Source organism: Bradyrhizobium forestalis, assembly GCF_002795245.1.
Classification (GTDB): domain Bacteria; phylum Pseudomonadota; class Alphaproteobacteria; order Rhizobiales; family Xanthobacteraceae; genus Bradyrhizobium; species Bradyrhizobium forestalis.
In genome coordinates this window covers 112,933-224,151 of record NZ_PGVG01000010.1, presented here as the reverse complement: position 1 = coordinate 224,151, position 111,219 = coordinate 112,933, and the positions used below count along the sequence as shown (strand labels likewise).

General features: G+C 64.6%; 97 protein-coding genes, 3 tRNA genes and 3 pseudogenes (1 of these 103 only partly in view). 34 read left to right on the top strand and 69 right to left on the bottom strand.

What is annotated here, in order from left to right:
- The 4 genes from CVM73_RS15150 to CVM73_RS15135 form a co-directional block, all read right to left on the bottom strand.
- Nucleotides 1–2,415, bottom strand: a 2,415-nt coding sequence (locus CVM73_RS15150; RefSeq protein WP_100232752.1) for a caspase family protein, incomplete at its 3' end; no start/stop codon positions are given.
- Nucleotides 2,416–2,711: 296 nt separating this feature from the next.
- Complete coding sequence (locus CVM73_RS15145; protein ID WP_100232751.1) at nt 2,712–3,455, bottom strand: carbonic anhydrase; 744 nt, start codon at nt 3,453–3,455, stop codon at nt 2,712–2,714.
- A gap of 114 nt (nt 3,456–3,569) precedes the next feature.
- On the bottom strand, nt 3,570–7,073 hold the full coding sequence (gene dnaE, locus CVM73_RS15140; RefSeq protein WP_100232750.1) for a DNA polymerase III subunit alpha: 3,504 nt from the start codon (nt 7,071–7,073) through the stop codon (nt 3,570–3,572).
- Between the two features lie 449 nt (nt 7,074–7,522).
- Entirely contained in the window at nt 7,523–8,245 is a 723-nt protein-coding gene (locus CVM73_RS15135; RefSeq protein WP_100232749.1) for an outer membrane protein, read from the bottom strand.
- Between the two features lie 254 nt (nt 8,246–8,499).
- Between CVM73_RS15135 and CVM73_RS15130 the strand changes: the two genes are divergently transcribed.
- Entirely contained in the window at nt 8,500–8,808 is a 309-nt protein-coding gene (locus CVM73_RS15130; RefSeq protein WP_100232748.1) for a DUF3551 domain-containing protein, read from the top strand.
- Nucleotide 8,809: 1 nt separating this feature from the next.
- Nucleotides 8,810–9,073 (top strand): DUF3551 domain-containing protein, encoded by a 264-nt coding sequence (locus CVM73_RS15125; RefSeq protein ID WP_100232747.1) that lies wholly within the window; start codon nt 8,810–8,812, stop codon nt 9,071–9,073.
- Between the two features lie 224 nt (nt 9,074–9,297).
- Here the strand turns inward: CVM73_RS15125 and map are convergent, their stop codons facing one another.
- Nucleotides 9,298–10,047, bottom strand: a complete 750-nt coding sequence (gene map / locus CVM73_RS15120; RefSeq protein ID WP_100232746.1) for a type I methionyl aminopeptidase — start codon at nt 10,045–10,047, stop codon at nt 9,298–9,300.
- Nucleotides 10,048–10,269: 222 nt separating this feature from the next.
- A pseudogene (locus CVM73_RS15115) lies at nt 10,270–11,054 on the bottom strand (helix-turn-helix transcriptional regulator).
- A 109-nt stretch (nt 11,055–11,163) separates the two neighbouring features.
- On the opposite strand from CVM73_RS15115, the gene CVM73_RS15110 reads away from it, so the two are divergent.
- The gene (locus CVM73_RS15110) at nt 11,164–12,243 is read left to right on the top strand and encodes a quinone oxidoreductase family protein (protein WP_167406840.1); all 1,080 of its coding nucleotides are present in this window, start codon (nt 11,164–11,166) and stop codon (nt 12,241–12,243) included.
- A gap of 317 nt (nt 12,244–12,560) precedes the next feature.
- On the opposite strand, the gene CVM73_RS15105 is transcribed toward CVM73_RS15110, so the two are convergent.
- The 8 genes from CVM73_RS15105 to CVM73_RS15070 all read right to left on the bottom strand — a co-directional run bounded on the left by CVM73_RS15105 (nt 12,561) and on the right by CVM73_RS15070 (nt 21,484).
- Nucleotides 12,561–13,265 carry an ABC transporter ATP-binding protein gene (locus tag CVM73_RS15105; RefSeq protein WP_100232744.1) on the bottom strand — a complete coding sequence of 235 codons (705 nt, stop codon included), beginning with the start codon at nt 13,263–13,265 and terminating at the stop codon, nt 12,561–12,563.
- Nucleotides 13,266–13,272: 7 nt separating this feature from the next.
- Nucleotides 13,273–14,553, bottom strand: coding sequence for a lipoprotein-releasing ABC transporter permease subunit (locus CVM73_RS15100; protein ID WP_100232743.1), 1,281 nt, complete (start codon nt 14,551–14,553; stop codon nt 13,273–13,275).
- 90 nt (nt 14,554–14,643) lie between these two features.
- The gene (proS, locus tag CVM73_RS15095) at nt 14,644–15,963 is read right to left on the bottom strand and encodes a proline--tRNA ligase (RefSeq protein WP_100232742.1); all 1,320 of its coding nucleotides are present in this window, start codon (nt 15,961–15,963) and stop codon (nt 14,644–14,646) included.
- Nucleotides 15,964–16,320: 357 nt separating this feature from the next.
- Nucleotides 16,321–16,857, bottom strand: a complete 537-nt coding sequence (locus CVM73_RS15090; RefSeq protein WP_100232741.1) for a copper chaperone PCu(A)C — start codon at nt 16,855–16,857, stop codon at nt 16,321–16,323.
- 27 nt (nt 16,858–16,884) lie between these two features.
- Entirely contained in the window at nt 16,885–17,382 is a 498-nt protein-coding gene (locus CVM73_RS15085; protein WP_100232740.1) for a TlpA family protein disulfide reductase, read from the bottom strand.
- Complete coding sequence (locus tag CVM73_RS15080) at nt 17,379–18,590, bottom strand: sialidase family protein (protein ID WP_100232739.1); 1,212 nt, start codon at nt 18,588–18,590, stop codon at nt 17,379–17,381. Before CVM73_RS15080 ends, CVM73_RS15085 begins: the two co-directional genes overlap by 4 nt.
- Nucleotides 18,591–18,616: 26 nt before the next feature.
- Nucleotides 18,617–21,052: a TonB-dependent receptor family protein gene (locus CVM73_RS15075; protein ID WP_430641299.1), complete on the bottom strand. Its 2,436-nt coding sequence runs from the start codon at nt 21,050–21,052 to the stop codon at nt 18,617–18,619.
- 57 nt (nt 21,053–21,109) lie between these two features.
- A complete protein-coding gene (locus CVM73_RS15070; RefSeq protein ID WP_208639205.1) occupies nt 21,110–21,484 on the bottom strand; it encodes a DUF2946 domain-containing protein in 375 nt (124 codons plus the stop codon).
- Nucleotides 21,485–22,228: 744 nt separating this feature from the next.
- Between CVM73_RS15070 and CVM73_RS15060 the strand changes: the two genes are divergently transcribed.
- The 5 genes from CVM73_RS15060 to CVM73_RS15040 all read left to right on the top strand — a co-directional run bounded on the left by CVM73_RS15060 (nt 22,229) and on the right by CVM73_RS15040 (nt 29,219).
- On the top strand, nt 22,229–23,251 hold the full coding sequence (locus CVM73_RS15060) for a sugar ABC transporter substrate-binding protein (protein WP_167406839.1): 1,023 nt from the start codon (nt 22,229–22,231) through the stop codon (nt 23,249–23,251).
- 20 nt (nt 23,252–23,271) lie between these two features.
- On the top strand, nt 23,272–24,774 hold the full coding sequence (locus CVM73_RS15055; RefSeq protein WP_100232734.1) for a sugar ABC transporter ATP-binding protein: 1,503 nt from the start codon (nt 23,272–23,274) through the stop codon (nt 24,772–24,774).
- An 11-nt stretch (nt 24,775–24,785) separates the two neighbouring features.
- Nucleotides 24,786–25,811: an ABC transporter permease gene (locus tag CVM73_RS15050; RefSeq protein WP_100232767.1), complete on the top strand. Its 1,026-nt coding sequence runs from the start codon at nt 24,786–24,788 to the stop codon at nt 25,809–25,811.
- A 139-nt stretch (nt 25,812–25,950) separates the two neighbouring features.
- Nucleotides 25,951–26,163 (top strand): hypothetical protein, encoded by a 213-nt coding sequence (locus CVM73_RS15045; RefSeq protein ID WP_100232733.1) that lies wholly within the window; start codon nt 25,951–25,953, stop codon nt 26,161–26,163.
- 266 nt (nt 26,164–26,429) lie between these two features.
- The gene (locus tag CVM73_RS15040) at nt 26,430–29,219 is read left to right on the top strand and encodes a UPF0182 family membrane protein (RefSeq protein WP_100232732.1); all 2,790 of its coding nucleotides are present in this window, start codon (nt 26,430–26,432) and stop codon (nt 29,217–29,219) included.
- 229 nt (nt 29,220–29,448) lie between these two features.
- On the opposite strand, the gene CVM73_RS15035 is transcribed toward CVM73_RS15040, so the two are convergent.
- The 29 genes from CVM73_RS15035 to CVM73_RS14895 form a co-directional block, all read right to left on the bottom strand.
- Entirely contained in the window at nt 29,449–30,486 is a 1,038-nt protein-coding gene (locus CVM73_RS15035; RefSeq protein ID WP_100232731.1) for an ABC transporter ATP-binding protein, read from the bottom strand.
- On the bottom strand, nt 30,479–31,459 hold the full coding sequence (locus CVM73_RS15030; RefSeq protein WP_100232730.1) for an ABC transporter ATP-binding protein: 981 nt from the start codon (nt 31,457–31,459) through the stop codon (nt 30,479–30,481). The genes CVM73_RS15035 and CVM73_RS15030 overlap by 8 nt, the downstream gene beginning before the upstream one ends.
- The gene (locus tag CVM73_RS15025) at nt 31,456–32,277 is read right to left on the bottom strand and encodes an ABC transporter permease (protein WP_100232729.1); all 822 of its coding nucleotides are present in this window, start codon (nt 32,275–32,277) and stop codon (nt 31,456–31,458) included. Before CVM73_RS15025 ends, CVM73_RS15030 begins: the two co-directional genes overlap by 4 nt.
- Nucleotides 32,274–33,197 carry an ABC transporter permease gene (locus tag CVM73_RS15020; protein ID WP_100232728.1) on the bottom strand — a complete coding sequence of 308 codons (924 nt, stop codon included), beginning with the start codon at nt 33,195–33,197 and terminating at the stop codon, nt 32,274–32,276. The genes CVM73_RS15025 and CVM73_RS15020 overlap by 4 nt, the downstream gene beginning before the upstream one ends.
- 54 nt (nt 33,198–33,251) lie before the next feature.
- A complete protein-coding gene (locus tag CVM73_RS15015; RefSeq protein WP_100232727.1) occupies nt 33,252–34,841 on the bottom strand; it encodes an ABC transporter substrate-binding protein in 1,590 nt (529 codons plus the stop codon).
- A 379-nt stretch (nt 34,842–35,220) separates the two neighbouring features.
- A complete protein-coding gene (gene mtnK / locus CVM73_RS15010) occupies nt 35,221–36,513 on the bottom strand; it encodes an S-methyl-5-thioribose kinase (protein ID WP_100232726.1) in 1,293 nt (430 codons plus the stop codon).
- A 90-nt stretch (nt 36,514–36,603) separates the two neighbouring features.
- A complete protein-coding gene (locus CVM73_RS15005) occupies nt 36,604–36,951 on the bottom strand; it encodes a hypothetical protein (protein WP_100232725.1) in 348 nt (115 codons plus the stop codon).
- Nucleotides 36,952–37,055: 104 nt separating this feature from the next.
- Nucleotides 37,056–37,331, bottom strand: coding sequence for a DUF1467 family protein (locus CVM73_RS15000; protein WP_100232724.1), 276 nt, complete (start codon nt 37,329–37,331; stop codon nt 37,056–37,058).
- A gap of 9 nt (nt 37,332–37,340) precedes the next feature.
- On the bottom strand, nt 37,341–37,745 hold the full coding sequence (gene mce, locus CVM73_RS14995) for a methylmalonyl-CoA epimerase (RefSeq protein WP_100232723.1): 405 nt from the start codon (nt 37,743–37,745) through the stop codon (nt 37,341–37,343).
- A gap of 12 nt (nt 37,746–37,757) precedes the next feature.
- A complete protein-coding gene (locus CVM73_RS14990; protein ID WP_100232722.1) occupies nt 37,758–39,428 on the bottom strand; it encodes a ribonuclease J in 1,671 nt (556 codons plus the stop codon).
- Complete coding sequence (locus tag CVM73_RS14985) at nt 39,428–40,234, bottom strand: biotin--[acetyl-CoA-carboxylase] ligase (RefSeq protein WP_100232721.1); 807 nt, start codon at nt 40,232–40,234, stop codon at nt 39,428–39,430. Before CVM73_RS14985 ends, CVM73_RS14990 begins: the two co-directional genes overlap by 1 nt.
- A 1-nt stretch (nt 40,235) precedes the next feature.
- The gene (nuoN, locus tag CVM73_RS14980) at nt 40,236–41,672 is read right to left on the bottom strand and encodes an NADH-quinone oxidoreductase subunit NuoN (protein WP_100232720.1); all 1,437 of its coding nucleotides are present in this window, start codon (nt 41,670–41,672) and stop codon (nt 40,236–40,238) included.
- Between the two features lie 22 nt (nt 41,673–41,694).
- A complete protein-coding gene (locus CVM73_RS14975; protein WP_100232719.1) occupies nt 41,695–43,200 on the bottom strand; it encodes an NADH-quinone oxidoreductase subunit M in 1,506 nt (501 codons plus the stop codon).
- On the bottom strand, nt 43,201–45,294 hold the full coding sequence (gene nuoL / locus CVM73_RS14970; protein ID WP_100232718.1) for an NADH-quinone oxidoreductase subunit L: 2,094 nt from the start codon (nt 45,292–45,294) through the stop codon (nt 43,201–43,203).
- Nucleotides 45,295–45,301: 7 nt separating this feature from the next.
- Entirely contained in the window at nt 45,302–45,610 is a 309-nt protein-coding gene (gene nuoK, locus CVM73_RS14965) for an NADH-quinone oxidoreductase subunit NuoK (RefSeq protein ID WP_008547737.1), read from the bottom strand.
- The gene (locus CVM73_RS14960; protein WP_100232717.1) at nt 45,607–46,245 is read right to left on the bottom strand and encodes an NADH-quinone oxidoreductase subunit J; all 639 of its coding nucleotides are present in this window, start codon (nt 46,243–46,245) and stop codon (nt 45,607–45,609) included. Before CVM73_RS14960 ends, nuoK begins: the two co-directional genes overlap by 4 nt.
- Nucleotides 46,246–46,379: 134 nt before the next feature.
- Entirely contained in the window at nt 46,380–46,874 is a 495-nt protein-coding gene (nuoI, locus tag CVM73_RS14955; protein WP_430641298.1) for an NADH-quinone oxidoreductase subunit NuoI, read from the bottom strand.
- 8 nt (nt 46,875–46,882) lie between these two features.
- On the bottom strand, nt 46,883–47,950 hold the full coding sequence (gene nuoH, locus CVM73_RS14950; protein ID WP_100232716.1) for an NADH-quinone oxidoreductase subunit NuoH: 1,068 nt from the start codon (nt 47,948–47,950) through the stop codon (nt 46,883–46,885).
- Between the two features lie 10 nt (nt 47,951–47,960).
- Nucleotides 47,961–50,036, bottom strand: a complete 2,076-nt coding sequence (gene nuoG, locus CVM73_RS14945) for an NADH-quinone oxidoreductase subunit NuoG (protein ID WP_100232715.1) — start codon at nt 50,034–50,036, stop codon at nt 47,961–47,963.
- Nucleotides 50,037–50,041: 5 nt separating this feature from the next.
- Nucleotides 50,042–51,367, bottom strand: coding sequence for an NADH-quinone oxidoreductase subunit NuoF (gene nuoF, locus CVM73_RS14940; RefSeq protein WP_100232714.1), 1,326 nt, complete (start codon nt 51,365–51,367; stop codon nt 50,042–50,044).
- Nucleotides 51,368–51,382: 15 nt separating this feature from the next.
- A complete protein-coding gene (locus CVM73_RS14935; protein WP_100232713.1) occupies nt 51,383–51,589 on the bottom strand; it encodes a hypothetical protein in 207 nt (68 codons plus the stop codon).
- On the bottom strand, nt 51,589–52,200 hold the full coding sequence (nuoE, locus tag CVM73_RS14930) for an NADH-quinone oxidoreductase subunit NuoE (RefSeq protein ID WP_100232712.1): 612 nt from the start codon (nt 52,198–52,200) through the stop codon (nt 51,589–51,591). Before nuoE ends, CVM73_RS14935 begins: the two co-directional genes overlap by 1 nt.
- 12 nt (nt 52,201–52,212) lie before the next feature.
- Nucleotides 52,213–53,175 carry an FkbM family methyltransferase gene (locus CVM73_RS14925; protein WP_167406838.1) on the bottom strand — a complete coding sequence of 321 codons (963 nt, stop codon included), beginning with the start codon at nt 53,173–53,175 and terminating at the stop codon, nt 52,213–52,215.
- On the bottom strand, nt 53,175–54,371 hold the full coding sequence (locus CVM73_RS14920; RefSeq protein WP_100232710.1) for an NADH-quinone oxidoreductase subunit D: 1,197 nt from the start codon (nt 54,369–54,371) through the stop codon (nt 53,175–53,177). Before CVM73_RS14920 ends, CVM73_RS14925 begins: the two co-directional genes overlap by 1 nt.
- Nucleotides 54,372–54,373: 2 nt before the next feature.
- Nucleotides 54,374–54,985 carry an NADH-quinone oxidoreductase subunit C gene (locus tag CVM73_RS14915; RefSeq protein ID WP_100232709.1) on the bottom strand — a complete coding sequence of 204 codons (612 nt, stop codon included), beginning with the start codon at nt 54,983–54,985 and terminating at the stop codon, nt 54,374–54,376.
- A gap of 11 nt (nt 54,986–54,996) precedes the next feature.
- Nucleotides 54,997–55,587 carry a NuoB/complex I 20 kDa subunit family protein gene (locus CVM73_RS14910; protein WP_167406837.1) on the bottom strand — a complete coding sequence of 197 codons (591 nt, stop codon included), beginning with the start codon at nt 55,585–55,587 and terminating at the stop codon, nt 54,997–54,999.
- The gene (locus tag CVM73_RS14905) at nt 55,578–55,943 is read right to left on the bottom strand and encodes an NADH-quinone oxidoreductase subunit A (protein ID WP_008136158.1); all 366 of its coding nucleotides are present in this window, start codon (nt 55,941–55,943) and stop codon (nt 55,578–55,580) included. The genes CVM73_RS14910 and CVM73_RS14905 overlap by 10 nt, the downstream gene beginning before the upstream one ends.
- Before the next feature lie 743 nt (nt 55,944–56,686).
- Nucleotides 56,687–58,948 (bottom strand): TonB-dependent siderophore receptor, encoded by a 2,262-nt coding sequence (locus CVM73_RS14900; RefSeq protein ID WP_167406836.1) that lies wholly within the window; start codon nt 58,946–58,948, stop codon nt 56,687–56,689.
- Nucleotides 58,949–59,124: 176 nt separating this feature from the next.
- Nucleotides 59,125–59,640 (bottom strand): MarR family winged helix-turn-helix transcriptional regulator, encoded by a 516-nt coding sequence (locus tag CVM73_RS14895; protein ID WP_100232707.1) that lies wholly within the window; start codon nt 59,638–59,640, stop codon nt 59,125–59,127.
- Nucleotides 59,641–59,825: 185 nt separating this feature from the next.
- Here CVM73_RS14895 and CVM73_RS14890 point away from each other — a divergent pair, with 185 nt between their 5' ends.
- From CVM73_RS14890 to CVM73_RS14830, 13 genes are all read left to right on the top strand, one after another.
- On the top strand, nt 59,826–61,016 hold the full coding sequence (locus CVM73_RS14890; protein WP_100232706.1) for an aromatic ring-hydroxylating dioxygenase subunit alpha: 1,191 nt from the start codon (nt 59,826–59,828) through the stop codon (nt 61,014–61,016).
- Nucleotides 61,017–61,077: 61 nt separating this feature from the next.
- Complete coding sequence (locus CVM73_RS14885) at nt 61,078–62,373, top strand: spinster family MFS transporter (RefSeq protein ID WP_100232705.1); 1,296 nt, start codon at nt 61,078–61,080, stop codon at nt 62,371–62,373.
- 142 nt (nt 62,374–62,515) lie between these two features.
- Nucleotides 62,516–62,719: a hypothetical protein gene (locus CVM73_RS14880; RefSeq protein WP_100232704.1), complete on the top strand. Its 204-nt coding sequence runs from the start codon at nt 62,516–62,518 to the stop codon at nt 62,717–62,719.
- Between the two features lie 160 nt (nt 62,720–62,879).
- Nucleotides 62,880–62,956, top strand: a tRNA-Asp gene (locus CVM73_RS14875).
- 200 nt (nt 62,957–63,156) lie between these two features.
- Nucleotides 63,157–63,471 carry an HU family DNA-binding protein gene (locus tag CVM73_RS14870; RefSeq protein ID WP_027575322.1) on the top strand — a complete coding sequence of 105 codons (315 nt, stop codon included), beginning with the start codon at nt 63,157–63,159 and terminating at the stop codon, nt 63,469–63,471.
- Nucleotides 63,472–63,590: 119 nt separating this feature from the next.
- Nucleotides 63,591–64,841 carry a peptidase T gene (gene pepT / locus CVM73_RS14865; protein WP_100232703.1) on the top strand — a complete coding sequence of 417 codons (1,251 nt, stop codon included), beginning with the start codon at nt 63,591–63,593 and terminating at the stop codon, nt 64,839–64,841.
- Nucleotides 64,842–64,939: 98 nt separating this feature from the next.
- The gene (locus CVM73_RS41735) at nt 64,940–65,152 is read left to right on the top strand and encodes a hypothetical protein (RefSeq protein WP_208639204.1); all 213 of its coding nucleotides are present in this window, start codon (nt 64,940–64,942) and stop codon (nt 65,150–65,152) included.
- A 143-nt stretch (nt 65,153–65,295) separates the two neighbouring features.
- Nucleotides 65,296–65,505, top strand: coding sequence for a hypothetical protein (locus tag CVM73_RS14855; RefSeq protein ID WP_100232702.1), 210 nt, complete (start codon nt 65,296–65,298; stop codon nt 65,503–65,505).
- A 120-nt stretch (nt 65,506–65,625) separates the two neighbouring features.
- The gene (locus CVM73_RS14850; RefSeq protein WP_100232701.1) at nt 65,626–65,988 is read left to right on the top strand and encodes a hypothetical protein; all 363 of its coding nucleotides are present in this window, start codon (nt 65,626–65,628) and stop codon (nt 65,986–65,988) included.
- 55 nt (nt 65,989–66,043) lie between these two features.
- Entirely contained in the window at nt 66,044–67,318 is a 1,275-nt protein-coding gene (gene ihpA, locus CVM73_RS14845) for a divalent metal ion exporter subunit IhpA (RefSeq protein WP_100232700.1), read from the top strand.
- Entirely contained in the window at nt 67,315–68,292 is a 978-nt protein-coding gene (gene ihpB / locus CVM73_RS14840; RefSeq protein WP_100232699.1) for a divalent metal ion exporter adaptor subunit IhpB, read from the top strand. Before ihpA ends, ihpB begins: the two co-directional genes overlap by 4 nt.
- Nucleotides 68,285–71,494: an efflux RND transporter permease subunit gene (locus CVM73_RS14835; protein ID WP_100232698.1), complete on the top strand. Its 3,210-nt coding sequence runs from the start codon at nt 68,285–68,287 to the stop codon at nt 71,492–71,494. Before ihpB ends, CVM73_RS14835 begins: the two co-directional genes overlap by 8 nt.
- A 2-nt stretch (nt 71,495–71,496) precedes the next feature.
- Nucleotides 71,497–72,459, top strand: a complete 963-nt coding sequence (locus CVM73_RS14830) for a cation diffusion facilitator family transporter (RefSeq protein WP_167406835.1) — start codon at nt 71,497–71,499, stop codon at nt 72,457–72,459.
- Between the two features lie 6 nt (nt 72,460–72,465).
- Here the strand turns inward: CVM73_RS14830 and CVM73_RS14825 are convergent, their stop codons facing one another.
- The 3 genes from CVM73_RS14825 to CVM73_RS14815 all read right to left on the bottom strand — a co-directional run bounded on the left by CVM73_RS14825 (nt 72,466) and on the right by CVM73_RS14815 (nt 76,121).
- Entirely contained in the window at nt 72,466–74,100 is a 1,635-nt protein-coding gene (locus CVM73_RS14825; protein WP_146006599.1) for a hypothetical protein, read from the bottom strand.
- Between the two features lie 45 nt (nt 74,101–74,145).
- Nucleotides 74,146–75,171, bottom strand: coding sequence for an acyltransferase family protein (locus CVM73_RS14820; protein WP_100232696.1), 1,026 nt, complete (start codon nt 75,169–75,171; stop codon nt 74,146–74,148).
- 89 nt (nt 75,172–75,260) lie between these two features.
- Nucleotides 75,261–76,121 (bottom strand): class I SAM-dependent methyltransferase, encoded by an 861-nt coding sequence (locus CVM73_RS14815; protein WP_100232695.1) that lies wholly within the window; start codon nt 76,119–76,121, stop codon nt 75,261–75,263.
- A gap of 253 nt (nt 76,122–76,374) precedes the next feature.
- Here CVM73_RS14815 and CVM73_RS14810 point away from each other — a divergent pair, with 253 nt between their 5' ends.
- Entirely contained in the window at nt 76,375–76,734 is a 360-nt protein-coding gene (locus CVM73_RS14810) for a hypothetical protein (RefSeq protein ID WP_100232694.1), read from the top strand.
- Between the two features lie 202 nt (nt 76,735–76,936).
- Here the strand turns inward: CVM73_RS14810 and CVM73_RS14805 are convergent.
- From CVM73_RS14805 to CVM73_RS14775, 7 genes are all read right to left on the bottom strand, one after another.
- Nucleotides 76,937–77,013 (bottom strand) — tRNA-Val (locus tag CVM73_RS14805).
- A 91-nt stretch (nt 77,014–77,104) separates the two neighbouring features.
- A complete protein-coding gene (locus CVM73_RS14800; protein WP_100232693.1) occupies nt 77,105–77,509 on the bottom strand; it encodes a GFA family protein in 405 nt (134 codons plus the stop codon).
- 63 nt (nt 77,510–77,572) lie between these two features.
- Nucleotides 77,573–79,996, bottom strand: coding sequence for an endopeptidase La (gene lon, locus CVM73_RS14795; protein ID WP_100232763.1), 2,424 nt, complete (start codon nt 79,994–79,996; stop codon nt 77,573–77,575).
- A gap of 323 nt (nt 79,997–80,319) precedes the next feature.
- The gene (clpX, locus tag CVM73_RS14790; protein WP_008547851.1) at nt 80,320–81,591 is read right to left on the bottom strand and encodes an ATP-dependent Clp protease ATP-binding subunit ClpX; all 1,272 of its coding nucleotides are present in this window, start codon (nt 81,589–81,591) and stop codon (nt 80,320–80,322) included.
- Between the two features lie 419 nt (nt 81,592–82,010).
- Nucleotides 82,011–82,646: an ATP-dependent Clp protease proteolytic subunit gene (locus CVM73_RS14785; RefSeq protein WP_100232692.1), complete on the bottom strand. Its 636-nt coding sequence runs from the start codon at nt 82,644–82,646 to the stop codon at nt 82,011–82,013.
- Nucleotides 82,647–82,929: 283 nt separating this feature from the next.
- The gene (tig, locus tag CVM73_RS14780; protein WP_100232691.1) at nt 82,930–84,291 is read right to left on the bottom strand and encodes a trigger factor; all 1,362 of its coding nucleotides are present in this window, start codon (nt 84,289–84,291) and stop codon (nt 82,930–82,932) included.
- 174 nt (nt 84,292–84,465) lie between these two features.
- Nucleotides 84,466–84,550: transfer RNA gene (locus CVM73_RS14775), tRNA-Leu, on the bottom strand.
- 154 nt (nt 84,551–84,704) lie between these two features.
- On the opposite strand from CVM73_RS14775, the gene CVM73_RS14770 reads away from it, so the two are divergent.
- Nucleotides 84,705–86,006, top strand: a complete 1,302-nt coding sequence (locus tag CVM73_RS14770; RefSeq protein ID WP_100232690.1) for a multicopper oxidase family protein — start codon at nt 84,705–84,707, stop codon at nt 86,004–86,006.
- A gap of 5 nt (nt 86,007–86,011) precedes the next feature.
- Here the strand turns inward: CVM73_RS14770 and CVM73_RS14765 are convergent, their stop codons facing one another.
- The gene (locus CVM73_RS14765; protein WP_208639203.1) at nt 86,012–86,449 is read right to left on the bottom strand and encodes a GNAT family N-acetyltransferase; all 438 of its coding nucleotides are present in this window, start codon (nt 86,447–86,449) and stop codon (nt 86,012–86,014) included.
- Nucleotides 86,449–87,948: an NAD(P)H-hydrate dehydratase gene (locus CVM73_RS14760; RefSeq protein ID WP_167406834.1), complete on the bottom strand. Its 1,500-nt coding sequence runs from the start codon at nt 87,946–87,948 to the stop codon at nt 86,449–86,451. Before CVM73_RS14760 ends, CVM73_RS14765 begins: the two co-directional genes overlap by 1 nt.
- A 380-nt stretch (nt 87,949–88,328) precedes the next feature.
- Here CVM73_RS14760 and CVM73_RS14755 point away from each other — a divergent pair, with 380 nt between their 5' ends.
- Entirely contained in the window at nt 88,329–88,667 is a 339-nt protein-coding gene (locus CVM73_RS14755) for a P-II family nitrogen regulator (protein WP_007603495.1), read from the top strand.
- Between the two features lie 153 nt (nt 88,668–88,820).
- Nucleotides 88,821–90,230 carry a type I glutamate--ammonia ligase gene (gene glnA, locus CVM73_RS14750; RefSeq protein WP_100232689.1) on the top strand — a complete coding sequence of 470 codons (1,410 nt, stop codon included), beginning with the start codon at nt 88,821–88,823 and terminating at the stop codon, nt 90,228–90,230.
- Between the two features lie 159 nt (nt 90,231–90,389).
- On the opposite strand, the gene CVM73_RS14745 is transcribed toward glnA, so the two are convergent.
- The 4 genes from CVM73_RS14745 to CVM73_RS14730 all read right to left on the bottom strand — a co-directional run bounded on the left by CVM73_RS14745 (nt 90,390) and on the right by CVM73_RS14730 (nt 94,185).
- Nucleotides 90,390–91,478, bottom strand: a complete 1,089-nt coding sequence (locus tag CVM73_RS14745; RefSeq protein WP_245452301.1) for an asparaginase — start codon at nt 91,476–91,478, stop codon at nt 90,390–90,392.
- Nucleotides 91,479–91,608: 130 nt separating this feature from the next.
- Nucleotides 91,609–92,370 (bottom strand): slipin family protein, encoded by a 762-nt coding sequence (locus CVM73_RS14740; protein ID WP_100232687.1) that lies wholly within the window; start codon nt 92,368–92,370, stop codon nt 91,609–91,611.
- Nucleotides 92,367–93,752, bottom strand: coding sequence for an NfeD family protein (locus tag CVM73_RS14735; RefSeq protein WP_100232760.1), 1,386 nt, complete (start codon nt 93,750–93,752; stop codon nt 92,367–92,369). The genes CVM73_RS14740 and CVM73_RS14735 overlap by 4 nt, the downstream gene beginning before the upstream one ends.
- Before the next feature lie 178 nt (nt 93,753–93,930).
- Complete coding sequence (locus tag CVM73_RS14730) at nt 93,931–94,185, bottom strand: tautomerase family protein (RefSeq protein WP_100232686.1); 255 nt, start codon at nt 94,183–94,185, stop codon at nt 93,931–93,933.
- Between the two features lie 151 nt (nt 94,186–94,336).
- Here CVM73_RS14730 and CVM73_RS14725 point away from each other — a divergent pair, with 151 nt between their 5' ends.
- Nucleotides 94,337–95,095, top strand: a complete 759-nt coding sequence (locus CVM73_RS14725; RefSeq protein WP_245452300.1) for a DJ-1/PfpI family protein — start codon at nt 94,337–94,339, stop codon at nt 95,093–95,095.
- Between the two features lie 15 nt (nt 95,096–95,110).
- A pseudogene (locus tag CVM73_RS40930) lies at nt 95,111–95,314 on the top strand (helix-turn-helix domain-containing protein); the annotation flags it as partial.
- A 294-nt stretch (nt 95,315–95,608) separates the two neighbouring features.
- Here CVM73_RS40930 and CVM73_RS14720 read toward each other — a convergent pair.
- Complete coding sequence (locus CVM73_RS14720; protein WP_100232685.1) at nt 95,609–96,382, bottom strand: gamma-glutamyl-gamma-aminobutyrate hydrolase family protein; 774 nt, start codon at nt 96,380–96,382, stop codon at nt 95,609–95,611.
- Between the two features lie 284 nt (nt 96,383–96,666).
- Between CVM73_RS14720 and CVM73_RS14715 the strand changes: the two are divergent.
- A pseudogene (locus tag CVM73_RS14715) lies at nt 96,667–97,819 on the top strand (AI-2E family transporter).
- A 222-nt stretch (nt 97,820–98,041) separates the two neighbouring features.
- Here the strand turns inward: CVM73_RS14715 and CVM73_RS14705 are convergent.
- The 6 genes from CVM73_RS14705 to CVM73_RS14680 all read right to left on the bottom strand — a co-directional run bounded on the left by CVM73_RS14705 (nt 98,042) and on the right by CVM73_RS14680 (nt 101,715).
- Nucleotides 98,042–98,338, bottom strand: a complete 297-nt coding sequence (locus tag CVM73_RS14705; protein WP_080136963.1) for an antibiotic biosynthesis monooxygenase family protein — start codon at nt 98,336–98,338, stop codon at nt 98,042–98,044.
- Between the two features lie 100 nt (nt 98,339–98,438).
- Nucleotides 98,439–98,675: a hypothetical protein gene (locus tag CVM73_RS14700; protein WP_100232684.1), complete on the bottom strand. Its 237-nt coding sequence runs from the start codon at nt 98,673–98,675 to the stop codon at nt 98,439–98,441.
- A 56-nt stretch (nt 98,676–98,731) separates the two neighbouring features.
- Complete coding sequence (locus CVM73_RS14695; protein ID WP_100232683.1) at nt 98,732–99,952, bottom strand: GGDEF domain-containing protein; 1,221 nt, start codon at nt 99,950–99,952, stop codon at nt 98,732–98,734.
- Between the two features lie 229 nt (nt 99,953–100,181).
- Complete coding sequence (rpsI, locus tag CVM73_RS14690; protein ID WP_027559530.1) at nt 100,182–100,661, bottom strand: 30S ribosomal protein S9; 480 nt, start codon at nt 100,659–100,661, stop codon at nt 100,182–100,184.
- A gap of 1 nt (nt 100,662) precedes the next feature.
- Nucleotides 100,663–101,127: a 50S ribosomal protein L13 gene (rplM, locus tag CVM73_RS14685; RefSeq protein ID WP_018642440.1), complete on the bottom strand. Its 465-nt coding sequence runs from the start codon at nt 101,125–101,127 to the stop codon at nt 100,663–100,665.
- A gap of 159 nt (nt 101,128–101,286) precedes the next feature.
- Nucleotides 101,287–101,715: a PaaI family thioesterase gene (locus CVM73_RS14680; protein ID WP_100232682.1), complete on the bottom strand. Its 429-nt coding sequence runs from the start codon at nt 101,713–101,715 to the stop codon at nt 101,287–101,289.
- Between the two features lie 86 nt (nt 101,716–101,801).
- Here CVM73_RS14680 and CVM73_RS14675 point away from each other — a divergent pair, with 86 nt between their 5' ends.
- From CVM73_RS14675 to CVM73_RS14660, 4 genes are all read left to right on the top strand, one after another.
- The gene (locus tag CVM73_RS14675) at nt 101,802–102,626 is read left to right on the top strand and encodes an enoyl-CoA hydratase (protein ID WP_100232681.1); all 825 of its coding nucleotides are present in this window, start codon (nt 101,802–101,804) and stop codon (nt 102,624–102,626) included.
- Nucleotides 102,627–102,749: 123 nt separating this feature from the next.
- Nucleotides 102,750–103,334: a CoA-binding protein gene (locus CVM73_RS14670; protein WP_100232680.1), complete on the top strand. Its 585-nt coding sequence runs from the start codon at nt 102,750–102,752 to the stop codon at nt 103,332–103,334.
- Between the two features lie 138 nt (nt 103,335–103,472).
- A complete protein-coding gene (locus CVM73_RS14665) occupies nt 103,473–104,753 on the top strand; it encodes an O-acetylhomoserine aminocarboxypropyltransferase (protein ID WP_100232679.1) in 1,281 nt (426 codons plus the stop codon).
- Nucleotides 104,754–104,949: 196 nt separating this feature from the next.
- The gene (locus CVM73_RS14660; protein WP_100232678.1) at nt 104,950–105,294 is read left to right on the top strand and encodes a hypothetical protein; all 345 of its coding nucleotides are present in this window, start codon (nt 104,950–104,952) and stop codon (nt 105,292–105,294) included.
- 5 nt (nt 105,295–105,299) lie between these two features.
- Here CVM73_RS14660 and CVM73_RS14655 read toward each other — a convergent pair whose 3' ends face one another.
- Entirely contained in the window at nt 105,300–106,382 is a 1,083-nt protein-coding gene (locus CVM73_RS14655) for a COX15/CtaA family protein (RefSeq protein ID WP_100232677.1), read from the bottom strand.
- Between the two features lie 109 nt (nt 106,383–106,491).
- Here CVM73_RS14655 and CVM73_RS14650 point away from each other — a divergent pair, with 109 nt between their 5' ends.
- Nucleotides 106,492–106,713 (top strand): DUF2842 domain-containing protein, encoded by a 222-nt coding sequence (locus CVM73_RS14650; protein ID WP_100232676.1) that lies wholly within the window; start codon nt 106,492–106,494, stop codon nt 106,711–106,713.
- Here the strand turns inward: CVM73_RS14650 and CVM73_RS14645 are convergent.
- Nucleotides 106,710–107,759: a polysaccharide deacetylase family protein gene (locus CVM73_RS14645; RefSeq protein ID WP_100232675.1), complete on the bottom strand. Its 1,050-nt coding sequence runs from the start codon at nt 107,757–107,759 to the stop codon at nt 106,710–106,712. The genes CVM73_RS14650 and CVM73_RS14645 overlap by 4 nt on opposite strands.
- Before the next feature lie 130 nt (nt 107,760–107,889).
- Here CVM73_RS14645 and CVM73_RS14640 point away from each other — a divergent pair, with 130 nt between their 5' ends.
- Nucleotides 107,890–109,071, top strand: coding sequence for a GNAT family N-acetyltransferase (locus CVM73_RS14640; protein ID WP_100232674.1), 1,182 nt, complete (start codon nt 107,890–107,892; stop codon nt 109,069–109,071).
- A gap of 259 nt (nt 109,072–109,330) precedes the next feature.
- Here the strand turns inward: CVM73_RS14640 and CVM73_RS14635 are convergent, their stop codons facing one another.
- Nucleotides 109,331–111,219: the 3' portion of a GumC family protein gene (locus CVM73_RS14635; RefSeq protein WP_100232673.1), read on the bottom strand. It continues 418 nt past the right edge of the window; only the last 1,889 of its 2,307 coding nucleotides appear in the window; its start codon lies beyond the right edge, outside the window; its stop codon occupies nt 109,331–109,333.

The following is a 111,219-nucleotide window of genomic DNA, read 5'->3' as shown; positions in this document are numbered from 1 at the left end:
CGGCGGGGGTGGTGCAACCCGGGGCGGAGGCGGCGGCGTCGGTCTCGCCAGGGCCTGAGGATGCGGTGGCGGTGCGGCGGGCTTGGCGGCCTGCGGCGGTGGCGCGGGCCGGTGATCCTGAACTCCGGACGGTGCCCGCGCCGCCACTGGCGGCGGTGGAGGTGTCGCGGGTTTGACCGTGGTCGGGACGGCCGGCTTGCCGGTGGCCGCGCTCGGCGGCGGCACAGCGCCCGGCTGGGGCGCGGCCGGCATGCCGCGCGGGTCAGGCGCAGGCGGGGTTGTTGTCCCCGCCGGCCTGGGCAGGCCCGCGGACGGTGTCGTCGCACTTCCGGGAGCCGGCGGGTGGCTGGGCGCCGTAGCGGTTGCCGCATTTGGCTGCGCCGGCGGGACGTTGCCGGTGGGCGCCGTGGCGGTCGCAGCGGGCCTGCCATGAGACGGGACATTGCCGGGCGCGCCCCCTGCCCCGGCCGGCGGCGGCGGTCCACCAGGGGTTCCGGGCACCGGCAACGTATTCGCCTGCGGCAGCTTGGCCGGCGCTTGCGCTGGAGGTGTCGCAGCTGGAGCGTTGGCGGCAGGGGCCGTCGCGGTCGGACTGGGTGCGCCACTCGGCGCGACAGCACCGGGCGCCGCCCCCGCTCCGGCCGGCGGGCGGCCGGGAGCTCCCGGCGCCGGCAACGTATTGGCCTGCGGCAGCGTATTGGCCTGCGGCAGCTTGGCCGCGGCTGGCGGCTGCGCTGTCGTGCCAGGAGCGACATTGGCCGGAGCCGGTGCCGTGATACCCGGCCTCGCTGTCGGCTGGATCGTCGCGCTCGGCGGCATCGGCGCCTTGCCTTGCTGGATCAGCGCGGCGCGTTGTGTGACCGCCTGCGGCACGGCGGGACCTGCCGGCGTGGCGCGGCCGGCAACGGCCGGCGCCAGATTGCCCGGTCCGGGCGCCGGCCCCGCGGCCGGCGGCGGCGGCGCCGGCGGGCGGTTGATCACGGTGTTGATGACCGTCGTGTTGTGGATGTTCTGGTAGATGATGTTGTTCGGCGGCGGCGCGACATAGACCGGCGGCCTGACGAACACCGGGATCGGCACGAACACCGGCTGCGGCAACACGAACAGGCCGACCACCGGCAGCGGCGGCGGCAGCACGACGAAATCCGGCGGCGGCGGCGGCAAATAATAGACCGGCGGCGGCGGTGGCGGCGCGAAGCCGAAATCGGGATCGCTGAAATACAGCACGGGACGATCGACATAGACCACCTCCTCCGGCGGCGGTGGCGGCACGTCGTAGTCGATCATCGCGAAAGTCGGCGGCGGCTCGGGCGGCGCGGTGAGGATCGCCAGGCGCCGGCGCGCATCCGCCGCATGCGGTCCGCGCGGATAGCGGCGCAGATACGACCAATAGGCCTCCGGCGTGTCGGTCCGATAGGTCCGTCGCCAGGTGATGGCTTCGCGGCGCGCCGCCACGATTGCCATCACGCGCTTGGCGAGCGGATCGCCGGGATAGGCCGCGAGAAACTCCTCATAGGCCGGCAACGTGTCGCGCTCGAGCGCGGCGGCATAGGCATCCTGCACGCCGAGATCGCGGATCGGCCTGCTCCGGATCGCGGCGACCTGGTCGGGCGCGGCCTCGGGCGGCGGCGCGTCGGGCCCACGCTCGAAGAACGAGAACGGCGCCGAGATCTTCTGCTCGTTCCAGGGCACCTGTGCGCCCTTGGAGGCCTCGTTGACGCGCAGGCGGACGCGATCGAACACCTCGGGCAGCGGCAGGCCGCCGGTGCGGATCATCTCGGCAAGCGATTGCGCGTAGATGCCGTAGGGGCCCGGCTCCTCCGGCGCCACCGTGCCGGGCGCGGCGTTGAAGGCGATGAGCATGTTCGCCTCGGGCTCGACCAGCGCCAGACCGCTCGCGATCGGCTGACCGCCCTCGATGAAGGGCTGCGCGCGGGCCGCGTCGAGCACGACGATGTTGGCCTTGAGCGGAATGGACGCGAGCTGGCGAACATAGTCACTGATGCGCAGGGCCTCGGTCGGTATGTCGGTGTCGCGGGTGATGTTGGAATCGACCGGGATGAAATAATTCTCGCCGGCCAGCTGCACGCCGTAGCCGGCGAGATAGATCATCGCGACGGTGCCCGGTCCCGAAGCCTGGGCCTTCTGAATGAAATCGCGCAAGCTCTTGCGCAGCGTGTCGCCGTCGAGATCGCGCGCGCCGACCACGTCGAAGCCGGCCGCCTGGAGCGTCTGCGCGATCAGGCCGGCATCATTGGCCGTCGTTGCCAGCGGCGATTTGGCATAGGCGCCGTTGCCGACCACGAGCGCGATGCGCTTTTCCGGCTGCTGCGCGCGCGCCTGGTCCGGCACGCCGGCGGCAACGGCCATGATCGGCAGCAGAAGGCAGATGAAGGCTCTGAGCGTCCCACGCATGGCTTGCTTGCCCACTCTTGTTGTTGAAGTGCCACGACGCATGAGGCGCGCAGCCGGCTGAACGGCGGTTGAACGAAAAGCTCGGATTGAGGCGCTGGCGTGGCCGCGCCGCAGCGAGCGTCAGCTCCGGGTCAGCCTCACGTCAGCTCGAGACGGCGCAAGGCTCCTTCAGGTCGCGCGATCGGATCGAGCATTCATCGTGCAGCGCACCTCGGTCCACAGCTTGCAGCTGGGGCTGCGGCCGGCCTCCATCGGAAGAGGCGCGGCCACCGGCCCCGGTGCTCCGGAAGGGCGGCTCAGCCCTGGGCCAGCAACTCGACCGTCCCCGTGCTCAGCCGATAGATACCGCCGACCACCTTGAGCTTGCCCTGCTCGACCGCCGCATTGAGGATCGGGCCGGCCGATTTCAGCTTGGCGACGTTGTCGAGGACATTCTGACGAGTGGCGTTGTCGAGCGTGTTCCCGCTCTGCTGGGCCGCCGTCTTCACCGCCGGCGCGATCGCAGCGACGAGCGAAGGGATGTGCCCCGGCAGCGGCTTGTCGTCCTTCAGCGACTTGATGGTCGCGTCGACGGCGCCGCAATTGTCATGGCCGAGCACCAGGATCAGGGGCGTGCCGAGCACGGCGACGGTGTACTCCATGCTGGCAACGGTCTCATCGCCGGCAAAATTTCCGGCGACGCGGCACACGAACAGGTCTCCGCGTCCACTGTCGAAGGCATATTCCGGCGCGATGCGCGAATCGGCGCAGCTCAAAACGGCTGCGTAAGGATTTTGACCGCCGACCAATGCCTCGCGCTCATGCGTGAAGTCGTGGCGGCGCGACACGCCCGAAACGTAGCGCGCATTTCCCTCCATCAGCCGCTTCAGCGCCGCATCGGGCAACAGCACGTTCTGCGGCTTCGGCGGCACCTTTGCCTCCTTGGCCGACGCGGCCCCGCCGAACGCCGCCACTCCGAGCGCGGAGGCGGCGAAAAGCATCATCGAGCGCCGGGATGGAGCAAGCGATTGATGCTGATTTTCAGAGCATTTGTCACACATGGTTCTTCCTCCTTGGTTTCGCGCCGGGGAGCAACTGATAGCTGTGCCGGGCAGACTTCGAAACCACGCAGGAGCTTGTTAGTTAAGCTTTGGTTTGCGGCGGCGCGCGCAGTGTCAGAGCTGCTGCACGTCAACGACGCCGGCGACCGCCTTGATCGCGCCGGCGATCTGCGGCGAGACCTTGAAGCGGCCGGGCAGCTTCATCTCCACCTCGGTCTCGAGGTCGAGCATCATCACCAGCGAGACCTCGCCATCGCCGTTGGAGCGCGGTGCGATGCCGGGACTGCCGACCTTCGGCGCGCCGCCATTGGAGACGGACATGTCGGGGCCGGCGAGACGCTTGGCGATCGAGTCCAGCGGCTTGGTGTCGCGCAGGAAGATGCGCAGGCCCTTCTGCGTCTTGGCCGCGGCGTCATCGAGCGGCTCGGCATGCAGCACGCGGGCACGGACGTCCTCGCCCTGAAGCTCGGCCCCTAACTGTAACAGCACGGCGGCGCCCGGCTCCAGCACGTCGCGATATTGCGCAAGGCCTTCCGAGAACAGCACCGCCTCGAAATGGCCCGTGGGATCAGAGAGCCCCATGATACCCATCTTGTTGCCGGTCTTGGTGCGCCGCTCCATGCGCGAGACCACGGTCGCGGCGACCTTGCCGGCGGTGGCGCCGGTCTTCACCGCGCGCGAGAACTCGGCCCAGCTCTGCACCCGCAGCCGCTTCAGCACGGTCGCGTAATCGTCGAGCGGATGTCCCGACAGGAAGAAACCGATCGCGTCGTATTCGCGGCGCAGCCGCTCGGCTGGCAGCCACGGCTCGACCTGCGGCAGCATGATGGTCGGCGCATCGGCCGCGCTGCCGAACATGTCGTTCTGGCCGATGGTCGCGGCTTCGTGCGCGCGCTGGCAGGCGGCCAGGATCGAATCGGCACCGGCAAAGACGCGCGCCCGGTTCGGCTCCAGCGTATCGAAGGCGCCGGCGGCGGCGAGACTTTCGATGATGCGCTTGTTGATCGCGCGCGGCGAGACCCGCGCGGCGAAATCGGCGAGCGAGGTGAACAGGCCGCCTCTGGTCCGCTCCGCGATGATCTGCTCGATCGCCTGAATGCCGACGCCCTTGAGCGCGGCGAGCGCGTAGTAGATCGTCTTCTCGCCGACCTCGAAGGTCGCGCCTGACCGGTTGATGTTGGGCGGCTCGACCTTGAAGCCGAGGCGCTGCGCCTCGGAGCGGAATTCGGAGAGCTTGTCGGTGTTGTTGAGATCGAGCGTCATCGACGCCGCGATGAACTCCACCGGATAATGCGCCTTCATGTAGGCGGTGTGGTAGGACACCAGCGCGTAAGCCGCCGCGTGGCTCTTGTTGAAGCCGTAGTCGGCGAACTTCGCCAAGAGCTCGAAGATGGTCTCGGCCTGCCCCTTCGGCACGCCGTTCTTCACCGCGCCCGCCACGAAGATGTCGCGCTGCTTGTCCATCTCGGCGCGGATCTTCTTGCCCATGGCGCGGCGCAAGAGGTCGGCGTCGCCGAGCGAATAGCCCGACATCACCTGCGCGATCTGCATCACCTGTTCCTGGTAGATGATGACGCCGAAGGTCTCCTTCAGGATCGGCTCCAGCACGGGATGCAGATATTCCGGCTCCTCGTCGCCGTGCTTGCGCGCGCAATAGGTCGGGATGTTCGCCATCGGACCCGGGCGATAGAGCGCGACCAGCGCAATGATGTCCTCGAAACGGTCCGGGCGCATGTCGATCAGCGCGCGCCGCATGCCCTGGCTTTCAACCTGGAACACGCCGACCACGTCGCCGCGCGCGAGCATCTGGTAGCTCTCGGCATCGTCGATCGGCAGCGTGGCGAGATCGATGTGGATGCCGCGCGGCTTGAGCAGCTTCACCGCGACGTCGAGGACGGTGAGCGTCTTCAGGCCGAGGAAGTCGAACTTCACGAGGCCCGCCGGCTCGACCCATTTCATGTTGAACTGGGTCACCGGCATGTCGGATTTGGGATCGCGGTAGAGCGGCACGAGCTCGCTCAGGGGACGATCGCCGATCACGATGCCGGCCGCATGGGTCGAGGCGTGGCGCGTCAGGCCTTCCAGGCGCTGGGCGATGTCGAAGGCGCGCGCCACCACCGGGTCCTCGTCGCGAAACGCCTGGAGCTTCGGCTCGCTCTCGATCGCGGCGGCCAGCGTCACCGGCGCCGCCGGATTCTGCGGCACGAGCTTTGTGAGCTTGTCGACCTGGCCATAGGGCATCTGCAGGACGCGGCCGACGTCGCGCAGCACGCCGCGCGCCTGCAGCGTACCGAAGGTGATGATCTGCGCGACCTGATCGCGGCCATAGCGCTGCTGCACGTACTGGATCACCTCGCCGCGGCGGTCCTGACAGAAGTCGATGTCGAAGTCCGGCATCGAGACGCGCTCGGGATTGAGGAAGCGCTCGAACAGCAGGCCGAACTTGATCGGATCGAGGTCGGTGATGGTCAGCGCCCACGCGACCAGCGAGCCTGCGCCGGAGCCGCGGCCGGGCCCGACCGGAATGCCTTGCGACTTCGCCCATTTGATGAAGTCCGACACGATCAGGAAGTAGCCCGCGTATTTCATGCGCATGATGACGTCGAGCTCGAACGCCAGGCGCTTGTTGTAGTCCTCTTCGGTGGTGCCCTGCGACAGGCCGTGGACGCTGAGGCGCTTGGCAAGCCCCTCCTCCGCCTGGCGCTTCAATTCCGCCGCCTCGACTGCGGCGGCGTCCGAGCTCTGCGCGGCACCGACCGTGAAGAACGGCAGGATCGGCTTGCGCGTCATCGGGCGGAACGAGCAGCGCTCGGCGATCTCCACCGTCGAGGCCAGCGCCTCCGGAATGTCGGCGAACAGCACCGCCATCTCGGCGCGCGTCTTGAAGCGGTGATCGGGCGTCAGCTGCACGCGATCGGTCTCGGCGATCAGCCGGCCACCGGCGATGCAGAGCAGCGCGTCATGCGCCTCGTAATCGTCGGTGGAGGCGAAATAAGGCTCGTTGGTCGCGACCAGCGGCAGTCCCTTGGCGTAAGCGATGTCGATCAAGCCGCTTTCGACGCGCCGCTCGTTCTCGGCGTTGTGGCGCTGCAATTCGACATAGAGGCGGTCGCCGAACAGAGCGGCGAGACGCTCGCAGCGCACGCCGGCGAGCTCCGTCATGCCGCCGGCCAGCGCCAGCGAGATCGGCCCGTCCGGTCCGCCCGTCAGCGCGATCAGGCCCTCGGTCTCGCCCTCGAGCCAGTCGAACTTGATGAACGGCGCATGGCTGTCCGGCGATTCCAGGAACGCGCGCGAGTTGAGCCGCATCAAGCTGCGATAGCCGCGCTCCTGCGCTGCCAGCAGCACGACCCGCGACGGTCCCATCGCATTGCGCGCATTGGGATCCTGATCGCCGAAATCGATCGCCAGCTCGCAGCCGACGATCGGCTGGATGCCGGAGCCCGCCATCTTGTCGGAGAACTCCAGCGCACCGAACAAATTGTCGGTGTCGGTCAGCGCCAGCGCGGGCTGGTGGTCTTTCTTCGCAAGCTCGGCGAGCTTGCCGATCTTGATCGAGCCCTTGAGCAGCGAAAAGGCCGAGTGAACGTGAAGGTGGACAAATCCGGCGCTCGGCATGGTCGCGTGACGGCCTCTTGCAGATGAGATGGAGCAGTCGCCGGCGCCTTAGGGCATTATGCCCCCGTCCGGCCGACTCGCCTCACAATGGTGAGGTGTCGCGCCGCGAGAGTCCACGCAGGAGCGACCGCTTCGCCCCGTCATCCGGCTTTTCCCCAACATGCCAGAAGCTCGGGAATCAGAGCTGCGGAATCACCTGCGCCCAGATCGCGATCATCCCGACGAACAGCGTGATGGACGCCAGCGCGGCGGCTTCTTCCACGAAAACCCTGAACATGGCTTGCTCCCTTGTTGGAACGTATGGAGAACATTGTTCTCAGTTTGTTCTAAGGAGTCAAGCCGCCTCGATCATTCCGACAGTGAATAGTTAATTCGTTGAAATCAGGAAATAAAAAGCCCCGGCGCAAGGCCGGGGCTTCGACGGTCGCTTCCAAAAGAAGCGGTACGTCTTAGTAGCGGGCAATCATCGGGCCGCCGAACTTGTAGTTCAGGCGGACGAGACCCATGTCGACGTCCTGACGGATGCGCTCCGAGCCAGCGAAGCCGGCAAAGGTCACGTCCTTGTCGGACAGGAAGATGTGGTTGTACTCGACGCCAACCGACCAGTTCGGAGCGAAGCCGTATTCGAGGCCAGCGCCGACGGTGCCACCCCAGCGGGTTTGGCTGGTCGAAGCGAGCAGCGGGCCGGCCACGTCGAAGATCTCGTACTTGTCGCTAACCACGGCCGCACCGCCCTTCACGTAGATGAGGACGTTGTTCCAGGCATAACCGACCTGGCCGGTGATCAGGCCGAACGCATCCATCTTGGTGCGGTTGCGCGTGGCGAACAGCGCGCTGAGATTGTCGCCGGAGAAGTCGGCCCAGTTGCCCTGGCCTTCCACGCCGAACACCCACTGGCCCGACTGCCAGCGATAGCCGATCTGGCCACCGACCGTGCCGCCGGTCGCATCGTGCGAGCCTTCGCGACCAACGCCAACGAAATCCCAGGTCACGTGCGAGGAACCACCGCCGCCGTTGATGCCGATGTAGAAGCCGCTCCAGTCGTAGACGGCAGCGATCGCCGCCGGCGGAGCTTTGGTGTAGGGCCGCGCCGCGAGGTCAGCAGCCAGCGCCGGCGCAGCCGCGCTGAGCGCGACGAGGCTGACAGCGGCAAGCAACAAATTCTTCTTCATTTGATTCCCGTTCCAGTTTCTTCAGAGGGCCCCCGGGCCGCAACTGTGGTCATAACAGCGATCGACGGAATTGCTGTAACCACGACGCAACAGTCCGGTCGAAAGGACCTTGCTCATTAACGAATGTTTATCGGCAGGTGCGCGGAAACCCTTTGAAACAAGGGTTTTCATGAGTTCCAATGTCGACTACACGACATAAGCTGCATGCGCGCGTAATGACGTCGCGCGCACATTCGCGTGATTGGAGAATCGAAATGCGCGGTCGAGTTCCTCATCCCATTGTCGCCACATTTTCGCTCGCATTCATCACATTTGCACTCGCATCAACTGCAAGCACACCCGCGCGCGCATTCGGCAAGAACCATCCGTTCTGCCTCACTGGTGATGAATGGCCGGGACTGAGCAATTGCAGGTTCGACAGCTACGCGCAGTGTCAGGCGAGCGCGTCCGGTCGCGCGCTGACCTGCATCGCCAATCCGTATTTCGTTGGACCGAGCGACGATCCATACGCGTATCAAAATCGTCCGCGCGCGCAGACGCCGGGCTACTTCCTGCCGCGCTGAGATGCGCCGCGGCGCACTCATGCTCGCCCTCGCCGCTATGCTTCCGGCAAGCGGAGCTGCGCACGCGCAGACTTACGATCCGAGCTATCCGGTCTGCATGCAGATCTACGGCCCCGTCGGCTATTTCGACTGCCGCTACGGCTCACTTGCGCAGTGCCGGTATCTCGCCGTCGGGCGCTCCGCGAGTTGCGTCGTGAATCCGTACTTTCCAATGAAGAAACCAACGCGTCCTCGCTCGAGCTCGCCGGGCACTGGCGCCGGATGATCAAAACCGTTCGGCTGCCGCCAAGACTCCTGCGGCGTAGCGACTGCGTCTCCTCAGCTTTGCCAGGGCGTGTTGCGGATGCGCGTGCACGCGTTCGGCTTGCAGATCTGCGCCTTCACTGTTGCTCGGGGTCGCAACGTCTCCGCTCGAGAGGATCGAGGCGTCCTGCGATCGGCTCCTTCAGATCATCGATCGTCTTGCGTGACCTGACTGACCTCGGTTGCCTAACCGGCCAGCGTGACGATCACAGGTCCGTTTCGCGTGGCGATCACGGTGTGCTCGTACTGAACGGTCGGCGCCTGCGGGCGGCTGTAGAGCGTCCACGGATCGTCCCCATCCTGCGCCCACTCGGCGCCCATGGAGAGGAACGGCTCGACGGTGAACACGAGGCCGTCGCTCATGATGCGGCGTTCGGAGCGGTCGGGCCATGTTGCGATCTCTGTCGGCTCCTCATGGAGAGACCGGCCGACGCCGTGACTGGCAAGATTCCTGACCAGGCTGTAGCCGTTCTTCCGCGCAAAGGTCCCGATAGCCTGGCCGATGCCGGCAATCGGCTTGCCGGTGCCAACCTGCCGCAGCCCTGCCCACAGCGCCCGCCGGCCGTCCCTGCAAAGACGTTCGATCGCGCGAGCGACGGGCGGAACGGCGAACGAGGCTCCCGTATCGGCGAAGAAGCCGTTCTTCTCGGCTGACACATCGATGTTGACGAGATCGCCCCGCGCGATCCGTCGCTCGCCCGGGATGCCATGCGCGATCTCCTCGTTCACGCTGATGCAGGTCGCTCCGGGGAAATCGTAGGCCAGCTGCGGGGCCGAACGCGCCCCGGCAGCCTCCAGGAGCTTTCGCCCGATCTGGTCGAGCTCGGACGTGGTCATGCCCGGCTCGAGCGCCTTCCCCATCGCCTCCAGCGTATTGGCGACGATGCGCCCGATCTCTTTCAGGCGCGTCAGGTCGTCGTCATCGGAGATCGTCATATCGGGGCTCTTCTCGAAAGCCGGGGCATAGCGGTAGTGACGCTCGCTTGCAAACCGGAGCAAAGACCTCCTCTGCAGCCGACGCCCTGGACGGACAGTCCCTGGACAGCAGGTCCCCTGCCGAACGTCAGCGCAGCGCCTTCGGCCACGCCCGTGCCGTGAGCGCGCGGCGAGCGATGAGGCTTGCCCGTCAATCTTCAGAAGCTGAAGCCTGCCCGTCCATCAGTCCCCAGCCCCGACAGGCGTATAGATCACGAGCTTCAGCGCGGGATCGTCGTTGGCCTGGAAGCTGGTGTGCTCGAAGTGCAGCACGCCCTTGGTCGGATGGTTCATGGTCTTGCGGCCCGAGATGGTGCTGCGGATGTCGTGTGCCTCCCACCATTTGACGAATTCCGGACTGCCCTCGCGCAAGCGCGTCAGCAACGCCGTGAAGGCGGGATCGCCGGCCCAGACGTCGTGGGTCGCGCGAAACATCGCCACCATGGCCTTGGCGACGTCCGCCCAGCCGGCGCCGTAGGATTTTCGCGTCTGCTTGTTGGTCATCATGAGGAGCAGCGTGTTGCGGTCCTGCTCCGGCAATCGCCCGAAGCCGAAGACGTCCTCGGCCGCGTCGTTCCAGGCCAGCACGTCCCAGCGCCGTCCGGTGATGTAGGCCGGTTGCTTCAGGCTTTCGATCATCCGCCGGATCGGCGGCGGCACGATCTCGCGCGTGAATGGACGCTTGTCCCCGTCGCGCGCCAGCGCCTTCAGGTGAGCGTGCTCGGTCTTGCTGAGGCGCAGCGCGCGGGCCAGCGCATCGACGGTGGTCACCGACGGGCTGACGGTGCGGCCCTGCTCGAGGCGGATGTACCAGTCGACGCCGATGCCGGCGAGCTGCGCGACCTCCTCGCGCGCAGCCCCGCAGTACGCCGGCGGCGACCTGCCGGAAGTCCAACGCTTTTCGGCGACAGTTTTTCTCGGCGGGAGCGGAGGAAGTCGCCAAACTCGACGCGGCGTGGATCGGCCATGATGTCGCTCCCGCGATGGAGGGCTTTTTGAATACTAGGATAATACCAGGCCTTCTCTGCGCCTCCAAGGCGGTGCATATCGGCTTCACCCGACTTTGAGGTGAACATCATGAAAGCTGCCGTGCTCAAATCCTTCGGCTCGCCATTGGTGATCGAAGATGTCCCCGAACCGGTGCTCGGCACCGGCGAGGTCATCGTCGATGTCGTCGCCACGCGCGTGCTCTCCTATATGAACGAGGTCTTCAGCGGGGAGCGCAATTACGCACTCGACTTGCCGATCATCCCGGGCCCCGGCGGCATTGGCCGGGTGCGCGCGATTGGCCCGGACGCGACCAAGCTCAGCGTGGGCGACTGGGTGTTCTGTGATCCGACGGTGCGCTCCCGCGATGACGCCGTTGCGCCCGATATCGCCCTGCAAGGGCTGACGGCCGCCGGGCCCGGCGGCATGTCTCTGCAAAAGCACTTTCGCCACGGCTCCTTCGCCGAGCAGATGCGCCTGCCGACCGAGAACGTGAAACGCCTCGGCGCGATCACGCCGGAGGAAGCGACGCGTTGGTGCGCGCTGGGCACGCTGCTGGTGCCCTATGGCGGCTTCCTCGCGGCAAACCTTCGTCCTGGCGAGACTGTGCTGGTGAGCGGCGCCACCGGCAATTTCGGCAGCGCCGCCGTTTCGGTCGCGCTCGCGATGGGCGCGGCCTGCGTGGTCACGCCAGGGCGCAACGAGAAGATCCTGGCCGACCTCGTCCGCCGCTTCGGCAGCCGCGTGAAGCCGGTCAGGCTCACCGGTAACGAGGACGACGACCGCGAGAGCATGAAGCGCGCTGCATCAGGCCCGATCGACTGCGTGTTCGACATCATGCCGCCCTCGGTGAGCCCGACCGTCGTGCGGGCCGCTGTCATGACCGTGCGCGCGTATGGCCGCGTCGTGCTGATGGGCGGCGTCGGCATGGCGGGCGGCGCGGGCCTCGAGCTGCCCTACCCCTGGATCATGCGCAACTGCATCAGCATCCACGGCGTCTGGATGTATCCGCCGGATGCGGCGAGCCGCCTGATCGCGCTGGTGCGCGCCGGGTTGCTGCGGCTCGACGAGTACGAGACCAGAGCCTTCGACCTCGACCACGCCAACGAGGCGGTGGCGCACGCCGCGGCCAATGGCGGGCCGTTCAAATTGACGGTGATCAGGCCTTGAGCCCCGAGGCGGCGGCGGAGCGCCGTCGCCGATTTTTTTCGCAAGTCCCGCCAAGTACTTGGCTACTGTGCATGGGGTTGTTTTCGCAGTTTTTTAGTTTGAGGTCGAACTAGCGCGCCGTCGGGAATTCACCTCTCCCTTGGGAGAGGTCGGCGCGTCCCGGGCGATGCGAAGCATCGTCCCGCGCGCCGGGTGAGGGTTTACGGTCTCTCGTTGGGCAGCGCCCCCTCACCCGATTTGCGGGCGCAAATTGACCTCTCCCCGCTGGGGAGAGGTGAACGGAGTCCGCGGCTGCATGAACCAAGCGCGCCCTTCAGTTAGTCGAGCTCGACCACCTGGCCATGCGACAGCGAGACCCGCCGGTCCATGCGGCCGGCGAGCTCCATGTTGTGGGTCGCGATCAGCATCGACACCTGCGTCGCCTTGACCAGCTGCATCAGGGCGTGGAACACGTGCTCGGCGGTACCGGGGTCGAGGTTGCCGGTCGGCTCGTCCGCAAACAGCACGCGCGGCGCGTTGGCAACCGCACGTGCGATCGCAACACGCTGCTGCTCGCCGCCGGACAGCTCGGCAGGGCGATGGGTGATGCGGTCGCCGAGCCCGAGATAGCCCAGGAGCTCCTTGGCGCGCTTGACGCTCTCGGACTTCTTCAGGCCGCGGATCATCTGCGGCAGCATGACGTTCTCCAGCGCCGAGAACTCCGGCAGCAGCCGGTGCGACTGGTAGACGAAGCCGATATCGGTGCGGCGCAGCTGGGTGCGCTCGATGTCGGGCAGCTGCGAGGTCGGCGCGCCCGAGACATAGACCTCGCCGGAATCGGGTGCTTCCAATAGCCCTGCGATATGCAGCAGCGTCGACTTGCCCGAGCCCGACGGCGCCACCAGCGCGACCGACTGTCCCGCCCACAGCGCCAGCTTGGCGCCATCGAGGATCGTCAGCGGCACCTCCCCCTGCAAGTACTGCCGCTTGATCTCGTGGAGATAAATGACCGGGACATCCTCCGCCCCCTGCTGCTGCTCCATCAGCCCCTCACTCGTACCGGAGCGCTTCGACGGGATCGAGGCGCGCGGCGCGCCACGACGGATAGAGCGTCGCCAGGAACGACAGCGTCAGCGCCATGATGACGACCGCCGTGGTCTCGCCGACGTCGATCTCGGCGGGCAGTTTCGACAGAAAGTAAAGTTCCGGCGAGAACAGCTCGGTGCTGGTCAGCCAGGACAGGAATTGCCGGATCGATTCGATATTGAGGCAGATCACGAGCCCGACGAAGAAGCCGACCAGCGTGCCGACGACGCCGATCGAGGCGCCCGTGATCAGGAAGATCCGCATGATCGAGCCCTGCGAGGCGCCCATCGTGCGCAGGATGGCGATGTCGCTGCCCTTGTCCTTCACCAGCATGATCAGGCCGGAGACGATGTTGAGCGCCGCGACCAGCACGATCATGGTCAGGATCAGGAACATGACGTTGCGCTCGACCTGGAGCGCATTGAAGAAGGTGGAGTTGCGCTGCCGCCAGTCGACCAGGAATACCGGCCGGCCCGCCGCCTCCGTCACCGCCTTGCGGAAGGCGTCGATCTTGTCGGGATTGGTGGTGAACACCTCGATCGAGGTGACGTCGTTGCTGCGGTTGAAATAGGCCTGCGCCTCGGCCAGCGGCATGAACACGAAGCCGAGATCGTATTCGGACATGCCGATCTCGAACACGGCGACAATCTTGTAGGGCTTGATCCGCGGCGTCGTGCCCATCGGCGTGACCGCGCCCTTCGGCGCGACCAGCGTCACGCTATCGCCGGCATGCAGCGACAGCTGGTCGGCGAGGCGGCGGCCGATGGCGACGCCCTGCCCCTCGTCAAAGCCTTCGAGCGAGCCCTGCTTGATATTCTTGGCGATCGAGGTGAGGTTGTTGAGATCGTCGGAGCGGATGCCCCGCACCAGGACGCCCGAGGCGTTCCATGGCGATGACGCCAGCGCCTGACCGTCCACGACGGGTGCCGCGAGGCGAATGCCCTCGACCTGACTGATGCGCTCGGCGACGTCCTTCCAATCGGTCAGCGGCGATTCCAGCGGCTGCACCAGGATGTGGCCGTTGAGCCCCAGGATCTTGTCGAGCAGCTCTTTGCGGAAGCCGTTCATCACGGCCATGACGATGATCAGCGTCGCGACGCCCAGCATGATGCCGAGAAAGGAGAACCCGGCGATGACCGAGATGAATCCCTCCTTCCGGCGCGCCCGCAAATAGCGCGCCGACAGCATCCACTCGAATGGCGCGAAAGGCGCGGTTTGCACGGTTCCGGTCATGGTCTCATCCATCGCTCGATAATCCCATGATTCGGGGTCAATTGTGGCCGGATTGGCGGCCGCGATATCGCGCGATGAACAATATTCAGCCAACCAGCCTTATCAGCCCACAAGTCTTGCGACCGCGTCCGCAGGCGACATGGTCTCGCGGGCACCGTCGCTGCGCCGCTTGATCTCCACCTTGCCGTCGGCGAGCCCCTTCGGCCCGATCATGATCTGCCAGGGGATGCCGATCAGGTCGGCGGCGGCAAATTTGGCGCCGGCGCGCTGGTCGGTGTCGTCGTAGAGCACGTCGACGCCCTTGGAGGTAAGCTCGGCATAAAGCTTCTCGCAGGCCGCATCGACGGCCGCATCGCCCTGCTTGAGATTGAGAATCGACACGCGGAACGGGGCGACAGCCTCCGGCCATTTGATGCCGGCATCGTCATGGCAGGCCTCGATGATGGCGCCCAGCAGGCGCGAGACGCCGACGCCGTAGGAGCCGCCATGGATCGGCACGTCGACGCCGTCGGGGCCCGCCACCAGCGCCTTCATCGGCTCGGAATATTTGGTGCCGAAATAGAAGATCTGGCCGACCTCGATGCCGCGGGTGTTCACCCGCTTGTCCGCCGGCACTTCCCGCTCGAAGCGCGCGGCATCGTGGACGTCCTCCGTCGCGGCATAGACCGAGGTCCATTGCTTGATGATCGGCGTCAGATCGCCGTCATAATCGACGTCCTCGCCCGGCACCGGCAGGTCCAGCACGTCGCGATTGATGAAGACGCCGGATTCGCCGGTCTCGGCGAGCACGATGAACTCGTGGCTGAGATCGCCGCCGATCGGCCCGGTCTCGGCGCGCATCGGGATCGCCTTCAGCCCCATCCGCGCGAAGGTGCGCAAATAGGCGACGAACATCTTGTTGTAGGCGACGCGCGCCGCGGCCTCATTGAGGTCGAACGAATAGGCGTCCTTCATCAGGAACTCGCGGCCGCGCATCACGCCGAAGCGTGGACGCTGCTCGTCGCGGAATTTCCATTGGATATGATAGAGATTGAGCGGCAGGTTCTTGTAGGACTTCACATAGGCGCGGAAGATCTCGGTGATCATTTCCTCGTTGGTCGGCCCATACAGCAGCTCGCGCTTGTGGCGGTCGGCAATGCGCAGCATCTCCGGGCCATAGGCGTCGTAGCGGCCGCTCTCGCGCCAGAGGTCGGCGAGCTGCAAGGTCGGCATCAAGACCTCGATCGCGCCGGAGCGGTCCTGCTCCTCGCGCACGATCTGCTCGATCTTCTTGAGCACGCGGAAGCCGAGCGGCAGCCAGGCATAGATGCCGGCGGCCTCCTGCCGGATCATGCCGGCGCGCAGCATCAGGCGATGCGAGACGATCTCCGCCTCTTTCGGATTTTCCTTCAGGATGGGCAGAAAGAACCGCGACAACCGCATGGTAATACTCTTGGAATCAGTGATCGCCCGCAGTGAAACCGGATTGGGAGCGAAAACACAAGACCGGGAGTGAGGAAAAGCCGCTAACGCGGCGGAATTCCTGTCATTTTTCCGTCGACTTCAGGTTTGACTCGAGGAGCAGCATGCCCTGCAAAGTCGGCGAGCCTAGGGCGGCGCCACGACGAGTTCATCTTCCAGCGTGATCCTCTCAAAGTCAGTCACCAACGCGTCGATCGGCACATGCCGGCGGCCGGCGAAGGGCAGCTCGACTCGCGCGGCGTCCCCTCGCTGGCCATGAGCGTAAGCGCGAAATCGTCCACGCCGGCATGCTCGGTCTCCCGAGAGCCGAGATCGGTCTCATTTCATCTTCATTCCCGAGTGATCCGGCATCTTCTTCATGTCCATGTGACCCGAGTGCCCAGCATCGCCCGGCGCCTGCGCGCCGACGCCCTGGACGTCGAGGGAGACGGCGACCTTGCCGGCCTTCTCGAATTGCAGCGTCACGGGCACCTTGTCGCCCTGCTTGAACGGCCCCTTCAGCTCCTGGAGCATCAAGTGATAGCCACCAGGCGCGAACTTCACCGTCTTGCCGGGATCGATCGCCAGTCCCTTGTCGAGCGGGCGCATCTTCATCACGCCGTTGTCCACCGCCATTTCGTGGATCTCGGCTTTGCCTGCGATATCGGCGGACACGCTGACCAGTTTGTCCGCCGCTGTGCCCTTGTTCTCGATGATGAGATAGCCACCGGCGACCTTCGCGCCGCCCGGTGTCGCACGGCTCCACGCCTGTGAGATGACGAGATCGCCGGCATTGACGTCGTCGGCAACCGCCGGTGCTGCGGAGACAGCGAGAGCGAATGCCGCGAGCAGCACGTTTTTCGAGATTGTCTTCATTTCCGTATTCCCTTTGCAGATTGAACTTCAGTGTTTGGCGAGTTGTTGCGCCGACCACTTTTCCAGATCGGAAATTTCGGCGGAGCCTTCGATCGTCGTGATGATCCCGTCCCGAGAGATGAGCATCGTCCGGGGGATGTCGCCCTGCCAGGAAGGATCGATCTCGAACCGCAAGCGCTCGACAAAGCCATCATTGAAGATGAAATTCTCGGTCGACGACAGCCCCGCCTTGTCGAGCATCGATTGCGTTGCCCCCGGCAGATTCGGCACGAGATCGGCGCTGACCGTGACGACGTCGATCTCCGGATGCTCCTTCACAAACCTCCCGAGCAAGGGCAGCTCGACCTTGCAGGGCCCGCAGGTCACGCCCCAGAAGTGCACGAGCGTCGGACGGCCGGCGTGGCCCTTGAGCACGCTCTGCCAGGTGCCGCGTTCGAACGGCTTCAACGCGGGCGATGCGCCGAGTGCGGCGACTGACGCGATCAGAACGACAAGGCTTGCAATGCCTGCAAATCGAAATCTCATGGCTGATCCTCAATCGCTGTAAACCGATAGCCGTCTGCCTTCGTCATCCACGACAAATAGGTCCGCTTGCCGTTGGAGACGAGCAATGGGTGATCGGACGTGTCGCTCGTGCTCGATATCGTCTTCGGCGGCGACCACGTTTCTCCATCATTACGGGAGATCGTCATCTGCACGGAGGTCTTCTCGCCGTCGAACTCCTTCCAGACCATCACCGTTCCCGCAGGACCTGCAAGCACGAAGGGCCGCGTCGGGTTGCGGCCCGGCTGCCCCAGCGCCATCGGCGCAGAGAACGTGCGGGCTTCGTCGCGCGAGTGGGCGTAGAACAATCCTTTCCGAGCCTTCCCGTTCGTGTACCAGGCGACGTGATAGGTTCCGTTCGGCGCAACCGTGAGGCTCGGCCCGTGGTGCGGGCAGGCATTGATCTGCCAGTCGTCGTTGCTGACGCGGCGAACTTCGCCAGGTGTCGAGACATCGGCGAAGGTCATGACCGCGTGGTCGCGCACGCCGCCCTCGAAAATGTTCCTGAAGATCACGACCGGCCGCCCGGGCGCAGCGAACGCCAGCCCCAATCGGCAGCATTCGCAGGTGCCCTCGCGCGCCAGCTTCGCTTCTGCGTAGGTGGTGCCGCCGTCGCTGGACGAAGTGAAGAACAGCCCTGCTCCCTCGTACTTCTGTCCCGCTTCCTTCGCAAAAATGCGATTGCGCTTGTCGAGCCAGGCCGCAAAGACCGTTCCATCCTGATCAAGCGCCAGCGCCTCGAAGCGTTGGCTCTCGTTGCTGGCGGTGATCGGCTTCAGCTCGGCAAAGCTCTTCCCGCCGTCGGCCGAGCGCGTATAGAGCACCTGACCGTTGAAGGCCTCGTCCCTGAAGGTCGAGAACGCGAGCGCGATGCCGCCCTTGCGGTCGACCACGATCTTCGGCCGCGCATCCGGTCCCCAATCTAGATTCAGTCGCTTCGTCGTGACTTGGGTCGGTGCCGAAAAACTGCGACCCTTATCCTGCGAACTAGCGACCGAGATCTGCCCTCCCGCCATCCAGACCAGCCACAACGTCCCGTCCGGACCGAAGGCGGGCGTCGCCTTGGTCGCGCAGCGCAGCGTCGGCTCGTCACAGGCCGCTTCGGACGCATGCTTACCGTGCATCTGCCCGAGCGCTGTACCTTGCAGGAATGCGAAAGCGACAATGCCGAGCAAGCCACTTCGGATCATCGCCCTACTCCCTTCGAGAGCCCGGATCATTTGAATGCCACCTTCATACCCGCAACGAATGTGCGCGGCGAGCCCGCATAGATCGATCCTGTCGTGTTTGCGAGCACGCTCGCAGGATTTTGAAGGCCGGCCCCCGTGACCGTATTGGCGATGTTGTTTGCCGACGCAACATAGGTGCGGTCGAATACGTTCCTGACCTCGAGAAACAGATTCAGGGATTTGAAAGTGTCGGACACCAGGTCGGTTTTGTAGTGAACATTCACATTGACCAGCTCATAGCCGGGCGCCTTCAGCAAATTCGCATTGTCCATGTAGAAGGAGTCTTTCCACTGAAACTCGACGAAGCCTCCGAGACCCGTCAGCGGGCCCGTAAACTCGTCGTAGCCGATCCTTGCCGTCAGCTCGTTGGGCGAGATGCCAGGAATCTTGTTGCCCGCCCGGTTGAAGCTGAACACCGCGCCATTGGTGATGTTCTCGACATACTCGGTGTAGACCTCGTCGAGATAGGTGTAGGCCGCCATGAACCGCCAGCCGGGATAGAACTTCCAGTCGGCCGCGAGCTCGATGCCCCGGTGCTCCGATCGCGGCGCGTTGAACGTGTACGATATGCCAGCAATGGGTGTCGCCTGACTGACGATCTCGTTGCGGAAGAACTCGTAGAACGCCGTTGCACTCAGCTTGAGCGTGTTGTTCGGCGTCCAGTCAAAGCCGAGATCGTAGCCCAGATTTTTCTGTGCCTGGAGCTGGGTGTTGTTGCCTGACAACCCGGTCGGAAGAACAAAGAGATTCGAAACCTGTGGCGTGCCGTATCCTGTGGCGACCCGTCCGCGGAAAAGCCATTCGTTGTTGAGGTTGTAGAGGAGCGCCAACTCTGGCGCAGCATTTTGGAACTGCCGGTCCGCGGTCGTCAGGGTGGTTGTGGTGATGCCGGTGGGACCTGCGTACGCATACGCCGTGTTTGTCCCCTTCAATATGGTGGTCTCCCAACCAACGCCGGCCACCGCCGTCAGCGAGGTCGTCAGCCTGAGCTCTTCCCTGGCACGCACACCATAATTGGTCGTTTCGCTGAAGAGATTGCTGGAGAGCCTGCCGAGCGTGGCGTTGCCCCCCGGCATCACATTTCGCGTGTCACTCGACGCCGTCAGGGTATTGTAGAAGGCCCCGAAGAACGCGGTCGACTCAAGGCCAAAAAGCTCACCGCGCTTGGTGAGATCACTCATGTAGTTGTACGACGGGAAGTCGCCGATCGAACTGGTCGTGCCGGTCGGCTGGCTGATGTTTCTGTCGTCGAAGACGAACTGGTTGCGCCACGTCATCGTGTTGTCGAAATCGTGCTCCCACCGGCCGCCGACGATGGTGCGACGATCGTTGCGGCCGAGCCCGGCCTGCACGGCCGTCTCCGTGTCGATTCCGGCAGTTGCGTTGAAGCCGTTGTTAAACAGCCTGACCGTAGCGCATCCCGGCGCCGCCGTCGCACCGGTCGCGCATCCCTGCTGGAACGGGTTGAGGTCGTACTGGTTCAGCGACTGCCGGATCGGCAGCCGCGCGCTGAGTTCGTTGTTGATGATCTTGACCGTGAAGCGGTCGTCCGGCGTCGCCTTGAGCGTGCCGAGGAAGTTGACCGTCTGGGTATTGAACCAGCTGTTGCCGATGTAGCCGTCACCCCGCACATCGCTTGCGAATAGCGAGCCCTCGAAATTCCCGACCTTCTTGCCGGCCGTCAGGTAATTGTTGAGATAGCCGTAACTGCCGCCGTCGACGCCATATTCGACGCCATCGATCGTGCCGCCCGGCCTCGTCCGGAAATTAAGCGCGCCACCGGTCGCGTAGTTGCCATAGAGCGCCGAGGAGGGGCCACGGATCACGTCGATTGCACCATAGGCATGGGGATCGATCAGGTCGCTGCGCGACAGGCCGTCCGGCTGCGTCACCGGAAAACCGTCGTCAAAGATCACGAGATTGCGGATGGCGAAACCGTTGCGGGCGTTGGATCCACGAATCGAGATGCCGAAATCGCGGGGCCCATTGCCCTGCTTGATCGAAATGCCCGGGCTGTCCCGCAACACATCGCTGACCGAGAACGCCGGGCGGTTGTCGAACTGGCTGCGATCGATGGTCGTCGCGGTCTGGCCGGCCGGCGACTGATTGAGACCAGCCCGCGCTGCGCCGGCAGATGCGGCCAGGTTTTGGCTCGGCGCGCTGGCAGCCGCGCTTTGCGCACCGGGTCTCGCTGCGCGTCCCGCGGAAGTGGAGCGCACTCGCGATGGCCGGGTGATTGGTTTGGGACGGGGAGCCTGCGCCTCCACCGTCACTGCGGGAAGCGCTTCCGAGGCGCCCTGGGCTAGCGCGCCTGAGCCGATCGAGGACACCAGCCCGCAAAGTACAGGCAAGCTCGCGCGGCTGATCGCACGAATGCGTAACATCTGTTGAATTCCTGACATCCGGCGCGGCGGCCGGTCCATTGAGCACGCCACCGGCACGGCAACGGCGCTGCGCCAATGGTTCGGTTTGTCGCTACGTCAGGAAAATTGAGGCGGTGCGCGGGCCTGGGCGCTCGAGCCCTTGTAAGTGGCGATCGCGGACGCATGCGCCGGACGCCACACCACGCGCTCGGCATGGCGCAACGGAATCGAGAGTGCCGCGTGCGGCGGCGAATCGAGCGACGCGTTGGCCTGGGCCAGGCAACACAGGGCACACGTGCCGGCATGTGCGGTCGGCCCGCCGGTCTGATCGTTCAGGCCGCCCTGCTCGCTCGCGCTGTGGCAGATCACGCCGGCAGACAGTGGATCGGCAGCGGCCCGGCCGGTCGCCAAACAGGCGGCAATCGGCGCCAGCACCTGCATCACCAGGGCGAGCAGAACCAAGGGTAAGTATTTTTGTAGCCGCGCGCGCATCCGCCGAACCATTCGTTCGTGCGCTAACTAAACACTGCGGTCGGGGCCGAGTCGAGGTCAGTTCCGCCGCCTTCTTGGCCCAGCGCAACTTTCTCGAAAGCTGTGGTCGGCGCGCGCCACGGCCGCCGGTCCGGCATTTGAGGCAGGGAAACCGACCCCGCTTGTCCACAAATTTCTTATATTTGTCATATGGTTATATGACTAACAGCTCGATCATTTCGTCAGCTGCTCGAATTTTGAACATTCGTTGCCGAAAATGATGACAAGTGAGAAAAGTTGATCTAGCATCCTCTTGCTCAGGCGCTCGACCGCGAGGTCGAGGCCTGGTGGTCCAAGTCTCGGGAGGAGCCCCTGGCGCGCAAAACGCAGCGTCGCCCCGTCAATCAAGAGCAAATCTTAAGATCGGGGATAATAGGGTCGACACAATTTTTGAGCGGGGCCAGGGCCCCGCTCTTTTTTTGCGTGCATGGCCGATGCGGCCGATGAACGCTTCTTCCGACCAAATCGAGCAGCCATCGTAGCCGAGCCTTGCGCGCACGACGCATCGCGCTCGCGCAAGGATCGATGCGCGCGCTGACAGGCGATGCTCGACCTCGCGGTGACGCGCAGCGGACACTCCCGGCTGATGCGACGCCTGCCTCGCGGTTGATTGCAGATTGAGTGGCAACAACTCTTGTGAGAGACTTTCGGGCATCGGTCGCGCAGGCAATGACGCGCCGACGACAAAATTTATGGGAGCGAGCGATGTCCGGGACGAAAGACTTCTCGACGACGAGGCGCGATCTTCTTCAGGCGGCAGCGACCGCCGGCGCCGCGACTGCCATCCTCGGCAGCATGGGCATAAACCCCGCACTTGCAGCCGAAGTCGGACGATCCGAGAAGCCGCTGAAAGCGGCGTTCTCCAATGCGGGCCTCCAGGCCACCTGGTGCGCGCAAGGCAAGCAGGCCGCGGAATTCTGGGGCAAGCTGTTCAATGTCGAGGTCACCTGGTTCGATGGCCAGCTCGACGCGGTGAAGCAACGCGCGGCGATCGACAACATGGCCTCCCAGAAATGGGACTTCGTCGCGATCCAGGCCTTCGGTATCGGCACCCTGACCCAGCCGGTGCAGAAGATGATCGACGCCGGCACGCCCGTGATCGACATGGACACGCTGATCGCGCCTCTCGATCAGATCAACGTCCACTCCTTCCTCGCCCCCGACAACGAGTTCATGGGCGCCTCGGTGACCCAGGCGCTGTGCAACGCCATGGGCGGCAAGGGCAAGATCATCATGACCCAGGGCGCGCTCGGGCACACCGGTGCGCAAGGCCGCGCCAAGGGCTTCAACTCGGTGGTCAAGCAATTCCCGAACATCGAGGTGCTCGACACTCAGCCGGCCGACTGGGACGTGTCCAAGACGGCGCGTCTCTGGGAAACCTACCTGACGAAATATCCCCAGATCGACGCGGCGTTCTTCCACAATGACGACATGGCGCTTGCGGCAGCCAACATCATGAAGGCGCGGGGCCGCACCAACATCCTGATCGGCGGCGTCGACGCCATGCCGCCGGCGATCCAGGCGGTGAGCGAAGGCCGCATGTTCGCGACCGTCCGCAATCCCTCCTGCCGCATCCATGGCGGCGCCATCATCGCGGGCGTCTCCGCCGTGGTCGGGGGCGAGAAGAGCGGACAGGGCATTCCGAAGAACGTCGTCACCGACGGCCCGGTCGTGACCAAGGCCAACGCCGCCGGGATGCAGTGGATGCAGGATCACTTCCTGATCTGAGGCTCCAGATCCGAACTTTCATGACTGTGGGACAACAGCCCATCCTGGAACTCCAGGGCATCACGAAGAGCTTCGGCGGCGTCGAAGCGCTTCGTGGTGTCGACTTCGCGCTCTATCCCGGCGAGATCCACGGTCTCGTCGGTGAGAACGGCGCCGGAAAAAGCACACTGATGAAGATCATCGCCGGCGTGCACACCGAGTTCTCCGGCCGCTTCCTGGTCGACGGCCAGGAGATGCATTTCCGCTCGGCGCGCGATGCGCACGCCGCCGGCATCGCCATGGTGCACCAGGAGCTCAGCGTTGCGCCCGACCTGACGGTCGCGGAGAACGTCTTCCTCGGCAACCAGCCGACCAACGCGCTCGGCCTCGTGCAATGGCGGCGGATGGCGCGCGAAGCGGGCGAGCAGCTCGCCCGCTTCGGCATCGACGTCGACCCCATGGCGCGGCTCGGCGACCTCCCGATCGGACTGCAGCAGCTGATCGAGATCGCCCGCGTGCTGTTCTCGGGCGCGCGCATCGTCATCCTGGACGAGCCGACCTCCGCCCTCTCCCCACCCGAGGTCGAGCGGCTGTTCGCAACGCTCAGGCGGCTGCGCGAGGAAGGCACCGCCATCGTCTTCATCTCGCATTTCATCGAGGACATTTTGCGCGTGTCCGACACGGTGACCGTGTTCCGCAATGGCCGGAAGGTTGCGGAGACGGCAAGCGCGGCGACCAGCAAGGGCGCGCTGATCGAGGCCATGATCGGCCGCGGCGGCGAGGTGCTCGAGCATAGCTATACCGACGATCTGATGCTGCCGCAGCCGAGCGACAGCCAGGTCGTTCTCAAGGTCGACCAGCTGTCGCTGTCCCGCAGCCTTCAGGAGGTCTCGTTCGAGGCCCGCGCCGGCGAAGTGCTCGGCATCTACGGCTTCATGGGTTGCGGCCAGCAGGAGCTGTCACGCATCCTGTTCGGCAAGCTGAAGCCGGACGGCGGCACGCTCGCCGTGGACGGCACGCGCAAGACCTTTGCCAGCACGGCGGCGGCGCGGCGCGCCGGCGTGGCGCTGGTGCCGGAGAGCCGGCGCGACATGCTGTTCCACCAGGAGCCGGTCTACAAGAACATCTCGATCAGCATTCTCGACCGCATCTCGGCGTTGCTGCTCAAGCCGGCGCAGGAGCGCGACATCGCCAAGCGCCAGGTCGACCAGCTGCAGATCCGGCCGCCCGTGGTCGGGCTCGATCTCGGCATGCTCTCGGGCGGCAACCAGCAGAAGGTCGCGCTGGCGAAATGGCTGACCTACCCGCCCAAACTCCTGGTGCTGTGCGAGCCGACCCGCGGCATGGATGTCGGCGCCAAGAACGACGTCATCAACATCGTCCGCGACCTCCGCGCCAGGGGGCTCGCCATCATCGTGCTGTCGACCGAGCCGGAAACGGTGCTGTCGCTGGCCGACCGCATCCTCGTGCTCAAGCGCGGCGCCTTGGTGCGGGAATTCAAGAACGAGCCGGTCAGCAAGGACCGCCTGCTGGAAGCGGCGTGACGGAGAAGCACATGAGCAGTGAAACGGCTTTTGCGGAAGCCCATCGGGCGCGGGGCCTTGCGCCCTTCCTGCGCTCGCAGATGCGCAACATCGCCCCGTTCCTGACGCTGATCTTCCTCTCCGCCTTCTTCGCCTTCGCCAGCCCCTCCTTCGCGACGCTCGACAATCTCGGCAACATCCTGACGCAGGTGTCGGTGACAGGCATCATCGCCGTCGGCCTCACCTTCGTGATCCTCTGCGCCGAGATCGACCTCTCGATCGCCAGCATCGCCAACGTCACCGGTATCGCGGTCGCCTACTTCACGCTGCAGGAATCCTACGTCAACATCGCCAACATCCCCCTGCCCGGCGCGGTTGCGATCATCCTGTCGATCCTGCTCTGCGCCCTGCTCGGCCTCGTCAACGCGCTCGGGCTGACCGTGATCGGCATCCCCTCCTTCATCATGACCCTGGCGATGATGCAGATCGCCGCCGGCATCTCCGCGCTGCTGGTGCGCGGTCAGATCGCCTACAAGGTGCCGAGCCTGATCACGACGCTCGGCTCCGGCTCGATCGGCGGCATCCCCTGGATCGTCATCGTCGCCGCCATCATGCTGCTCGGCGGCCATCTGGTGCTGACCTACACGCGCTTCGGCCGCTACGTCTACATGGTCGGGGGCAACCGCGAGGCGGCCGAATATTCCGGCCTCAACGTCAAGCTCATCCTGGGTGCGGTGATGGTGATCTCGGCGGTGTGCTCCGGCATCGGCGGCATGCTCGGCGTCGCCCATTTCGGCAGCGCGCAGCAGAACGAGTTCGACACCTATCTGCTCGACTCCATCGCCGCCGTCGTGGTCGGCGGCACCAGCCTGTTCGGCGGCCGCGGCGGCATCGGCAACACCATCGTCGGCCTGTTCGTGCTCGGCGTCCTCAACAACGGCCTCGACCACGTCAACATCGACAGCTTCCTGAAGATCCTGATCCGCGGCCTGATCCTGCTGGCGGCGCTGGTCATCAACGTCTACGCGCAGCGCTTAAGGGAAAAAGCGGCGGAGTAGACCGCCGCCAAAACAAAAAGTGCGAAAACAACCCCATGCACAGTAGAAACAGTGAGGAAGTTCAGGCGCTTGCCGAGCCCCCTATGGCGTGAGCGCGACCGTACCGGCATTTTGACGCGTCGGGCAAAACAGGCGTAGGATGTCATCGCTCATCGCCGCCTCGGTCACCGGGGCCTTCGACGTCACGAGGATCGGGATCTTCACCGGGAGTGACGCCTTGACCTTCATGGGGACGGGAGGCGACGCCTGGTCCCACCAAGGTGGCCTGTTGAACGTCGATACCTCCGTACCCTCGACCTCCGCCACGCTTGCCTATCTCAACGGAGGCTTCTCCCTCGACCTCACCAGCTAGAGCCCGGAATTGGCGTGACTTATGCGCCTACCAGATCACCGACTCGAGCACCGTCGTTCGAGCCGCGCCCGTCTCCTTTTAGGGGCTTGAATGGCGGTTTGACGACAAAGCGGACAACACGCAGCCCCCAAGCACTCGCGCGTCCTCCCGAGTTCGATGCGCAGCCTGATGCGGGCATCCGCCTATTGTAGCAGGGCGGAGCAAAAAGCAGGTGCGGCGCCCCCGCGACAGGCGCGCCACGCCAGTCGTTCTGCTATAATGTCACTATGACGATCGGGATTTCCGGACCCGAACGGAAGGCACCAGGGCGAAGCGCCGTGGTGGGATTCATCATGGCGGCCATCATCGCCGCAATCGGCCTGATCCTGCTCGCTCTCGTCGCCGACTTCCTGGTCGACTGGATGTGGTTCTCGTCGATCGGCTACAGGCAGGTCTTCTGGACCACGATCGGCGCGAAAGCCGCCGTCTTCCTCGTTGTTTTCGCGGCGACCGCCGCCGTCTTGTGGACAAACGCGCGCCTTGCACTCGGCCTCTCCGGGCGCCGAAGCCGGTTGCCTGCGGCCTTCGGCCCGCCGCTTGCGGCCACTGCGGCGGCGCCCGATCCGTTGGAATTCCTGCGCGAACGGCTGCCGTGGCGCATCGTGATCGCCGCGAGTAGCGGCCTCTTCGCTCTGTTCGTCGCCTGGGGCGAAGTCGGCAACTGGAGCACTCTTCTGCGCTTCATCTATCAGGTGCCCTACGGCGCCAACGATCCCTTGTACGACAAGGATATCGGCTTCTACCTCTTTTCCCTGCCCGCCCTTGTGGCCATGAAAAATTGGGCATTGCTGATGCTCGTCATGGGCGCACTGTTCGCCGGATCTATCTACTGGATCTATGGCGACATCGAAGACCGAGCCCAGCGAATATCGCCAGCGGCGATCTCGCACGGCTCGGCGCTTCTCGGCCTCTTCTTTGGCGTGAAGGCGTGGTCCTACAGTCTCGACCGCTATCTCCTGCTGTACGGCGACAACGGCGTGGTGGTCGGCGCAGGCTTCACCGACGTCAATGTGGAATTGCCGCTCCTATGGCTGCTGATCGCACTTTCGATCGTCGCCGCTTTGGCGGCATGCGCGAACCTGTGGGTGCGTACCTACCGCCTTCCCACCGCCGCGCTTGTGCTGCTGTTCGGCGGAGCCTTGCTGCTGTCGGGCATCATCCCCGCGGTCTTTCAGCGCTTCTACGTCGGGCCGAACGAGCTGGAGTGGGAGCGGCCCTACATCGAACGCAACATTACCCTGACCCGTGAGGCCTACAATCTCAATCGGATCGTACCGAAGCCTTTTCCTGCGGAACAGAACCTGACTTTCAGGGCACTCGAGGCCAACAAGGCCACCATTGAAAATATAAGGCTGTGGGATTGGCAACCATTGGCCGACACTTACGCGCAACTGCAGGAGATTCGCACCTACTACAAACTGCGCGACCTCGATGTCGATCGCTACTGGTTTGGCGATACCTACCAAAGCGTGATGATCTCAGGCCGCGAGCTGAATTCCGCGCTGCTGCCATCCAACGCGCAAACCTGGGTCAACCGCCACATCCTGTTCACCCACGGCAATGGTGTGGTGATGAGTCCGGTCACCCAGAAGAGCGGCGAAGGACTTCCGCTTCTCTATCTGCACGACATTCCTCCGGTCGCACACGGAGGTCCCGCCATTCGCGAGCCGCGCATCTACTACGGACAGCAGACTGAGGACTATGTCATCGTCAAGGGAACCGTGCCGGAATTCGATTATCCCAAGGGAAAGGACAATGTCTACGCGTCCTATGACGGCTCCGGCGGCGTGCCGCTGTCGGGCATGGTGCGGAGACTGATCTTCGCCGACCATTTCAACGATGTAAACCTGCTGCTGTCAGACTACATCGGCGACGAAAGCCGGATCATGATCCGGCGCAACATCCAGAAGCGGGTCGGCACGATCGCCCCGTTCCTCGCTCTCGATCACGATCCCTATCTGGTCGTCAGCGAGGGCCGGATGTTCTGGATGCAGGATGCCTACACGACGAGCGAATATTTTCCCTATGCACAACCTGTGCCCGGCCACAACCTCAACTATATCCGCAATTCGGTGAAGGTCGTGATCGACGCCTACAACGGCACCGTCGACTTTTACCTGATGGACTCGGCGGACCCGATCGCCGCGACCTATCACCGAATCTTCCCGGACCTGTTCAAGCCGTTCGCGGCCATGCCGTCCGATCTGCAAAAGCACATTCGCTATCCCGAAGACCTCTTCCTGATTCAGGCGCGGCTTTTCCAGACCTATCACATGGAAGCGGCCGATGTTTTCTATAACCGCGAGGACCTCTGGCAATTTCCGCGTCAGCCGGCTGGCGACGGCGTCTCTTCCATCGACGGCATTACCACGATGGCCCCTTACTACATCATCATGCGGCTGCCTGGAGAGGCGCAAGCCGAGTTCTTCATCATGATCCCGATGGTGCCGAGCCGTCGCGACAACATGATCGCATGGCTCGCCGCGCGCTGCGACGAGCCCGGCTATGGCAAGCTGGTCGTGTACGAATTTCCCAAGGAGAAGCTGGTCTACGGACCGTTCCAGATCGAGGCGCGAATTCATCAGAACACGGAGATCTCCCAACAGATTTCGCTGTGGAACCAGATGGGGTCGCGGGTGATCCGGGGAAATCTGCTCGTCATCCCGATCGAGAATTCGATTCTCTACGTGTCGCCGCTGTATTTGCGGGCCGAGCAAGGACATTTGCCGGAGCTCAAGCGGGTGATCGCCGCCTATGGCGAGCACGTCGTCATGAAGGAAACACTTGCTGAGGCCCTGTCGGCACTCTTCGTGGACGACGAACCCGCGCCGGCGCCGGCTGCGACCGTGGAATCGCCCAGCGACGGGTCCGCGGCAAGGCGCGCGCAGGAGGCGCTCGATCACTACAATCACGCCATGGAGCGATTGAAATCCGGCGATTGGACAGGCTTCGGCAAAGAGATCGGCGTGATGCGAGGTATTTTGGAGGAGATCCGCCGGCAATCGGGCAGCCGCTGATTGACCCGTGAGCACACGACCCAGCCGTTCGCGAAATCCGGCTGCCAGTCCCGCACTCTTCGCGCAGCGCCGGTGACGTCGGCGGTGGCCAGGAATGCCCATCTCCACCATCACCGCGCGCGCGAGCCGCACGGCGCGTGCTTAGCCGATGCATCGCGCGGCGCACGCCCTCTTCAGGAGCTTGAATCACGGCCCGGTGGGATGGACGGCAGCAGACCTGCCCTCCGTTCTAGGGATGCCCGCTTACGCTCGACGCCAACGCCCCCCGCCCGGCAATCTCCTCACTCCGCCAGCACCGCACCGCATGCCCGTCGGGCCGCGTCTCCAGCGTCGGCCCCGGCTCATGCCGACACACATCCTCGGCGTGGCGGCATCGCGGACTGAAGGCGCAGCCGTTCGGCGGATCGAGCGGATTGGGCAGGTCCCCCCCTGTCGTAGCTAACGGCGCATGGCGCAAGGGATCCGGGATGGCAGCGATCAGGGCTTGCGTATAGGGGTGCGCCGGGCGCTCAAAAATCTCGCGCCAGTCGCCGTTCTCGACGATGCGGCCGAGATACATCACGGCGACGCGGTCGCTCATGTGCTCGACGACGCCGAGGTCGTGGCTGATCATGATGTAGGAGAGGCCCAGCGTATCCTTCAACTCCAGCAGCAGATTGATGATCTGGGCGCGGATCGAGACATCGAGCGCCGAGACCGGCTCGTCGCAGATGACGATTTTGGGATTGAGGATCAGGGCGCGGGCAATGCCGATGCGCTGGCGCTGGCCGCCTGAGAACTCATGCGGGTAACGGCCGGCCTGCTCGGGGCGCAAGCCCACATGCCGCAGCATGGTCGCGACGCGGTCCTCGATCTCGCTTTTCGCGGTCACGCCGTGCACACGCAGGGGATCTTCGAGCGTGCGGCGAACAGTCTGACGCGGATTGAGCGAGGCGTAGGGATCCTGAAACACCATCTGCACGATGCGGGCCAGCGCCTTGCGATCGCCGGATTGCCTGTTGGTCACGACCTGCCCGTCCAGCACGATGCGGCCGCGCGTCGGCGTCAACAAACCGAGGATCGACAATGCGACTGTCGACTTGCCGGAGCCGGACTCGCCGACGAGGCCGAGGCATTCGCCCCGCTTCAGAGTGAGATCGACACCATCGACGGCACGGAGCCACCGCCGGCCGCGGCCCAGCAGGCTACCGCCCAACGGGAAATGAACCGCGAGATCCTCGATGGTAAGGATGACATCGTCATCCACCCTCCCCTGCGGTTCATGCATGGTGGTGACACCTGACCAAGCCGCCCGCATCCAGCAAATCCGTCTTGGGCGCGGCTGTCCGACAAATGTCGGTCGCCTGCGCGCAACGCGGATTGAACCGGCAACCGTCCGGGAAATTCGTGATCGCCGGAACCACGCCCGCGATCTCCTTGAGCCTGCTACGGCCGAGCGCAGCGCGGCTGCCCAGCCGCGGCAGGGAGTCGACGAGGCCCTGCGTATAGGGATGGGAGGGCGCGCGGAAGATATCGGCCGAGCTGCGCTCCTCGACGATGCGGCCGGCATACATGACGGCCACGCGGCGGCAGACATTGGCGACGAGGCCGAGATCGTGGCTGATCATCAGGATCGCCGTTCCCCGCTCGGCGCACAGATTCCGCATCAGCTCGATGATCTCCGCCTGCACGGTGACGTCGAGCGCGGTGGTCGGCTCGTCGGCGATCAGAAGGTCCGGACCGCAGGCCAGCGCGATGGCGATCATCACGCGCTGGCGCATGCCGCCGGACAGCTGATGCGGGTAATCCTTCACGCGCCGCTCTGGGGCGGGGACGCGGACGCTCGCGAGCGACTCGACCGCCAGCTGGTTGGCCTCCCGCCAGCTCTTGCCCTTGTGCAGCACGAACATCTCGGCGATCTGCCGCCCTACGGGCGAAACCGGGTTCAGCGCCGTCATCGGCTCCTGGAAGATCATGGCGATGCGGTTGCCGCGCAGCGATCGCTGCGCCGCCGCGGAAAGCCTTTGAATCTCCCGGCCCTCAAACCGGATGACGCCGCCACTGACCGACAAGGGCGGCCGCAACAGGCCGATCAAAGCGAGCGCCGTGATGCTCTTGCCGCAGCCGGACTCACCGACGAGGCCAAACGTCTCGCCGCGATCGATGCGGAACGAGATGCCTTCGGCTGCCGGCACTCGCCTCGATCCATCATCGAGATCGATGCTGAGATCCTCGACCTCGATCAGCGGCGAGCCCGTCATGTGCGCCGGCTCCGCGATTGGGGATCGAGAATGTCACGCAGGCCATCGCCGAGCAGGTTGAGGCCGAGCACCGTCAGGAAGATGGCAAGGCCGGGAAACACCGAGAGCCACGGCGCCGTCGTGATCTGGTCGCGGGCCTCCGACAACATGCTGCCCCAGCTGGGAAAAGGCGGACGAACGCCGAGGCCGAGGAACGACAATGCGGCTTCGGAGAGGACCGCGCTGCCCATGCCGAGCGTGCCAATGACGACGATGGGCCCGAGCATGTTCGGCAGGAGCTGCGTGATCATGATGCGCAGATCGCCGTAGCCGAGCACGGTTGCGGCCTGCACATAGCCCTGGTTCCGCAGCGACAGTGCCGATGCGCGCGCGAGCCGGCAGGTGAAGGACCAGTTGGTCAACCCGAGCGCAATCAGCAGGCTGGTCAGGCCTGGTCCAAGCACCGCCATGATGGCGAGCGCGAAGATCAACGAGGGAATCGCGAGCATCAGGTTGGTCAGGGCATTGACGACATCGTCCCACCAGCCGCCAAAATAGCCGGCGCTCAGACCGAGTCCCACGCCGATGATGCTGTTGATGAGCTGCGAGACGATGCCGACCGTCAGCGAGATGCGGGCGCCGTAGACGACGCGGGAATAGATGTCGCGGCCCTGCCCGTCGGTGCCGAACCACCAGGTCCAGCTCGGTGGCTCCTCCGCATTCATCAGATTGGCGTCCATGACGGGATCGGTGTGCGCCAGCCAGGGCGCGAGCAGGCCGACGATGATCGCCAGCGCGAACAACGACCCGCCGATGACGAGATTGGCGCGGAGCTTCATGCGTATCTGATCCTGGGATCGATCACGCCGTAGAGGACGTCGATCAGCAGATTGATCGCGAGAAAGAACAGCACCACCACGAGAATGGAGCCCTGGACGGCGGGAATGCCGCGCTGGAGCACGCTGTCGACCAGCAACGAGCCGATCCCAGGCCAGGAGAACAGTTTCTCGACCACGACCGCCTGCCCCATCAGCGCGCCGAACTGCAGGCCCATGGTCGTGAGAATGAGGACGAGCGCGTTGCGCATCACGTGCCACTTCACGACCCTGGTCTCGCTCATGCCCTTCGACCGCGCCGTGCGGACGAAGTCCGCGGTCATGATCTCGAGGACCGCGGCGCGCGTCGTCCGGGCCAGCAGCGCCATCGGCGAGACGCCGAGCGTCACGGCCGGCAGGATCAGATATTTGAGGCTGCCATCGCCATAGCCGAAACTCGGCAGCCAGCCGAGCCTCAAGGCGAACAGGTACATCAACAGCAGTCCGAGCCAGAATTTGGCCAATGACAAGCCCGACACCGCCAGGACCATGGAGACGGTATCGACGAGGCTGCCCGGCCGCAAGGCCGCGATGAAGCCGAGCGGCACGCCGAGCAGAACCGCAAACGCCATGGAGGCGAAGATCAGTTGCAGCGTCGGCCAGGCCCGCTTGGCGATCATGGTCGTGACCGGCTCGCGGGTCCGGAACGAGGCTCCCAGATCACCGGTCGCAAGCCTCGCGACATAGACGCCGAAGCGCATGTAGACGGGTTGATCGAGACCGAGCTGCTTCTTCATGCGCAGCTCGACCTGCGGATCGCTGTCGTCGCTCATGGTCGACACGATGCTGCCGGGAACAACGCTGAACAGCACGAAGACCAGCAGCACGACGGCGAGCACGGTCGGAATGGTCTGCAGGATGCGACGGATCAGGAACGAGAGCATCTCAACTTTTCCCCGCTCCCGCCATCGTCTGCCACAATGGAGGGAGCGCGCCTGTCACTTCGCGGGCGAGGTCTCGTCGACCCAGAGGTCTTCGACGTTCTGATGGGTCAGCTCCGTTGCGTTCAACTGAACTCCCTTGAGCCAGGGCTGCACCGCCATGACCGCCTTGTTGTAGTTGAAGAACCAGACCGGCGCTTCGTCATCGAGTAGCGCATTGGCCTTTTGCAGCAGCTGGGTCCGCTTGGCGGGGTCGTCGACCTGCCCTGCCTCATCGATGATCTTGTCGAAGTCGGCATTCTTGTAGTTCATGTAGTTGCAGGCCGGTTGTGGCGTCGACGAGTGGAAGCATTTGAGAGCAGCCAGCGGATCCGGGCCGCTCTGCTGGGAATAGATGAAGGCCTGGTAGTCGCCGGTGCGCACCACCTCCGCCAGCACCGCGGTCTCGACCTGCTTGACCTTCGCCTTGATGCCCACCTTGTCCAGCATCGGGATGACGGCCGTGACGATCGGCAGGCCCCAGCTTTCGTTCTGGCTGGTGGTCCATTCGAACTCGAAGCCGTTGGGATAGCCCGCCTCGCTGAGCAACTGCTTGGCCTTGGCGGGATCGTAGGGGTAAGGCTTCATCGCCTTGTCATAGGCGGGCGAGGTCAGCGGCAGCCAGCTGGTGGCGCGATAGGCCTTGCCCTTGACCAGCTTGTTGATGATCAAATCGGTATCGATCGCGTAGTTGATGGCCTGCCTGACGCGCTTGTCGGCGAACGGCTTGAACGAGGGATTCATGCCCATGTAGCGCGTGAAGACCTCGGCGACCTCGACGATGGTGCCCTTGAGGGCGGCGTCGGACTGATAGGCGACGTATTGCGCGGGTCCCAGCACCGAGGTGTCGATCTCCTTGTTGCGGAAGGCGACGTCGCGCGCGGCGGCCTCGGCCATGATCGACACGATGACCTTGTCGGCGTAGGGCTTGCCGGGCTTGTAGAACCGGTCCCATCGCTCCAGGACGATGCGCGAGCCCGGCACATGCTCGACGAATTTGAACGGCCCGAGACCGATCGGTTTTTGGATGAAGCTCTCCTTAGCGGCCTCGTCGGCCGGATAGATCGAGGTCAGCGCGGTGAAGAAGTAGAAGCCGGGATCGACCTTCTCGGTCAGCTTCATCTCGATGGTGAAGTCGTCGATCTTCTTCAGGCCGGAGATTTCCTTGGCCTGGCCCTTCTCCACTGCGGCCGCCCCCTCGATCACGCGGACGTAACGCGCGCCGGGATAGGCCTTGGTGCCGTCCATGATGCGGTTGTAGGACCAGACGACGTCGTCGGCCGTCATCTTGCGGCCATTGTGAAAATAGGCGTCATCGCGCAGCTTGAAGGTGTGAACGAGACCTCCGCCCGAGACCACATCCTCCTTCGCGAGCTCCAGGACCGGCTTGCCTTCAGCCGAATTCCAGATGTAGAGCGACCGGTGCAGGGCCTTGGCGTAGATCTCGTCCTGGGCGCGCTGCGTGGTGTGAATGTCGAGGCTGGTGAAGCTCGAGCCGTAGGGCGCCGTCATCCGAATGGTTCCGCCCTTGCGCGGTGTCTGGGCCTCCGCCGTGGCGGTGAGCGCCAGTCCCAAACCAGCAACGATCGCGATTGTCCTGAACATCATGTGTTCCCCCAATGCAGCGTGCTCTGATCAGCGAGTTGACCACTCGCGGCATGCCGAACGCAAGCGCCAAAATGGAGCGACGTGTGCGAACCGGCCGCTACACCTCTCCCGGAGGGAGAGGATGCTCCCCAAGGCCCAGGGCTACTGCATTTGAGAACTCATCCCTGCGGCCATCCTTCGAGACGCCCGCTTCAGGCGGGCTCCTCAGGATAAGGACGGAGTGCGCGGCAGCAGTCTCAACGGGCACTGACGACGATTAGCCTCATCTTGAGGAGGCGCGTAAGCGCCGTCTCGAAGGACGAGGCGTGCGCGCAGGCCGCCGCCACGAGTCATATGCGATAGCCCTGCCCCACGACCGCCCCACTCTACGTCGTACGCCCTAGTTCGCCGCGAACTCCGGCTGCCAGTTACGCAATTTTCGCGCTGCACTGGTGACGTCGGCAATGGCTGAAAATGCCGCCGTCTCCACCATCATTGCCCTGGCCAACCGCACCGCACGCGCCTCGCTGATCGCGCGCTTCTTCGCATCCTCGATCAGCTCGAAGTCGATGTTGTGGGCGAGGCCGAAGATGCGGCGGATGGTCTTGGCGGCGGCGAAACCGACCGTGTCCGTGAACAGGCGCTGCATATAGGCCTGCCGCTCGGCCTCCAGGCGCGCGGCGCCCCTCTCGCCGGCGAAGAGCGAGACCGGATAGGCATCGCCGGTGCCTTGCGCGCGCCAGAGCTCCAGGAATTTTCGGGCGAACTCGTTCCAGACCTTCTCGACCATCTCCAGCACCCAGGCTTCGAATGCCGCCCGTTCGCCCGGCGCGTGCTCGTGGCCGGCGGAGGCGAAATAGGCCATCAGCAGATTGGCCAGCACTGCGCCGACGTCGAATCCCATCGGGCCGTAGAATGCGAACTCCGGATCGATCACCCGCGTCTGGCTCGCCGTCACCATGATCGAGCCGGTGTGGAGGTCGCCATGGAGTAGCGCCTCCGGACTTGCCATGAATTTCAGCTTCAGCCGGGAGACGGCGACGTGCAGATCCATGTCGTCGCGCAAGCTCGCGGCGAGGCCATCGAGATACGGCGCGGTCCAGCGGTTCTGTTCGGCGATGCGGTAGGGATCGGTGAAGATCAGGTCCTCGGTGATCTTGCAGAGCGCGTGGTTGCCGGCGAAGGCGGCGATGCCCTCCTTCTTCTCCGCGGCCGAGAGTGCGAGGTCGGAGGTGGAGAACAGGGTGCGCGCCATGAAGGTGGTGATGTCGCCGGCAAACCCGGGATATTGCGTCCCTGCAACCAGACCCTTGCGCATGATGATGTGCGGCTCGAGCAGCTCCATCACCGTCAGCGCCAAGGCTTCGTTGTGATGCAGCACGGCCGGCACGAGGCCGGGCGCGAGCTGGGCCTGGCGGGATAGCGCGAGATATTCGTAGTGGGCCCGCGACAGCGGCAAGGGCCAGCTCTCGCCGACGAGGCGAACGTAAGGCAGTGCCTGCTTCACCGCGATGCCGCCGCGCGCGCCCTTGACGATGAAGACGAGATTGAGGTTGCCGTCGCCGACCTCGGTGATCGCCCAGGATGCGGGATCGCCGCCAAGCCGCACCTTCAGGTCCGGAAGGCCCGCGAGATAATCCCGCAAGGCCGCCTCATGCAGAATCCGATAGTCCCCTGCCCGGTCCCCGGTCATGACGATCCCATCCCATTCCTATTTGAGCATGATCTTCTCGGAAAACCGCTTCACACTTTTCCGGATCATGCTCCTGTGTAGGCCGGATCGTTACTCCCGCTCCAGGAAGCTCGAGCCGATCTCGGCCTTTCTTTTGATGGGATCGTAATCACAATAAACGAGGTCCGCCACCAGCGTGTAGCTGGCGCTGACGGTGTATTTGTCTGTTTTGACCGAGTTCAGGCCGATCACCGAGGTGCTCTTGCCGCCGTTCCATTTGAATGGCGTCGAGCTCTTGGCCTGCTCGCAGGCCAGCACGGCCTCGTTGAAGACATAGCCCTCGACGAACGCCTTCAGGGTGCGCACCTGCACGGCCATCTTCCATTCGACATAGCCGATGGCCCCAAGACCGGCGACGATCAGCACCAGAAGCGCAATGACGATACGTTGAAAAGTCATGTGTCCCCCAAACAATGAAACAAGCGCAAAATTCTAGGCGAGTGATGAGACCAGGCAAGGTGTGTCGTCGTGGCACTACACCTCTCCCGAAGGGAGAGGTGCAGCTAGAACGGCATGCCCATCAATTTGGACAGGCGCTCGATCGAGAGATAGCCGGCATGATAGGCCGCGACACCGAGGCCGTAGATCACCGCCGAGATGATCGTGGTCCAGATCAGCTTGCGGCCCATCCGCGTCAGGATCGGCGCGCCGGGGTCGGTGCCGGGGGCGCCGACGCCGTCCTCGTGCTGGCTGCGCACGCCGAACGGCAGCGTCAGGAACAGCGCGATCCACCAGATGACGAAGTAGATCGCAAGCGCGGTCGAGATCTGGATGGCCATGGGGCGGCCTTACGCCTGTGCGATTTCGACCAGCGCCCCGGAAAAATCCTTCGGGTGCAGGAACAGCACCGGCTTGCCATGAGCGCCGATCTTCGGCACGCCGTCACCGAGCACCCGCGCGCCCTCCCTCACCAGCGTATCGCGCGAGGCGATGATATCGACGACCTCGTAGCAGACATGGTGGATGCCGCCATCGGGATTGCGCTCGATGAATTTTGCGATCGGCGAGGCCTCGCCGAGCGGCTCGATGAACTCGATCTTGGTGTTGGGCAGGGTCGCGAACACGGTGATGACGCCGTGCTCCGGCAGCGGCACGGCCTCGGAGATCTGGGCGCCGAATGCCGCGCCATAAATCTTCGCGGCCTTGACCGCGTCCTTGGTTGCGATCGCGACGTGGTTGAGGCGACCCAGCATGGTTCTCTCCCGTTAGACTGTCAGTACATGTACCAGACAGGGGGGCTTTTTGCCCCAATGTTCGTTGATCACAGCCCGGACGGCGCGTCGCACCGACTCGGCCAGAGCGTCCGGATCGCGGCGGCGCGCCCTCGGCAGGCCTTCGATGGTGGACATCACGACATCGAAGACGATGTCGTCGAAGAGCTCGCCGGCCCTGTTCTTCTCGGGGATGCCGACCAGATCGACCTCGGGATCGTCGGCCAGCTCACCCTGCCCGGTCATGGCGATGGCGACGAAGGCGCAGCCGGAAAAGCCCATGCGGCGCCGCTCCACGACCGCGCGGGACTTGGAGTCCTCCAGGATCGTGCCGTCCTTGTAGAGCCGGCCCGACGGCACCTCGCCGACGATGCCGGGATCGCCGGGGCCGAGCTTGACGAGATCGCCGTTGCGGCAGACCAGCACGCGCGGCACGCCGGCGGCGCGGGCGAGCTTTGCGTGCTCGTGCAGATGCAGGGCCTCGCCGTGGACCGGGATCAGGAGCTGCGGCTTCACCCAGGAGATCAGCTCGCGCAGCTCGTCGCGGCGCGGATGGCCGGAGACGTGGACCAGCGCGTCGCGGTCGGTGATGATTTCGACGCCCTGGAGCACCAGATTGTTGATGATCGAGCCGACCGCCTTCTCGTTGCCGGGAATGGTGCGCGAGGAGAAGATGACGCTGTCGCCGCGGTTCAGCGTGATCTCGGGGTGGTCGTCATTGGCGATGCGCGCCAGCGCCGCGCGCGGCTCGCCCTGGCTGCCGGTGCACAGCGCCAGCACCTTGTCCTGCGGCAGATGGCCATAGACCTCGGGAGAACGGAAATTCTGCACGCCGTCGAGATAGCCGGTCTCGCGCGCGACCTGCACCACTCGCTCCATGGCGCGGCCGACCACGACGACCTCGCGGTCCGCGGCTTTGGCGGCATCAGCCACCGCTTTCACGCGGGCGACGTTGGAGGCGAAGGTCGTGACCGCGACGCGGCCCTTGGCCGCCTTCACGAGGTCGATGATGGTTTTGGCGACCTCAGCCTCCGAGGGCGAGCGGCCGTCGCGCACGGCATTGGTGGAATCGCCGATCAGGGCGAGCACGCCCTGCTCGCCCAATTCGCGCAGCCGCTTCTCGTCGGTCGGGGCTCCCAGCGTCGGGGTCGGGTCGATCTTCCAGTCGCCGGTGTGCAGCACGATGCCGGCTTCGGTGTGGATCGCCAGCGCGTGTGCCTCCGGAATCGAATGCGCGACGGGAATGAACTCGACGTTGAACGGGCCGATATCGACGCGCCCGCCTGACGGTACCACCGTCACCGGGATCTCCGGCGCATTGCGCTCGGCGGCGCATTTGGCCTCGAACAGCGCGGCGCTGAACTTGGTGGCGTAGATCGGGCATTTCAGCTTCGGCCAGAGATCGATGATCGCGCCGAAATGGTCCTCATGGGCGTGCGTCAGCACGAGGCCCATCAGGTTCTTGCGCTCCTTCTCCAGGAAGCTGATGTCGGGCATGATCAGGTCGATGCCCGGCAAATGCTCCTCGTCGCCGAAGGAGACGCCGAGATCGACGGCGAGCCAGGCACGCTGGTGGCGGTTGCCGAGGCCGTAGATCGACAGGTTCATGCCGATCTCGCCGACGCCGCCGAGCGGCGCAAACACCAGTTCGTCGGGCCTTGCCATCACGCAGCTCCCACGGAGGCGACGGGGCCGAAGAACACCTCGCCCGCGGCCACCGGCACAAGGCGGCCCTCGGCGGTGCGGACGATCAGGCAGCCGGTCTCGTCGATGGTGTCAAAAATGCCTTCCAGCGTCATGGTTCCCGTGTGGATCGCCACCTTCTCGCCGAGGCCGGCGGCGCGCTCCAGCCAGAGCTTGCGGATCTCGGCAAAGCCGCGGCCATTGTCCCAGATGCCGCGGAACTCGACCCAGGCATCCGAGAGCGCCGAGAACAGCTCCTCCGCGCTGATCTGGACGCCGAGGGCGGTCAGCGACACCGCGGGCGTCGGCGTGCCCTCGGGCGCGGCGACGACGTTGGTGCCGATGCCGACGACGATGGCAAGACGGTCGCCGACAGCCTCCGCCTCCAGGCCGATGCCGACCAGCTTCTTGCCGTTGGCGAGGACGTCGTTCGGCCATTTCAAGGCGTATCGGGGACGGTCAGGACCGAGCCGCAGCGCGGCCTCGAGGCTGACCTTCTCGAGGGCGGCCTCCTCCGCCAGCCCTGCCGCAAACCCGATGGTGGCGGCAACCGCAGGCGCGATGTCCAGGACCTCGAGGACGCTGGCGGCGAGATTGCCCTTCGGGGCGATCCAGGCACGCTGGCGCCGGCCGCGGCCGGCGGTCTGCTCCGACGTCACGAACCACATCGGGCCGCGCTCGCCGGCGCGGGCGTGCTCGATCGCCTCGGTATTGGTCGAGCCGGTCCGTTCGAACGCGGCGAGCTTGTAGCCCGCCGACAGTGCGCGAGGACCGAGCGCGAAAGCCATCCTAGAACAGCGATTTTGCCGCGGCGGAGGCGACGCTCACCACGGGACCTGCGAACAGCGCAAACAGGATGTTGAACACGCCCGCGACCGCCAGCACCGTCCGCACCTCGATGCGCACGGGGTCGATCTGGCCGGCCGGCTCGTCAAAGTACATCGTCTTGACGATGGCGAGGTAGTAATAGGCGCCCACCACGCTGGTCAGCACGCCGATGACGGCGAGCGTGAACAGGTTCGCCTTGATGGCAGCGACGAAGACGTACCATTTGGCGAAGAAGCCCGCGAGCGGCGGAATGCCGGCAAGCGAGAACAGCAGCATCGCGAACATGAAGGCGAGCAGCGGATTGGTCCGCGACAGACCTGCGAAATCGCTGATCTGCTCCACGGCCTGGCCGTTGCGCTTCATCGCGAGGATGATCGAGAAGGAGCCGAGCGTCATCGCGACGTAGATCACGATGTACAGCAACACGCCCTGCGCGCCCTCGACCGTGCCCGAGGCGAGGCCGACCAGGGCGAAGCCCATGTGGCCGATCGAGGAATAAGCCATCAGGCGCTTGATGTTGCTCTGGCCGATTGCGGCGAATGCGCCGAGCGCCATCGAGGCGATCGCCACGAACACCAGGATCTGCTGCCACTGCGAGACGATGCCCGGGAATGCCGTCAGCGTGACGCGGGTGAAGACGGCAAGCGCTGCCACCTTCGGCGCCGAGGCGAAGAAGGCGGTGACCGGGGTCGGGGCGCCTTCATACACGTCCGGCGTCCACATGTGGAACGGCACCACCGAGATCTTGAAACAGAGGCCGGCGAGCAGGAAGACCAAGCCGAACACGAGGCCGATATTCGCGACCGTTACGGCCGAGGCGATGCCGGTGAAGCTGACCGTGCCGGTGAAGCCGTAGATCAGCGAGGCACCGTACAGCAGCATGCCCGAGGACAGCGCGCCGAGCACGAAATACTTCAGGCCGGCTTCGGTCGACTTGGCGTTGTCGCGGTTCGATGCTGCCACGACGTAGAGCGCCAGCGACATCAATTCGAGGCCGAGATAGAGCGAGATCAGGTCACCGGCCGAGATCAGCACCATCATGCCGAGCGTCGAGAGCAGCACCAGGATCGAGTATTCGAAGATGCGGCGCGACGGGTCGGACAGGAACTCGGTCGACAGGATCAGCGTCACGGCCGAGCCGATCAGGGCCAGGATCTTCATGAAGCGGGCGAAGTCGTCGACGATGAAGCTGCCGCCGAAGGTGACCTGCTTGCCCGCGGGCTGCATGTAGACGAGCGCGCCGACCACGATCAGCAGCACCACTGACAGCGAGGTGACCGTCCTGGTCGTCCCCTGCCCGCGATAGGCTCCCAGCATCAGAAGCGCCATGGCGCCGACCGCGAGCACGAGCTCGGGCAGCACCGGCGCCAGTTGATAACCTGCAGTCGAAAAGCTCATGGCGATATCCTGACCTGCCCGATCACTGGAGCAGTGCGGCGGCCTTCACGGCCGTCACAGCGGTGTTGTAATTGTTGACGAGTTGCTGGACCGAGGCGGCCGACATGTCGAGCACCGGCTTCGGATAGACGCCGAACAGGATCGTCAGCGCGATCATCGGGAACAATATCACGCATTCGCGCAAGGTGAGATCCTTCATGCTCATCAGCGACGGCTTGACCAGCGCCCCGAACACGACCTTGCGGTAGAGCCACAGCGCGTAAGCAGCCGACAGGATCACGCCGAAGCTGGCGAAGAACGCGGTCGGGATCGAGACCTTGAAGGTGCCGAGCAGCGTCATGAACTCGCCGACGAAGCCGCTCGTGCCGGGCAGACCGACATTGGCCATGGTGAAGACCATGAAGGTCATCGCGTAGAGCGGCATCCGGTTGACGAGGCCGCCATAGGCCGCGATCTCGCGGGTGTGCAGGCGGTCGTAGACGATGCCGACGCAAAGGAACAGCGCGCCGGAGACGATGCCGTGCGAGATCATCTGGAACACGCCGCCGGCGACGCCCTGCATGGTGCCGGCGAAGATGCCCATGGTGACGAAGCCCATATGCGCGACCGACGAGTACGCGATCAGCTTCTTCATGTCCTCCTGCATCAGGGCCACCAGCGAGGTGTAGATGATGGCGATGGCCGAGAGCGTGAAGATCAGCGGCGCGAAGTCGTGCGAGGCCAGCGGGAACATCGGCAGCGAGAAGCGCAGGAAGCCGTAGCCGCCCATCTTCAGCAGGATCGCGGCGAGGACCACGGAGCCCGCGGTCGGCGCCTCGACATGCGCGTCGGGGAGCCAAGTGTGCACCGGCCACATCGGCATCTTCACCGCGAAGGAGGCGAAGAAGGCGAGCCAGGCCCAGGTCTGAAGCGACCGCGGCACGGCGGTGTGCATCAGGGTCGGGATGTCGGTGGTGTTGCCGTTCCAGTACAGCGCCATGATGGCGAGCAGCATCAAGACCGAGCCGAGCAGCGTGTAGAGGAAGAACTTGAAGGACGCGTAGACCCGGCGCGGGCCGCCCCAGACACCGATGATCAGGAACATCGGGATCAGGCCGCCCTCGAAGAACAGGTAGAACAGCACGAGGTCGAGCGCGGAGAAGGTGCCGACCATCAGCGTTTCCAGGATCAGGAAGGCCATCATGTATTCGCGGACCCGGCTCGTGACCTTCCAGCTCGCGATGATGCAAAACGGCATCAGGGCGGTGGTCAGGATCACGAAGGGCAGCGAAATGCCGTCGACGCCCATATGATAGGTGATGCCGGTGGCGAGCCAGTTCGCCTTCTCGACGAATTGGAAGTCGGGGTTTGCGGGATCGAAGCGCATGACCAGGATCACCGACACCGCGAAGGTGATCAGCGTGGTCCAGAGCGCGATCCAGCGCGAATTGCGCCTCGCCGCCTCGTCATCGCCGCGGCTGAGATAGACGATCAGCGCGCCGACCACCGGCAGGAACGTCGTGACCGAAAGAATGGGCCAGGTTGTCATTTACTGGCCTCCAAAGCCGAACATGAACCAGGTGATCAGGCCGGCCGCGCCGATCAGCATGGCAAATGCGTAGTGATAGAGATAGCCGGTCTGGATCTTCACGACATTGCGGGTGACGTCCAGCACGCGGGCGGAGACGCCGTCGGGGCCGAGGCCGTCGATGATAAAGCCATCACCCTTCTTCCAGAGCTGATAGCCGATCCACTTCGCCGGACGGACGAAGATGATGTCGTAGAGCTCGTCGAAATACCATTTGTTGAGCAGGAACTGGTACAGCATCGGCTGCTCTTTGGCGAGTTGGACCGGGATGTAAGGCCGCTGGATATAGAACAGGTACGAGACCAGGAAGCCCACCACCATCATCACCGTCGGCAGGAAAGCAATGGTCGCGGGGATGTGGTGCATCTCCTCGATGATGTGCGGGTTCATCTTCACGGACTCGCGGAAGAACTCCTCGATGCCGTGACCGGCGAACAGCTCCTTGAACGGGAAACCGGCCAGGATCGAGCCGACCGCGAGGGCGCCGATCGGGATCAGCATCCAGATCGGAGCCTCATGCGCGGCCTCGTAGTGATGCTCGTCATGCGGCTCGCCGTGGAAGGTCTTGAAGATCAGGCGCCAGGAGTAGAACGAGGTCAGGCCGGCGGCGACGACCGTCATCAGGAAGCCGTACATCGCGAACGGATTGTGCGCGGCGTAGGCGGACTCGATGATCGCGTCCTTGGAGAAATAGCCGGCGGTGAGCGGGAAGCCCGTCAGCGCCAGCGTGCCGACCACCATCACCGCATAGGTGTAGGGGATCTTCTTCCAGAGGCCCCCCATGTTGCGGATGTCCTGCTCGTGGTGCATCGCGTAGATCACCGAGCCGGAGCCTAAGAACAGCAGCGCCTTGAAGAAGGCGTGCGTGAACAGGTGGAACATGCCGACCGAATAGGCCCCTGCTCCCATCGCCACGAACATGTAGCCGAGCTGCGAACAGGTCGAGTAGGCGACGATGCGCTTGATGTCGTTCTGGACCAGGCCGATGGTCGCGGCGAAGAACGCCGTGGTGGCGCCGAAGAACATCACGACAGCCTGCGCGGTCGGAGCGAGCTCGAACAGCGGCGACAGCCGCGCCACCATGAAGACGCCGGCGGTGACCATGGTCGCGGCATGGATCAGCGCCGAGACCGGGGTCGGGCCTTCCATCGCGTCCGGCAACCAGGTGTGCAGCAGGAATTGCGCCGACTTGCCCATCGCGCCCATGAACAGGAGGAGACAGGTCAGGGTCAGCGCGTCGGCGTGCCAGCCGAGGAAGTTGATGGTCTTGCCGGTAAGGCCAGGGGCGGCATGGAAGATGGTCTCGAAATCGGTCGAGCCGACCAGCATGAAGATCGCGAAGATGCCGAGCGCGAAGCCGAAATCGCCGACGCGGTTGACCACGAAGGCCTTGATCGCGGCCGCGTTCGCCGAGGGCCTCTGGTACCAGAAGCCGATCAGCAGATAGCTGGCGAGACCCACGCCTTCCCAGCCGAAGAACAGCTGCACGAGGTTGTCAGCCGTCACCAGCATCAGCATGGCGAAGGTGAACAGCGAGAGATAGCCGAAGAAGCGCGGCCGGTTCGGGTCCTCGTCCATGTAGCCGATGGAATAGAGGTGCACGAGCGAGGACACGGTCGTCACCACCACCAGCATCACGGCGGTGAGCGTGTCGACGCGCAGCGTCCACCAGACCTGGAGATCGCCGGAGAAGATGAAAGGCAGCAGCTGGATGCGGGCGTCATGGTGCATGAAGCCGACATCGACCAGCGTCATCCAGGACAGCGCCGCCGAGACGAACAAGAACCCCGTGGTGATCAGCTCGGCGCCGCGCGAGCCAGCCGCCGCCGGCTCGTGGTCGTGATGGCCCGGCTCGTCATGGGTCTCGTGAATGACGCTCCCCTCCTCCTTGATGGAGGCAGCGGAGACATGACCGTTATTCGCACCATTACCGTGCGCTTCGTCGTGATGCTCGACGGTGTCGCCTGAGGGGTTGCGCCCATGCGCGCCGACCAGCGAGATCAGGCCGGCGAGAATTGCGCCCAGCAGAGGCAGAAAGACGATTGCCTGAACCATAGCCGGGTTAACCCTTCATCAGATTGACGTCCTCAACCGCGATCGAGCCGCGGTTGCGGAAATAGACCACCAGGATGGCGAGACCGATCGCGGCTTCCGCAGCCGCAACCGTCAGCACCAGCAGCGCGAAGACCTGGCCGACGATGTCGCCGAGGAAGGTCGAGAACGCCACGAGGTTGATGTTGACCGAGAGCAGGATCAGCTCGATCGACATCAGGATGACGATGATGTTCTTGCGGTTCAGGAAGATGCCGAGGATCCCGAGCGTGAACAGGATCGCGCCGACCGCCAGATAATGTCCGAGCCCGATCGTCATTTCACCCACTCCGCAGCATCGGCGTCCGAGAGCCCCTGCCCCGACACGACCTTGCGCATCGCCATCGCCATGTCGGGCGTGCGTGCGTTCTGAACGTTGATGTCCTGCCGCTTGACCTTCGCCTTATGCCGCAGCGTCAGCACGATCGCACCGATCATCGCAACCAGCAGCACCATGCCCGCAAGCTGGAAGTAGTGGATGTACTTCGTATAGAGCACGAGACCGAGCGCCTCGGTGTTCGAGACATTCGTGGGGATCGCCGCCGTGATCGTCTTGGAGACGCCGGGGTTGATGACCCAGAAGCCGACCGTGAGCAGCAGCTCGAACAGGAAGATGCCGCCGATCACGAGGCCGACCGGCAGATACTCGATGAAGCCCTCGCGCAGCTCGAGGAAGTCGACGTCGAGCATCATGATCACGAACAGGAACAGCACCGCGACCGCGCCGACATAGACGACGATCAGCATCATGCCGAGGAACTCGGCGCCCATCAGCACGAACAGGCCGGAGGCGTTGACGAAGGCCAGGATCAAATACAGCACGGAGTGCACGGGATTGCGCGAGACAATCACCATCACGGCCGCGGCGACGCAGACGCCGGCGAAGAGATAGAAGAACAGCGCGGGAAGGATCATCGAGAAACTCCCGTCATTCCGGGGCGCGCGCCAGCGCGAACCCGGAATCTGGAGATGATGGCGCGAGATTCCGGGTTCGCGCTTCGCGCGCCCCGGAATGACGAGAGGATGACGGGAAGGATCATGCCCTCACCTCACCGGTACGGCGCGTCGAGCTCGATCGCTTTCGCGATCTCGCGTTCCCAGCGATCGCCGTTGGCGAGCAGCTTGGCCTTGTCATAATAGAGCTCCTCGCGGGTCTCGGTCGCGAACTCGAAGTTCGGGCCTTCGACGATGGCGTCGACCGGACAGGCCTCCTGGCAGAGGCCGCAATAGATGCACTTCACCATGTCGATGTCGTAGCGCACGGTGCGGCGGGTGCCGTCATTGCGGCGCGGGCCGGCCTCGATGGTGATGGCCTGCGCCGGGCAGACCGCCTCGCACAGCTTGCAGGCGATGCAGCGCTCTTCGCCGTTCGGATAGCGGCGCAGCGCGTGCTCGCCGCGGAACCGCGGCGAGATCGGGTTCTTCTCGAACGGATAGTTGATGGTCGGCTTCGGCTGGAAGAAATAGCGCATGGCGAGGAAGAACGCCGAGACGAATTCCGACAGCAGAAGCGAGCGTGCAGTGGCGTTGACGTTGATACCCATGACGGCCCTCACTTCGGCGCGATGCCGGCGAAATGCAGCACGCCGGCCACCACGACCACCATCACCAGCGACAGCGGCAGGAACACCTTCCAGCCGAGGCGCATCAGTTGGTCGTAGCGGTAGCGCGGCACGATCGCCTTCGCCATCGCGAACAGGAAGAACATGAAGAACAGCTTCAGCGAGAACCAGATGATCCCCGGCACCCAGTTGAAGGGCGGCAGATCGACCGGCGGCAGCCAGCCTCCGAGGAACAGGATGGTCGCCAACGCGCACATCGTGACGATCGCGACATACTCGCCGAGCATGAACAAGAGGTACGGCGTCGAGCCGTATTCGACCATGAAGCCGGCCACGAGCTCGGATTCGGCCTCCACGAGATCGAACGGCGGACGGTTGGTTTCCGCCAGCGCCGAGACGTAGAACACCACGAACATCGGGAACAGCGGCCAGACGTACCAGTTCAGAATGGTGAGCTGCGGCAGCCCGATCAGGCTGGCAAGACCGCGCGCATGCTGGGCCTCGACCACGGCCGTGAGGTTCAGCGTGCCGGCGCAGAGCAGCACCGTGATGATGACGAAGCCGATCGAGACCTCGTAGGACACCATCTGCGCCGCCGAGCGCAGCGCGGCCAGGAACGGGTACTTCGAGTTCGACGACCAGCCGGCCATGATGATGCCGTAGATCGAGAGCGACGAGATCGCGAAGATGAAGAGGACGCCGACATTGATGTCGGAGATCACCCAGCCGAGATTGGTCGGGATCACCGCCCAGGCCGCGAGCGCGAGCACGCACGACACCAGCGGCGCCAGCAGGAACACGCCCTTGTTGGCGCCCGCCGGAATGATCGGCTCCTTCAGCACGAACTTCAGGAGGTCAGCGAAGGACTGCAGCAAGCCCCAGGGCCCGACCACGTTCGGGCCGCGGCGGATCTGCACCGCCGCCCAGATCTTGCGGTCGGCGAGCAGGATATAGGCGATCGCGACCAGGAGGACGACGAGCACCAAGACGCTCTGCGCGACCATGATGATCAGCGGCCAGAGGAAGCCGGTCCAGAATGCGCTTTCGAAGAATTCCATCAGATCACGCTCACTCCGCTGCGGTCAGCATATGCCCGGAGGCGAGGCGCGAACATTCCGCCATCACGGCGGACGCACGCGCGATTGGGTTGGTCAGGTAGAAGTCCTCGACCAGGGGCTTGAACGGCGCCTTTTCCGGCGAACCGCCCTTCCCTGCAAGCTTCTTGATCTGGTCGGCGGAGCCGGCCTCGATCTGGCCGAGACGGATCAGATGCGGCACGGCCTTGAAGATCGCCTGGCGCAGCGCCGAAAGCGAGTCGTAGCCGAGCTTCTTGCCGAGCGCTTCCGACAGCGCGCGGATGATCGCCCAGTCCTCGCGGGCTTCGCCCGGCGGGAACGCGGCGCGGCCGGTCATCTGCACCCGGCCTTCGGTGTTGACGTAGATCGCGGACTTCTCGGTGTAAGCGGCGGCCGGCAGGATCACGTCGGCACGGTGCGCGCCGCGATCGCCATGGGTGCCGATATAGACGACGAAGGTGCCATCCGGCGCCTTGATCTCGTCGGCCCCGAGCAGGAACAGCAAGTCCAGCGTGCCGAAGGTCGTCATCTGCGCGACGTTCAGCCCACCCCCGGTCGCGGAGAAGCCGATATCGAGCGCACCGACGCGCGAGGCAGTCTCGTGCAGCACGCCAAAGCCGTTCCAGCCGTCCTTGACCGCGCCGACATCGAGCGCGAGCTTGGCGCTAGCGGCCAGGATGGCGGCGCCGTCGTGACGGGCGGCCGCACCGGCGCCGACCAGGATGATCGGATGCTTGGCGTTCTTAAGCACATCCATGAAGGAGTGCTTGCCGGCCGCGAGCTCACTGAGCGTCCCGGTGCCTGCGCCAAGATGGTCGTAATCATAGGTCAGGTCGGCCTTGGCGCCGATCACGCCGACCTTGAAGCCGCCGGCACGCCAGCGCTTGCGGATGCGGGCGTTGAACACGGCCGCCTCTTTTCGCGGATTGGCGCCGATGATGAGCAGCGCATCGGCCTGCTCGACACCTGCAAGCGTCGGATTGAAGATGTAGGAGCCGCGGCCGAGCGCGGGATCGAAGGCGTCGCCGCCCTGCACCGCCAGATTGGTCGAGCCATATTTGGCCAAGAGGTCCTTCAGCGCAAACATCTCCTCGACGCCTGCGAGGTCGCCGGCGATCGCGCCGATGCGCTTGCCGTCGGTGCGGGCCGCCTTGGCGGCGATCGCGGCGAAGGCCTCGGTCCAGCTTGCCGCGCGCAGCTTGCCGGCTTCGCGGATATAGGGCCGGTCGAGGCGCTGGGTGCGCAAGCCGTCGACGATGTGACGGGTCTTGTCGGAGATCCATTCCTCGTTCACGGCTTCGTTGATGCGCGGCAGGATCCGCATCACCTCACGGCCGCGGGTGTCGACGCGGATCGCCGATCCCAGGCCGTCCATGACGTCGATCGACTGGGTCTTGCCGAGCTCCCACGGGCGCGCGGCGAAGGCATAGGGCTTCGAGGTCAGCGCGCCGACCGGGCAGATGTCGACGAGATTGCCCTGCAGTTCCGACGTCAGCGCATGCTCGAGATAGGTCGTGATCTCCATGTCCTCGCCGCGACCGGTCGCGCCCATCTCGGGTGCGCCGGCGACTTCCGCCGAGAAGCGGACGCAGCGCGTGCATTGGATGCAGCGGTTCATCGAGGTCTTGACCAGCGCGCCGAGATATTTGTCCTCGACCGCGCGCTTGTTCTCGGCGAAGCGGCTGGTGTCGACACCATAGCCCATCGCCTGATCCTGCAGGTCGCACTCGCCGCCCTGGTCGCAGATCGGGCAGTCCAGCGGATGGTTGATCAGAAGGAACTCCATCACGCCTTCGCGCGCCTTCTTCACCATCGGCGAACGCGTGGAGATCTCCGGCGGCTCGCCCTTGGGGCCCGGACGGCAGTCGCGCACACCCCAGGCGCAGCTCGCGACCGGCTTCGGGCCGCCCTTCACCTCGACGAGGCACATCCGGCAATTGCCGGCGATCGACAGCCGCTCGTGATAGCAGAAGCGCGGAATCTCGGCGCCGGCCGCCTCGCACGCCTGAAGCAGCGTGTATTCGGCGGGGACATCGATCTCTTTGCCGTCGATGATGAGCTTGGTCATGTCTCTTACTCCGCCGCGACCATGTTCACGGGATCGCGGACGCCGATATCGTCGATGTCGGCCCTGTGCGAATACTGGTCGATGCGCGCTTCGATCTCGTGACGGAAGTGCGTGATCAGGCCCTGGATCGGCCAGGCCGCCGCGTCGCCGAGCGCGCAGATGGTGTGGCCTTCGACCTGCTTTGTGACTTCCAGCAGCATGTCGATCTCGCGCTTGTGGGCGCGGCCTTCGGCCATGCGGGTCAGAACCCGCCACATCCAGCCGGTGCCTTCGCGGCACGGCGTGCACTGGCCGCAGCTCTCGTGCTTGTAGAAGTAGGAGATGCGGGCGATGGCGCGGATCAAATCGGTCGACTTGTCCATCACGATCACGGCCGCGGTGCCGAGGCCCGAGCGCAGCTTGCTCAAAGAGTCGAAATCCATCGGCGTGTCGATGATCTGCTCGGCCGGCACCATGCGCACCGACGAGCCACCGGGGATCACAGCCTTGAGGTTGTCCCAGCCACCGCGGATGCCGCCGCAATGCTTGTCGATCAGCTCACGGAACGGGATGCCCATGGCCTCTTCGACGTTGCAGGGCCGCTCGACATGGCCGGAGATGCAGAACAGCTTCGTGCCGACATTGTTCGGACGGCCGATGCCGGCGAACCACGCGGCGCCGCGACGCAGAATGTCCGGCGCAACGGCGATCGACTCGACGTTATTCACGGTGGTCGGGCAGCCGAACAGGCCCACATTGGCCGGGAACGGCGGCTTCAGGCGCGGCTGACCCTTCTTGCCTTCGAGGCTTTCGAGCAGCGCGGTCTCCTCGCCGCAGATATAGGCGCCGGCGCCGTGGGCGACGTAGAGGTCGAACGGCCAGCCGTTGACGTTGTCCTTGCCGATCAGCTTGGCTTCATAGGCCTGGTCGATCGCGGCCTGAAGGCGCTCGCGCTCGCGGATGAACTCGCCGCGGACATAGATGTAGCAGGCATGCGCGTTCATCGCGAAGCTCGCGATCAGGCAGCCCTCGACCAGGAGATGCGGATCGTGCCGCATGATCTCGCGGTCCTTGCAGGTGCCGGGCTCGGACTCGTCGGCGTTGACGACGAGATAGCTCGGCCGGCCGTCGGTCGATTCCTTCGGCATGAAGGACCATTTCAGACCGGTCGGGAAGCCGGCGCCGCCACGGCCGCGCAGACCCGACGCCTTCATCTCGTTGATGATCCAGTCGCGGCCCTTGTCGATGATGTTCTTGGTGCCATCCCAGGCGCCGCGGCGCCGCGCACCCGCGAGCCCCCAATCGTGGAGGCCGTAGAGGTTCTTGAAGATGCGGTCCTTGTCCTCGAGCATATCAGTGCTTTCCGATCAACGATTGGACTGCTTGTAGGCAAGTCCGGCGGCGCAGACGGCGAAGGTCAGCGCCCAGAGCAGACTGGATTCCAGCGACGCGTTCAGGCTGAAACGCTGCAGCAGGAAGATGAAAGCGGCCGCGACGGCGGCATGCAACGCGATGAAGCCCCACTTCTTCATGGCACCGATCCCCTGCACGGAAGGCTGCGAGAGATCACGCATCAGGTGCTCTCCTTCAGCGTGGTCGGTCCGGTGATCGGCGCCGAGAACTGGCGGCCATTCTGTGGGCCGGGCTTGGGCGGATTGCCCGAAGCGAAGCCGTCGAGCACCTTGCCGAAGCTCTCCTTGGTCAGGTCCTCATAGGTGTCCTTGCCGATCAGCACCATCGGCGCGTTCACGCAAGCGCCCAGGCACTCCACCTCTTCCCAGCTGAAATTGCCGTCCTTGGACAGATGGAAGGGCTCGTGATGGATGCGGTGCTCGCAGACGTGGATCAGATCCTCGGCGCCGCGCAGGCGGCACGGCGTGGTGCCGCAGACCTGGACATGGGCCTTCTTGCCGACGGGGGCGAGCTGGAACATCGTGTAGAAGGTCGCAACTTCCAGCACGCGGATATAGGGCATGTCGAGCATGTCGGCGATGACGCGGATCGCGGCTTCCGACACCCAGCCGTCGTGCTGCTCCTGCGCACGCCAGAGGATCGCGATGACGGCTGAGGCCTGACGCCCGGCCGGATATTTCGCGATCTGCTGCCTGGCGAATGCGAGGTTCTCCTCCGTGAACGCAAAGCTCGCGGGCTGGACTTCCTTCGGTGCTAATCGGCGAACGGACATCTCTTCAATCTCTCACTGCATGCGGCGCGCGGACTTGGCGTTAAGGGCTTCAATCCTGTCCTGCCAGAACACGCTTGCGGTGCCGAAAACGTTGTAGCCGACGTGGGTCGAGACCTTGATGCGGTCGAGGATCGACAGCTCGGTCACGGTCTCCATCCGGTTGCTGCGCGGATCGAACACGATCAGCTTCAGCGGGGTCTGTTCGAGGATGAAGCGCGACACCGCATGCGAGCGGTCGCTGCCGTGCTCCTCGCACATGATAACGCTGTCGGCCTGCAGCAGCCGGACGCCGCCCTTGATCGCCTCGATCTCGACGCCCTCGACGTCGAGCTTGATCAGGTACTTGCCGGTGGCCGCGACCTTGCCGTCATCGATCAGATTGTCGAGCGCAATGACCGGCACCTCTTCGCCACCCGCCGACGGATCGCCGGCGATGCTGAAGGCCTCATGCTTGGTGCCCGACAGCCGCGCGGTGCCGCGGGCCGCGCCGATGGCGCATTTCATGGTCTCGAAGCGGTTGCCGTTGACGCGGGCGTTGTTGGCGAGCTTCGGGTAGTTCTGGCCCGACGGCTCGATCGCGATCGCCTTGTGCGAACCGAACGGCTTGCTCGACACCAGCACCGACCAGTAGCCGTAATTGGCACCGCAATCGAGCAGCGTGTAGTCGACGTCGATGGAGTCGGCGAACAGCAGCTCGAGCTCGTCCTCGTAATTGTAGGAACGGTTGAGCAGCTTGCTCCAATAGCCGTCCCCATAGGGGAATTCGAACACGGCGTCGGGATTGAGCCTGATCGCAATGTTGCGCTCCGGCAGCGTCTTCCGCAGCAGGTTCGCGCAGGCGATGTAGCCCATGTGCGAGAAGTGCGAGGAGATCTTCGATCCCGTCACCAGCGCCAAGGCAGCCGTCCGCTCCCACAGGTTGGCCCCTTCAAGGGCCCCCGAGGCGCGGTCAAACTGGATTGGCGCCTGCGCCATCACCGATCGACCTCTCCGAACACGATGTCGAGCGAGCCGAGGATCGCCGAGACGTCGGCGAGCAGATGGCCGCGGCAGATGTGATCCATCGCCTGGAGATGGGCGAAGCCCGGCGCGCGGATCTTGCACTTGTAGGGCTTGTTGGTACCGTCGGAGACGAGATAGACGCCGAACTCGCCCTTGGGCGCCTCGACCGCGGCGTAGATTTCGCCGGGCGGCACGTGGACGCCTTCGGTGTAGAGCTTGAAGTGATGGATCAGCGCTTCCATCGAGCGCTTCATCTCGCCGCGGCGCGGCGGCGCGACCTTGTTGTCGGCGACGACAACGGGGCCCTTGCCGTCAGGCGCGTTCAGCTTCTGGATGCACTGCTTCATGATGCGCACGGACTGGCGCATCTCTTCCATGCGGATCAGATAGCGGTCGTAGCAGTCGCCGTTCTTGCCGATCGGAATGTCGAAATCCATCTCGGCGTAGCACTCATAGGGCTGCGACTTGCGCAGGTCCCAGGCCGCGCCCGAGCCGCGCACCATCACGCCCGAGAAACCCCATTCCCAGGCTTCCTTCAGCGGCACCACGCCGATGTCGACGTTGCGCTGCTTGAAGATGCGGTTGGCGGTGAGCAGCCGGTCGAGGTCGTCCACCACCTTGAGGAACGGATCGCACCAGGCCTCGATGTCGTCGATCAGCTTCTGCGGCAGGTCCTGATGCACGCCGCCGACGCGGAAGAAGGCTGCGTGCATGCGGCTGCCCGAGGCGCGCTCGTAGAACACCATCAGCTTCTCGCGCTCTTCGAAGCCCCACAACGGCGGGGTGAGCGCGCCGACATCCATCGCCTGCGTGGTGACGTTGAGCAGGTGCGAGAGGATGCGGCCGATCTCGCAATAGAGCACGCGGATCAGCTGGCCGCGGCGCGGCACCTCGATGCCGAGCAGCCTTTCGGCGGCGAGGCAGAAGGCGTGCTCCTGGTTCATCGGCGCGACGTAGTCGAGCCGGTCGAAGTACGGGATCGCCTGGAGATAGGTCTTCTGCTCGATCAGCTTTTCGGTGCCGCGGTGAAGCAGGCCGATATGCGGGTCGACGCGCTCGACGACCTCGCCGTCCAGCTCCAGCACGAGACGCAGCACGCCGTGCGCCGCCGGATGCTGCGGTCCGAAGTTGATGGTGAAGTTACGGAGATTCTGCGGTTGCTCGTTCATGATCAGCTCTTCGGCCCCGCCTTTTCATCCCCCGGCAGCGGATAGTCCGCCCCTTCCCACGGCGAGAGGAAATCGAACTTGCGGAATTCCTGGTTGAGCCGGACAGGCTCGTACCCCACCCGCTTCTCCTGGTCGTCGTAGCGGACCTCGACGAAGCCGGTCAGCGGGAAATCCTTGCGCAGCGGATGGCCTTCGAAGCCGTAATCGGTGAGGATGCGGCGCATGTCGGGATGACCGACGAAGAACACGCCGTAGAGGTCGTAGGCTTCGCGCTCGAACCAGTCGGCGCCAGGGAAGACATCGATCAGCGACGGCACCTGCGTGGTCTCGTCGGCCTGCGCCTTGAGCCGGATCCGCGCGTTCAGCGTCGGGGACAGGAAGTGGTAGATCACGTCGAAACGCTTCTCGCGATCCGGGTAGTCCACCGCCGTGATGTCGGTGATGTTGACGAAACGGCAACTCGGATCATCGCGGAGGTACTTGACCACCTCGACGATCTTGGCGGCCTCGACATCCACGGTGAGCTGGTTGAAGGCCACCGAGTGACCGGTCGCGGCGCCCGGAAGCGCGCTAACGATCGTCTGCCCCAGTGCGTCGAGCTTGGCGTCGTCCATGACGTAAAACCTTAGCGTTCGATGGTGCCGGTGCGCCGGATCTTCTTCTGCAGCAGCAGCACGCCGTAGAGCAGCGCTTCCGCCGTGGGCGGGCAGCCCGGCACGTAGATGTCGATCGGCACGATGCGGTCGCAGCCGCGCACGACCGAGTAGGAATAGTGATAGTAGCCGCCGCCATTGGCGCAGGAACCCATCGAGATGACGTAGCGCGGCTCGGGCATCTGGTCGTAGACCTTGCGCAGCGCCGGCGCCATCTTGTTGGTCAGGGTTCCCGCGACGATCATCACGTCGGACTGGCGCGGCGAGGCACGCGGGGCGAAGCCGAAGCGCTCGACGTCGTAGCGCGGCATTGACACCTGCATCATCTCGACCGCGCAGCAGGCGAGACCGAAGGTCATCCACATCAAGGAGCCGGTGCGCGCCCAGGTGATGAGATCGTCGGTCGCGGCCACGAAGAAGCCCTTGTCGGACAGCTCGGAATTGACCTCGAGGAAGAACGGATCATTGGCCCCGACCGGCTTGCCGGTCGATGGATCCAGAATGCCCTTCGCGGCCGGTGCGACGACCGGAGCCAAGGACTGAGTAGGAGGATTCAATCCCATTCCAGTGCCCCTTTCTTCCATTCATAGGCGAACCCGACCGTCAGCACGGCGAGGAACACCACCATGGACCAGAAGCCGGTCGCGCCAAGCTTGCCGAACGCCACCGCCCAGGGAAACAGGAACGCCACCTCGAGGTCGAAGATGATGAAGAGGATGGCGACCAGATAGAAGCGGACGTCGAACTTCATGCGGGCGTCGTCGAAGGCGTTGAAACCGCACTCATAGGCCGACAGCTTTTCCGGGTCCGGCTGCTGGAACGCCACGATGAACGGCGCGATCAGCAGCACCAGACCGATGAGGCCCGCTACCCCTATAAAGACCACGAGTGGAAGATAGTTCTGCAGAATACCGCTCATTGACGAGCCCTTTTTCCCGCAGCCTCGGGACAGCCACGGATTCGTCCGATTTGGAATTATTCTGAGCCTTAGCGCAGTGCACCAATGGGCGCAAGACACGCTCTTTTCAGGCCCTTTGCCGCGCCCAGAGCGGTGAAAATCCCGGAATCACCCCGCGGCTGGTATGAAGCAGATCGCCCGACCCAGCAAGGGCAGTCACAGTTTCGCAGGCCAGCAGTTCTGAGATTGCGGCACAGGGCCAAGGCAGCAATCGGCCGCGCCTTGGCCGAGCAAAATGTACGGTTTTTCTGGTGCCGCCGAGCGTCCAGCCCCGGCAACGACCGGCGCAGGCTCCCTGCCGCCGCCCCCGTGACATATTTTGCCGAGGGTCCTTTTGCCAGGGGTCCCAGAGCAGTTCAGCCAAGGAGCCATTGAGGGCGCCACCGCGATCAGGACAGGTGCAACAAAGCACACCTATCCACAGCCGCGAACGATCACAGAGCCATGCGCCACGATGGGGCCGGGGCTCGTCCGGCGAATGCGTCGGCGGTCAGCTCCAACCGGCCGCGAGCGCGGCGGCGGCGACTTGCTGGCTGGTCGCTCGCGCCACGCTCGGATGAGCTTCGGGCCGGGGGGCATAGCCCGTGAGCTCATCGTGACGGCAGATCAGCGGTCGTCCAGGCCGGAACCGAACGACCATCACGATCAGTTGGTCCCAGAGCAAGTCCCTGAGCCTGCCGCGACAGCCCTGCCCTCGCCCGTTCTCACCATTTGTAGGAGACGCTGGCGGTGACGCGCCGGCGGTCGCCGTAGAAGCAGGACGTGGCTGACGCACAGCTCGCGACATAGATCTTGTCGGTCAGGTTGATCACGTTCAGGGCCGTGCGCCAGTTCTGCCATTCGTAATGGAGCGCGAGATCGCCGAGCACGACCGCGGGAACTTCGAGGGTGTTGGCCTGGTCGGCCCAGGACGAGCCGATATAGCGCACGCCGCCGCCGAAGCCGAACCCTGCCAGCGGTCCATCCTTGAAGGTGTAGTCCGCCCAGCCCGACACCAGCATCTCGGGCGTGTTGGTCGGCGTCTTGCCGACCAACGCCGGATTGAGATCCTTGCTGGTGAAGAGATGATAGGCCGTGAAGGCGCCGATGAACTTCAGCTCCTTCGTGGCATTGGCCACCGCTTCGAGCTCGATGCCGCGCGAGGTCACCTCGCCGGTCTGGTTCTGCAGCGTGGTGATGACCGGATCGGTCGTGGCCACGTTTTGACGTTTCAGGTCAAAGACCGAGGCGGTGAAGTAGCCGTCAAATCCCTTCGGCGCGACCTTTACGCCGATCTCGGCCTGCTGGCCGGTCTCCGGCAGGAACAGGCGGTTCGTTGCAGCATTGATGCCGATGATCGGATTGTAGCTGGTTGCGTAAGAGACGTAAGGTGCGATGCCGTTGTCGAAATTATAGATCAACCCGGCTCGGCCGCTGAACCTGCTGTCATCGCGGCTCGCGACGGTCGCGCCGGTGTCACGGGCGGCCTGCGTCGTCTCGACCCAATCGTTGCGACCGCTCAGCACCAGCGTGAAGTTGCCGAGCTTCATCTGGTCCTGGACATAGGTGCCGGCCTGCTTCTGCGTGATGCGGAAATTGCGCTGGAACTGGGGCGCCGCGAACGGAATATCGCCCAAGCCGTAGGCCGGATTGAATACGTTGATCGAAGGAATGGCACCGACTTCGAACAGCTGGTAGTCGTCAATCTGATACCCTCTCAGGTCGACCCCAAACAGCATCGTGTGCCTGACCGGGCCTGTGTCGAAGCGATACTCGAGCTGGTTGTCGAGATTGGCCTGGTTGGCGGTGTCCTTCGCATACCAATTGTAGCGATTGAGCGTGGCCGTGTTGACGTCGGCCCAACCGTTGCCGACATAGCCGCGATAGGTCACGTCGACATGGGCAAAGCGCGCGTTCTGCCGGAACGTGAGGTCGTCAGTGAGGTGGCGCTCAAACTGGTAGCCGAGCATCTCCTGCTCGCGCGTGAACTTATCGACGCTGGGATCGCCGACGAAGAAGCTGGTCGGAATCTTGCCGAACGGCGCGCTGGTCACCGTGCCCTGGTAAGGCAGGAAGTTGATGCCGCGGGTGTCCTGCTTCGAGGCCGAGGCCAACACCGTGAACGTCGTGTCGGCATCCGGCCTCCAGGTGAATGACGGCGCGATGAAGTAGTTGTTGTCGGGCGTAAAATTGACCTGCGTGGGGCCATTCTGGACCTGGCCGACGACGCGGTAGAACAGCTTGCCGTCCTGGGGCTGGGTTGCGACCGGCCCGCCGAAGTCAAACCCGATATAGGCGTTGCCGAAATTGTTGACGCCGGTCTCGATGTAGCGGATCGGCTCGGCCGGCGGCATCTTGCTGATGACGTTGACGATGCCGCTCGGGCTCGATCCGCCATAGAGCACCGCCGAGGGACCGCGCAGCACCTCGACGCGCTCCATGTTGGGCGTCTGGAGCTTCCAGCTCGCATAGGACGTGTAGAACAGCTGCATGCCGTCGAGGAACAGTCCGATGTCGTCGGACTTGAAGCCGCGGATCAGCCACCAGTCGTTGCGGGTGTCCGCGCCGAAGGTCCCTGCCCGCACGCCGGCGGTGTAGCGCAGGACCTCATCGAGCTTGTTCGGCTTCTGGTCGCGGATCTGCTCGGCGCCGATGACGGACACCGATTGCGGTGTTTCCATGATCGGCGTGTTGGTCTTGGTGCCGGACGAGCTGCGGCCGGCGACGTAACCGTTCACCGGACCGCGCGGTGTCTCGACGAAGCCGACCTCGCGTCGCGGCTGCGGCTTGTTTCGGTCGGCGGTCTGCACCGATGACCGCGTCGCACGGCGCTGTGGGGTCGCAGCAGGGCGCCTCCGTGCTTCCGGCGCCGTGACCGTCACCGACGGAATGTTCTGCGCACCACCTTGCGCCGATGATTGTGCGAGCGATGCCTGCGGCATCAAGACCCAAGCGGATGCGGTCGCCAACACGGCCGACCGCAGCATTCCAAGACTGTTCAACGCGCCACCCCAAAGCTGCATGTTCGATGCATCATGCCGCCTGTCCCGGAACGGCATGCGCTTGCGGTGACGCTTATGTGAGGGTGCGCGATTTCGCTAATTGAAAGCTTCTTAGAAAGACTCTTAGAAGCGCTCCAATAGTTCCATGTGCTGCAGCGAGATCAGCGCAAATTCTTCTCGCTCTCGAGCATCTCAGCGGCAATCGCCGTGAGCTGATCGACCTGCCGCAGCAGTGCATGAAGCTCGGCTTCGCTCAAATGTTCCAGCAGGCGGCGGTTGCGCTCCTGCGCGCCGTCGACGATCGCATCATGCGCGGCGAGACCCGTCGCGGTCAGCGAGATCAGCACCTCGCGGCTATCCCTCGGATTAGCCGTTTTCGCGATCAGCTTGCGCGACAACAGGTTTGCCAGCGCACGGCTGATCTGTCCCTTGTCCTGGCCGACGGCCTCGGCGAGCCGCGCCACGCTCATCGGCGGCCGCCGGCCGAGCGAGGCAACGAGACCGAACTCGACCGAGTTCAGCCCGGTGAGACGCTTGTAGCGCAGGATGGCGCCGCGCTTGAGCAGATTGGCGAGCACCATCAGCCGCGACGACAGCATCACGGTGATCGGCGCCGCCGGTTCGCTCCCGTCCGCTTCCGACGATTTCGACCCGCCCCTGCTCTCGGTCTGGCTCATGATTCCACCTCTGCCAAGAAAGCCGCGGCGTGCCAAGCCCGGGTCATGGCGGCGTCCCCGACGTCATCCGAATGCGTCTAAGAGGCATTTGGAAGATCGTTGACATTGTCATCGAATTATCCTTCACTCCGGGCAAGGGGCATCAAAAAGGCCCGGCCAGCACGGCCCACAGCGGGAGGACCAGCATGACGATCACCCAGCGGGATCGCGATCTTGGCACGGCCTATGCGATGAAGCCGGCGCGCACGCGCACCGAGCTCACCTCGGTCGTGCGCGGCACGCCGATGGGCGAGCTGCTCCGTCGCTACTGGCATCCGGTCGGGCTCACCAGCGACGCCACCGACACGCCGAAAAAGGTGCGCGCGCTGGGCGAGGATCTGGTGCTGTTTCGCGACAAGCATGGCCGTCCCGGCCTGCTGCACGCCCGTTGCTGCCATCGCGGCACCACGCTCTACTATGGCAAGGTCGAGGCGGATGGCATCCGCTGCTGCTATCATGGCTGGAAGTTCGACAGCGAAGGCCACTGCCTGGAGCAGGCTTGCGAGCCCGAGGGCGGCCAGTTCAAGGACAAGGTGCGCCAGCCCTGGTATCCGCTCGAAGAGCGCTACGGGCTGATCTTTGCCTATATGGGCCCGGCCGAGAAACGCCCGGTGCTGCCGGCTTACGAATGCCTGGAAAAGATGGACGACGGCGAGTTCGTCGAAGCCGACGATTCCTCGATCGGCGGTGGCGGCCCCGCCATCATCCCCTGCAACTGGCTGCAGCATTTCGAGAACGTGGTCGATCCCTATCACGTGCCGGTGCTGCACGGCTCGTTCTCGGGTCCGCAATTCACCAACATGATGGCTTCTATTCCGGAGGTGAAGTTCGAGACATCGCCGCGCGGTGTCCTCGTGCGCTCGGAGCGCAAGCAGCACGACGGCAAGGTGTTCTACCGCGTCAGCGAGGCGGCGCTGCCGACGCTGCGCGTGGTGCCGAACCCGCGCGTTGCGCAATTCGCCCGTGTCGAGTCGATCGGCTGGGTGCTGCCGATCGACGACACCTCCTTCCGCATCTATGTCGCCGGCCGCGTCAAGAACTCAGGCGACATCAGCCGCATGCGCTCGAAGTTCAACGGCAAGTTCTGGTGGGACATGACGGAGGAAGAGCACCAGCAATTCCCGGGCGACTATGAGGCCCAGGTCGGCCAGGGCGAGGTGACGATCCATTCGGAGGAGCATTTCGGCCAGAGCGACCGCGGCATCCTGATGATCCGGCGCATGCTGAGCGACCAGCTCGACGCCCTCGCCGCCGGCCGCGACCCGATCGGCGTCTTGTTCGACGCGAGCGCGCCGCCGGTCGAATTCGAAGCGGGGAATTACATCCGCGACGCATGAAGCATGCCAGCTCTGACAAAGCTGGACCGACGACAATAACAAAGACAAATTGGGGGAAGCGATGGTCGATGTGACGTCACAGATGTCGGTGCAAGCGGCCGCCGCGGCCAAGCCCTCGGCGCGGCGCTATTACGTGCTCGGGCTGCTCACCATCATCTACGCGCTGAACTTCCTCGACCGCACGATCTTCAATGTCCTGATCGAGCCGATCAAGAAGGAGTTTGCGCTCAGCGACACCATGATGGGCCTGCTCGCAGGCTTCGGCTTTGCGCTGTTCTACTCCCTGCTCGGCATTCCCATTGCGCGCGTCGCCGACCGCATCAACCGGCGCAACATCGTCGCCGTCGCCTTCGCGTTCTGGAGCGCCATGACGGCGCTGTGCGGCGCAGCCACCAGCCTCACCTCCCTGGCGCTGGCACGCATCGGCGTCGGCATCGGCGAGTCCGCGGGCTCCCCGGCCTCGCAATCGATCGTCGCCGATCTCTTTGCCAAGAACGAGCGCCCGCGCGCGCTCGGCATCTACGCCATCGGCACCTACCTCGGCGTCTTCCTCGGCTATTTCATCGGCGGCTACGTCAACCAGCACTATGGCTGGCGCATGGCGTTCTATGTCGCCGGCCTGCCCGGCATCCTGCTCGCGGCCATCCTGTGGCTGACGATTGCCGAGCCGAAGCGTGGCGCGATGCAGGAAAGCTTCGTGCCCGAGCCGCTCGAGCCGACATTGCGCTTCCTGGCCTCGCAGCGCAGCTTCGTCATCGTGCTGCTCGGCTTCTGCCTCACCACCTACACGAACTACGCGACCGCGGCCTGGATCCCGCCATTCCTGGCGCGCGTGCACCATCTGTCGAGCGCCGAGATCGGCACCTATGCCGGCACCTTCAAGGGGCTGGCCGGCATGGCCGGGACCCTGCTCGGCGGCTTCGTGGTGGCGCAAATCAGCCGCCGCGATGACCGCTGGAAGCTGTGGGCGCCTGCGATCACCTCGGGCCTCGCCGGTCCGGTGTTCGCGCTGTGCATGCTGACGCAGGATTTTACGATGATGGTGGCCATGCTGGCGCTGACCTCGTTCCTGGTCGGCTTCCACCTCGGACCGATCTTCGCGATCGCGCAGACCGTCGCCAAGCCGAGCATGCGGGCGCTCGCCTCCGCGCTGATCGCGCTCACCGCGACATGCTTCGGCCAGGGCGTCGGCCCGCTCGCGGTGGGCATGGTCAACGATGCGTTGAAGGGAAGTTATGGCGCGGACGCCGTGCGCTACTCCCTGCTCTCGGCCGCGGTCACGACCACGCTCGGCGCGCTGCTGTTCATCTGGGCCGCCCGCGCGATCCGGGATGACATTGGCCGGGCGGGCGCCTGACGCCGCTTCAGGCCACCAGCCCGGCGAAACCAAGCGGGTGTATTAATGAAACCATTTTGCGGAACCCGCGAAACCATCCGGAAACAGATGGTCCTTAAGACAAGAGCCCATAGACGGCGGCAAAGCCCGTCGGGAGGCTCAGATGAACCACTCAATTCACTCTGCTGATCGTGCGACCCACCTGAAGATCGTGGTGGTGGCGCTGGTGGCCGGCATCGTTGTGGCCGGCTTCGGGATCGCAGCCCGCACCCATGCCGATTACAGCCAGACCGCCCAGTCCACCCATGTGATCAAGGCCGGCAAGCCGGTGGCGGTGACGAGCGCGGGGACGTCGGAGATTCGCTGATACGGCCTCCTCCGGGCTGACCATTGGCCGCCTCCGGGCGGCCTTTTTCGTTTTCCAGAGCAATGCTTAGCCGGGACGCCCTTGGGAAGCGCAACGTCCTTGACTTCACCATGTCCCCCCTTTAAGTCCCCCCTCGTTCCGCGCGCGTCCAGCGAACCACGCGGGAGTAGCTCAGTTGGTTAGAGCGCCGGCCTGTCACGCCGGAGGTCGCGGGTTCGAGCCCCGTCTCTCGCGCCATTTTGGCAATCTCCTCATAGTCTTAGCCCGAACTTCTCGACGCCTTTCGCGGCTCCGCGAACCAAGCAGGCGTCCGGCGGGAACTCTCGGCATAGTCAGCCCGTGTCCGAATCGTCTACGCCTGAAAGGACTTAGAGGGATCCCCACGCATTCTCGGCTTTTCCAGGGATTCCCTGTCATTGGAATCGAGGAGGCCAGACATGGCTAAGAAGGATTCGGCGAAGAAGGCAGCCGCTCCCGCCACCATCACACTCAAGCACCTCGCCGCCGACATCGCGGAGCGTCAGGACCTGTCGAAAAAGCACGCCGAGGCCGTCCTGACCGACATGGTCGACCTGATCGCCAAGCACCTCAAGAAGGGCGACCGTGTCCGTATCGTGGGTCTTGGCATCCTCCAGGTCCGCAAGCGCGCCGCCCGCACCGGCCGCAATCCTGCCACCGGCGAAGCGATTCACATCAAGGCCAGCAGGAAGGTCGCGTTCCGCCCGGTGAAGGAACTGAAAGAGGCGATCTAGCCCTTACGATTCATTAGGCCTGATCGAAGCTCGTTCTGGCCGCATCATGATCCACTTTTCTGATATACCGCCTGCTTCCCCAGGACCTGCTCCCTAAAGACTCGGCGGTTTGACCAGAAATGTCCTCCCTCACCTTTTCGCATACCGTGACCGAGCGCTTCCTGCGCTATGTCACCATCGACACCCAGTCCGATCCGGAATCCCCTCGCTCGCCCTCGACCGAGAAGCAGAAGGATCTCGGCCGCGTGCTCGCCGCCGAGCTGAAGGCGATGGGCGTTGTGGACGCGCATCTCGACGATTACGGCTACGTCTATGGAACGATCCCCGCCAACACCGACAAGAAGGTGCCGGTGATCTGCTTCTGCTCGCACATGGACACCTCGCCCGATGTCACCGGCAAGGACGTCAGGCCGCAAATGGTGAAGAACTATCGCGGCGGCGATATCGTGCTGCCGGGCGACACCAGCCAGGTGATCCGCTTCAATGAGCACCCCGCGCTGAAGCACCAGATCGGCAACGACATCATCACCACCGACGGCACCACGCTGTTGGGGGCCGACAACAAGGCCGGCGTCGCCGAGATCATGGATGCCGCGCATTTCTTCCTCAACAATCCCGACGTGAAGCACGGCACCATCAAGATCCTGTTCACGCCGGACGAGGAGATCGGCCGCGGCGTCGACAATGTCGACCTGAAGAAGCTCGGCGCCGATTTCGGTTACACCATGGACGGCGAGAGCGCCGGCTGCGTCGAGGACGAGACCTTCTCGGCCGACGGCGCCACCATCACCATCAATGGCGTCAGCGCCCATCCCGGCTACGCCAAGGGCAAGATGGAGCACGCGATCAAGATCGCCGCCGCCATCGTCGAGCGCTTGCCGAGAGAAGGCTGCTCGCCGGAGACGACCTCAGGCAAGCAGGGCTTTCTGCATCCGATCGGCATCGAGGGCGCACTGGAACAGGCGACGCTCTCCTTCATCGTCCGCGACTTCACCGAGGAAGGCTTGAGGGAGAAAGAAGTCCTGCTCGAGACCATCGTCAAGGACGTGATGAAGGACTATCCGCGCTCGACCTACACCTTCGAGGTCAAGGAGCAGTACCGCAACATGAAGCAGGTGATCGATCGTCACCCGCACGTTCTCGAATACGCCATCGAAGCCATTCGTCGCGCCGGGCTGCGCCCGATGCGCACCGCGATCCGCGGCGGCACCGACGGCTCCCGCCTGTCCTTCATGGGCCTGCCCTGTCCCAACATCTTCGCCGGCGAGCATGCGTTTCACTCCCGGCTCGAATGGGTCAGCCGACAGGACATGGAAAAGGCGGTGCAGACCATCGTCCACCTCGCCATGATCTGGGAGGAGAAGGCCTGAAGCTTTCCTGCAGGCGTCCGTTATGGCCGGGCCGGCGCCCGGCCATTTGCTTTGGAGCTTACGGCACCGGCATCGCGCGCGGATTGCGATGGAAGCGATTGGCGCTCGCCATCCAGTTCGGTAACGGTTCTTCATCACGATGCCGGCCGCCAGCGACGGCTGCGGCCCAGGCCACCGCGGCGCCGATCAGGGTCGCGGCTGCGACCGAGAACGCCACGATGATCGAGTTGCGTCGCGCGCGGTTGATGGCCGTCTTCGAGTCTGCGATCAGCGCATCGACCGCCGCTCGGGATCGCGGGCCGCCGCTGTGAGCACATGAGGCCTCGGCCGGTCCGTCCGGCTGGGGCCTTTCCGCGTTGCGGCCAGCTTGCCCGTCCCTGTCCTATGTTAACGACGCCGGGGCCGGGATCATCAAAGATGCGGTTGGGCGGAACCTCCAGATCAGGAGAGGCGCGTGGATCGCAGAACGGCGTGCCTGCATCAGGCAAATGCATTCCGGGAGAAGGCCCTCACCGATCCCGAGCACCACGACCAATGGATCGACGAAGCCATCAAATGGCTGGAACGGGCGATGGAAGCGAGCTGTCGCGCCGTCACTACCATGACGGCAGATGATGGCAGCGAGGGTTCGGAGCCCGATCGGAGCGTCCTGACCCGCCAGTGAGAGGCGCTGGCGCCGTATGCACCGCTGCGGCAATTGTTCCAGGGACGTAACAATGTTGCGGGTCGACACTGTTCCCGCGCCCATGCTAGGCCGAGCACGGACCGCAACCAGAGTGACGTCGTGCTCGCAAACCGCCAGCCCTCAGGATCTTGCCGCTCGCGCAACTGGCGCGGGCTGCTGTCCGTGCTGATCGCGGCGGTCTATCTGCTCGCGAGCACGCTGCACGGCTCGCACGACATCGACGTCACCACGCCCGCCGGCGGCTCGGAGATCGCTGCGGTCCTTGATGGCCCCACGGGCCACAGCGACCACAAGGTCATCGGCAGCCATCACTGCCATGGCTGCTTCTCGCTGACGGTGACGCAGCCGGCGCCACTGACCGCATCGGTCACGCTCGTGTCCGCAGCGAGCCCGCAACATGCCCCCCGGCTCGCCGGAATTGTCCCGGATACCGACTCCCCGCCTCCCAAACATATTGCCTGAACGGATTGGTCGGGCGTCCCGCACCCATTAGGTTCATCCTTCACAGGTCGGTTTCATGTTTTGCAGGGGAATGGCTGCGCGCCTGGCGTGCGCGGCAGCGTGCCTGATTGCCGGGGCGACGCTTGCGCCGTCTCACGCCCAGACTTTGACGATGCGGAGCGCGCTGTCGCGCGCGCTGGCCGCAAGCCCGCGGCTGACGGCGGCGGAGCGCGACGTCGGCATCGCCACGGGCCAGCGCATCCAGGCGGGCGCCCTGCTCAATCCGGAACTGACTTATGAACAGGACGATTCATTCGGCTCCGGCAAGTACCGCGGGACGCGATCGGCCGAGACCACCCTGCAGATCAGCCAGGCCTTCGAGCTGTTCGGCAAGCGCGAGGCGCGGATTGCAGCCGGAGCGGCTGGCATCGAGGTCGCCGCGATCCAGCGCAAGGCTGTCAGGCTGGAGGTGCTGTCGGAGACTGCAATCGCCTTCCTCGGCGTGCTCGGCGCGCAGCGGCGCATCCAGATCCTCGACGAGCAGATTGCCGCCATCGACCGGCTGACGCCGCTGCTGCGCCGCCGCGTCGAAGCCGGCGCCTCCTCGCCGGCCGAGACCGGCCGCGCCGAGGTCGCATCCGCCCTGGTGAAGGCCGATCGCGAGCGCTTCAAGGCGACGCTGGCCAGCGCCCGGCGCGAGCTTGCGGTGCTGATGGGTGATCCCGCCGCAAAGTTCGGCGAGGTCTCCGGCCGGCTCGACATCACGGGACGCCCGCCCGCGTTCCAGGCCGTGGTCGCCGCCATCGATGCCAATCCGCAACTGGTGCGCTGGACCGCCGTCTACGCGCAGCGCAATGCCGAGCTGCTGCTGGCGCGGCTCAAGCCCTATCCCGACGTGCGGATCGCCGCCGCCTGGCGCCACTACAACGAAACCAATGACGATGCCGTGCGCCTCACCCTCTCGGTGCCGATCCCCGTGTTCGACCAGAACCAGGGCAACATCCTGTCGGCGCAGGAAAGCCTCGCCAAGACCCGTGCCGAGCGCGAGGCCAATCGCAACACGCTGATCGTGATCGCCGGCCGCGCCTACGACTCGCTCCAGGGCTCGCTGCGCGAGCTCGCGGTGCTGCGCGAGACCGCCATTCCCAAGGCCGTCGAAGCGTCCGATGCGATCTCGCAAGGCTACGGCCAGGGCCGCTTCACCCTACTCGAGGTGCTCGACGCCCAGGCGAGCGTCACCCAGGCGCGGCTGCGCGAGCAGGAGGCGCTGCAGAATTTCCATGCCGGCGTCGCGACCATCGAAGGCCTCGTCGGCAATCCCTTCACGCTGGCGCGGGAGAGCGCACGATGAGGACCTCCTCCACCATTTTCATCGCCGTCGTTGCCGCCGCGCTCGGCGCCTACTTCTATGCCCTGCTCGCCCCGGCCAGGCTCGCACCCACCGAGCATGCCGAGCATTCCGAACCGAAGAAGCCGAACGACCATGTCGAGCAGGACGAGCACGGCGCCGACCGCATCCGCATCTCCGACGTGAAGCTCGCCGCTGCCGGCGTGACCCTGGCGGAGGCCGCGAGCGCGACGCTGACCGACACGCTCGCCTTCAACGGCATCCTGCGCGCCAATCAGGAAGCCGTGGTGCAGGTGACGCCGCGCTTTCCGGGCGTCGTCAAATCCATCCTGAAGCGCATCGGCGACAAGGTTGCCAAGGACGATCTTCTCGCCGCGATCGAGAGCAACCAGAGCCTCACCGTCTACGAGCTGAAGGCGCCGATATCAGGCACCATCATCGAGCGACAGATCTCGCTCGGCGAATACGCCTCCGAGCAGAAGCCGGCCTTCGTGGTCGCCGACCTCTCGACCATCTGGGTCGATCTGTCGATCTACCGGCAGGACCTCAGGCGCGTCCGTCTCAACGACGAGGTGCTGATCGATCCCGACGACGGCCGCGGCGAGATCAAGGGCACGATCTCCTACATGGCGCCGATCGGCAGTAGCGACACCCAGACCGCGCTGGCGCGGGTGGTGCTGCCAAATCCGGACGGACGCTTGCGCCCGGGCCTGTTCGTCACGGCAAGACTTGTGCTCACGACCCGCAACGTGGCGGTCGCAGTCCGAGCGGCCGCGATCCAGACGCTGGAGAACAAGACCGTCGTGTTCGTCCGCGAAGACGGCGACAAGATCGAGGCACGCCCGGTCGAGCTCGGCGAGTCCGATCCGAAGTTCGTGGAGATTCGTGCAGGCCTTTCGGCGGGCGAGCGCTACGTTGCCGAGAACAGGTTTGTCGTGAAGGCCGAGATGGGCAAGGGAGACGCCGATCATGATTGACGCCCTGCTCGCCTCCTCCATCCGCCAGCGCTGGCTGCTGGTTCTCATGACGTTCGCTGCCGCCGCCTTTGGCGCCTGGAATTTCACGCGTCTGCCGATCGACGCAGTGCCAGATGTCACCAACATGCAGGTCCAGATCAACACGCGTGCGCCCGGCCTCTCGCCGCTCGAATCCGAGCAGCGCATCACCTTCCCGATTGAGACTGCGATGGGTGGCTTGCCCAGGCTCGACTACACCCGGTCGATTTCACGCTATGGCCTGAGCCAGGTCACTGTCGTCTTCCGGGACGGCACCGACATCTACTTCGCGCGTCAGCTCGTCAACGAGCGTATCCAGCAAGTACGTGATCAATTGCCGGCCGGCGTCGAGGTTGCGATGGGGCCGATCTCGACCGGGCTCGGTGAAATCTACGTCTACTCGGTGGAAGCAAAGCCGGGCGCGATGTCGCCCAGCGGGGTCGAGTTCACGCCGACCGAATTGCGCACGGTCCAGGACTGGATCATCAAGCCGCAACTACGGACCATTCCCGGCGTGGTCGAGGTCAACTCGATCGGCGGCTATGAGCGCCAGTTCCACGTGTTGCCAATCCCCGGCCGGTTGATGGCCTACCGGCTCGGCTTCCGCGACATCATGACGGCGCTGGCGGGCAACAACGCCAATGTCGGTGCCGGCTATATCGAACGCAACGGCGAGCAATATCTCGTCCGCGCCCCCGGTCAGGTCGCCAATATCGACGAGATCAAGGACATCGTCATCGGCTCGCGCGGCGGCGTGCCGGTGCGTATCCGTGACGTCGCCGATGTGCAGGAGGGCCACGAGCTGCGCACCGGGGCGGCGTCGGCCAACGGCAAGGAGACCGTGCTCGGCACCACCATGCTTTTGATCGGCGAGAACAGCCGCACCGTGGCCCAGCGCGTGGCGGCACGCCTCGACGAGATCGCGAAATCGCTGCCCGAGGGCGTGATTGCGCGCGCGGTGTACGACCGCACGCATCTGGTGGAAGCGACCATCCTGACCGTGCAGAAGAATCTTGCCGAAGGCGCGGCGCTGGTGATTGCTGTGCTGTTTCTGATCCTCGGCAACGTTCGCGCCGCCCTCATCACCGCCTGCGTCATCCCACTCTCGATGCTGTTCACCATCACCGGCATGGTCGAGAGCAAGGTCAGCGCCAACTTGATGAGCCTGGGAGCGATCGATTTCGGCATCATCGTCGACGGCGCCGTCATCATCGTCGAAAACTGCTTGCGGCTGCTTGGTGCCGAGCAGCAGCGGCGCGGCCGATTGCTGTCGCTGGACGAGAGGCTCGAGACCATCCGCGCCGGCAGCAGCGAGGTGATCAAGCCAAGCCTGTTCGGCACCCTCATCATCGCGGTCGTCTACCTGCCGGTCCTGACCCTGACGGGGACCGAAGGAAAAATGTTCACGCCCATGGCGCTCACCGTCCTGATGGCGCTTTCCGGCGCGGCACTGCTATCGGTCACCTTCGTTCCCGCCGCGGTCGCGATCTTCGTCACCGGGAAAGTCTCGGGGAAAGAGAACATCTTCATGCGCGCGGCCAACCGCATTTACGTCCCGCTGCTCGACCGCGTCATTCGCTACCGCGGCACGGTCGCGCTGGGAGCCGTGCTGATCGTCGCCGGCAGCCTCTTTGCGGCAAGCCGTATGGGCGGCGAGTTCATCCCGAGCCTGGACGAGGGCGACATCACCATCGAGACCGTCCGGATTCCCGGGACCAGCCTGACCCAGAGCGCCGACATGCAGATCCGGCTCGAGAAAGCGGTCAAGCAGGTGCCGGAAGTGGCGACGGTCTTCTCCAAGATGGGTACCGCTGAAATTGCCAACGACCCGATGCCGCCAAATATGGCCGACACCTACGTCACGCTGAAGCCGCGCGAAGAATGGCCCGACCCACGAAAGCGAAAAGACGAGGTGGTCGAGGACGTCGAGCGCGCCGCCAACACCCTGCCCGGCACCGCCTATGGCATGACCCAGCCGATCCAGATGCGCTTCAACGAGCTCATCGCCGGCATCCGCAGCGATGTCGGCGTCAAGATTTTTGGCGACGATCTCGACGTGCTGGCGGGCATCGCCCAGCAGGTCAACGGCGTGGTCCGCGGCATCGAGGGCGCGGCCGACGTGAAGACCGAGCAGATTGCAGGCCTGCCGATTCTCACAGTCAAGCTCGACCGCCAGGCGCTGTCTCGCTACGGTCTTAGCCTCGGCGAGGTGCAGAATCTCGTCGAGATCGCCATCGGCGGCAAGCCGGTCGGAAAACTGTTCGAGGGCGACCGGCGCTTCGACATCGTGGTGCGGCTGCCGGAAAACCTGCGCGCCAACCCCGAGATGATCAAGTCGCTGCCGATCCCGCTGCCGCCGGGCGAAGATCTCGCAACCGTCACGAAAACCGCCTGGCCGGGCGGAAATACGGCGCTGCGCTACGTGCCGCTGTCCTCCGTGGCCACGATCGAGATCGCGCCCGGGCCGAACCAGATCAGCCGCGAGAACGGCAAGCGGCGTGTCGTGGTGACAGCCAATGTCAGGGGGCGCGATCTGCGCTCCTTCGTCGCCGAGACGCAAGCCGCAGTCGCCGAAAAGGTCAAGCTGCCGCCGGGTTATTTCATCGGCTGGGGCGGACAGTTCGAGCAGCTCGTCTCCGCCACCAAGCGGTTGACGATCGTGGTGCCGGTGGCGCTGCTGCTGGTGTTCCTGCTGCTGTTCATGGGGATGGGATCGGCGGCGGATGCGGCGCTGGTGTTCTCGGGCGTGCCGCTGGCGCTGACCGGTGGCGTCGCGGCACTGCTGCTGCGCGACATTCCCTTGTCCATCAGCGCCGGCGTCGGCTTCATCGCGCTGTCGGGCGTCGCCGTGCTCAACGGGCTCGTCATCATCGCCTTCATCGAGCGTCTGCGCAGCGAGGGACGATCCGTCGCGGAGGCGGTGCGCGAGGGCGCGCTGACGCGGCTGCGCCCGGTGCTGATGACGGCGCTTGTCGCCTCGCTCGGCTTCGTGCCGATGGCGCTCGCCACCGGCGCCGGCGCCGAGGTGCAACGGCCGCTTGCAACCGTGGTGATCGGCGGCATCATCTCCTCGACGGTGCTGACATTGCTGGTGTTGCCAGCACTCTACGTGCTGTTCCGTCGTGACGTGGCAAGCGAAACGCCTACAATGGCGCCTGAGTTGGCGGCGTCCGAGGAGCGCTAGAATTGGGCAGCCATGACCATCACGGTCATCACCACCATGATCATGGCGACCATGGTCATGGTCACGACCACAGTCACGGCCATGTCCATGCCCCCGCGAATTTCGGCAAGGCGTTCGCGATCGGCATTTCGCTCAACGCCGCGCTGGTCGTGGCCGAAGCGGTCTACGGCTATATCGGCAACTCCACCGCCCTGCTCGCCGACGCTGGCCATAACCTTTCCGACGTGCTCGGCCTGGTCGTGGCCTGGGGTGCATCGATCGCGGCACGGCGCGCGCCGCGCGGCCGCTTCACCTATGGCCTGCGCGCCTCCACGATTCTGGCGGCACTTGCGAACGCGGTGTTCCTGCTGGTCGCAACCGGCGCGATCGGCTGGGAGGCGATCCTGCGCCTGCGCCAGCCGGAGCCAATTGCCGGCGTCACGGTGATGGTGGTCGCCGGCATCGGCATCCTCATCAACGGTTTCACCGCCATGCTGTTCGCGAGCGGACGCAAGGACGACATCAACATCGAAGGCGCCTATCTGCACATGGCTGCCGACGCCGCGGTTTCGCTCGGCGTCGTGGTCTCGGCGGCGCTGATCATCTGGACCGGCTGGCTCTGGCTCGATCCCTTAACCAGTCTCGTCATCTGCGCCACCATCCTCTGGAGCACGACGAGCCTCTTGCGCGGCTCGATCGACATGTCGATGGCGGCCGCACCCAGGGGCACCGACCTCGCCGCGATCAGGGCCTTCCTGCTGGCGCGGCCCGGCGTCTCCGGGATCCACGATCTGCACGTCTGGCCGATCTCGACCACCGAGACGGCGTTGACCTGCCACCTCGTCATGCCGGCCGGTGCGGACGACGCATTCCTGATGCAGACCGCGCAGATGCTGAAGGCCTCCTTCCGCATCGGACACACCACGCTTCAGGTCGAGACGCATCCCGACAACGGCTGCGCGCTGGCACCGGATGATGTGGTGTGACCGCGCTTATGCCTCACCGCCGGCCCAGCCGGCCTTGGCCTTCACCCAATCGAATAGCACACTGCCCAGGATCGCGCTCGAGCCGGCCAGGAAGGGAATGGCGTAATACGCGTAGCGATTGAGCCCATAAACGAGGAAGGTCGGAAACGCGACGCTGACCATCGCCAGCAGGATCATCAAGGTGCCGCCGGCAACAAGGCGGCCGCGCGCCCGCCGAACGAGCCCCGCATGGCTTGCGGGGACACCAATCAGCAGGATTAGCGCGAGGCAGGCGGTTGCCGATGACAGCCACAAGATCACTCCCGGCCGGTCGTCGTATTCGGTCGAGACTTTTAGACCGCAACACAGCGTCACCAAGTCCGAACTCGGCGCGTAGCCGCGCGCAAACAGACGGTTCAGGGTGAGCTGGAACTGATCCGCGGTCGGCAGCAGCCGCGACCAGGGCTTATAGTGATCCTGAATCAACTGTCCGGGCTTGAGCCCGGTCGGACTTCCAAAGAACGGATACCTGTCGCGGTTTACGAAGAACTCGTAGCCCTGCGGACTGGGCGCCCGCCGCGCAACCGAATTCGCGTCGAACAGCAGGAAGAACGTCTCCCGGAGAAAATGCTTCGTGAAGTGTCGATAGAGCGTCGACGGCGTCGTCAGCGTTTCGATAAAAATATCCCGAACGACCCTCTCGAGATCTGTATCGCTGTCCCCGGGCTTCGCTAGCCGGTGCATCGCACCGAACGGCCACTGATAGACACCGACGTCTGGCCATCCCCCAGGGGTATCCGCAGCCCGCATCTGCTCGACGAACTCCCGCGCTTGCGCTTTTCGGTCGAGATGGACGCCGCGCTCAAAATCGCCGGAATAGCCAACCACGAAGGCCATCACGGCCAGAGTCTCATTGCCGGCGGGTCGCTTGCCGATCGCGAAGTTGATCGCCGCGGGTGTCAGATAGACGGCGGAAGCCAGGACGCCTGCCAGTGCAAGCGCGCCAAGCCGGCGCAAGAGTCCCGTGTCCAGCACCACCGCCAGCCACAACAGAATGACAACGGCCTGTCCTATCGCCGCCGACCGGCAGGTCATCACGGCGCCGAGCGTCAAGCCCACCGCCGCTGCGGCCGGCAAAGCCGGCCATTTCCTGAATGCAGCGCCCGCGGCGATGAAGGCCGCAAGACTCACCAGGAAGTTGGAGATCGTCTCCGCACCGATCGTATTGTCGTAGTGGATGATGCGGCCATGCAGCGCAGCAAGACAAAAAGCCAGAAGCGCGAAGACGCGCGGCGCGCCGGCGAAACGCACGATCCCCGCGACGAAAAGCGCGGTGCCGACGCTCAACAGATGCTGCGCGACGACGAAGACGAGGATGTGCGGACCGAACAGCTTGGACAGCAGCGCAAGGAAGATGGCCAGGCCGTACGGCCGCTTCATCGTATCCTCGAGATACTGCCCTTTCAGGATGGATTCGGCCTGGATGAGATAGGCCGCGCTGTCTTCGTGGATGAAGTGATCAGGCCAGTTCACCAGGAAAGCAAGGTGAACCATCAAGGCCAGGCCGATTGTACAGGCCCAGACCCAGAACCACGCGACACCGTTTGCCCACGCGAGCAAGGAAGGTAGAAAACCACGACGCTGGCTTGATGTTCGATCCACTAGCAATCCCCGCAAGTGACATGCCCGATAAGTCTTGCCACAATGCTATGCCGAGCCTTGGCTCACCGGCGAAGACGAGACCTTCCAACGGTGCGCCAGCCGACGAGCGGCCCAACGATTGATCGGCCGTTCGAACAGGATCCAGGACCCCGATGCGATGACGATGACCAGCACCAGCAGGCTCCAGCGCCAGATCTCGCCGTTCGCCTTGTCGAAGTGCCTCCACGCAGCCAGCCACGGCAGGAACATGAACACGGGCCAGTGCCACACATACATGCCGTAAGAGATGTCCCCAAGCCAGACGAACACGCGCGGCGCATACGGCAGGAGCGCCAGGCCGGCGACGGCCAGACAGCACGCCAGCGGCGTCGACCATATCGTCAGCTGCGGGGCAAAAATGTAAACGACGATCGCCAGAGCAAGAAAAGCCAGGCTGGAGATCCAGCGCGGCGATAGCCGTGCGACCATCATGTAGGCGAACACACCGGCGGCGAAGTCGGCATAGTGACCGTCGGCAACACGAGATATGATCGGCTGCTGCGGCTCGATGGCGCGTCCGATCCAGGTGGCAGCGATGCACCAGACGAGCAACAGCCTGGGTCCGCCAAGCGGGATGAGCACCGCGGAGACGAGATAGAAAATCACCTCGCACTCGAGCGTCCAGCCCACGGCATTCATCGGGGCGGGCTGCGGAACGATCAGAAGCGACCGCACGATCCGTCCCAGTTCGATTTCGTGCGGCGGCCCTCCAATGCCGCGGCTGAAGAACACGATCATGACCAGCGTCGCGAGCGCATTGAGAGGATAGATGCGGAAGAAGCGTTTGATGAGAAAACTGAACTGCGTGTAGTCCGGTGCAGCCGAGACATAGCAGACGATGAAACCTGAGATCGCGAAGAAGAGGTCAACGCCAGCGGCGCCGCGATCCGCCAGAAATCTCCAGGTGGCAAGCTGCGACGGGTCGAAATAGACCAGCGCGAGGTGCGTGTGAAAGTATAACACCGCCAGAGCAGCTATCGCGCGCCCAAGCTGCACGCCCGGCAGCCGACCATGAAGTTGAGCATTTCCCATCCCGTCCCGTACCTAGCAGCGCACGCAGCCCTGCGCAACGACACACAACTCGGCCTGTCTGCTCAGGAGCAGCTCGGATGCTCGGCCGCCTATCCCGCTTTCGCCGTCACGATCCAGATCGCGCCTTGCAACTCGACGCGCTGGCCCTCCAGGAACGGCGCGAGCGTCTCGCGGATCGAAGCCTTGGCAGCCGCATACGTCTCCGGCGGATGGCCCTGCAGCGCGCGGCTGGCCGGGCCGATCTGGAGCGAGCCGTCGACGGCGGCATCGAGGCCGCCGCCGATCGCGATATCCATCGCCAGATTGTACGGCTCCATTGCCACATCCACGAAGCCTGCACCTTTCAGGATGCGCATTACGCGCTCCTCCGAGGCAAAGGCGAACGGGCCCGGCTCCTCCGGCCCGACCGGCGGCATCTTCGGCACGTGCTTATAGACCGCCATCAGCGGCGCCATCATCCAGGGATTTTCCTTCGGCTCGCGCCAGCAGACGAAAGCAAGCCGCCCTGTCGGCTTCAGCGCGCGGCGGAGGTTGGCGAAGGATGCGATGGGATCGGCAAAGAACATCACGCCGAAGCGCGAGGCGAGCAGATCGAAGCGCGCCGGCTCGAACGGATGCACCGTCGCATCCGCCAGCACGAACTCGAGCGGCAGGCCCTTTGGCGCCAGCGCGCGCGCCTGCGACAGCATCGGCTCGGAGACGTCGAGGCCGAGCGCGAAACCGTCAGGCGCCACCGCCTTCGCGAACGCCACCGTCGTCGCACCGGAGCCGCAACCGACGTCGATCACGCACTCACCCGGCCTCGGCCTGGCACGGTCGATCAGGACGTCGGCAATGGGTCCGAGCAGCCTCTCCTGCACCGCGTGGCGATCGGCCCAGCGCTGCCCACTGGGGCCGTTCCAATAGGCGATCTGGTCGGCGTTTTGCTCGTGTCCGCTCGGCTGTTCCATCAGATCTTCAATCCTTCACAATGGTCGATCCGCCGCTCCCGCAATTGTGTGGGTTCACCTGCGTCGGATCCCTGCCCGGATCGTAACGCAATTTTCTGCAAGGACCACAGCCGCCGCTGCCGGGAATTGGCTGCGCTCCCGGCTGGAAATGCTCGCATTGTCGCCGCATAGCTTTCACCGAATGGCCGCATCGGAAGCAGACGACAACCAGATTTCGAGGATAGCGTTTTCGCGTTGCTCACCTTGGAAAGGCATGACCATGCGCAGCTTCATGGCCCCCCTCATTATCGCAACCCTCTCCTTCGGGACGCCGACTTTCGTGCAGGCGCAGGGAACATCGTCGCAACCGGGAGCAGAATCGCCGCCCGCCCAGAGCACCGTCATCCGCCAGATCCAGGTTGTCGACATTAAGGACTTGCAGCCCGCGGTGCGCTCGAAGGTCGATGAAATCGTCGCACAGACGAGCGATGACGATATTCAATCTCTCCGGAAAACGATTGACGCGACTCCCCAGGCGGCATCCGCGCTCAAGGCGAAGGGTCTGACCTCGTCGCAGGTCGTTGCGATCAACATTGCCGAGGGCGTCCTGACCTTATTCACCAAGACGGCCTGATATTTCCGTCGGGAATGACGACGCGCCACTGTGGGGCACGTGACCGCTCCACGGTGGTTTTGGCATGCCCGGTCGAGGTTTGCAGGGTGATGTGCTCTTCAAACGAAACAGCCAGCCGCGACCGAACGGAGGCTTTGCGCTGATGCCATGCTCCAATCGGTCGCCCGGCATGACAGCCTGTTCGGCTCCGCAAGGCGAAGTGTGGTGGGCGGTCACGGATTCGAACCGCGGACCCTCTCGGTGTAAACGAGATGCTCTAACCAGCTGAGCTAACCGCCCTCGCCGCCTCTTTAGCCCTACGAGCCCCGAACCGGCAAGACCCCAGCCCCAACGACTTGGGCCTCAATACTTGGGCCTCAATACCTGGGCCTCAATCCTGCGGCCTTCCCGGCAGCAGCGGCACGGCATCAATCCACACCGCCGCCGACTGGCACCAGATCTGCCGCACCGGCCTAAGCGCGTTGCGCTGGCGAATGCTGCCCCAGCGGATACCCCAATCGTCGGCCTGGTCGCCCTCGCCGCTGGTGAACAGCGGGGAACCGCAGTCGGCGCAGAAATGCTGGAAGCGCATCCGGCCGTTGTCGCCACGCTTGCCGTAGACCTTTGGTGCGCCGCCGGTCAGCCGCACATCGGCCCCGGAACAGATCGCCGTCACGCGGAACGGCGAGCCGGTCAACATCTGGCAATCGGTGCAATGGCACACCGAGACCGCCTCGGGATCGATCTCGGCCTCGTAGGTGATCTTCCCACAATGGCATTGCCCGTCGATCTGCATGACCAGCCTCGAACAAAAACGGCGCCCGAAGGCGCCGTTTTATCATCTTTTCGAACTGCGATCTCAGTGAGCGGTCAGGCCGCCGGCGGCCTCGTCGCCATCCGGCTTCACCGTCACCTTGGTGTCCTCTTCCCAGACGATCGGCACCGGCTTCTTCACCAGCGCCTTGGCGACGACGTCGTCCAGCCGCGAGACCGGGATGATCTCCATGCCGCCCTTGATCGCATCGGAAATCTCCGTGAGATCCTTGGCGTTGTCCTCGGGGATCAGCACCGTCTTGATGCCGCCGCGGGCCGCGGCCAGCAGCTTCTCCTTGAGGCCGCCGATCGGCAGCACGCGGCCGCGCAGCGTGATCTCGCCGGTCATCGCGACATCGTGGCGGACCGGGATGCCGGTCATCACCGAGATGATCGCGGTGGCCATCGCCACGCCCGCGGACGGACCATCCTTCGGCGTCGCGCCTTCCGGCACGTGCACGTGGATGTCGCGCCGGTCGAACATCGGCGGCTCGATGCCGTAGTTGATCGCGCGCGAGCGGACGTAGGACGCCGCGGCCGAGATCGATTCCTTCATCACGTCACGCAGGTTGCCCGTGACCGTCATCTTGCCCTTGCCGGGCATCATGACGCCTTCGATGGTCAGCAGCTCGCCGCCGACATCGGTCCAGGCAAGGCCGGTGACGATGCCGACCTGCGGCTCGCTCTCGATCTCGCCGAAGCGGTACTTCGGCACGCCGAGCAGCTCTTCCAGAGTCTTCTCGGTGACCTTGACCGACTTCTTCTTGGAGATCATCAGCTCCTTCACCGCCTTGCGGGCGAGTGTGGAGAGCTCACGCTCCAGGTTACGCACGCCCGCTTCGCGGGTGTAGCGGCGGATCAGAAGCAGCAGCGCGTCGTCGTCGATCGCGAACTCCTTGGAGTCCAGGCCGTGCTTGGACACCGCGTTCGGGATCAGATGCTTGCGCGCGATCTCGACCTTCTCGTTCTCGGTGTACCCCGCGATCCGGATGATCTCCATGCGGTCCATCAGCGGCCCGGGAATATTGAGCGTATTCGCGGTGGTGATGAACATCACGTTGGACAGATCGTAGTCGACCTCGAGATAGTGGTCGTTGAACGTTCCGTTCTGCTCGGGGTCGAGAACCTCGAGCAGCGCCGAAGAGGGATCGCCGCGGAAATCGGCGCCCATCTTGTCGATCTCGTCCAAGAGGAACAGCGGATTGGACGACTTCGCCTTCCGCATCGACTGGATGATCTTGCCGGGCATCGAGCCGATATAGGTGCGGCGGTGACCGCGGATCTCGGCCTCGTCGCGCACGCCGCCGAGCGAGACGCGCACGAACTCGCGCCCCGTGGCCTTCGCGATCGACTTGCCGAGCGAGGTCTTGCCGACGCCGGGAGGACCGACGAGGCACAGGATCGGTCCGGTCAGCTTGTTGGCGCGCGACTGCACCGCCAGGTACTCGACGATGCGTTCCTTGACCTTCTCCAGCCCGTAGTGATCGGAGTCCAGGATGGCCTGCGCAGCCTCCAGGTCCTTCTTCACCTTGGACTTCTTGTTCCACGGAATCGACAGCAGCCAATCCAGATAGTTGCGCACGACGGTCGCTTCCGCGGACATCGGCGACATCTGACGCAGCTTCTTCAACTCATGCTGCGCCTTCTCGCGCGCTTCCTTGGAGAGCTTGGTCTTGGAGATCTTCTCTTCGAGATCGGCGAGCTCGTCGCGACCGTCGTCGTCGCCGAGTTCCTTCTGGATCGCCTTCATCTGCTCGTTGAGGTAATACTCGCGCTGCGTCTTCTCCATTTGTCGTTTGACACGAGAACGAATCCGCTTCTCGACCTGCAGCACCGAGATCTCGCTCTCCATCAGGCCCAGCACCTTCTCCAGGCGCGTGGTGACGGAGAGCGTCTCCAGGATGCCTTGCCGATCCGCGATCTTGACCGCGAGATGCGAGGCAACCGTGTCGGCGAGCTTGGCGAAATCGGTGATCGCCTGCACGACGCCGACGACCTCGGCCGAGATCTTCTTGTTGAGCTTCACATAGCTCTCGAAATCGGACACGACCGAGCGCGCCAGCGCCTCCGCCTCGACCGACTTCGCATCGGTGTCGGCGAGCGCAACGGCAGTCGCCTCGTAATAGTCGGCGCGGTCGGTGTATTTCGACACGCGCGCACGCTCGAGCCCTTCGACCAGCACCTTCACGGTGCCGTCGGGAAGCTTCAAGAGCTGGAGCACGCTGGCGAGCGTCCCGGTCTCGTAAATGGCATCGGGCGCCGGATCATCGTCGGACGCGTTCTTCTGCGTCGCGAGCATGATCAGCGCGTCGTTCTTCATCACCTCTTCGAGCGCGCGGATCGACTTCTCGCGGCCGACGAAGAGAGGAACGATCATGTGCGGGAAGACGACGATGTCGCGCAGCGGCAGCACGGGATAGGCGTGCGTTTCGCCATGGACGATGGTTGGCCGGGGTTTGGGATTAGTCATGGCCTTTTCCTTTTGCTTTGCCCCCTTGCACGCAGCCCGCTGATCACGCGCAACCGCCACAAGGTGCCGAGGTGATCCGCAAGACCGGTCGGTCCTTTTGCGAGTGGGACCGGCTCGTCGGATCGGAACTGAGGCGAATCTTGAAGAGAATTTTCGCTCGCCGCCGACATAAGGTGGCTATCGACCCGGGGGGTGTCAAGTCACTGAAAAACGCGCGCCATCAGGCGCTTACGCACGCAATAAGCGACGCGACACCGGCTGCGGAAATATGAGTTCCGCAGCCCACATTGAGGAGACAATTGGAGCGTTCCAGCGCCGCCAGATCAGGCGCTGGCGTTCTCGACGGCGCGATCGGATCGATCGGCGTAGATGTAGAGCGGACGCGCCGTTCCTTCCACCACTTCGCGGGAAATCACGACTTCTTCCACACCTTCCAGGCCCGGCAGGTCGAACATGGTCTCAAGCAGGATCGCCTCGAGGATCGAACGCAGGCCTCGCGCGCCGGTCTTGCGCTCGATCGCCTTGCGGGCGACCGCGCCAAGCGCCTCGTCGGCGAAGGTCAGCTCGATGTTCTCCATCTCGAACAGCCGCTGGTACTGCTTCACCAGCGCGTTCTTCGGCTCCGTGAGGATCTTCTTCAGCGAGGTCTCATCGAGATCCTCGAGCGTTGCCACGACCGGCAGACGGCCGACGAATTCGGGGATGAGGCCGTACTTCAGGAGATCCTCAGGCTCGACGTGGCGGAAGATCTCGCCGGTACGGCGATCCTCCGGCGCGAGAACCTGGGCGCCGAAGCCGATCGAGGTCGACCGTCCCCGTGCCGAGATGATCTTCTCGAGGCCGGCGAAAGCGCCGCCGCAGATGAACAGGATGTTGGTGGTATCCACCTGCAGGAACTCCTGCTGCGGATGCTTGCGGCCGCCCTGCGGCGGGACCGAAGCCACCGTGCCTTCCATGATCTTGAGCAGCGCCTGCTGCACGCCCTCACCCGACACATCGCGCGTGATCGAGGGGTTGTCGGACTTGCGGCTGATCTTGTCGATTTCGTCGATGTAGACGATGCCGCGCTGGGCGCGCTCGACATTGTAGTCGGCGGCCTGGAGCAGCTTCAGGATGATGTTCTCGACGTCCTCGCCGACATAGCCGGCTTCGGTCAGCGTCGTCGCGTCCGCCATCGTGAACGGCACGTCCAGGATGCGGGCGAGTGTCTGCGCGAGCAGCGTCTTGCCCGAGCCGGTCGGACCGATCAGCAGGATGTTCGACTTCGCGAGCTCGACATCGTTGTGCTTGGTCTGGTGGTTGAGGCGCTTGTAGTGGTTGTGCACCGCGACCGACAGGACCTTCTTCGCATGGCTCTGGCCGATCACGTAATCGTCCAGCACCTTGCAGATTTCCTTCGGCGTCGGAATGCCGTCGCGCGACTTGACCAGCGAGGACTTGTTCTCCTCGCGGATGATGTCCATGCAGAGCTCGACGCACTCGTCGCAGATGAAGACCGTGGGACCCGCGATCAGTTTGCGGACTTCGTGCTGGCTCTTGCCGCAGAACGAGCAATATAGCGTGTTCTTGGAGTCGCTCGTGCCGACCTTACTCATTCCTGTCTCCGTCCGCGGTTCGATCCCGTTCCGCTCGATCGCTCCATTCCGGCACGATGGCCAGCATGAAGCTTAAGTAGAGCAAATTCCGTACCAAAAAAGACCCTACGCTTAACTACATTCCGTGCGAATCACGGTCACTCGATTCTCCGCGATCATAGCCGATCAATCGTAGCCAACCATGCTGTCACCCGACTATCAAGAATTCGCTAATCGGGGGTCGCCGGCTACCCGTGACAATACCGTGATTTCCGGACTTGGCACGGGCCAAAGTGATCGAAATCACCCCGGCGTTGCGGGATTACCACGAAAAACAAGCACGAAAGCGGAACTTCCTGCTTGTGGCAGCGCGCAAAACCACGTTTTGCGACGCGCGCACCCGCGCCGACCCGAGGGATCGCCGTGATGACCCAGTAGTGCTACGGGGCTTTCGCCGGCGCCGGCTCCTCGGCGCGCTTGTCGATGACCTTGTCGACCAGACCGAACTCCTTGGCGTCATTCGCGGTCAGGAACTTGTCGCGTTCCAGCGCATCCTCGATCGACTTGTAGGTCTGGCCGGTGTGCTTCACGTAGATCTCGTTGAGCCGCTTCTTCAGGTTCAGGATTTCCTGGGCGTGCAGCATGATGTCGGTGGCCTGGCCCTGGAAGCCGCCGGAGGGCTGGTGCACCATGATGCGCGCGTTCGGCAGCGAGAAGCGCATGTCCTTCTCGCCGGCGGCGAGCAGCAGCGAGCCCATCGAGGCCGCCTGCCCCGTGCAGAGCGTCGAGACCGGCGGGCGGATGAACTGCATGGTGTCGTAGATCGCAAGGCCCGACGTCACCACGCCGCCCGGCGAATTGATGTACATCGAGATTTCCTTCTTCGGATTTTCCGCCTCGAGGAACAAGAGCTGCGCGACGATCAGCGTCGACATGCCGTCCTCGACCGGGCCGGTCACGAAGATGATGCGCTCCTTCAGGAGGCGCGAGAAGATGTCGTAGGCGCGCTCGCCACGGTTGGTCTGCTCGACCACCATGGGCACGAGTTGCATGTAGGCTTCAACCGGATCGCGCATGAGTCACCTAGGGTTTTTCGGAGACGGACATCGCCGGGCCTGGCTGCCAGTTTGGCTGGATGCGCCGGAAGGGCGGATGGACGTCCCGTGATGCAGGAACTTGGGTAAGTGGTAGAACGCGTAGCGACAGATATAGCCCAATTCGCGCCTGACAAGTGCGGAGCGCATTAAGGCTTAATCCGTCGGGGAGTTGAAGCTGATTCGCACAAAGAGGCCCAGCCGGCCATCTGGCTAGCTGGGCCTCTTTGCCGATCATCCTTAATAGATGGCTGCGTCAAATCCTTCAGGCTGCGGTCTTTTCCGCGTCGTCGTCCTTGTAGAGATCCTCGCGCGAGACCTTCTTCTCGGTCACGTTGGCGAGCTCGAGGATGAAGTCGACGACCTTGTCCTCGTAGATCGGCGCACGAAGCTGGGCCAGCGCCTGGGCGTTGTTGCGGTAATAGTCCCAGACCTCCTTCTCGCGGCCGGGCATCGAGCGCGCGCGCTCGATCACGGCGCGGCCGACCTCGTCGTCGGTCACGGTGATCTTGTTCTTCTCGCCGATCTCGGAGAGCACGAGGCCGAGCCGCACGCGGCGATCGGCGATCTTGCGGTACTCTTCCTTCGCCTTGTCCTCGGTGGTGTCCTCGTCGGCGAAGGTCTTGCCGGCGGAATCCATCTCGGCCTTGACCGAGTTCCACATCAGATTGAACTCCTCGTCGACCAGCGAGGGCGGCGCCTCGAAGCGATGCGCCTCGTCGAGCCGGTCGAGCAGCGCGCGCTTGACGCGCTGGCGCGTCGCGGTGGCGAACTCGGCAACCAGGCGCTCGCGCGCGGCTTCCTTGAGCTTGTCCAGCGATTCCAGGCCGAGCGACTTGGCGAACTCGTCGTCGATCGCGAGGTCCTGCGGCGCCTCGATCAGGGTCGCTGTGGTCTCGAACTCGGCGGGCTGGCCGGCCAGCTTGTCGTTCATGTAGTTCTTGGGGAACGACACCTTGAGCGTGCGCGTCTCATTGGCGCCGATGCCGACGAGCTGCTCCTCGAAGCCCGGGATGAAGGTGTTGGAGCCGATCAAGACCTGGATGCCCTCGCCGGTGCCGCCCTCGAAGACTTCGCCGTTGATGCTGCCCTTGAAGTTGATGGTGACGCGGTCGCCCGAGGCGGCCTTGGCGCCCTCGCCCTTGGCGGCATAGGTGCGGTTGGAATCCGCAATGCGCTTGATCGCCTCGTCGACGTCGGTGTCGGAGACGTCGGCAACGGGCTTCTCGACCTGGAACGTCTTGAAGTCGGCGAGCGCGATCGCCGGCACCACCTCGATCGCGACCGTGTAGGTCAGATCGGTCTTGCCGCTCAGCAGCTCCTCGACGTCCTTCTGTTCCGTCGGCATGGTGATCTTCGGCTCGGTCGCGAGACGGAAACCGCGCTCGGAGAACAGCTGCGTGTTGGTGTCGCGGATGGTCTGGTCGATGGTTTCGGCCATGACCGAGCGGCCGTAGACCTTCTTCAGGTGCGAGACCGGCACCTTGCCCGGACGGAAGCCGTTGATGCGGACCTTGTCCTTGAGGTCGACGAGCTTGGCACCGGCCTTGGCATCGAGATCAGACGCGGGAACGCTGATCTTGAACTCGTGCTTCAAACCTTCCGAGAGGGTTTCTGTGACCTGCATGGCGTCCAATCTTCTTTTCGTTCGGTCCCGGCACGTCGCGCGTCGGGACGCTGTCATTAATCGATCCGGCGCGAGGCAAACGCCTCGACGCCGGTGGTTCATCGGACCGGCTCCAGACGGATGATCATCCGCGCGGAAGCAGGTCTCGTAATCCGTGCAAACGCGATAAGCGCTTGGTGCGGGCGGAGGGACTCGAACCCCCACAACTTTCGTCACTGGAACCTAAATCCAGCGCGTCTACCAGTTCCGCCACGCCCGCGTGAATTTGCATCAAGACCGGCCGCGATGCCGCGGGCGGCCGGGCTTATAGCATGTGCTTGACTGTTCGCAGCAAAAAAATGGCCTGATGGAGGCAGGCTACAAGTAGGCACGATGGCTGGACTTATCCAGCGCGGCGTGGTCCGGATCACGCCATGACAACGCGGATCTTTGCCCCACATCGGCGCGAGGTTTTGGCAGGCCTCGGAGCCTCGGCAGCCGGGCTGATCGCCGGCGGCGCAGCCCCGTTCGTGACGGCCCAGCTCGCGCTGCAGGCGAGGCCGGCAACGCTGGCTCTGAAACCCGGTCAGCCGGCTACACCGATCTGGGAGCTGGCCGCCGTAAGTCATCTCAGGGACGTTCGTCTCAAGCGCGGCGACCGCTGCGAGGTGGTGTTTCGGAACGACCTGCCTGTACCACTTGCGCCGGTCTGGTACGGCCTCAATGCGGCGACCGCGACCGACCCGCTGCGGGGGCGTGCGCCCGCTGCGCCAGACACGACCGAAACATCAATTATTTCAATACCAAGCGCGGGAACCCTGCTGGCGGACTTCCGTCTCTTCGAGGGCGGCCTGAAGCAGCCCGCACGCCCGCTCCCGATCATCGCGGAAGAGACCAGCCGGGTTGCCGTCGACCGCGACGAGGTCCTGTTGATCGAGGAATGGCGCCTGCGGCCGGATGGCACCGCGGTCCCGCCGGGCCAGGACCCAAAGGACACGACACCGCTCTACACCGTCAATGGCAAGACTTCATTCGAACTCTCAGCCACAGCCCATGAGCGATTGCGGCTGCGCTTTATCAACGGCTCCCAACGTACTGTTCTGGCGATCAAATTGGAGAGCCACGAGGTCCGGGTCATGGCCCTGGACGGACAGCCGGCCGAGCCGTTCCCCGCGCGCAACGGCGCGGTGGTGCTGGCTCCCGGCGCGCGAGCCGACGCGTTCGTGGATACGGCCATTTCGGCCCCATTCCTGCTCCACGACGGCAAGGAGGCCCGCCAGGTCGGAAGCCTCACCATCTCGGGAAAGCTGGAGCGCGCGCCGCTGTTGCCGCCGCAGCCGCTCCCTTCAAACGATCTTCCCGAGAAGCTCGACCTGAAAGGCGCCCTGCGGTTCGATGTCGCGCTTGGTCCAGCCGATGCCGGCTGGGCGCGGCCCGCAAGCTTCTCCACCGCCTCTGCCCCCGCCTTTCGCGCCAGGGCCGGCCGCACCGTTGTGCTGGCCCTGAAGAACCCTGCCCCGATCACCACCGTATTCCACCTGCACGGCCACCCGTTCCGCCTGCTCGACAAGCTCGACGACGGCTGGAAGCCCTACTGGCTCGACACGCTCGCGATCGAGCCCGGCCAGACCCAGCGCATCGCGTTCGCCGCGACCGCGCCCGGCCGCTGGCTACTCGAATCCGTCGTGACCGACTGGGCCGCGCCGCGGCTGGTGCGCTGGTACGCGGTGGAGTGAGACGCCTATTGGCGCCTCCAAAGATAGCGAGCGTCGGGCACCTTCTCCTCGTTCCGCGCGCCATCGGTCTGCTCGACCAGCGCGAATCCACGTGCTTCATAGAAGCTCCGCGCCGGCGCGTTGCGCTGGAAAGTCCAGAGCTCGAGCCGATTGCAGGCCGCTTTGGCGACGTCGAGGAGTTCGGTGCCGACGCCGCGCCCCTGCGCGGCGGGAAGCACGTAGAGCTGCTCGATCCAGCCCTCACGGAAAGCAATGATCCCGTTCAGCACTTCGCCGTGGAAGCGTCCCCATACGCGGCACGTCGGGAAGACCCGCTCGCGATAGAACCAGCGGTCCTCCTCCGGCGTGTGCAGCCCAACGAGCCACGGCATCGCCTCGTCGAACGCGATCCGATGGACCTGCGCCGCCGCGCCCATATCGGTGAGCGCGAGCTGCCTGAGCACTAGTACTCCACCCCCAGCGCATCATAGATCCGCCGGAACACCGCCGGCAGCGTCTCGGTCAGGTCTTCCGCGATCAGGCCGGGCCCCGCCTCGCTTGCCGCCTCGCCGTGCATCCACACACCGATGCTGGCGGCTTCGAACGCCGGCACGCCCTGTGCCAGGAGCCCGGCGATGATCCCGGAGAGCACGTCGCCGGCACCGGCGGTGGCGAGCCAGGGCGGCGCGTTGGCGGCGATGGCGGCACGGCCGTCGGGGGCGGCAACGGTGGTGTCCGGGCCCTTCAGGAGCACGACGGCGCCGGAGCGCTCGGCGGCGGTGCGGACGCGCTCGAGCTTGGAGCGGCCGGGATGCTTGTTGCTGAGGTCGGAGAACAGGCGCGGAAACTCGCCTTCGTGCGGGGTCAGCACCACCGCATTGTCCTGCGAGGACTTGATCGACTCGAACAGGCGCTCGGGGGTTGCCGCAAAGCTCGTCAGCGCATCCGCGTCCAGCACCAGATGCCGCTGCGCTTGAAGTGCAGTGTGGACCATGTCGCAGGTGCGCTCGCCCACCCCCGCGCCGGGGCCTATGATGCAGGTATTGTAGCGCTTGTCACCGAGCAGCTCGCCGAACTCGATCGGGCTGTCGACGGGGCGGACCATCACCGCAGTCAGCGCGCTCGCATTGATCGCGAGCGCATCGCGCGGGCTGGCCAGCGTCACGAGGCCAGCACCGGCGCGCAGCGCCCCGCGAGCCGCCAGCCGCGCCGCGCCGGTCGCGGCCGCATCGCCGGAGACCGCCAGCACATGACCGCGCGCGTATTTGTGGCCGTCGATGCGCGGCACCGGAAAGGCCGCGCCCCAGAGGTCCGGATCGTTCTCGAAGGTCCGCGGCGCGATCTCGTCCAGCACCTGCGCGTCGATGCCGATGTCGGCGACGCGCACGCGGCCGCAATGCACGCGCCCGGGCAGCAGCAGATGCGCCGGCTTCTTGCGGAAGAAGGTGACGGTCTCGGTGGCGTTCACCGCCACGCCCATCACGGCCGCGCTGGTGCCGTTGATCCCGCTCGGCAGGTCGACCGCGAGCACCGGGGCGCCGTTGGCGTTGATCGCCTCGATCATCTCCCGCGCCTCGCCGTCGACGTGGCGGCTGAGGCCTGCGCCGAACAGCGCATCGATGATCAGCGCCGGCCTTCCGATCGCCTGCGGATTGAACGGGAGTACCGGGTGCTTCCAGCCCCGCGCAGCCGAGGCCGCATCGCCCTGGAGCTGGTCGCGCTCGCACATGAGGATCACCGAGACCTCGCGCCCCTGGGCGGCGAGCTCGGCGGCTGCGACGAAACCGTCGCCGCCATTGTTGCCGGGGCCGGCGACGATCAGGATCGGCCCCTCCTCCACCAGCGCATGGGCGGCCTCGGCGACCGCCTGACCCGCGCTCAGCATCAGCTTGAAACCGGGCGTGCCGGCCGCAATGGCGAGCTGGTCGGCCCGCTGCATCTCGGCGTTGCTCAGAACTTCCATGCCACTTCCTAGTACAAACGCCTCTTCAACAGGCATCTTCCGTGCCGATCCGACCGCGGGGACATCGATTTGCATATATATTGAACCGTTTGCCTATTTCGTAGTCTTCGGTATTTTGTGCAGGTCGGCGCCACACCCAGGGATGCTCGTTAAAAGGCTGATAACGCTCCAATAATCAGGGCATTTGCAACTTGGCATAGACCCTGCTTTCGAGGAAGCCGCTTCGGTTTGCCGTGCTCACTGGCATCTTACAGGGTGTGGCCGGCCGTCGTTGCCGGACTGGTCAGGGATCCCGGCATAGAGAAGACAAGATCGTGCGTTGAGAAATGCGCATCCTGACGAAGACGTTGCTATTTGATCGAAAGGCCGGGAGTCGCGCAGTGAAGAAAATCGAAGCCATCATCAAGCCATTCAAGCTCGACGAGGTGAAGGAAGCGCTTCAGGAAGTCGGTCTTCAGGGCATCACTGTCACTGAGGCCAAGGGCTTTGGCCGGCAGAAAGGGCATGCCGAACTTTACCGCGGCGCAGAATACATCGTCGACTTCCTGCCGAAGGTCAAAATCGAGATCGTGATCGGTGACGATCTGGTCGAGCGCGCCATTGACGCGATCCGCCGCGCCGCGCAGACCGGCCGCATCGGCGACGGCAAGATTTTCGTCTCCAACATCGAAGAGGCGATCCGCATCCGAACCGGCGAATCCGGGCTGGACGCTATCTGAGCCGGGTGCTATCCCGCATTTTGCGACACTCCGACAAGAAATAAGGCTGCTTCGGCGGCCTGATTTCGTTTGTGCGGTCGCGCGCGAACTCGCCAAAAGCGAGAAAAATTTTGCTCACCTGGAAACCGACCCGCAGAGCCATAAGGGGTATGCATGAAGACCGCCAAAGACGTCCTGAAATCGATCAAGGACAACGACGTCAAGTACGTCGACCTGCGCTTCACCGATCCGCGCGGCAAGTGGCAGCACGTCACGTTCGACGTCAGCATGATCGATGAAGACATCTTCGCCGAAGGGACGATGTTCGACGGCTCCTCGATCGCCGGCTGGAAGGCGATCAACGAGTCCGACATGTGCCTGATGCCCGATCCGGTGACCGCGACGATCGACCCGTTCTTCGCCGAGACCACCATGGTGATCACCTGCGACGTGCTCGAGCCGACCACCGGCGAGCCCTACAACCGCGACCCCCGCGGCATCGCCAAGAAGGCTGAAGCCATGGTGAAGTCGATGGGCGTGGGCGACAGCGTGTTCGTCGGCCCCGAGGCCGAGTTCTTCGTGTTCGACGACGTGCGCTTCTCCTCCACTCCCTACAACACCGGTTTCCGCCTCGACTCCTCGGAGCTGCCGACCAACTCCGACACCGAATATGAAGGCGGCAATCTCGGCCACCGCGTCCGCACCAAGGGCGGCTATTTCCCGGTTCCGCCGCAGGACAGCGTGCAGGACATGCGCTCGGAAATGCTCGGAGCCATGGCCAAGATGGGCGTCAAGGTCGAGAAGCATCACCACGAGGTCGCTTCCGCCCAGCACGAGCTCGGCATGAAGTTCGACACGCTGACGCTGATGGCCGACCATCTCCAGATCTACAAATACTGCATCCACCAGGTCGCCCACATCTACGGCAAGACCGCCACCTTCATGCCGAAGCCGGTCTACGGCGACAACGGCTCGGGCATGCACGTGCACCAGTCGATCTGGAAGGACGGCAAGCCGGTGTTCGCCGGCAACAAGTACGCCGACCTGTCGGAGACCTGCCTCAACTACATCGGCGGCATCATCAAGCACGCCAAGGCGATCAACGCCTTCACCAACCCGTCGACCAACTCCTACAAGCGTCTGGTCCCGGGCTATGAGGCGCCCGTGCTGCTCGCCTACTCCGCGCGCAACCGCTCGGCCTCCTGCCGCATCCCCTACACCGCTTCGCCGAAGGCCAAGCGCGTCGAGGTGCGCTTCCCCGATCCGCTCGCCAACCCCTATCTCGGCTTCGCCGCGATGCTGATGGCCGGCCTCGACGGCATCAAGAACAAGATCGATCCGGGTCCGGCGATGGACAAGGACCTCTACGACCTGCCGAAGGAAGAGCTGAAGCAGATCCCGACGGTGTGCGGCAGCTTGCGCGAGGCGCTCGAGAATCTCGACAAGGACCGCGCCTTCCTGAAGGCCGGCGGCGTGTTCGACGACGACTTCATCGACAGCTATATCGAGCTGAAGATGACCGAAGTCGAGCGGTTCGAGATGACCCCGCATCCGATCGAGTTCGACATGTACTATTCGGGCTGAGCAGCCCGAACTCCCTGCGACAGGCAAAAGGCGCTTCCGAAAGGAAGCGCCTTTTCGTTTTGCGGAGTCGTAGGATGGGTAGAGCCCTTGCGAAACCCATCATCTCACCCCTTGCAGGGATGATGGGTTTCGCTTCGCTCTACCCATCCTACCCGACCATTACCACGTCGCGGTGAATGCCCGCTGCAACTCGGCCGGCACCGTCACGCCGCTCGCGATCAGCAATTGGGCGAGCACACGCGCCTTCTGCGGATTGAGGTCCTCGGACACAACGAAGCCGTTCTTGTCGTCGTCGACCTCGACGTTCCTTGTGACGAAGCCGGATCGCACCCGCGTGGAGCGGACGACGAGGATGCCCTGCTTGGCCGCCGCTTCGAGCGCATCGAGCGCCGGCTTGGACGTATTGCCGTCGCCGACGCCGGCCAGCACGATGCCCTTGGCGCCGTGCGAAATAGCGTCCTCGATGGGAACGGCATCCATGTTGGCGTGCGAGTAGACGATCGCGACCCGCGGCAATTGGTCGCCTGCCGGCAGCTGATAAGTCGCACGCTTGACGCCCGCAGCCTGGGTCATGAAACGGATGCCGCCGGCGGTGTCGACGTAGCCGATCGGTCCGTCATTGGGCGAACTGAACGTCTCGATGCTCGTGGTGTTGGTCTTGGTGACCGAGCGGGCGCCTTGAATCTTGTCGTTCAGCACGGCTATGACGCCCCGCCCGCGCGAGCGCGGATCGGCGGCGACCTGCACCGCCTCGTAGAGATTGCCGGGACCGTCCGCGCTGATCGCCGTGGCCGGTCGCATCGAGCCGACGATCACCACCGGCTTGTCGCCGCGCACCACATTGTCGAGAAAGAACGCGGTCTCCTCCAGCGTATCGGTGCCGTGAGTGATGACGACTCCATCGGCTTCATTCTTGTCGAAGGCGTCCTGGATGCGGCGGGCCAGCGCAAACCAGACCTTGTCGTTCATGTCCTGGGATCCAATCGACGAAATCTGCTCGGCGTTCAGCTTGGCAAGCTTGTCCAGGCCCGGCACCGACTGCATCAGCTGCTCGCCCGTGATCTGGCCGGACTTGTAGGCGCCGGTCGCGCGCGGGTCGGCCTGGCCTGCGATGGTGCCGCCGGTCGCAAGCACGAGGATCCGGGGCAGATTGGCGACAGGGGTGTCCTTGCCCGGCTCTGCGGCCCGCGCCGTTTCGCCGATCGGCCACGAACAAAGTGCGAAGGCGACCAGCGGAACGGCAAGCATGAATGTCCGACGTTGGCGGCCTGGTGGGCTAACGGCGTGCTTGGTCATCGAATGTTTTCTCCCGTTTAAGTAGGCATCAACATTCGACACGCCCATTTGGGCGAAGATGGGTCGTCCTCACAGCTTTCCGCTACGGGTTGTTGGGCCGCGGCATGAAATGGTCGAGCAGGCCGGTCGGGAGCGGAAACACCACGGTCGACGACCGTTCACCGGCGATGTCGTGCAGAGCCGCGAAGTAACGCAGCTGCATTGCCTGAGGCTCCTGCGCCAGGATCCGGCCGGCTTCGACGAGCTTTTCGGCGGCCTGCTGCTCGCCCATCGCATTGATCACCTTGGCCCGCCGCAAGCGCTCCGCCTCAGCCTGTTTGGCAATGGCGCGAACCATGGTTTCGTTGATATCGACGTCCTTGATCTCGATACTGGTGACCTTGATGCCCCAGATATCGGTCTGCTTGTCGAGGATCTCCTGGATATCGGCGTTCAACCTGTCGCGCTCGGCAAGCATCTCGTCGAGCTCGTGCTTGCCGAGCACCGAACGCAACGTGGTCTGAGCGAGCTGGCTGGTCGCCGCCATGTAGTCACCGACCTTGATGATGGCGCGCTCGGGGTCGACGATGCGGAAGTACAGGACGGCGTTGACCTTGACGGACACGTTGTCCCGCGAAATCACGTCCTGCGGCGGCACGACCTGCACCATCACCCGCAGATCGACCTTGACGAGTTGCTGCACGATCGGGACGAGGAGGATGAGGCCCGGGCCCTTCACACCGGTGAAGCGGCCGAGCGTGAAGATGACGCCGCGCTCGTATTCGCGCAGGATTCGAATGGCCTGGGATAGAAACACGACGACAAGCAGCGCAAGCGCCGCATACGTCAGATATTCCAGCATCATGATGTACCTCCCTCGCCTGTCCGGGCGGGTGTGCGGCGTATCAGCAGCGTCAGGTCGATGACGTTGGCGACCTCCACCGTCTCTCCGGGCTTGAACGTCTCGGCGCCGCGCGCCTGCCAGCGCTCACCATGGGCGAACACATGACCTTCGTTCCCGTTCCAGTCGAGAACCTCGGCGGGCAAGCCGCGCATGGCCTGTGCGCCGACCAGCGCGGGAGCTTTGCGGACGCGCCGAAGCGAACCAAGCACGATCAGAGCAAAGCCGCCGAACACGACCGCAGTGGTGCCGATCACCCACCACGACAGTTGGTAACCGGGCGCCTCGCTCCTGAAAAGCATCATTGCTCCCAGCACGAAAGCGATGATCCCTCCGAAGCCGACCACCACGGTCGGGTTGAAGGCTTCGACGGTGAGAAGCACGAGCCCCACCAGCATCAGGGCGAGGCCGGCATAGTTGATCGGCAGCAGATTGAGCGCATAGAGGCCGATCAGCAGGCAGATCGCGCCGACGACTCCGGGAGCGACGGCTCCGGGAGACATGAACTCGAAGATCAGGCCGTAGATGCCGACCATCAGGAGAATGAACGCCACGTTCGGGTCGGTGATGACCGCCAGGAAGCGGGATATCCGTCCGGGCTCGACGGCTTCGACGGCAGCATCCTTTGTCACGAGGCGTTGCGTCTTGCCGCCGGCAAGCTCCACCACACGGCCATCAACCTGCCGCAGCAATTCAGCCTGGTCGCGCGCGACGAGATCGATGGCATGTGCCTCCAGCGCGCCGTTGGCAGTGAGCGTTGCAGCCTCGCGGACCGCCTTCTCTGCCCAGTCCGCATTGCGGTTGCGCAGCTCGGCGAGGCTGCGGATGAAGGCGACGGCATCGTTCGTGGCCTTCGCCGTCATCGCGTCCTTCGGCTCGTCCTTCTTGTCTTTGCCATCCTTGTCGGGTGTGCCGCTCGGCAGGCCCGGAAGCGGCCCGCCAATCTGGACCGGCGTCGCCGCACCGATATTGGTGCCCGGTGCCATCGCCGCGATGTGGGTCGCATAAAGGATATAGGTCCCGGCACTCGCCGCGTGGGCGCCCGAGGGAGCAACATAGCCGATGACAGGGACGGGCGAGCCGAGCACATCCGCGATGATCTCGCGCATGCTGGAGTTGAGCCCGCCGGGGGTGTTCATTCTCAGAAGCACGACCTCGGCGCGCCGTTCGCTCGCCGTGGCCAAAGCCTCCCGCACGTAGCTGGCCGACGCCGGGCCGATGGCGCCGTCGATCGAAACGATCAGTGCAAGCCGCCGGCCGCTCTCCTCCGCTGAGCTGGGAAGGAGGCAGCAGGTCAAAGCCACGACGGTGATCGCCGCAACGAGGGCCGCCTTCATGGTCTGCACGGCAAGGGCTCCCTTGCAGAGCATATGGTGTTGCTCTCGAGAACCTCAATGCTGCGCGAGACCAGCGTTGCGATTGTGCAACGCAATGGGAATGCCCATGCGGGATGGCGATGTGATCGGCTGAGCGGAGTCAGTGGCGGACCATGCCGACGGCTGATCCGCCTGCACCAAAGCGCTGTTACCGCGTTACCCTCAGGCCGTCCGCTCCGATTGCGCCGAACGTGCTCGTTATGATCTCGCTGGTCGGCTGCATGCCGCCGAGCGACCAGTGCGAAGGCTCCTGCTCCTCGATCCTGACCCAGACGTTGCGGCGGAATTCCGGATTGCCCTGCCCTTCGACCTCGACCAGGACGTCGGTGACGCGTTCGAGCAGCGCCTTCTTCTGGGCCGCATCCAGGATGCCGCGCACGGTGGAAATGGTGACGTAAGGCATGTCTCTCTCCTTTGATGTCATGTGATGACGGCCGCAGATTGGACCGGACAGCGCCGGCGAGGCAGCGGCGGATAAGACAGAGATCGGGCAATTTCCGCCATGCGCCGCGCGGACCGATCGGATAGCATCGCGGCACCGGTCCGGAGGTCCCATGAAGCTCGCAATTCTCGCGCTGGAAGGTTGCATGCATTCGGCAATCGCTGGCGTCGCTGACATCCTGTCGCTCGCCAATCACGTGATGCAGCAGAGCGGCGCGAAAGCCCGCCTCACCTGCCGGACGCTTTCGCTCGACGGCAAGCCCGTGCGCGCCGGCGGCGGCCAGATGGTCGCGGTCGACGGCGCGATCGACAAACGCGGCAGCTTCGACGCGATCATCGTCCCCGGCAACCTCGTCGATCACGTCACGGCGGAACGGCTGCAGCCGCAATACGCCCGTGCCGGCGCCTGGCTCCGGCAGCAGCACGCAAATGGCCGCCTCATCGGCGCATTTTGCAGCGGTGTCTTCCTGCTTGCCGGCGCCGGCCTGCTCGACAACCGCCGCGCCACCATCACGTGGTGGCTGCAAAGCGAGCTCAGGCGACGCCATCCTACGATCGACCTCGCCCCCGACGCCGTCATCACGGTTGCGGACCGCATCGTCTGCGCGGCCGGCCCGATGTCGTGGGTCGACCTCCTGCTCAGGCTGGTCGAGATGATCGAAGGCAGGCAGATCGCAAAGTTGTGCGCGGACTACGTCGTCATCGACACCGCCCAGCGCACCCAGTCGATCTTCATGCCCGTCGGCTATCTGCTGTCGCAGGACCCGCTGCTGACCAGGGCGGACCTCCTGGTTCGCCGCGCCGGCAAGGTCCCGATGACGGTCAAGCGCCTTGCCGGCGCGCTCGGCCTCAGCGAGCGTACGCTGAACTGAAAATTCCAAGAGCTCACGCACGAGCCGCCGCAATCCTTCATCATGCGTCGCCGTGTCGAGCAAGCGCGCACGCTGCTGGAGACGACGACGCAGCCGATCAAGACCATCGCGCGTGCCGCCGGCTATGAGGACGAGAGCAGCTTTCGCAAGGCGTTTCGCAAGCTGACACTGATGTCACCGCAAGCCTATCGCGCGCGACGGATGGAGCGGGCGGTGTGAGGCGCCGCTTGGCGCAGCAGCGCCGTCAGCTTTCGTTCTGCATCTGACTCCACTTCGTTCTCAAAGAACAAATCGGAGCCGCGAAAATCGGAGCGGACCAATTCCTACTGATTGGTTTATTCGCCCAGGATTTTCGAAGCTATTGGCGCCGATCTCGTGCCCCGGATGCAGCGCAGCGTCTCTTTGAGCGCTGCCGAGCGGGGCCCATGTCGCAACAGTGCGCAGGTCGATGCTGGGTCCCGGCTCTGCGCAGCAACGCAAGAGCGTTGCAGCGCGTCCGGGACACGAGCGTGCCTACGCCGCCGCCTTTTGCCGCTCGACCAGGGCTTCGCCAAAGGCCTCGAACAGCTTGCGGTTGATCGGATTGTGCTGCGGGTCGTACTCCGCATGCCATTGCACGCCGAGCGCAAAGGTCGGGGCCTCCGCGATGCGGATCGCCTCGATGGTGCCGTCCTCGGCGACGCCCTCGATCAGCACGCGCTTGCCGGGATCGAGAATGCCCTGGCCGTGCAGCGAATTGACCCGGATCTTCTCGCAGCCGAGGATCTTTGCGAAGGTACCTCCCGGTGTCAGATCGACATCGTGACGGTCGGCGAACACCACGGTCGGATCGGGATGGATCTCGCCGTTCTCGAGCCGGGGCATGCGGTGGTTCATCCGGCCGGGGATCTCGCGGATCTCGGGATGCAGCGAGCCGCCGAACGCGACGTTCATCTCCTGCAGGCCGCGACAGATGCCGAACAGCGGGATGCCGCGAGCGACACAGGCGACCGAAAGGGCCAGCGCGACCTCGTCGCGGTGGATGTCATAGGGCTCGTGCTTCTCGCAAGGATCGACGTTGAAACGGGTCGGGTGCACGTTGGCGCGGGCGCCGGTGAGGATGATGCCGTCCACGGTATCGAGCAGCGCCGCGATATCGGTGATGTCAGGGGAGCCTGCAAACATCACCGGCAAGCCGCCGGAGACCTCGGCCACGGCGCGCAGGTTTCGCTCGCCGACCATCTGGACCTGAAATCGATTTTCGACGCGATGGGAATTCCCGATCACGCCGACGACCGGCTTTCTCATCTGTCGTTCCGCGCCTCCCAGTAACAAGATTCTTCAAACATGCCCCTGCGATGGAACAAATTCAACAGAAGGGATCGCGGGACGGCAATGCTATTTTCGCGCAAATGCCCGGCCTGGAGGCCCCCTCGGCAGGCCGGGCGGGCGGCTACGCCGATCGGTCGGAGGGGGGCCTAACGACCCGCGGCGACGACGAGGCGCGCCAAACCGGCGCGCGCCGCGCTTGATCCCCGGCAGGATTTCGCGAAAAAGTGCGTCGGCGCCGCCTCCCTCGAAAAGGACCTCATGTGACGATTCCCAGAGATGAACGCTCCCGCACCCGCAGCGACCTGGCTCGGGATCAGGCCTGGGCGATTTCCGTCGGAGGCATCGGCGTCGTGCTGTTCACCGCGCTGCTCGCTTTCACCTGGTATTTTGCGGCCACCCTGCTGCTGATCTTCACCGGCATGCTGCTCGGCCTCGGCCTCAACGCGCTGGTCAATGCGCTCGGCCGCCGGGTCCACCTGCCCCACACGGTCCGGCTTGCGATCGTCTGTGTCGCGCTCGCTTTGCTTCTGGCAGGCATCGCCTATCTCGGCGGCGCCACCATTGCCGAGCAGGCCTCGGTGCTGAGCAAGACCATCAAGTCGCAGATCACCAATGTCAGGTCCTTCCTCGAGAACCACGGCATCGACACCAGCTTCTTCGATCTCGGCAACGCCGCCTCGGACGCCTCGACCAACCCGTCGTCGGAGGCGACGCCCGCGCCGGCTGCGCCCTCGCGCGGTCCCTTGCCCGGCGCCGGCGCGCTCGCCTCCAGCGGCGGGGCGATCGTGAGCCAGACGCTCAAGCTGCTGCTCGGCACCATTCACGGCGTGGGTAACATCTTCATCGTGCTGTTCCTCGGCCTTGCCTTCGCCGCCCAGCCCAGCGTCTATCATGACGGCCTGCTGTTCCTGGCACCGGCAAGGCACCGCACGCGTGTCGCGCTCTTCATCGACCGTACGGCCGAGACGCTGGAGCGCTGGCTGATCGCCCAGATCGTCGTCATGATCGCGGTCGGCGTCGTGACCTGGATCGGGCTTGCCGTCATCGGCATCCCCCGGCGCGTTCATCTTAGGGATTCAGGCGGGCCTGCTCGCCTTCATCCCGACCGTCGGAGCCATCATCGCCGGCGTCATCGTGGTGCTGGCGAGCCTCGCCTCGGGCTGGATCCCCGCTTTGTCGGCGTTTGTGCTCTTCATGGGCGTCCACGCCATGGAAAGCTACGTGCTGACGCCGATCCTGCAGCGGCAGGCGCTGGACATCCCGCCGGCCACGCTGTTCGCGTTCCAGATCCTGCTCGGCGTCGTGTTCGGCATCTGGGGCCTCGCGCTGGCGCTGCCGCTGGTCGCCATCGCCAAGGTCATGATCGACCATTTCAAGACGTATGAGGCGCCGCCTCTGGCGGAGGCGGCGTAGAGCATGATGAGATCAGGTTCGAATGTCGCAACGAGGGAGGTGTACCCCCTCCCCCGCTTGCGGGGGAGGGTTGGGGAGAGGGTTTCTCCGCAATCGAGAACCCCCAAGAGGCAAGAGGAGAGAGCCCTCACCCGGCGCGTTGCGCCGACCTCTCCCGCGAGCGGGAGAGGTGCACCGAGCCCGGGGCCGCTTGATTCAACCTAAGCCCATCCGCTCTGACTATCAGGTCGTGAGCACGGTCTCGGTGTGCTCGACCTCCGGGGGCGCGGCAAAATACTGGCCGACCAGGCCGCGCCATTCGGTGAAATTCTCCGAGCCGCGGAAATCGACGGTGTGGTTCTCCAGCGTCGCCCACTTCACCATCAGCCGGTAGCGCTGCGGCTTCTCGATCGACTTGTGCAGCTCGAAGCCGTGAAAGCCCTTGGCGCGGCCGAAGGCTGCCTTGGCCTTGGCGACGGCCGCCTCAAAGTCCTTCTCGCTGCCCGGCTTGACGTCGATTTGCGCGATCTCGGTGATCATCGGTTTTCCACCCTTTTGTTGATGGCCGTGTCTACCGCAGACAGCGACAAAGAAAAAGGCGCCGAAACGGCGCCCTGCCCGGCCTGGACATGCAGGCCTGTCAGGCGAACAGCAGGACCGTGCCCCCGACGATCAGCGCACAACCGACGAACAGCGCGAGCGGCCAGTAGCTGCGCCCCTGCGTGTAGCGGCCCTGCGCGCGGCGCTCGGTGATCAGCGCCGTCTCGTATTCATCCGCGGTCGAGAACAGACAGGCGAAACCGCCGCGTGCCGAGGCCGCGGCGGCTTCGAGCGACATCAGGGTGGCTTGCGGATTCTGTCGACGGATCGATTCCATATCGGAATGATATGGGATCGAATGGTAAACAGAAGATTACCGCAAGGCCCCGCGGCTCAGGCGGTGGCCGGACGCGCCTGCGATGCGCCGGTTCGCGCCGCGCTTTGGCGGCGCCAGTTCTCCAGCGACAATGGCAGCTCCTCGGCCGCCTCGACGCGGTTACGGCCGCCGCGCTTGGCCTGGTAGAGCGCGGTATCGGCCGAGGCCAGCAGCACCTCGAGCTCGGTACCGGCCGGACCGCCGGCGACGCCGATGCTGACGGTGGTGTCGACCGGACCTTCATCGACCACGACGCCGGAGGTCTCGAACGCCTCGCGCACGCGCTCGGCGACCAGCACGCCCTCCTCCAACGAACACGGCAACAGCGCCGCGAATTCCTCACCGCCGATGCGGCCCGAGAGGTCGGAGATGCGCAAGTTGCTGACCACGACGGTGGAGAACAGTTTCAGCATCTCGTCGCCGGCGGGATGGCCGAAGCGGTCGTTGATCGACTTGAAGTGGTCGATGTCGAAGATCATCACGGTCACCGGCCGTCCGGCCTTGGCCTCGCGCTCGATCACGCGCGCACAGGCCTCCGAGAAGCCGCGCCGGTTGAGCATGCCGGTCAAAGGATCCGTCGACGCGGCGGTCCGGTGCGCGGTGACGGTGCGTTCCGACACCAGCATGAAGATCACGAACACGGTACCGACGGCATAGAGTATGAGCTCGACCGCGAACACGGTGACCCAGATGCTCGACGAGAAGCCGGCATCATGCGGGCGCAGGAAACTGCCGATCAGAATCGGCAGCATCAGCACGCAACCATGCATCGCCGGCATCACAAAGGCCGGCCAGCGTCGTTGCAGGCTCTTGCGCCGTTCGGTCCAGAGCTCGCTCGCGGTCAGCGCCGCATAGACCGAGACGATGCCGGCACCGACGAGCATGCGCAGCATCGATGCGGTGGGATCGAGCAGCGTCGCAGCAGTGACCCAGGCGAGCGCGCCGAGCACGAGGCCGGGCCAGTTCGGTTTGCGGCCATGAAAGACGCGCGCCGCGTTCCACACCATGCCGCAGGCGACGAAACCGACGGCGTTCAGCGCAAGGTAAAGATGGGGGCCCAGCCTGTCGCCCGCCGCGGTCCACAGCGCGACGGAGGCGGCACCGAGGAGATAGGCGGTGCCCCACCATTTCAGCGCCGGGCTGTTCTCCTGCTTGCCGAAAAACACCATCATGGCGCCGAGCAGTGCGGCAACCATGGTGGCGACCAAATAGAGCGTGATGCTATCGAGCGACATCATGTCGGCCCCCTCTAAAACATAGCAGTTACGCGATCGGCCCAGCCGATTTGCGCGCCCTTCCATGTGCGACGCTATGTCCCGCGGGTTCCATTCAGGTTTTCGCGCGAGCCCAATTTTTCGGGAAACACGCCATCAATTTGCATACAAACGAACAACAAAAAGGGCGCTGAAATCAGCGCCCTTTTGCATCTCATTGAAGCCGCTTTCGCGGCGAATGCGACAGAAGCGATTAACGCTTCGAGAACTGGAAGGACCGGCGGGCCTTGGCCTTGCCGTACTTCTTGCGCTCGACCACGCGGGAGTCACGGGTGAGGAAGCCGCCCTTCTTGAGCACGGAGCGCAGCTCCGGCTCGAAATAGGTGAGCGCCTTGGAGATGCCGTGACGGACCGCGCCGGCCTGGCCGGACAGGCCGCCGCCGGCGACGGTGCAGATCACGTCGTACTGGCCCGAACGCTGGGCCACCGAGAACGGCTGCTCGATCATCATGCGCAGCACGGGACGGGCGAAATAGACCTCGACCTCGCGCGCGTTGACGGTGACCTTGCCGGCGCCCGGCTTGATCCACACGCGGGCGACCGCGTCCTTGCGCTTGCCGGTGGCATAGGCGCGGTTGAACTTGTCGACCTTCTTCTCGTGCTTGGGCGCCTCGGGCGCCGCCGCCGTCTTGAGCTGCGAGAGCTGGTCGAGCGACTGGATGGATTCGGCCATGTTATGCGGCCCTCGTGTTCTTGCGGTTCAACTTGGCGATATCGATCTTCTCGGGCTGCTGCGCCTCGTGCGGATGATCGGCGCCGCCGTAGACACGGAGGTTGCCCATCTGCACGCGACCGAGCGGACCACGCGGGATCATGCGCTCGACGGCCTTCTCGAGCACGCGCTCGGGATGACGGCCCTCGAGGATCTGGCGCGCGGTGCGCTCCTTGACGTGGCCGACGTAACCGGTGTGCTTGTAGTAGGTCTTCTGCTCGCGCTTGCGACCGGTGAGGACCGCATGCTGCGCGTTGATGATGATGACGTTATCGCCGCAATCAACGTGCGGAGTGTAGGTCGGGAGGTGCTTGCCGCGCAGGCGCATGGCAACGATGGTGGCGAGACGGCCGACGACCAGACCCTTGGCGTCGATCAGCACCCACTTCTTCGTCACCTCGGCCGGCTTTGCCGAAAAGGTTTTCATGTCAGAGTTTCCGTGGACGGGGAGACATCGGCGCGAACACCGCACCGGACTGCGCGGGTTTCTAGAGAAGAGAGGCGCAACGGTCAATGTCCCGGAACGGAAATTATACCTATAAAATCAATGGCATAAAAATATGGTGCTATATTACCTGCGAAAAGCTCAAATATTTGGAATGGAATAGGTCGAGGTGACATGGGCGATCGGGTCGGCTGACGTGCCGGACAATAGGTTCACCTCCCCGACTGCCAGGCGCTTGCCGAGCTTGAGCAGCCGGGCCTCGGCCAGCACATCCTGCCCGGGCTGGCCCTTGCGCAGGAAGTTGATGTTGAGATTGGTGGTGACCGCGAGCCCGATCGGCCCGATCGCGGACAGCAGCACCACGTACATCGCGAAATCCGCGAGCGCCATCAGCGTCGGGCCAGACACGGTTCCGCCCGGCCGCAGCATCCTTTCGCTGTAGCGCTGGCGCAAAAGGCTGGTCTGGCCGTCCGCGCTCTCGATCGTGATGTCGTCACCGCTGAAGGCCTGGGGAAATTCATCACGGAGGAACTGCTCGAGCTCCGCCACGCTCATTTTCGCTAACGCCATGCCGTTCCCCACCCTCGCTTCGCTGGCCCTGTTACATTAAGTTATTGGTGTCATCCAATTGCAATCATTTAGCGGAAATCGCGTCAATGACCGTCCAGGCCGCCCGCGCCCCCTCCCCGCAACCACAGATCCTGCTGCGCGAGATCGTCGGCAGCGTCGCCGTGCTCACGCTGAACCGACCGGCCGCGCGCAACAGCCTTTCGGAGGCGATGATCGGACAGCTGCATGCGAGCCTTAACGCGATCGCGGAAGACAAGCACATCCGTGCGGCCGTCATCGCAGCCAACGGCCCCGCTTTTTCCGCCGGCCACGACATGAAGGAACTGACCGCGCGCCGCACCGATCCGGATCGCGGCCGGGCTTATTTTGCGCAGATCATGACGGCGTGCAGCGCCATGATGCAGGCGATTGTGCGCCTGCCCAAGCCCGTGGTCGCTGCCGTCCAAGGCATCGCCACCGCGGCGGGCTGCCAGCTCGTGGCAAGCTGCGATCTGGCGATCGCCTCGGAGGCGGCGAGCTTCGCCACGCCCGGCGTCGACATCGGCCTGTTCTGCTCGACACCGATGGTGGCGCTGTCACGCAACGTCCCGCGCAAGCAGGCAATGGAGATGCTGCTGACGGGTGAGCCGATCCCAGCCGCACGCGCCCGCGAGATCGGCCTCGTCAATCGCGTGGTCGCCGCGGGTACCGAACGCGAGGCTGCGATCGCATTGGCGCAACAGGTTGCGTTGAAATCCGCCTACACCATCAAGCTCGGCAAGGAGGCGTTCTATCGCCAGGCCGAGATGAGCCTTGCAGATGCCTATCGCTATGCGGCAGAGGTCATGACCGAGAACATGATGGCGCGCGACGCCGAGGAAGGTATCGGCGCCTTCATCGAGAAGCGCACGCCGACATGGCGGGACGAATAGTCAACTCCTCATTCTGAGGAGCCGCGGAACGCGGCGTCTCGAAGGATAGAGGCCCGACTGCGGCTTCATGGTTCGAGACGCGCGTGCCGCGCTCCTCACCATGAGGGTCAGAGAAAGAAAAAGATGAACCACGACGCCTATCCCGACAACTACATCCGCGGCATCCTCAACAGCGTGAAGTCGATCGCGATGGTCGGCGCCTCGCCGGTCAACGTGCGACCGAGCTATTTCGCGTTCAAATATCTGGCGCAGCGCGGCTACGACATGATTCCGGTCAACCCCGGCCATGTCGGCAAGGAGCTGCTCGGCAAGCCGTTCGTCGCTTCGCTCTCGGACATCGGCCGTCCCGTCGACATGATCGACATCTTCCGCAATTCCAGCCACATCATGCCCGTCGTCGAGGAGGCACTCACGCTCGATCCGCTGCCGAAGGTGATCTGGATGCAGCTCGGCGCGCGCGATGATGCCGCGGCGGCGAAAGCGGAATCGGTCGGTATCAAGGTGGTGATGAACCGCTGCCCCAAGATCGAATATGGCCGCCTGTCGTCCGAAATCTCCTGGATGGGCGTGAACTCGCGCACGCTCAGTTCAAAGCGGGCGCCGGTGCCGACGCAGGGCATGCGGCTGTCCCTCAATCGGATGAGCGTCGGTGGCGGCGACACCGCAGCATCGGATCGCGCCGCCAAGAACAAGACCGAGCAGGGCTGACGCAATCCGCGAAGGATTCGTTTCGCGAACGCGACAATGCGTAGCAAGATCGTTCCGGTGTAATGCGGCGCCTTGACGGCGCGCGCCCCGCCCATCAGCATGCCGCGCGATTTCAGACCACGAGAACAGGACGCCTCAATGAGCGATCGCCTTCCGGGATTTTCAACCCTCGCCGTGCATGCCGGTGCACAGCCCGATCCAACCACCGGCGCGCGCGCGACTCCGATTTATCAAACGACCTCTTTCGTCTTCAACGACGCCGATCACGCCGCCTCGCTGTTCGGCCTGCAGGCATTCGGCAACATCTACACCCGCATCGGCAACCCGACCAATGCGGTGCTGGAAGAGCGCGTCGCCGCGCTCGAAGGCGGCACCGCCGCGCTGGCTGTGGCCTCCGGCCATGCCGCGCAGGTCGTGGTGCTGCAACAATTGCTGCAGCCCGGCGACGAGTTCATCGCCGCACGAAAGCTCTATGGCGGCTCGATCAACCAGTTCACGCATGCGTTCAAGAGTTTTGGCTGGAACGTGGTGTGGGCCGACCCCGATGACATCTCGAGCTTCGAGCGCGCGGTGACGCCGCGGACCAAGGCGATCTTCATCGAGTCCACCGCCACCCCCGCCGGCAGCATCACCGACATCGAAGCGATCTCGACGGTCGCCCGCAAGGCGGGCGTGCCGCTGATCGTCGACAACACGCTGGCCTCGCCCTATCTGATCCGTCCGATCGACCATGGCGCCGACATCGTCGTGCACTCGCTGACGAAATTTCTGGGCGGCCACGGCAACTCGCTCGGCGGCATCATCGTCGATGCCGGCACCTTCGACTGGTCGACGGGGGGCAAATATCCGATGCTGTCGGAGCCGCGGCCCGAATATCACGGCATCCGCCTGCAGGAGACCTTTGGCAATTTCGCCTTCGCGATCGCTTGCCGCGTGCTGGGCCTGCGCGATCTCGGCCCGGCACTGTCGCCATTCAACGCCTTCATGATCCTGACCGGCATCGAGACGCTGCCGCTGCGCATGCAGAGGCACTGCGACAATGCCAAGGCCGTTGCCGAATACCTCGCGGGACATCCGGCGGTGGCTTCAGTGAGCTATGCGGGGCTGCCGAGCGACAAGTACAACCAGCTCGCGCGCAAATACGCGCCGAAGGGCGCGGGCGCAGTGTTCACCTTCAGCCTGAAGGGCGGCTATGACGCCGGCGTCAGCCTGGTGTCGAAGCTGCAGCTGTTCTCGCCCCTCGCCAATGTCGGCGATACCCGCTCGCTGGTGATCCACCCCGCCTCGACCACGCACAGCCAGCTCGACGACGCCGCCAAGGTGAAGTCCGGCGCCGGTCCCGACGTGGTGCGGCTCTCGGTCGGGATCGAGGACAAGGAAGACCTGATCGCCGATCTGGAGCAGGCGCTGGGGGCTTGATCGCCACCGTCGTTCCGGGACGGTGCGAAGCACCGAACCCGGAACCTCGATATGGTGCGATCAGCTCTGGATTCCGGGTTCGGTCCTGCCGGACCGCCCCGGAATGACAGTCGTTGGACGACCGTCAGTTAACAGTCATTAACCATATCTGCCGCATACATCGTCCTTGGATCGCCCCTTTGATTCGGAGCCGACGATGCTGCGCTGGATGGTGCCTGCCCTTGCGGCGATGCTGACGGTTTCAGGCGCGCTCGCCGCCGATCTGCCGGCGACGCCGAAGCGGCGCGCTGCCGTGCCGCCGCAGGACCCGCCACAGGTCTATGTCGAGACCGATCCGGATGCGCTGATCTCGCCGGCCTATGGCATCGGCAGCTACATCCGCAACCTGCCGGGCACGCCGCTCCTGCCCGGCTCCCACACCTTGCCGGGCTATTACGGCCGGCCCTGGAGCTACGATTATCAGGGCGCGTACTACGGCGGGAAGCAGGTCGATTATTTCTGGCGCCTGCCCTACGCGTGCGGCGTCTACGGCTACTGCTGATCTGATCAGCCGGGCTGGCTGAGCGGAACCGCGCGCGGCTGCGTCTCCGCAGACCGCCGTGATGCGAGCCGTTCCACCTGCATCACCGCGAGTATGAGCACCAGGATCGCAACCGCCTGATGCGCGAGCGCGAGATCGATCGGCACCTGGTTGAGCAGCGTGAGGATGCCGAGCACCGCCTGCAGGCTCACCGCCGCAAGCAGCCACAGCGCGCCGCTCGCTGCCGCCCCTGCGCGCGAGCGCACCGCGTCGATCGCGTGCAGCGCCGCCAGCACGAACAGCGCATAGGCCGTCATGCGGTGCTCGAACTGCACCGTCAGCACATTGTCGAACATGTTGCGCCACCACGGCGTCTCGAACCACAACCGATCAGCCGACGGAATGAACGCGCCATCGATCTCAGGCCAGGTGTTGTAAGCGCGCCCGGCGCGCAGGCCTGCGACCAGCGCACCGAAATAGATCTGCACGAAGGTCACGACGAGAAGCAGCGCGCTGGTGAACCGCAGCCGAGCCGGTGCCGCGATCTGCGGCCGCTCCTTGAGCCGCCGCACCGTCCAGACGATCCCGGCGAAGATCAGCAGCGCCAGCACCAGATGCGTCGCCAGCCGATATTGCGACACCTCGACCCGCGCCGTCAGGCCCGAGGCTACCATCCACCAGCCGACCGCACCCTGCAGCCCGCCGAGCGCAAACAGCAGCCACAGTCGCCGCCTCAATTCACCGGACAGGTCGCCGCGCCAGAGGAAGAACAGGAACGGCAAGAGATAGGCGACGCCGATGAAGCGGCCGAGCAGCCGGTGACTCCACTCCCACCAAAAAATCTCCTTGAACTCGGACAGGCTCATGCCGGCGTTGAGCTCGCGATATTGCGGAATCTTCTTGTAGGCTTCGAACGCCTCGGTCCACTGCGCCTCGGTGAGCGGCGGCACGCTGCCCGTAACGGGTTTCCATTCGACGATCGAGAGGCCGGATTCCGTCAGCCGCGTCGCGCCGCCCACCAGCACCATCAGGGCGATCAGCGCGGCCACAGAGATCAGCCACCAGCGCACGGCGCGGTGCGGGTTGATTGGAGCGGAAATCGTCGTCATTTCAGGGACAAACCAAGCCTTCTACCCAAGAGACTTGAACCGGACTGCGTGCCCCTTATAGTCCCCCGCTCCCGCAGCGCAAGTTACGCCAGGACCACGACATTCCGCCATGACGATCCGCACCCGCAAGTTCCTCGGCGCCATCCTGCTCCTGGTGCTCGCCACCGTCTGGGCCCTGCTCGGCATGGCCTTGGCGCAGATGCCCTGGATCGCCGAGTCCAGCTGGCGGCAGGCGATCTACTACGTCGTGGTCGGCATGGGCTGGGTGCTGCCGGCGATGCCGATCGTGAGCTGGATGCAGCGGCCCGACCGGGTCAAGTCCACTCGTTAGGTCTTGCTCGTAGCGCTGCCCGTCGGCCTCACCGGCGCAAAGGCAACACCCGACACCAGCACGCGCAGCATCCGCAGCGATCGCACCCGCCCGTCCCAGGCAATCCGCGGCAGTGCGCGCAGATTGGTGCGCCCCTCCGCCTCCACGATGCCCGGGATCGTCGACACCGCGCTGGCAAAGCCGGCCTCCTCCGCCATCACGACGTGGCTGCGCCGAAACGAGGAGCGGTCGCCAAACGGATAGGCGAAATGCCGGATCTCGCGCCGAAACGCCGATTCCGCGACCGCTTTGCCCATCGTCATCTCGCGCAGCGCAGCGGCATCCTTCATGTTGGCGAGAACGGGATAGTTGACGGTGGCGCTGCCGATCGTCACCAGCGGATCGGCAGCCAACCGCGCCAGGTCCTCCCAATCCATCGACGCCTCGCGCGAGAGCGCAGCGAGGTCGACCCGGTAGCGCGTACAGAGATCGGCGATCGCGACCGACAAATCCGCCGGCGGCAGCGAGCGAAGCCAGCTCTCCAGATACGAAAACAGCGCCTGCTTCAGGGCCTTGTCGGTGACGGTGAAGCGTTGCTCCTTCTCACCCATCATCAGGCTGATGCGGCTCTCGCGCGCAATCACCTGCTCGAGCCCGAGCCACCAGGCCTCGCCGACGCCGTCGGGAAAGGCGGTGGGGACATAGATCGTGAAGGGCACGGCGTGGCGCGCCAGCACCGGATAGGCGAAATTGATGAGATCCTTGTTGGCGCCGTCGAAGGTCAGCGCCACGAAGCGACGCTTCTCCGGCAGCGTCACCGCGCGCCGGCAGACCTCGTCCATGCCGATAAAATCGTAACGCCACCGCTTCAGCGCGCGAATGGCGCGGTCGAGGAATTGCGGCGTGATCTCGTTCGCGCGCAGCGGCTGAAACCCGCGGCGGCGCCGCGGCCGCACCTGCGCAAAGCGCAGGATAGCGCCGGCACCACGACCGCGCAGCGCCGCCTGACCGCTGAACCAGGTCAGCTCGAGGCGCAGCCGTTCCAGCCATCTGTCGTCGGAAGCCAATATCCCACCCTTCGCGCGCGCCGGCGGTCCGTCCCCTCTCCCATTGTCATTACCCTTTGTTGACCTTTGTTTGCAAAGGTCGGCCACAGGCCGAATTACGAATTTTCGATTTTCTCGACAGGTATCGCGAATGACCATGGCTGCGGCGACGCAAAGCCGGACGGCAGAAGCGCCAGCGCGGTCGAAAGCGAACCGTATCGCGCAGGTCGATATCGTCACCGATCTCGCCGAGGCCGAGGCGGTCTGGTGTGCCTTCGAGGAAAACGGCCATCTCTTCACACCCTACCAGCGCTTCGACCTGCTCAGTCCCTGGCAGCGACTGGTCGGCGCCCACGAAGGCGCCCGGCCGTTCATCGTGATCGCCCGCGACGCCGAGCACAGGCCGCTCCTGCTGCTGCCGCTCTCGCTGCGCCAAAGCCATGGCGTGCGCACGGCCTGCTTCATGGGCGGCAAGCACACCACCTTCAACATGGGCCTGTGGAACGCCGAGTTCGCGGCGCAGGTCACCAGCGCAGATCTCGACGCGCTGCTTGCGCCGCTGCGCGCGCATGTCGACGTGCTCGCGCTGACGCAGCAGCCCGAGCGCTGGAGCGACCAGCAGAATCCGTTTGCGCGACTGCCGCGACAGAGCGCGATCAACGGCTGTCCGCAGTTGGTGATGGAGCCGGGCGGGCCGAAGGAATCGCGGATCAGCAATTCCCTCCGCCGCCGCCTCAAGAGCAAGGAAAAGAAGCTTCAGTCCCTCGCCGGCTATCGCTATCATCTCGCCACGTCAGACGCGGACATCACCCGCCTGCTCGACTGGTTCTTCCGCGTCAAGCCGGCGCGGATGGCCGAGCAAAAACTCCCGAACGTCTTCGCCGAGCCCGGCGTCGAACAATTCGTCCGCAGCGCCTGCCTTGCGCCGCGCGGTGAAGGGCGCGTCATCGACATCCACGCCCTCGAATGCGACGACGAGGTGATCGCGATCTTCGCCGGCGTCGCCGACGGCCAGCGCTTCTCGATGATGTTCAACACCTACACGATGTCCGAGCACGCCCGCTACAGCCCCGGCCTGATCCTGATGCGCTACATCATCGATCGCTACGCCGAGCGCGGCTACCGCTCGCTTGACCTCGGCATCGGCTCGGACGAGTACAAGCGGATGTTCTGCAAGGACGACGAGGACATCTTCGACAGCTTCGTGCCGCTGACCTCGCGCGGAAAACTCGCGGCGATGGCGATGTCCTCGCTCAGCCGCGGCAAGCGGCTGGTGAAGCAGAACCAGATGCTGTTCGACATGGCCCGACGGCTGCGGCAGGCGTTCGGGTAGCGCGGGCTCTTCTCCGAAATCTAACCACTTGCGAAGCTTCCGCTTACCCTCCCCTGGAGGGGGAGGGTCGGCTCATGTTGAGCGAAGCGAGACTTGAGACGGGGCGGGGTGACGGTTTCTCCACATCCAACAGTGCCCGTAGGGGGAGATCACCCCACCCCGTCTCGCCGCGCTGACGCGCCGCGAGCCGACCCTCCCCCTCCAGGGGAGGGTAAGAGGCAGCACAGAAACTGAAAGAGACCGAGGCGAGCCCCCTCGCCTACGCCGCCACCACGCGCGGCGTCTCCATTGCATCCGAAGCCTGCACCGGCTTGCTCAGCATGGTCACCTCGCTGAAGCCGACCGCTCTCAGCTGCTCGCACATCTGCGTGCGCGCATCCGGTGCCATCGAGGCGTCGGGCACCACGACGGCGCGGGCATGCGCCGTCAAAAGTTCGGCCGGGAGGTCGGAGGCGCTGCCGGCGTCGATCAGCACGTGATCGTAGGCGCGCAGCAGCGCGTCGATCGCGAGCGCCACGCGCGGCGATTGCAGCAGGCTGCGGTCGAAGCCGGGACGGCCGGCCATGACCAGATGCAGCCGTGACAGCTTGTCCCGGGTGATGATTTGCGCGAACGAGGCCTCGCCCTGCATCAGCTCGGCAAGGCCCGGAGCCGACGCATCGACGGACACCGCGGCAATGGTCGGTGAGGACGCGGCGAGATCGACCACGACGACGCGCGCATCGCGCGAAAGGTGGCGGGCGAGCGTCAAGGTCGACAGTGTGATGGCTTCGCCGGACGCGGTGCCGAGCACCGTGACCTTCCTGGCCGCGCCGCCCGCGGCGCGCAGGCCTTCGGCGAGCTGCTCGATCTCGGCAAACTCCGTCACACCGGCATCGGCCGTCATCGCCGGCTGAAGCGGCGCCGGCTCACCCATCACCGGTTCGACGACCGGCTCGACCACCGGCTGAACGAACGGCTGGACGAACGGCTCCTGCCGAACCGCCGCCTGGACGCGCGCCGGCGCCGGAGTGAACACGGCTGCCGCGCGCGGCGCGGTCTGCCGCAACAGCTCGCCGGTGACGACGACGCCTGACGAGAGCAGCAGCGTCGCGATGGTCGCGATCAGCACGATCGGCAGCTTCTTCGGATAGGCCGGCGTGTTCGAGACGATGGCGCGCGAGATGATGCGGCCATCCGTCGGCGCAGTGTCGATGGTCTCGCGGGTGTTGGCCTCGCGGTACTTGGCGAGATACGTCTCGAGCAGGTCGCGCTGCGCCTTGGCTTCGCGTTCCAGTGCGCGAAGCTGGACGTCCTGGCCGTTGGTCGAGGCCGCCTGCTTCTTGAGCTGCTCGAGGCTCACGGTCAGGCCATCGACCCTGCCGCTGGCGATCCGGGCGTCGCTTTCGAGCGAGCGCGAGATCTTGGCCGCTTCGTCGCGGATTTGATTGTCGAGGTCGCCGAGCTGCGCCTTCAGCTCCTTGATCCGCGGATGATTGCCGAGCAGCGTGGACGACTGCTCGGCGAGTTGCGCTCGCAACGTCACCCTCTGCTCCGACAGCCGGCGCATCAATTCGGAGTTCACGACCTCGGATGCCTCGATCGGCTTGCCGCTCTGGAGCATCTCGCGGATCAACCGTGCCTTGGACTCGGCGTCGGCCTTCATCGAGCGCGCATTGTTGAGCTGGGTGTTGACCTCGCCCATCTGCTGGTTCGACAGTGTGGTGTTGTTGGTGCCGACGAACAGGCTGGACTTGGAACGGAAGTCCTCGACCCTGGCCTCCGCGTCCGAGACCTTCTTGCGCAAGTTCTCGATCTCGCCGGCCAACCACTGGCTGGCGTTCTTGGCCTGCTCCTGGCGCACGCCCTGCTGCAGCACGAGATAGCCGTCGGCGATCGAATTGGCGACGCGGGCGGCAAGCTCGGGATCGGCGGACTGGAATTCGACCACGATCACGCGCGACTTGTCGACCGCGTAGGCCTGCAGGCGCTCGTAATAGGCATCGAGCACGCGCTCTTCCGGCGTCATCGCGAACGGATCGCGGCCGATGCCGACCAGGGCCGCGAGCGACTTCAGCGGCGAAATGCCTTGCAGCACCGGATCGAATTCGGGGCGCTCGGCAAGCTTGTTCTTCTTGATGATCTCGCGCGCGAGATCACGCGACAGCA

What these genes read in the sequence shown, in the direction of transcription:
- CVM73_RS15145 (WP_100232751.1), bottom strand. Translation starts at nt 3,455, where the DNA reads ATGTGTGACAAATGCTCTGAAAATCAGCATCAATCGCTTGCTCCATCC.
- dnaE (WP_100232750.1), bottom strand. Translation starts at nt 7,073, where the DNA reads ATGCCGAGCGCCGGATTTGTCCACCTTCACGTTCACTCGGCCTTTTCG.
- CVM73_RS15135 (WP_100232749.1), bottom strand. Translation starts at nt 8,245, where the DNA reads ATGAAGAAGAATTTGTTGCTTGCCGCTGTCAGCCTCGTCGCGCTCAGC.
- CVM73_RS15130 (WP_100232748.1), top strand. Translation starts at nt 8,500, where the DNA reads ATGCGCGGTCGAGTTCCTCATCCCATTGTCGCCACATTTTCGCTCGCA.
- CVM73_RS15125 (WP_100232747.1), top strand. Translation starts at nt 8,810, where the DNA reads ATGCGCCGCGGCGCACTCATGCTCGCCCTCGCCGCTATGCTTCCGGCA.
- map (WP_100232746.1), bottom strand. Translation starts at nt 10,047, where the DNA reads ATGACGATCTCCGATGACGACGACCTGACGCGCCTGAAAGAGATCGGG.
- CVM73_RS15110 (WP_167406840.1), top strand. Translation starts at nt 11,164, where the DNA reads ATGAAAGCTGCCGTGCTCAAATCCTTCGGCTCGCCATTGGTGATCGAA.
- CVM73_RS15105 (WP_100232744.1), bottom strand. Translation starts at nt 13,265, where the DNA reads ATGGAGCAGCAGCAGGGGGCGGAGGATGTCCCGGTCATTTATCTCCAC.
- CVM73_RS15100 (WP_100232743.1), bottom strand. Translation starts at nt 14,553, where the DNA reads ATGGATGAGACCATGACCGGAACCGTGCAAACCGCGCCTTTCGCGCCA.
- proS (WP_100232742.1), bottom strand. Translation starts at nt 15,963, where the DNA reads ATGCGGTTGTCGCGGTTCTTTCTGCCCATCCTGAAGGAAAATCCGAAA.
- CVM73_RS15090 (WP_100232741.1), bottom strand. Translation starts at nt 16,857, where the DNA reads ATGAAGACAATCTCGAAAAACGTGCTGCTCGCGGCATTCGCTCTCGCT.
- CVM73_RS15085 (WP_100232740.1), bottom strand. Translation starts at nt 17,382, where the DNA reads ATGAGATTTCGATTTGCAGGCATTGCAAGCCTTGTCGTTCTGATCGCG.
- CVM73_RS15080 (WP_100232739.1), bottom strand. Translation starts at nt 18,590, where the DNA reads ATGATCCGAAGTGGCTTGCTCGGCATTGTCGCTTTCGCATTCCTGCAA.
- CVM73_RS15075 (WP_430641299.1), bottom strand. Translation starts at nt 21,052, where the DNA reads ATGGACCGGCCGCCGCGCCGGATGTCAGGAATTCAACAGATGTTACGC.
- CVM73_RS15070 (WP_208639205.1), bottom strand. Translation starts at nt 21,484, where the DNA reads ATGCGCGCGCGGCTACAAAAATACTTACCCTTGGTTCTGCTCGCCCTG.
- CVM73_RS15060 (WP_167406839.1), top strand. Translation starts at nt 22,229, where the DNA reads ATGTCCGGGACGAAAGACTTCTCGACGACGAGGCGCGATCTTCTTCAG.
- CVM73_RS15055 (WP_100232734.1), top strand. Translation starts at nt 23,272, where the DNA reads ATGACTGTGGGACAACAGCCCATCCTGGAACTCCAGGGCATCACGAAG.
- CVM73_RS15050 (WP_100232767.1), top strand. Translation starts at nt 24,786, where the DNA reads ATGAGCAGTGAAACGGCTTTTGCGGAAGCCCATCGGGCGCGGGGCCTT.
- CVM73_RS15045 (WP_100232733.1), top strand. Translation starts at nt 25,951, where the DNA reads ATGTCATCGCTCATCGCCGCCTCGGTCACCGGGGCCTTCGACGTCACG.
- CVM73_RS15040 (WP_100232732.1), top strand. Translation starts at nt 26,430, where the DNA reads ATGACGATCGGGATTTCCGGACCCGAACGGAAGGCACCAGGGCGAAGC.
- CVM73_RS15035 (WP_100232731.1), bottom strand. Translation starts at nt 30,486, where the DNA reads ATGCATGAACCGCAGGGGAGGGTGGATGACGATGTCATCCTTACCATC.
- CVM73_RS15030 (WP_100232730.1), bottom strand. Translation starts at nt 31,459, where the DNA reads ATGACGGGCTCGCCGCTGATCGAGGTCGAGGATCTCAGCATCGATCTC.
- CVM73_RS15025 (WP_100232729.1), bottom strand. Translation starts at nt 32,277, where the DNA reads ATGAAGCTCCGCGCCAATCTCGTCATCGGCGGGTCGTTGTTCGCGCTG.
- CVM73_RS15020 (WP_100232728.1), bottom strand. Translation starts at nt 33,197, where the DNA reads ATGCTCTCGTTCCTGATCCGTCGCATCCTGCAGACCATTCCGACCGTG.
- CVM73_RS15015 (WP_100232727.1), bottom strand. Translation starts at nt 34,841, where the DNA reads ATGATGTTCAGGACAATCGCGATCGTTGCTGGTTTGGGACTGGCGCTC.
- mtnK (WP_100232726.1), bottom strand. Translation starts at nt 36,513, where the DNA reads ATGACCGGGGACCGGGCAGGGGACTATCGGATTCTGCATGAGGCGGCC.
- CVM73_RS15005 (WP_100232725.1), bottom strand. Translation starts at nt 36,951, where the DNA reads ATGACTTTTCAACGTATCGTCATTGCGCTTCTGGTGCTGATCGTCGCC.
- CVM73_RS15000 (WP_100232724.1), bottom strand. Translation starts at nt 37,331, where the DNA reads ATGGCCATCCAGATCTCGACCGCGCTTGCGATCTACTTCGTCATCTGG.
- mce (WP_100232723.1), bottom strand. Translation starts at nt 37,745, where the DNA reads ATGCTGGGTCGCCTCAACCACGTCGCGATCGCAACCAAGGACGCGGTC.
- CVM73_RS14990 (WP_100232722.1), bottom strand. Translation starts at nt 39,428, where the DNA reads ATGGCAAGGCCCGACGAACTGGTGTTTGCGCCGCTCGGCGGCGTCGGC.
- CVM73_RS14985 (WP_100232721.1), bottom strand. Translation starts at nt 40,234, where the DNA reads ATGGCTTTCGCGCTCGGTCCTCGCGCACTGTCGGCGGGCTACAAGCTC.
- nuoN (WP_100232720.1), bottom strand. Translation starts at nt 41,672, where the DNA reads ATGAGCTTTTCGACTGCAGGTTATCAACTGGCGCCGGTGCTGCCCGAG.
- CVM73_RS14975 (WP_100232719.1), bottom strand. Translation starts at nt 43,200, where the DNA reads ATGACAACCTGGCCCATTCTTTCGGTCACGACGTTCCTGCCGGTGGTC.
- nuoL (WP_100232718.1), bottom strand. Translation starts at nt 45,294, where the DNA reads ATGGTTCAGGCAATCGTCTTTCTGCCTCTGCTGGGCGCAATTCTCGCC.
- nuoK (WP_008547737.1), bottom strand. Translation starts at nt 45,610, where the DNA reads ATGACGATCGGGCTCGGACATTATCTGGCGGTCGGCGCGATCCTGTTC.
- CVM73_RS14960 (WP_100232717.1), bottom strand. Translation starts at nt 46,245, where the DNA reads ATGATCCTTCCCGCGCTGTTCTTCTATCTCTTCGCCGGCGTCTGCGTC.
- nuoI (WP_430641298.1), bottom strand. Translation starts at nt 46,874, where the DNA reads ATGGGTATCAACGTCAACGCCACTGCACGCTCGCTTCTGCTGTCGGAA.
- nuoH (WP_100232716.1), bottom strand. Translation starts at nt 47,950, where the DNA reads ATGGAATTCTTCGAAAGCGCATTCTGGACCGGCTTCCTCTGGCCGCTG.
- nuoG (WP_100232715.1), bottom strand. Translation starts at nt 50,036, where the DNA reads ATGACCAAGCTCATCATCGACGGCAAAGAGATCGATGTCCCCGCCGAA.
- nuoF (WP_100232714.1), bottom strand. Translation starts at nt 51,367, where the DNA reads ATGCTCGAGGACAAGGACCGCATCTTCAAGAACCTCTACGGCCTCCAC.
- CVM73_RS14935 (WP_100232713.1), bottom strand. Translation starts at nt 51,589, where the DNA reads ATGCGTGATCTCTCGCAGCCTTCCGTGCAGGGGATCGGTGCCATGAAG.
- nuoE (WP_100232712.1), bottom strand. Translation starts at nt 52,200, where the DNA reads ATGTCCGTTCGCCGATTAGCACCGAAGGAAGTCCAGCCCGCGAGCTTT.
- CVM73_RS14925 (WP_167406838.1), bottom strand. Translation starts at nt 53,175, where the DNA reads ATGGCGCAGGCGCCAATCCAGTTTGACCGCGCCTCGGGGGCCCTTGAA.
- CVM73_RS14920 (WP_100232710.1), bottom strand. Translation starts at nt 54,371, where the DNA reads ATGAACGAGCAACCGCAGAATCTCCGTAACTTCACCATCAACTTCGGA.
- CVM73_RS14915 (WP_100232709.1), bottom strand. Translation starts at nt 54,985, where the DNA reads ATGGACGACGCCAAGCTCGACGCACTGGGGCAGACGATCGTTAGCGCG.
- CVM73_RS14910 (WP_167406837.1), bottom strand. Translation starts at nt 55,587, where the DNA reads ATGGGATTGAATCCTCCTACTCAGTCCTTGGCTCCGGTCGTCGCACCG.
- CVM73_RS14905 (WP_008136158.1), bottom strand. Translation starts at nt 55,943, where the DNA reads ATGAGCGGTATTCTGCAGAACTATCTTCCACTCGTGGTCTTTATAGGG.
- CVM73_RS14900 (WP_167406836.1), bottom strand. Translation starts at nt 58,948, where the DNA reads ATGCTGCGGTCGGCCGTGTTGGCGACCGCATCCGCTTGGGTCTTGATG.
- CVM73_RS14895 (WP_100232707.1), bottom strand. Translation starts at nt 59,640, where the DNA reads ATGAGCCAGACCGAGAGCAGGGGCGGGTCGAAATCGTCGGAAGCGGAC.
- CVM73_RS14890 (WP_100232706.1), top strand. Translation starts at nt 59,826, where the DNA reads ATGACGATCACCCAGCGGGATCGCGATCTTGGCACGGCCTATGCGATG.
- CVM73_RS14885 (WP_100232705.1), top strand. Translation starts at nt 61,078, where the DNA reads ATGGTCGATGTGACGTCACAGATGTCGGTGCAAGCGGCCGCCGCGGCC.
- CVM73_RS14880 (WP_100232704.1), top strand. Translation starts at nt 62,516, where the DNA reads ATGAACCACTCAATTCACTCTGCTGATCGTGCGACCCACCTGAAGATC.
- CVM73_RS14870 (WP_027575322.1), top strand. Translation starts at nt 63,157, where the DNA reads ATGGCTAAGAAGGATTCGGCGAAGAAGGCAGCCGCTCCCGCCACCATC.
- pepT (WP_100232703.1), top strand. Translation starts at nt 63,591, where the DNA reads ATGTCCTCCCTCACCTTTTCGCATACCGTGACCGAGCGCTTCCTGCGC.
- ihpA (WP_100232700.1), top strand. Translation starts at nt 66,044, where the DNA reads ATGTTTTGCAGGGGAATGGCTGCGCGCCTGGCGTGCGCGGCAGCGTGC.
- ihpB (WP_100232699.1), top strand. Translation starts at nt 67,315, where the DNA reads ATGAGGACCTCCTCCACCATTTTCATCGCCGTCGTTGCCGCCGCGCTC.
- CVM73_RS14835 (WP_100232698.1), top strand. Translation starts at nt 68,285, where the DNA reads ATGATTGACGCCCTGCTCGCCTCCTCCATCCGCCAGCGCTGGCTGCTG.
- CVM73_RS14820 (WP_100232696.1), bottom strand. Translation starts at nt 75,171, where the DNA reads ATGGGAAATGCTCAACTTCATGGTCGGCTGCCGGGCGTGCAGCTTGGG.
- CVM73_RS14815 (WP_100232695.1), bottom strand. Translation starts at nt 76,121, where the DNA reads ATGGAACAGCCGAGCGGACACGAGCAAAACGCCGACCAGATCGCCTAT.
- CVM73_RS14810 (WP_100232694.1), top strand. Translation starts at nt 76,375, where the DNA reads ATGACCATGCGCAGCTTCATGGCCCCCCTCATTATCGCAACCCTCTCC.
- CVM73_RS14800 (WP_100232693.1), bottom strand. Translation starts at nt 77,509, where the DNA reads ATGCAGATCGACGGGCAATGCCATTGTGGGAAGATCACCTACGAGGCC.
- lon (WP_100232763.1), bottom strand. Translation starts at nt 79,996, where the DNA reads ATGACTAATCCCAAACCCCGGCCAACCATCGTCCATGGCGAAACGCAC.
- clpX (WP_008547851.1), bottom strand. Translation starts at nt 81,591, where the DNA reads ATGAGTAAGGTCGGCACGAGCGACTCCAAGAACACGCTATATTGCTCG.
- CVM73_RS14785 (WP_100232692.1), bottom strand. Translation starts at nt 82,646, where the DNA reads ATGCGCGATCCGGTTGAAGCCTACATGCAACTCGTGCCCATGGTGGTC.
- tig (WP_100232691.1), bottom strand. Translation starts at nt 84,291, where the DNA reads ATGCAGGTCACAGAAACCCTCTCGGAAGGTTTGAAGCACGAGTTCAAG.
- CVM73_RS14770 (WP_100232690.1), top strand. Translation starts at nt 84,705, where the DNA reads ATGACAACGCGGATCTTTGCCCCACATCGGCGCGAGGTTTTGGCAGGC.
- CVM73_RS14760 (WP_167406834.1), bottom strand. Translation starts at nt 87,948, where the DNA reads ATGGAAGTTCTGAGCAACGCCGAGATGCAGCGGGCCGACCAGCTCGCC.
- glnA (WP_100232689.1), top strand. Translation starts at nt 88,821, where the DNA reads ATGAAGACCGCCAAAGACGTCCTGAAATCGATCAAGGACAACGACGTC.
- CVM73_RS14745 (WP_245452301.1), bottom strand. Translation starts at nt 91,478, where the DNA reads ATGCTTGCCGTTCCGCTGGTCGCCTTCGCACTTTGTTCGTGGCCGATC.
- CVM73_RS14740 (WP_100232687.1), bottom strand. Translation starts at nt 92,370, where the DNA reads ATGATGCTGGAATATCTGACGTATGCGGCGCTTGCGCTGCTTGTCGTC.
- CVM73_RS14730 (WP_100232686.1), bottom strand. Translation starts at nt 94,185, where the DNA reads ATGCCTTACGTCACCATTTCCACCGTGCGCGGCATCCTGGATGCGGCC.
- CVM73_RS14725 (WP_245452300.1), top strand. Translation starts at nt 94,337, where the DNA reads ATGAAGCTCGCAATTCTCGCGCTGGAAGGTTGCATGCATTCGGCAATC.
- CVM73_RS14720 (WP_100232685.1), bottom strand. Translation starts at nt 96,382, where the DNA reads ATGAGAAAGCCGGTCGTCGGCGTGATCGGGAATTCCCATCGCGTCGAA.
- CVM73_RS14705 (WP_080136963.1), bottom strand. Translation starts at nt 98,338, where the DNA reads ATGATCACCGAGATCGCGCAAATCGACGTCAAGCCGGGCAGCGAGAAG.
- CVM73_RS14700 (WP_100232684.1), bottom strand. Translation starts at nt 98,675, where the DNA reads ATGGAATCGATCCGTCGACAGAATCCGCAAGCCACCCTGATGTCGCTC.
- CVM73_RS14695 (WP_100232683.1), bottom strand. Translation starts at nt 99,952, where the DNA reads ATGATGTCGCTCGATAGCATCACGCTCTATTTGGTCGCCACCATGGTT.
- rpsI (WP_027559530.1), bottom strand. Translation starts at nt 100,661, where the DNA reads ATGGCCGAATCCATCCAGTCGCTCGACCAGCTCTCGCAGCTCAAGACG.
- rplM (WP_018642440.1), bottom strand. Translation starts at nt 101,127, where the DNA reads ATGAAAACCTTTTCGGCAAAGCCGGCCGAGGTGACGAAGAAGTGGGTG.
- CVM73_RS14680 (WP_100232682.1), bottom strand. Translation starts at nt 101,715, where the DNA reads ATGGCGTTAGCGAAAATGAGCGTGGCGGAGCTCGAGCAGTTCCTCCGT.
- CVM73_RS14675 (WP_100232681.1), top strand. Translation starts at nt 101,802, where the DNA reads ATGACCGTCCAGGCCGCCCGCGCCCCCTCCCCGCAACCACAGATCCTG.
- CVM73_RS14670 (WP_100232680.1), top strand. Translation starts at nt 102,750, where the DNA reads ATGAACCACGACGCCTATCCCGACAACTACATCCGCGGCATCCTCAAC.
- CVM73_RS14665 (WP_100232679.1), top strand. Translation starts at nt 103,473, where the DNA reads ATGAGCGATCGCCTTCCGGGATTTTCAACCCTCGCCGTGCATGCCGGT.
- CVM73_RS14660 (WP_100232678.1), top strand. Translation starts at nt 104,950, where the DNA reads ATGCTGCGCTGGATGGTGCCTGCCCTTGCGGCGATGCTGACGGTTTCA.
- CVM73_RS14655 (WP_100232677.1), bottom strand. Translation starts at nt 106,382, where the DNA reads ATGACGACGATTTCCGCTCCAATCAACCCGCACCGCGCCGTGCGCTGG.
- CVM73_RS14650 (WP_100232676.1), top strand. Translation starts at nt 106,492, where the DNA reads ATGACGATCCGCACCCGCAAGTTCCTCGGCGCCATCCTGCTCCTGGTG.
- CVM73_RS14640 (WP_100232674.1), top strand. Translation starts at nt 107,890, where the DNA reads ATGACCATGGCTGCGGCGACGCAAAGCCGGACGGCAGAAGCGCCAGCG.